Below are 108,254 nucleotides of genomic sequence, written 5' to 3'. Positions count from 1 at the left end.
CTCCTCGAACTCCAAGACCGCATTCCTACCTACAATGTCAGTGTTCAAGAAGTATATTGATGTTCTGCTCTTATCCCCCAAGTATGGGCGGATTGCATATCCGAAGAATGCTTCCAGCCTCGCTGGAGTCTCCTCATACAGCGGGAGTACTTTATCTATACCCACGATTACCCTCAGAGTGTAATCAGAGTGAACCTTCTTCAGCAGTTCATCGTAGTGCTTCTTCCAGACTGGAGTAGTCTCCTCCAAGTCAACTCTGCCAAGAACTTTTCCTGTCGTTATAATGCCTCCGAGTTTTATTACTTGGACTTCGTCAATCATCCTAGTATCAATTCCAGCCAGCTCGAGATGCGCCTTGAGGACATGGAGTTGATCCACGGCGTCAACTATTAACACGGGTATGTTATTCTGCTTTGCATACTTCAAGAGAATGTAAAATATCAAGTGTATCGGCTCGTTTGAGGTATACTCAACAAGAATATCCTCTCCCTTCTGTATTGCTTTGAGGTAATCAAACATACTCTGCTCAAATTTTTCGCTCATTCCCCCCCCACAGGGACATAGAAGAATATGTAGCATCCAAAATAAAAGGGTTTCTATAAAAATTTTCTCGTTAATTAGACATTCTCTAATTTTACAAAAACTCCAAGCTCTTCTCGAGCGGGATGAAAAGATTTTGCTTCAGCGCAAAATGCTTTCTGTTCACACTGCTCAAGCACTCCAGCTTGAAGAGAGCACCGCTTGAGTGAAGTAGCTTTTCGCGGATCTCACTTAATTCTCTCTCGGAGAACTTGCGAGCTTCATTCCCCGTGAAAGGGAGCGCTTCCACAGAGTTATACTCAGATAAGAAGTCTTCCCAAGGGTTCTTGACATAAAACTCTGTCAGAATGATTTTGTTTGCTGTAACAGGAGTGAGCTCAATTATCGAGAGTGCCTGCGAAAAACTTGCCCACTTCTCCAAGAGCTTTTCTACCTCAGCTTTGAAAACGTAAAAGGTTCTGTCGAAATGAATACAAACCGAGTCGTGGCTGAGAACTAGGATAGGGCGCTTATAGTAGGCATTTCTGAGAAAAACTTTGAGCATATCATTAATCATAACAGAGACAATTTTTCGCTTGAAGTCGTTCAAGCTACTCCTGTTTATAGCTGGGGGCGCAGTACGTGTCACTATGTTAGACGAAGTCACTTGGTATGAATTCACTTCCTTCATCATATACTAATGATTCACGTCCTATCTTAAGGTTTTTCCTTGTTCTCTGAAACATAGAAGCTTAGATGACATTTTTGTATGGAAGAAATTGGAAGAAATTGAAAATGGAGGGAAAGGATCTACATTTCCTCCTGTAGCCTGTAGTGCCCAGGCCTCAGTTCGTAAATTCTGCCCTCTTCCTTAAGCCTATCAAGAATCTTCTTCGCTTCTTCTTCACTTATCTTCCATACTCCAGCCTCATTAATTACTGCCGATTCAGGAGCCCCTTCCCCATTATCAAGTTGCTTGATAATCCACTCAATTCTTTCAATCTTGTTAATTTCACTGCTGCTCTTGCCGACTTCGATAATGCTAACATCCAGGACCCCGCTCTCGTCCATGGCAATTTGCTTGAGCGTGTATTCCATGAGTCTAATTGCTGCTTCTACATCCTCAGCAGTTACGGTATCACGTAAATGCAGCCTTGCATGGGCTTCACTTAATCGAATCAAGGCCTCTAGCTGTCTCGCTGTGATTGGAATTGGGCGAATTCCATCATCGTCCAACTGCTTTACCCTCTTTCTTAACTTCACAAAGTATTCTTCAAGAATCTGCTTTGCTTCCTCACTCAATTTCGGGTGAATGTACTTGCGGGCATACGCTACATACTTGCGGAGAAACTCTGGATCATAAGCTTCTCTGTAAGCCTCGAAGTCTTTACTGTCCCTGTTGAGAATATGCCTCGCCAGCTTTCTGTCCTCGTCCTCATCAGGGTCGTCAATGAGCACAAATATTAAGTCGAACCTGCTCAGTAGGGTAGGACCAAGGTTTATCTGCTCTGCGAAGGATTTCATCGGATTCCAGCGCCCATGCTTCGGATTTGCCGCTGCAATCACAGTGGCCCTAGCATTGAGTGTTGTCGAGATGCCCGCTTTATTAACCGTCACGATTCCCTGCTCCATTGCTGTGTGGATCGCTTTTCTGTCGCTGTCATTCATCTTGTCCAGCTCATCAATTATAGCAAGACCGCGGTCAGCCAAGACCATAACTCCCGCCTCAACAATCCATCCTCCCGTGAACTCGTCCTTGACTGCTGCAGCCGTCAATCCAACTTTCGAGGCTCCTTCCGCTGAGGCATAGACAGCTCTCGGTGCAACGTTTGAAAGAAAGCGAAGTAGCTGAGACTTGGCTTTGCCCGGGTCTCCGATGAGCAATATGTGCGTTTCTCCCCTGATTCTTGTGCCGTCTGGCAGGGGTTTCTCAACTCCACCGAACAGGGCGAGAGCAAGACCTTCCTTGACCTCCTTCATGCCATAAATGCTCGGGGCAATCGAGTTAATTATCCTTTCTTTTATATCTGGTTTCTTTGCCTCTTCCTTAATTTTCTGGATATCTATTTCAGTAAGCTCGACGTCCTCGATATCCCTGCTCATCTTGGTGATGTGGTTAACTATCATCACAGTTTTCAGGATTGGTTCCTTCTCGTTTCCTTCTTCAATTGTTCTCAAGACGCCAGTAACAATCACGCGATCACCGGGCACGACTGTTTCGCAGAGATCGTCAAGAACGATTGCGTCAATGAAGCGGGGCATTTCGCCGCCTTTGAGTTTTTCCGGAGCGTCTTGAATCCTGAGGTGCTGATAATCAATGAAAGTACTCTTTTCACGGTCAAGTACAATGTCTTTGCTGCCACATTCTTCGCACTTGCCTGGCTTCGCCATGAACTTGGCATGTGGTTTTTGCAGACGTATCATCTTGTGTCCGCAGTCACGACAGACGAAAACGGCCCTGCTAACATATGGTCTTATCTCGCTGATTCTTGAGACAACGCCCTCGACCTGGATGAACTTGTTGATTTGTGCGCTGCCCACGTTTCTTGGCAATAGTGTTGCGGGAAGGTTGTAGAAGCGGACATGATAACTTCCGGGTTCCTCTTGGAGAAAGTCTTCTTGCAACACAAGTCTCAGGGCATCTTCGGCTGCGGAGATAACTCTCTCCGGATCCTCAAGCAACCACTTGGCAAGATCGGGGCTCATACTGTTCAGGTGGCAATAATCAACCTCGAGGCTTCTTGAAGGCTTTTCTGTCAGCAAGGCAGCTATTTTGTCCATGTAGACTTTCCTGCCGCGGTCATCAACGTAAGACCTGAAGAAAGACACGAATGCCTTGATCAGATCCTCCATATCTCCAGAGACTGCAGAAAGCTCAGCTCTTGCCTGCTCCTGTTCATAGAGCTTAATGAGTTGCTCGGCAATGTCTTTTCTTATTCCGTCAATGAGAGAATAATACTCTACCCCGTTCTCTATTACTATCCTGACTATTGTTGAATCCTTGACAACGTTGCTGATCGAGTTCGACACGGACTTTTCCTTGTATGGCCTGCCGAGCAGTTTGTTAAGTTCTCTGACTTTTTCATTCAACTCAGCTCTGGTTAGTGGCTTGCTTGATGTATACAGCACAGCAATAGGTAGGGCATCATAAGGTTTCTTCAGCTCTACTGTACTGTGGATAGCTCTAATAAGCAGTTTGTAAAACTCTTCCCCCTGGTTCCCCTTCGGCTTCCCCTCTTCCCCTGTCTTCCCCCACGCCTCGGGGGAAGCGGAAATGCCTTCTTTTTCAATCCCCGGCTGGGGGAGAGCGGGGGAATCACTTCCCCCCACGACATCCTCTTCATCCAGTATCTTTTCCAACTCATGAACTATCACTGTGTCATCATCAGAATATCCGAGCTGATATAGCGTTTCCCTTACCTGCTCATTGCTTATCGCTCCAACTTGAACTTCCGTTGAGCCTGCAGACTTGAGCGTCTCGATGAACTCCTTGAGAACCTGATTCGCATGTACTTTTCCTTCAACGTCTCCGAAAAGCAATGCTGCAATTGTGTCTCTTTTCTTGAGCTCCCTTAATCGGCCGAAAATGTTATAAAAAGTTGAATCGAGAATAACTCTGAGCGTGCCTGCCCCTATCATTTTGACATCACCTTGTGTTTCTTTTGCTTTTTACAATCTCCTCGACCTTCGACTTCTCGAAGATGTAGAATTTCCCGCGGGAGTTTTTGATGAGATACTGCCTTCTCAGCAGTTCTTTCTGATTGAGGAGTCGCGTTAGATGGTTCAAAGGCAGGTTGAGCTCTTCGGCGAGCTCTTTCAGCACTTCGCCGGGGACTCTTATGTAATCCCCACAGTAGATCTCCCCTTCAGTCATAACTCTCTCGGCAACGACCTCAACTATGCTCATCCTATCACCTCCATCAGGGTGCATGCGGATGAGCGATATAGTTGTTACGCTTGCACATAGTAACAACCTCCAAGAAAAATAGAATCAGGAGGAAAACTTGAAGACCAGAGAATTATCTTTGAGCTCGCTCTCTGCCTCTCCTTCATTCTTCAATCCAAGAATCTCTGCTTCTTTTGTGATCGGCACAATGTGGCACAAGCTGTCCTCGTCAAAGAGCACCTTGCGTGCTTCTTCTCCGCCGCGGGGCTTTTTCAATACAATCTGTCTCTTTTTCGGGTTTGCGAGTACTACTACTCCCTCAACGCCCTCGAAGAACTCGAGCACTTCTTCCACTGGCGGCACAATAAGCAGGGCTGGGCTTTTCACAACATCGACATATATTTTGCCCGACATGTCAGCCCACCCCCAATTATAATTTGTTGCGTTCTTAACTTATAAATTTTCCGATAGGTAATATTTCTATTGCAAAAATATAACATATTGTGGTGAGATGTGGGGTGTTGTAGTGAGAAGTGGTGCGTTGCGGTGTGTTGTGGGGAGGGGTAGGTGAGGTGGTGCAGAAAAAACACTAGCCACGAAAAACGTTAATAGCGAAAAAGTACCAAAAATTAGTTGATGAACGCTCAACCCGATGATAAAGAAATTAGGGAAATTAAGGGTAGACTGAAGCAGTATTTCAACAAGTTGTCAGTCCTGGCAACTCAAGTGCCAGTAGCACTTAGGAGACTCTTGCTTCCACAATATATGCTCTACACGGGCTTCAAAGGTGTGGTCTATATTGACGATAACGGTAAGGTGGGATTCGAACTTCACCGAGAGCGAGCTAGTAGGATTTCTATAAAAGTCAGGAGAACAGGAAAACAAGTAGAGGAAGAGATATTCGGCATCTTAGGCACTAGTGCTGCGTTTGTAGTAAATGGAAGGTACACAGAGCTGTGGAGGCTTGTTTTTACTCATAAGGAGTTCAGTAAGAGATTCAGAAACCAGCTCCCTAAGGACGCAGCAGTTTTCATATTAGCTGATGAAATGATCCCAATGAAGGTGGGAAAAGAGGCAGAAGTAAAGGTAGTAGACTGCGGAATATACTGGATAATTGGGAGGCAACGATACGTCAAGCATATCCCCTTCGCGTGGATTTTTGGGGACGTTTCTATCCTCCTTAGAGAGATTGACCCACTGTCCCACGCCGAGTCTGACTTCTACTTCGCACTTTTCAGCAGCCTCTATGAGATAATCACAGATAGCTATCGGAGAATTGTAGATGAAAAAGCAAAACGTGAAGCCTTCGAAATGTACATGAAACTCATCACCAAGATAGAAGAGGAAGTCAGAAGTGCAGTACATATCACCGAAGCTGACGAGCAGGTGTTTCAGAACCTGCTCACAAGGTACAAGTTTTTCTTGTGGCCCGGTGCAAAGAGAATAGAGAAACAGCCAACGCTCCGGGGAAAAATCGTGAGAAGACCGGACTTTTATATTCAGACAAGAGAGGATAAAGAAATCTATGTTGAAATAGAACCTCCTGCATATAAGCCGTTTATAGGGAAGAGAAAGTCCAGCCGGTTGAAGGAGGCTTTGAAGCAGGTCTCGGAGTGGAAGGAGATACTGGGGGATAACAAGGATGTGCGGTACATGATAATTATAGGGCTTCTCGAAGACTTGAATGAGGAGGAAAAAAGAGCATTGAAGGCTTTCAATGAGGAACAGGATGATCTGATTGTTGTGACGTGGGATTATGTACTTGAAAATATTGAAAGAGTAAAAGCTGAAATCAGCAAACAATTTGCTGGAAATGCAAGTAGTTGAACCACTAGCTCTAGTCTCGTTTGTCTCTTGCTGTGCCAACAACCCTCTCGGGCTCTCGTGCAATTCTTGAATAGCCAATATTGGAATACATTACAGTTTTCAAAAATTTTTGCGTCACAATAGTTAATATGGTAAAAAAGTAAAGAAAGTTCACAGTTTCATTCCAATCATTTGTGCAATCGTCTCTGCGATCGCAGGATAATACCTATCGCAGAGACTTACTATGTTCAGAAATCGCTTCTCCTCGGTGGTGAGGTAGGAAAGCCTCCCCTGCATGTAGTTGATCGCACATTCTGGAACTCCTAATCTCAGAGCCAGCGTTGCAAACCACAATCTCAGCGACCTCGGTGCGACTTTCTTGTACCTAATCCTAGTCAGTGTATTTGGATTAATCTCTGCCGCGGCCTCAAGAACTTTTGTAGGAGCGTAGACGTAGAGTACCCTGCCGTTCGAGTAAAGAAAATATCGAGCAAAACCTTTTTGAAATTCATAGAGCATTTTTGAGTTGAAGCTTTCTAGCATCTCCCGTAAATCCGAAGCTCTCGCACCCGAGAAAGCTATTAGAAGGAAAGGAGCTTCGAGTGACTTTTGTGAGAAGAACTCGTAAGCTTCCCTGACCTCCTCACTAGAAATCATTTTCTCACCTCCAGAATCTTTTCGAGCTTTTCTGCAATCCTTGGATAATATTTGTCCGCGATGCGGGTCTTGTCGAGGTAGTGCTTTGCCCCGATGCTGCGGGCACTCCTGCCCTGGATGAAGTCTATGACCCCGTCCGGCACTCCAATCTCAATTGCAGTCGTGAAGAAGAACTTCCTTATGCTCCTGAACCTCAGCTTGTCCTTCACCTTCTTCTCGAGGGTCATCGTGTTGAGCCTGAGCTCGTCCTTGTGCTTTTTCAGCTCATCCGATAACCACTTCGGTAGATATACCCAGTAAGCCGCCTTGTTTCCCTTTTTCACGAACAACGGGTATCTTACACAGCCACTGCTGATATTGACCTCTGTCGAAGGGTCGAACTTGTTGAGGAACTCTATGACGTGGTTCCGCCTTAGGCCCGAGAAAAGGGCTGTAAGGAACAACAATTGATACTTCACCGACTTTCTCGTAGAGAAGTATTCGTATATTTTCCTTATATCGTCTTCCGAGTAGAAGTGCGTATCTACTCCCCCGCTGTAAAGAGGTATGTTCCTCTTCAGCCGCTCATAGTCTTCGAGGCCGATCTTTCCCGTCTCGTAGAGGTACCTCACGAAAGTCCTTAGAGCAACAGCCTTGTGACGGGTGTATTCCCTTTCTAGTAGGGTCCTTATGTTCCCGGTGGTCACGTGCGGGTGGGCGGCGAAGAATCTCTCGAGATTGGAGAGATATGACTTGTATGTCCTCTCATCGTGGCTGGCTTGGAGCCACGCTGCGTAATCCTCTTTGTAGTGTTGCCACGCCCTCCGGACGTCAATCAGAGAATGGAGCGCTCCGTCAGCTCTGTTCTGTAGATCCGCAGGTCCCCGGTTCAAATCCGGGCCGCGGGACCACCAGAACTCTATTAGTATAGTACTCATTTCTTCTCCTAGGAAAGCCATTCTGGGTAAATTTGTTAATGAATTTCGACTTATTGAGCGCAAGCTCTCCGTAACTATGGGATAATATCGGGTGTTATGTCCCACTGTTCATTTTCCCTGCACGTAAAATTATGCTAGAATTCAATCCAAGGTTTTAATAAAGAAAAGCGCTACGGCTTTCGTATTTTAAATGTAAATACCCCATTTTTTCTAGCTCCCACTATTGCGTAGTATTTCTTATCGGACTTCAGTTCATCTGCAAGATCCTCATACCTCTTTGTTACCCTTAAATATAGCTCGTCTATATCCTTAATGTTCCTAATAACAGGTCTCCCTCCTTTAGGCGAGGTTTTTATCTTGACTATGGTTTTAGAACGCAGAATACCCCTCCTCTTTTCAGCTGCAAGCTTCCCCTGATAGACACGCCCTTCTTTGTCTACCATTATGAAACTCACACCTCTTGGAAGTGCTCCATCCTCATAGTACTCCACCGCAGTTTTAACTTTCACCCTCACAGCATGTTTAACGAGAACCTTGGTGTTCCGACGGTCTTTAGGAGTGATGTTGTAGCCAAAGTCTGAGAAAGGCATTTTGATAAAGTTTACACCTTTTCCAAGCTTGATGTCCCTCTCAAACTCTTTTTGAAACCATGTTGAAAACTCCTTCACCGCTACATAGAAAGCTGGTGCTCCAAACAACATTGCAGTAAATGGATCTGGCATCTGCCAACCACCAGATAGAAAATATTTCTTAATCAAGTTATAAATCTAACGAACGAAATAAAAAGTAAAATGAAGATGCTCCCAACACTATTTTCATCACTGCCAAAAATTTTTTAATAGCTATTGTGATGTTAAATTAAGGTGTTTAAAATGAAGAGCTTCCTCACTGAACAACAGATTAGAATATTACAGCTTAGAGCCAAAGGCTTAAAGCAGAGTGAAATAGCCGAGCTTTTAGGCACAAGTAGAGCTAATGTCAGCATTCTTGAGCACAGAGCCTTGGAAAAGATTGAGAAAGCTAGAAACACCCTTATCATCTGGGAGCAGATAAATTCAAAGATTAGCATCGAAGTGAAAAAAGGCGAAGACATCTTCACAATCCCAGATAAGCTGTTCAAGAAAGCTGATGAGCTTAAAATCAAAGTTCCTTACAGCACAGCTGAAATAATAGCTTTTCTTGTTGAGCATGCTCCCATAGACGACAGAATTGCGAAGAGGGACTTCACACTTTTCTTGGATGCCCAAGACAGGCTTAAAATAAGTGAGTGCCTACTTGAGGATATTGATGAGATACGGAAGAACTACAGAAGTGAAAATCCCATTTAATGCCATCGCCAATCCGCTGACTGCTCCAGCAAGCTCATCATCAAGGATTATCCTAGCAGTTCCCAAGCCATGAGAAGTAACCCCCATGGCCAATCCTCTCGCCACCTTATCTTTAACCCTAGCCAGATTTAACACTTCAACACCAATAGCATTCCCCATTATTCCAGTCAAAATAACGAGAACAGCTGTTAAAGCTGGTATGCCTCCTATTTTCTCACTAACTCCAATCGCTATTGCTGTAGTTATGCTCTTAGGAGCAATGCTGAGCAGAACTATTTCTTCTGCTCCCAAAAGCTTTGCAACATAAAATGCGCTCAAAATTGCTAGAGTTCCTCCAAAGGCTATCCCAATTCCTATCTCACGAGCATAAGCTTTAATAATGTCTCTCTGCTTGTATAAGGGAATAGCTAAGCTAACAACCGCTGGGCCAAGAAGAAAACTCAGTATTTGTGCGCTTTCCATGTAAGTCTGATAGCTTATGTTAAAAGTCTTTAAAATTATAGCAATTGAGAGTATCGAGAGAAGAACGGGATTCAAGTAGAAAGCCCTCTTTTTCTGGTAGAGCTTTGAGAATAAGTAGAATAAGGCTAGAGTTAGAAAGATTCCAAAGCTGTTCATTTTCTTTCCCTCCTTAAGAATTCAACAAGCTTAGCTGTCAGAACCATTGTTACGAAGAAGCTCACTATTAAAGCTACAAAAATTGGCACTGCTTGGCTTTTGATTAACCCCCAATATAAAACTATACCGACTCCGGGAGGAATGAACATTATGCTCATGTTCCTCACTAACAGCTCCGCCTCTTTCTCAACATCTTCAAGCCTAACAACGTTGAAAACCAACGCTAAAGTGAGGAGAATCATCCCTACAACGTTGCCAGGAATCGGGAGACTTAAGATCCTAACCAAGACTTCGCCTAGAAAGAGAAAGCCAAAAATTATAGCTAATCCCTTATACATGGCTCATCAGAATAAATTAAGAAAGGGGATATAAAAATCATACCTTTTCCAAAAGCTCTTTGACATCTTTCTCGTCTGCTAAGTTAACAGCTTTGATTCCCCAAAGCTTAGCTATGAATCTAAGCTCGGTAGTGTAGTCTCCCGGAACAGCAGAGAGGTGATTTGCACCCATAACTGCAATGAATTTCTCCTTGTCAAGAGGGTTTTTCACAGCTGTGTGAGGCCACTGCTTGCCCCATTTAAGCTTTTTCTCAATTTCTTCAGTTATTTCGATCCCTTCACCTAGGAAGTAAAGCAGGTAATATTCCCCATCAATCCTAACAAGTCTTGCAATCGTAAGAGTTGTCTTCGGAGTTCTGTATGTCAAAGCACCTCCGCTCTTTCCCTGGCACTGTCCTTGTATTGTCGTTGCATTTAGATTTTCCTCCGGATTTTCGCTCAGCTTTGCATAATAAAGCGAAGAGGCTCCACAGTTTGCTATCAAAATGAGCTCATCATCCACATACTTTATGTCCCCAAAAAGAGGTGGCTTTCCGCTCAAGTAGAACAGCAGAATTGAGCTTATGGTCCCCTTAATGTCCCCTTCACAAGTGGCTGGAATCACTGGCTTCTCCCCTTTTGCATCCAAGCTGAATGGAAACAGTGCTGGAATTAAACAAGCTGTAACTCCATAAATCTCACTCAGCTCTGGCTGACATTTAATTGAAACTCCCGCAACCTCATTTTTATATTGCTCCCAAATGTCTTTTGCTGCCAAATAGATAGCTATCTGCCTCCTCAGAGCTTCTGGAGTCAACATAACGTTGTCAAACTTTACTTTAGCTTTTGAAGTGAGCCAGTCGTAGAACTCCTCTACTTTAACCCTAAGTTTTTCGTCGCTCAGCATCTCGTCAGCTTTTCTGACAATTAAGTACTGGTCAATCATCAAGAAATCTCCGATGAAGCGCTTTAGTCTTGGCAAATCGTCCATTAGGTGTTCCATTCCCAATGTATATGGTGCCCCCCAGATGAGGAGAGACTTCTTGGAGAGCTTTGATACTGCCTCAACTGCTCTAACCCATGCCTTGACTTTCTCAACATCGCCTTTCAGTCTCGTGTGATGAAGAGCATAGTAGTTTACAGCACTTTCCCAGAGTGAGGCTCCAACAGAGGTTATGCAAGTCGTTCCAGCCCATGCTGGATCATCATCCGCATACAAAAGCAAAGGCTTGTTCGTCTCTTTAGCCAAAAGGGTTATGAGATTACTCTCGGTCCAGTGCCACAAGCCGAGAATTATTCCGCTCACACCTTTTGAGCTTATAATTCTCGCCGCTTCAAGCACTTCCTCTTTATCATCAATTCCAAAGTTTTCTCCTTTTTCAAGTGCCTCGTACTTTCTCAGCTCTGCATTGACATCCAATACTTCAAATTCTTTCAAAGCTTCAATCAAAGCTTTGTGCTTTTCCATCAAAGCCTTCTCACGTTCTTCTGAAAGAGCCGTCGGCCGAGGGTCAGTAAAAGTTGCAATCGCTATCATATAAACCACCTTACGTCAATATAAGCTTAATTCTTGTAGTTTCATAATCCTCTAAAACTGCAAACATCCCACCAATCTTGAATATTCCCTTATCAGTCTCCAAATCAAAATTATCTATGCCCTCCTCCATTGCCACGGTATAGCCTACTACCCTTCCTTTAAGATCCTCAATCTCCCCTGTTGTCAAATTTCTAGCAATAATCTCTGCATAAATGTTGCTATCGCTTAAATGCCGTCTTATCACGTCCACAGCATGAAAAGTCGTGAAAAAGCGTAAATCATCCTTGCGGTTTATATCTTCAAGTATCAAGGTGGATTCCTTAAACGCCTCTCTGATAAAACTGTATTGTGAGAATATGATTTCTGGATAAGTTGCCTTAAAGCTCGGCGGATTTCTGGGCCTAAAGCCTATATTTTGGATATCTATGACCTCTCTACCGTCAAACATTCCAATAAAGTGATTAAGCTTGTGGAATTTCCTTACAAACAGATTCCCAAGTTTGCTGAAATCGGACAAATCTATCTTTTCCTCAGTGTAGAGAGATACTGTAACGCCTCTTTTTAGAGCATTTTTAATATTGCCCTCAATCTCTTCTAAGAATTTTTCAGGAGCCACAAGAATTACCTCGTACTCTGAAATGTCCAGCGATTCTTTAACCATCTCCACGGCTTCGTCTAAATCCTTAGTCCTCCAGATGCCAGGTCTTTCCTCTTCCTTTACTTTGACTTTTTTTAGTTCCTCTTCGAGCTGTTTTTTGATGTCATCAACTTCTTTTTTGAACTTAAGAAAGGCTATTGAAGGTGAAAAAGCAACGTAAACTCTTGGAGAGCTCTCTATTTCACTCACAAATCCCCTTGCTTTTAATGAGGCTATTGTATCATAAACTCTGTTATATGGAATTCCACTTCTCTCTGAAATTTCCTTTGCAGTACTTGGACCATAGACCAATAGTGTCCAGTAAGTTAAAACTTCATATTTTGTGAAGCCAAGCCTTGTGAGCATTGTCAAGACCTTTTCACTTATCTCCATTTCTCATCACTGTTGAATAAATGAGCTAAAAAGGTCTAAATACCTTTCTAAATGCTTTGTTATTAGGAAGTTCTCCTTAACCCTTTCCTTAGCTTTCTTACCCATTTTCTCTGCAACTTCTGGATGTTTAAGCAAATAAAGTGCTTTTTCTGCTGCTTCGTCAACTGTCTTAATTAAAAATCCCGTTTCACCATCAACTACTTGTAGCCTAATTCCACCTACTGCCCTGCCTATCACTGGCTTCTCTTTCCACATTGCCTCGCTGACTGTTAATCCAAAGCCCTCTCTTGTTGACATCTGAAGAACAACGTCACTTGCTCTCTGGAAGGCGTTTACTTCCTTAGCATGAACGCCAATGAGATTTGTGAGGATTTTTACATCATAATCCTCTCCAACTTTTCTGAGAACTTTCTCAAAATATATCCATCCTTCTGGATCATCATGTGCCATTGCACTGACAAGTAAAAGTTGAACGTCAGGTATTTTCTCCTTAACTTTTCTGTAAACTTCAATTGCATCAAATACTCCCTTCCATGGATCAAATCTTGCAACTTGGGTTATCTTGGGTCTGTCTGGGTCTACATCAAACTTTTCCAAGATTTTTAGAATTTCGCTCTCCTTTAGTTCAATGTTCTTTTCACTAAGAGGGTCTATTGAAGGCGGCATTATAACAACTTTGTTTTTATCGAGGTCGCTCTGTGCATATTCCGGCATATGAAAGATATAGCGATCGTATTTTTCAACAAACTGTCTTAGGAAGCCCCAGAATTCTATGTTTGGATCGCTTAAATCAATATGACAGCGCCAAATCCAGGGCTTCTTTTTCTCATAGAACTCTATTAAAGGAGCTGGCTGTGGATCGTGAACAACAACATAGTCAAAAACACTCAAATCAAAATCCTTTGAGTTCTTTTCATTGACGCTAAGGTAAAGCTTCTTCATTTCCTCTGTGAGCTTAAGCTCTTTATTTCCCTGCAAAGCATTGTGGAAAGACTTGGTAACTTTGAAAAATTCATCTGTTCCTTCAATCACAAACCATCTGGCATCAATCCCAAGACTTCTCATCAAAGGTATCAAGTTATGAAGTATCTCAGCAACTCCTCCACCATAAGCTGTTGAATTTACATTCGCAATAGATGATCCTTCAAGTTTCTCAGCTTTTCTCTTTATCATTTCTATTACATTTCCTCCAACAATACTAGAGTACTCATCAATTGTTTTTTCCTTAAGCTCCTTGACTTCGAACATAAGCTACCACCTTTTACTTTTAGTATATAATATTCCAGACATTTTTGGCACTGATTATATAAAAAGTTTTTTGCAAAATCTATTTTTATTAAATTGCATACTTGAATTATATACATTCTAGAAAAATTTGACAGCATTTTCTTGATATTTACCAAGAATATTTTTGCTCTTATCTTTTATAAATAAGAGAGCATTGCTCCGAAAAATATAAATATACTAAGAGTAAACAACACTGATGAACAAACATTAAAGAGGTGCCATACATGAGACGTAATGTTAAAAAATTGGCATTGTTGTTGAGTTTGCTTTTGCTTGGTGTAGTCATTGCAGGGTGTATTTCCCAAAAGGAGACAACTTCACCAAGCCCTACAACAACAGAAAAACCCACAGAGGTTAAGCCTGTTGAAGTAATAGTCTATGGTCAGTGGGGTGGTAGTGAAGGAGAGGCATTTATGAAAGCTGTTGAAGAGTTTAACAAAGCTCATAAAGACATACAAATTAAATATGTTCAGCAATCAAAACTTAGAGATGCTGTTTTAAGCGAATTAGCTGCTGGTTCACCTAACTTTGATATTGCAATTCTCCCATGGCCCGCCTTGATAAAGGAACTTGGCCAAAAAGGCCAGCTTGAGGATCTAACTCCAATCGTAAACAAGTATTCTGGACAAATTATGCAAAACCTCCTTGATCCAGTTAATCTGAATGGCGTTTACTATGGAATCCCAATTAAAGCATGGGCAAAGCCCGGAATTTGGTACAATGTTCATGTCTTTAAGGACAACAACCTTGAGCCTCCAAAGACTCTAGACGAACTCAAACAAGTATGTGATGTATTGAAGAGCAAAGGAATCCAACCTCTGGCAAGCGGTGCCGCTGATAAGTGGCCATTGAGTGATGTCTTTGAAGCTGTTCTCCTTAGAGTTGGTGGTCCAGAACTTCACCAAAAGCTCATGAAGCACGAGGTTTCTTGGACAGATCCACAGGTTCTCGAGGTATTTAAGATTATAAGCGACCTCCTCAAGCAAGGTTGCTATGGCGACCCCAAAGTTGCAATTGGTGAGAAGTGGGAAGCTCAAGTGGCAAGATTAGGAAAGGGAGAAGTTGCCATGTACTTCATGGGCAACTGGATCAACTTAATGCTCCAGAGCGAAGGATATAAGCCTGGTGTTGATTATGACTTAATACCATTCCCGAAGATTAATGACGTTCCACAAGCAATTGTTGCTGGTGGTGACTGGGTTATAGTTCCAAAGAATGCTCCGCACAAAGAGGCAGCATTGAAGGTTGCAGAATGGTTTGCAGGACCAGAATACCAAGAGATAATGGTAAGGGGAAAGGCTACCTTGCTCCAAACTTAGCAGTTCCAAAAGAGGCATATGATCCAGCAGACTACAGAGTAGTTGAGATTATGAAAGATTCTATAGTGGTTCCTGATCTAGACGACAACGTACCGAGTGGATTCCAGCCGGTCATTTGGGACGCACTCTTTAGGTTATGGGCAAATCCCGATGACTACCAGAAGATTGCTGAAGAGTTAGAGAAGCAGGCAAAAGATTATTATACGAGCTGAGGTGAAGTAAATGGGCGGACGGAAGGATTATCTAACTAAAGATTTTTTTATCCTGATGACGCCCGCCTTTATACTCCTTTTTATTTTTATCGTGTATCCAATATTGAATACATTTTACCTAGGCTTCTTTAAGTGGGATGGATTTACACCTCCTGAGTTTGTTGGCTTACAGAATTATGAAAAGATGCTCGATTATGAGCTGTTCCGGACTTCAATCAAGAATAATGCTTTCTTATTCATAACTTTCTTACCACTCACAACCCTCTCAGGTTTGGGATTCTCAATACTCCTTCACAATAAAGAAGTCGTTGGGAGAAATGTTCTGAGAGGTATTGTTATGCTCGGAATGGTCATGCCTTTAACCGTTGTTGGTATAGTTTGGATGCTACTCTTGGATCCACGTTCTGGAATTGTTAACAAAGTCCTTGAACTTCTGGGGGGCTCTCCAAGAGCATGGATACAAGACCCCTCAACTGCAATATATTTTGTTCTGTTAGGTTCTCTCTGGGCTTGGTTAGGTTTTTCAACTACGGTATTTCTTGCTGGACTTGAGGGAATTGACAGAGAAATACTCGAAGCAGCCATAATTGATGGTGCAAATCCATGGCAGAAATTCAGATATGTCATTTTACCTCTTTTAAAGCCAGCTCTAATAGTAGTTACCACAATGAGCTCAATATATATCTTAAAGGTCTTCGATTTGATATTCGTTCTCTCAGGTGAATCTATACCACTCTATCTATCGGTGTTGGCATATTTAGTATACTACGAAGCATTCTTCAGATATAGATGGGGCTTTGCAGCCGCTGTAGCGACTTTCCTAACAGTAGCAGTCTTCGTATTTTCAATTGGAATGCTTAAGAGAATGATACAAGAGAGGAGGGAAGTTTAATGACTAAAGTCAGCAGAAAGTATAAGATAACGATAAACATGATTGCATGGACAATTGGCATATTGCTTTTGATTCCTCTTTTTGGTCTGATCATGGCATCGATTAGGCCTTTCAGCGAAGTTGTCACCGGATGGTGGATTCTAAAGAATGCCCACTTCACGATAGAAAACTATGTAGATGTGCTGACTAAAGGCTTCTCACGAAACATCCTAAACTCCATAATAATAGCAACTTTTGCCACTGTTCTGCCACTACTGATAGCAGGCATGGCAGCTTACGGCTTTACCTCCTTCAGCTTTCCGATTAAAACGATGCTCTTTCTAACTTTAGTTGCAATCCAAGTTGTTCCTCAGCAGGCAGTCATAATTCCCCTCCTAAAGCTCTTCAGAGATTTAGGACTTTACAACCACTTCTACGGGATAATCTTAGTACACTCTGCCTTTGCCCTTCCATGGACAATATTCTTCCTGAGAAACTTTTTCATGTCCGTACCTAAGGATTATGAAGAGGCAGCAAAGATTGATGGCTTAAGCAACGTTGGAATTTACTTTAAGATAATCCTTCCAATAGCCCTACCAGCTATCATAAGCGTTGCAGTTGTTCAGTTTATCTTCGTATGGCAAGACTTGTTCTTTGCGATTACACTGCTGAGACCAGAGAACTGGCCAGCCTCTGCTGGAATAACAAGGTTCGTGAGCAGATACAATCCAAACTGGGGAGAGCTAACAGCAGCAGGCGTTTTGACAATATTGGTACCAATAATTGTTTACGTTGCACTTCAGAAGTATTACATGAAAGGTGTTTCAGGAGGAATAAAGGGCTGATTTCTTCTTAAACTTTATTTGGAGGGATAAAAATGGACTTTATTTTAGGAGTCAACTACTGGCCCAGAAAGAAGGCTATGTTCTGGTGGAAAGAGTTTGACGAAAAAGAAGTAAGAGAAGAGTTTTCAGTTATTAAAGAACTCAACCTCGACGTTGTGAGAATTTTTCTACTCTGGGAAGATTTTCAACCAAAAATTGACAAAATTGACAAAAAAAGCCTAAAAAATCTTGGAAAAGTTCTTGATATCGCCAACGAACTAGATCTCAAACTAATTCCAACTTTCTTCATAGGACACATGAGCGGCATAAATTGGCTTCCGGAATGGTTGCTGGATGACAAGCCCCACGAGAGATTCCTTACATATTCAAATGGCAAAGTTGTTGATAGAAGAGCAAGGGATATTTATGAAGACAAAGAAATTCTGAAAGCTGAGGAATTGTTATTGAACACAGTCACATCAGAATTCAGTGATTCCTCTCAAATATATGCTTGGGACATCTCAAATGAAATAGATAACGTTAGAATACCAAGAACACCGGAAGTTGCAAAAAGATGGCTGAAATTTGTTTACGAAACAATAAAATCTAATGATAGTAGACCAGTGACTTTTGGCATTCATCAGGAGGATATAGATAGGAATAAAAACTTTAGAGTTCAAGATGTTGCTCTTTACAACGATTTCCTCTGTATGCATGCTTATTCTGTTTATACAGATTTTACAGATCCCCTTGATCCATATTTTGTACCATTTGCTTGTATTTTAACAAAAGCTCTTGGCAAAAAAAATATTTTAATGGAAGAGTTTGGAATGCCAACTACTCAAGGAGAAACTAGAAAGATAAAATCTGCTACTGGAAAAGATATCCTAGAACACTATCTCATAAATGAAGAAGAGGCAGCAAAATGGCTCGAAAAGACATTAAAGCACCTTTATGAATTTGGAACAATTGGTGCTTTATACTGGAACTTCTCAGATTATCACGAGAGTCTCTGGGACAAGCCTCCATTTGATAAGGCAATACATGAAAGATTCTTTGGACTTCTAAGAAGTGACGGAAGTCTAAAGCCAACGGCATTTGTTCTCAAGGACTTTAAAAACAAAATAAAAGGGTTAAAAAGAAGAGAAATTTACATTAATGTTCCTCCAGACTATTACGAAAAACCTAAAGAGAACTTAGTCAAATTATATAGTGAATTCCTCAAGAAAATCGGGTGATTATTATGATCTTTGCAATAGGTGAAGTATTAATTGACTTCATAGCAAAAGAAGAATGGCCGTTAAAGGACGTTAAGACTTTTGAAAAACATGCTGGGGGAGCTCCAGCCAATGTAACTGTTGGGTTGGCAAGATTGGGAACACCTTCAGCACTAATAAGTAAAGTTGGAGCAGATCCTTTTGGAGAATTCCTAGTTGAAAAGCTCAAGGAAGAGGGAGTAAACACAGACTACATAAAACTTGACAGAGAAAAGCATACTGGTGTCGTTTTTGTCCAGCTGATTGGAGCTAAGCCAGAATTCATCCTCTATGATGGAGTTGCCTATTTCAATCTGAAGATTGAGGACATAGATTTCTCTTTTCTCGAGAAAGCTTCTCTGCTTCACTTCGGAAGTGTTCTCTTTGCAAGAGAGCCGAGCAGAAGCACAGTTTTTGAAGTCCTCAAAAAAGCGAAAGGAAGAATTCCAATAAGCTATGATGTGAACATAAGGCTTGACTTGTGGAAGGGAAGAGAGGATAAGATGCTTAGGGATATACAAAAGGGACTGGAATTTGCTGACATAATAAAAATTGGTGATGGAGAGCTTGAATTTTTAAGGAAACATGGAGTAGAGGTGGAAAATTTTGACTTCAAGCTTTTGGCTGTAACCAAGGGAGAGAGGGGGAGTGAAATAATTCACAGTGGCTTAAGAGTTCAAATTCCGGCTCACAAAGTTAAGCCCGTGGATACAACGGGGGCTGGAGACGCTTTTATGGCAGCCCTTCTCACATCGTTCTGGTACATGGACAAGCTTAACAGCCTAGAATTCACCAAAGAAGAGCTCTTAAAAATTGGCAGGTTTGCCAACCTCGTTGCTGCTCTTTCAACGCTTAAAAGAGGAGCATGGAGCATTCCAAGGATTGAAGAATTAAAGGAGTATGAAGAAGCGAAAGAAATATTCACTGCGATAAAATTTCTCCCATGACATTCCTCCAGCTCATGCTTGAGTTTACAAGCTCTTCCAGTGTTATTTCTCTTTCTTCTGCAATCTCTGGCTCATAATCACTTAGCGTCTTTAGAATTTCCTCTTTTGAAAGCTTCCCCTCATCAAACACTATCACTCCCGTTTTTGAATATCCATTAATGAAAACCCTATAAGTTGCTGGATTAATGCTCAGCTTGTACTGTAAATCCATCGCTTCATGAGGGGCAATTTTGCCAAATTTAAGTTTAATAAACTTAAGCTTTCTCTTCATTGGCATCACCTCACTCGAAGTAGTTCTTTATGTCAATGTATGTCTTCCTGTAAAGCTCGCTCTTCTTCATCTTTTCAACAAACTCTTTAGTTCTGATGTACTTGTCTTTCTTGTACTCCCAATCTGGGTGGAGTTTCTTCCACTCCTCCCAGCTGTAGCTGAACTGTGCCTGCACCTTATCTCTATAAAGTTCTGGGAGCACGTTGAAGGTACAGAAGGGCACTATTCTTCCGTCTGGTAGGGCATAGTGGATTACACATCTCTCGACTCTCTCAACATCATAGTTGTACTCATCCATGAAGTGCATCATTCCAAGGAATAAAGTTTTGTAGTGGAACTCTCCGAGAGCATCGTATGTTCCACGGGCAAAGGCATTCTTTATTACGTCAAGGACATCAAAGCTCTTTGGAGCGTATTTTTCATCGTAGAAGCTCTTGAACTTGAGGAATATCTCAGCACCAACTTTAAGCTTCTCAAGCCTGCCGAGCTTCTTCCATTTTTCAAGCTCTTCTGCTTTTTCTTCAAGGAACTCCACGAAGCCCTCAACATCGAGGAACCTTGATATCGGAATTACTCTGTCCTCATCAAGGAAGACGTAAGTTGCAGCACCGCAGCCAAAGTGAGAGGTCATGTAGTATCTGTGTCCCGTGAATGCTTCAAAGAATCTTGCTATATGCCCAGCTATTGGAATGGGATACCAGTCTTCTCTTGCTATTGCACCGTTTGTCTGCTCTTCAATCTTCTTTATTGCCCCAGGAATTGTGATCCTAAACCTCTGCCTCTCCTTCTTTGGAACCCTACCAACGAGGGAAATCGGCTGGAAGTTTACTCCTCTAACAATGTCAAGATGGTTAAGACCAAAGTTAATTATAGCTCCAAGCTCGTGGTCGTTCACATTCCTTATTGTTGTTGGGACTAAGACGATTCCAGGCCCACCTGCTTTTCTGACGTTCTCAAAGATGAGCGGAATCTCCCAGTGGTTCTTCCAGTTTGTCTGTGGGGTCATGCCATCATAGCTTAGATAGAGAGTATTAACTCCAGCCTCCCTAATCTTCTTAACCAGCTCTGGCTCAAAAGCTAATCTGATTCCATCGGTGTTGAGCTGAATATGATCATAGCCCTCTTCCTTTGCGATCTTGATTATCTCAATTAGGTCTTCTCTAAGTGTTGGCTCTCCACCGGTGAACTGAACAGCTGTTGCTCCAATGGGGATCTCTTTTTTAGCGTTGCGGAGCATCAGTCTAATCTGTTCAAGCGTAGGCTCGTAAATTGGCTGTCCTTCTTTAGCATAGAAGAAACAGTACCAACAGCTCAAATTACAGCGGTTAGTCAGGACTATATTGAGCAGATTAGTGTGTGAGCGGTGCCTCGGACAGAGACCACAGTCAAAAGGACAATTAACACCACTGTTTTCTACATTAAAGCTCGCTAATTTCTTTTCCTCGAATCTCCACTCCTTAAAGCGATAATACATCTCAACATCTTCATAATAAACTTCAGTGATTAAACCTTCAGGACATTTCTTTGTTATCCAAACTTTTCCGTCTTTTTCCCAGACAACTGCTGGAACAACTTTCCTGGTTTCTGGACAGAGGGAGTAAGTTCTGTGAGGTAAAGGACCACCGTACCCTCTACTTGCCTTTTTAAGCAGATCTTGGAATTCCTCCTCACTTAATTCAGGATATTCAATGAGATCGCGAACTTTCCTAGTTAGCTCGCTAAACTCCTTCTCACCGCTTGGAATTTCACCTATGACTTCAGCCATTTTATCACCCCTGGTATTGGATTACCCGAAATGGTATAAAAACTTTTGCGTAAATATGCAGATTTACTTGCATAGGTATGGCAGGCTAAGAGTTAAATACACTCAGAGGCAGTTAAAGTTGGTGAGCGAAATGCCAGCCAGAGAGATGAGAATGGAAATGTTCCTAAGGGCCCTGATGCGGAGGGACTTCAATAAAGCAAAGTCACATCTCGAAAAGCTCAAAAAGATGGTAGGCGACGATGAGTGGGGAAGGGGGTACTCAAAAGCAATAAACGGCTTCATATCTGCCCTAAAGGACAACGATTCCGATGCACTAATAGTTCAGCTCGTAAAAGAGGTTGATCACGAGAAAGCTGAGCAGCTCTTAGAGCATTTTGAAGGAATCCTAAAGCATGAGTTTAGGGATGAATATGAAAAAGGCTATTATACAGCATGGGTTGAGCTCTTAAAGGCTTATCTCTCACAAAAGACTCTAGGTGTTAAACGTGGCAAAAGAGGAGCTGATGAAAAAGCTTGAGGAGAAGATAAAGAATTGCACAAAATGCCCATTAGGTATGCTGAGAACAAACGCTGTCCCCGGTAGCGGGAGTTATGATGCAAAAATAATGTTTGTTGGCGAAGCTCCCGGGTATTGGGAAGATCAAAAAGGACTGCCGTTTGTAGGAAGAGCAGGAAAAGTCTTAGATGAACTTTTAGCTGAAATTGGTCTAAAAAGGGAGGATGTATACATAACGAATATAGTAAAATGCCGTCCCCCCAACAACAGGGACCCAACTGAGGATGAGATAAAAGCCTGCTGCCCATATCTAGACAGACAGATTGACATAATTAGACCTAAGGTTATTGTCCCATTAGGGAGACACTCTATGAGCTACATTCTCAAAAAATTTGGCTTTGAAGTGGAACCAATAAGCAAAATCCACGGAAAAACATTTGAAGCAAGAACGCTCTTCGGAAAGATTATCATAATGCCAATGTACCACCCAGCAGTTGCTTTGTATAAGCCCCAGCTCAAAGAAGAGCTTAGGAAGGACTTCAAAAAGCTGAAGGAAATTCTGGATAACGTTTAGGGTTTGCTTTTGTCAAATCTTCCCGAATAATTTTCTTCGTTAAACACTTGCTTTAAACTTTTTTCGTTATTTGTCTAATTGGATATAGACTTTTAGAGAAAGATTTTTATAAAAGGAGACCGTTAACGTTACCGATACTACATCATACTACATAGACATTCATAAACGTCCAAGAAAGTTCACCATAGAACATTCGAAAATCTTAAATAATTTTCGATAAAATTTCGGCAATAATCAGAACGACAAAAATATTTCCAAAAACTTTATAAGCATGCCAAATAACGAATGTCTACAAATTTAGGTAGGAGGTGTTAGTTGATGGCAGACTTTGGAGTTTTGTCCCTGCTACCACCACTTGTGGCTATCATATTGGCTATTTGGACAAAAAGAGTATTGTTAGCTCTATTTGCAGGTGTCTGGATTGGTGGAGTGATGGTTTCGGGATGGAATCCAATAACGGGAACCACTCAAACTTTGGACTGGATAGTCGGAAACGCCATTGACGACTGGAACGCAAAAATCCTACTGTTCGACTTTTTAATTGGTGCAGGTGTGGGATTAATTTACAAATCTGGTGGCGCCATGGCAATTGCAAAAGCTCTAACTAAAACAGTAAGAACAAGCAGGGCTGCATCACTTATGGGCTGGCTTTTAGGTATTCTAGTGTTCTTCGATGATTATACAAACACAATTATCGTTGGTAACACTATGAGACCAATAACTGATAAAACAAGGGTTTCAAGAGAAATGTTAGCTTATATCGATGATTCTACTGCTGCTCCAGTAGCAGGTTTAGCGCTTGTTTCAACATGGATTGGTTATGAAGTTGGTCTAATCGGGGATTCATTCAAAGACCTCGGGATAACTTTAGGACCTTATGCCGCTTGGCTTTCAAGTGTTCCATACAGATTCTACTCAATATTTGCAATAATCTTAGTGTTCCTCGTTGCCTACACTCAAAGGCACTATGGAGCAATGCTCCACGCCGAATACAGAGCAAGAACAACTGGAAAAGTTCTCCGCGATGGTGCAAAACCATTGATGACTACTGAAATTGACTTAGGAGCGCCAAAAGAAGGTGGAAATGTTCACACATTCATATGGCCAATACTAACACTCGTCTTTGTCACACTCTACGGGATGTGGGTTACTGGCGGAGGTAGTGAGACTTTTGCTTCAGATGGACTAATGGGTGTACTTTCAAACTCTGACCCAGCTTTAGCCTTGCTTTGGGGTTCATTTGCAATGGTCGTTGTAGCGTTCTTCCTCGTCGTTGGAATGAAAATAATGACAGTAGAAGAAGCAGAAACAGCAATAGTTCAAGGTATGAAGCAGATGATTATTGCAAACACCATATTGCTCTTAGCCTGGAGCATTAAGAGCGCAACTGATGCAGTAGGAACAGCAAATTACGTAGTTGGAATTGCCTCTGGAGTGCTCTCACCAGGAATAGTGCCGCTAGTTATATTCCTAATTGCAATGTTCATCTCATTCACAACTGGAACATCATGGGGAACCTTCTCAATTATGATGCCAATAGCTATTCCACTAGCTTACCACATAAGTGGGGAAGCAGGACCAGTACTTTGGGCTTCAATTGGTGCAGTCTTCGCTGGAGGTATCTTCGGTGATCACTGTTCACCAATCAGCGATACGACAATCATGAGTTCAATGTTCTCCGGAAGCGACCACATTGACCACGTTACAACCCAAATCCCATATGCAGCAACAGCAGCAAGCGTTGGAATTATACTGTACATTCTCTTCGCTATAGGAATTAGGACTTGGATAGTCCTCCTTCCAATAGGTCTTGTACTGCTAGTAGCAGCACACTGGTTCCTCAGCGAATGGTATGGAAAGAAGTACGGTATTCCACATGGAAAAGTGCCAGTATATGTAGTTGAGGAGTGATCTTCTCTTTTCTTTTTGTCTTTCCATCAAGTTTTAAAGGGAGTTCTTTAATTCTTTTTGGAGGTGAAGTAATGCTAATTAGAGCTTTCATTCCAGCACATATAACAGCGTTCTTTGTGCCTAAGTTCAATGAAAATCCCCTTCTAGCCGGCTCTCTTGGAGCAGGGATTAACTTGACAAAAGGCACCAATGTTTTTGTGAGCATCGAAAGCGGATTAGAGAGGCATATTCACATTGCATTCAATGGGGAACCAATAAAGAGAGAGGAAGCAGTCATCAGCTATTCTGTTGCTGAAGAGATAATCCCCCAAGAATTCAAGGGAGAGGTGGAAATCTGGCAGTACTTTGACTTCCCAAATGGATATGGCTTCGGCAATAGTGCCGGTGGAGCTTTGGGAACAGCTTTAGCTTTAGGATACTATTTTAAGAATAAAACATTCCTTCAAGCAGCGCAAATAGCTCACAAGCACGAAGTCCTTAACAAAGGTGGCTTAGGGGATGTAATTGCTCAAGTACACGGAGGAATTGAGATTAGGATAAAAGCTGGAGCTCCTGGAATTGGTGTTGTCGATAATATATTTTCCGAGGAATACAAAGTTCTTGCAATACCTCTAGGAAGATTATCCACAAAGGAAGTCCTTGACAGCGACGTTATAAAAGCAATAGAAAGGGAAGGGCAAAAAGCCTTAGAAAAGCTCCTTAAAAATCCAACTCCCGAAAACCTCATGCATCTCGCAAGAGATTTTGCCGAGAACACAGAGCTTTTGAACGGGGAACTGTTAGAGATTGCAAGAGAAATTGACAAATTAATAAAACTTCCCTCCTCTATGGTTATGCTTGGAAGAAGTCTTTTTGCCCTTTTAAGGGAAGAAGAACTGCCTAAAGTTCAAGAAAGACTTAGAGATTTAGGCATAGATAGCTATCATATCTGCGGAATTTACGATGAAAAGCCAAAGGTTGGGAGATGGATAGGCTGACCTCCTCCTTGCCCTGAAGGGAGGGGGTTCCTCTTGGGCGTCATAACCTCCTCCCTTAAGGCGTTTCATCGGTTCGGGGGCTCATCCCCTACTTCCCCGTTGCCGGGTTTTCGGTTCAACCCGAGGGCCCGGTCTTGAGCCCGTTACCCTACCAGCCCAAGCTGGCTCGGGGTTATCGTCCCAAAGCCCCCCTCAAGGGTTTCCAACCATCCAACCGGGCATCAATTGAAAGCTCCCTTCGGGGCCATCCCTCAACGGGACACGAGCAAGCGAAAGCCTTTCCAAGGACAACCCGTTCGGAAACCCCTTCAAGGTTCAATTACTACGGCAAGGCTTATAAGGCTTTCGATGCTCCAAAAGCCAATCCTGAATTACTGCATCCCTGCCTTAAAGGGCGAGACTTCCAGAAGAAAAAGGTAAGCTTTTATCCATTAACTCCCTATTTTTTATGGTGGTGAGTTATGCTGTACAAAGAGTTAGCCGAGTTATATAGAAGACTGGAAAAAACAACACTCAAGACTTTAAAAACAAGGTTTGTCGCTGATTTTCTCAAGAAAGTTGAGGATGAGGAGCTTTTGGAAATTGTACCCTATCTCATTCTGGGAAAGGTCTTCCCAGATTGGGATGAAAGAGAATTGGGCGTTGGTGAAAAGCTCCTTATTAAAGCAGTTGCAATGGCAACCGGTATTAATGCAGAGTGGATAGAGAATTCGGTAAAAGACACTGGTGATTTGGGTGAGAGTGTCGCATTAGCTCTTCAAAAAAGAAGACAGAAGAGCTTTTTTGGGCAGCCTTTGACAATAAAGAGAGTTTACAAAACTCTTGTAAAAGTTGCAGAAACTACAGGGGAAGGAAGCCAAGATAGGAAGCTTAAATATCTTGCAAACCTCTTCATGGATGCTGAACCAATTGAAGGGAAGTATTTGGCAAGAACAATCCTCGGAACAATGAGAACAGGAGTTGCAGAGGGACTTTTGAGAGATGCAATAGCTGAGGCATTTAGAGTAAAGCCAGAGCTCGTTGAGAGAGCTTATATGCTAACAAGCGACTTTGGGTTTGTTACAAAAATAGCCAAGCTTGAGGGAAATGAAGGATTATCAAAGGTCACAATCCAGATTGGAAAGCCAATAAAGCCGATGCTTGCCCAGATGGCTGCTAGTGTTAGAGAAGCTTTAGTCGAAATGGGCGGCGAAGCAGAGTTTGAAATTAAATATGACGGCGCGAGAGTTCAAGTTCACAAAGATGGAGATAAAGTGATTATCTATTCCAGAAGACTAGAGAACGTTACAAAGTCCATTCCAGAGGTCGTTGAGAGGATAAGGAAGAGCATAAAACCAGAAAAAGCCATAGTTGAAGGAGAGCTCGTAGCAGTTGGAGAAGGAGGAAGGCCGAGACCATTCCAATATGTCTTGAGGAGATTTAGGAGAAAATACAACATCCAAGAGATGATTGAAAAAATACCTTTGGAGCTTAATTTATTTGATGTCCTCTACGTTGACGGGGAGAACTTAATTGATACTCCTTTTATCGAGCGCCGTAAGAAATTAGAGAGCATAGTTGAAGCTAATCAGTGGATTAAAGTTGCAGAGAACTTGATAACCAAAAGCCCAGAGGAAGCTGAGGAATTTTATCATAAAGCCCTCGACATGGGACATGAAGGCTTGATGGCTAAGCGTTTAGATGCTGTTTACGAGCCAGGTAACAGAGGTAAAAAGTGGCTCAAGATCAAGCCAACGATGGAGAACCTCGATTTAGTAATCATTGGAGCAGAATGGGGAGAAGGAAGGAGAGCGCATGTCTTAAGCTCTTTCCTACTTGGTGCTTACGACCCTGGCACTGGGACTTTCGTCCCAGTTGGAAAAGTGGGCAGCGGATTTACAGATGAAGACTTAATTGAGTTCACAAAAATGCTTAAGCCTCTCATAAAGAAAGAGAAAGGAAAATTCGTAGAAATAGAGCCCAAGGTAGTAATTGAAGTTACATATCAAGAGATTCAAAAGAGTCCAAAGTACGAGAGCGGCTTTGCACTGAGATTCCCAAGATATGTGACTTTAAGAGATGATAAAAGTCCAGAAGATGCTGACACCGTAGAGAGGATTGCACAGCTGTATGAGTTGCAAGAGAGAATGAAAGCTGGAAAGCGTTAGGTTTTTAAACGCTTTTTTGTGTACTTCTTTTCAAAAGTTTTTTCAATTTGACATCTTGGTGATAAAAATGAAGGATGAGCTAATCAACATGATATTTGAAGAGGGATGCATAAAGTTTGGGCATTTCATTTTGACCTCTGGAAAAGAGAGTAGCTATTACATTGATATTAAAAAGCTCATAACCAACCCCAAAGCCCTAAAGCTAATTGCAGAGCTTATGAAAAGCGAAGCTGAAAAGAAGAAGATTGAATTTGACAAAGTTGCTGGCCCTGAACTTGGCGCAGTCCCAATTGCAACAGCTTTAGCTTTAGAAACAGAAAAGCCTCTCTTGATAGTAAGAAAGAAAAAGAAAGAACACGGGACTGGAAAGCAAATTGAGGGGGAAGTGAAAGCTGGAGATAAAGTACTTCTAGTTGAGGATGTAACGACAACAGGTGGGAGCGTTTTAAGAGCAGCGAAGATTCTTGAAAAAGAGGGGGCAAAGATTGTAGGAATTATAGTTGTAGTTGACAGGGAAGAGGGAGCCAAAGAAAACATTGAAAAAGAAGGCTACACACTGATTCCGCTTGTGAGAGTCAGCGAGCTGTTTGAGTACAAAGAAAAATCTAAAACCTAAAAGTTCAACAGTCTCTCAGTTATTATCTCATCAACAATTTTCTCCACTTTTGCTTTACCAAACATCCACTCCTCCAGAATTTCCCCACATTCCTTTAATCGCATCGCTTTGATACAGAAGCTCTTGGTTTGTATTTCAGTATCGGCACGCCTATATTCACTGAGTGAGGAACACGATTATCAAATGGTATTACTCCTATAACTGGCACACCCATATCACCTTCAAGGAATTCAATTATTCCACTAATATCCCTCGAAGATTCCCTTACCTTATTCAGCACGACAGCAACGTTTAATCCAAATAAATCACCCAATGTTTTAAGCTTGATAACCTCATTCTTCACCATAGTCTCAAAAGAGTAAATCGGGGAACGCTCTACCTCAATCACAATAATTTGATAATCAGCAAGCTCGAAGATATGGAGCGTGTCAAAGGGTATTCCAGTTGGAGAATCTACAATGGTAACACTAAACTCATTCATAACATCCCCTATAACTCTCCTCAAACGAGATGCTGGGACGTTTATGATATCCTGAAGCTTTGTGCTACCCGGAATTAAATGAACACCGGTTTTATGTCTGTAGATAGCATTTTCAACTTTAAGTGCAGGGTCTCTAAGAAGACTATGAATGTTATACCTAGGGAAATCAATCCCAAAATGAAGACCTAGCTTTGGAAGGTACAAGTCCCCATCGACAGCTAAAGTTCTGTACTTATTTTTGGCAAAATAAACACTGAGATTTGAGGTCAAAGTCGTTTTTCCTGCCCCTCCTCTTCCAGTAACAACAATCACAACCATTTTAATTTTCACTTCCACACAACAACTTACTTGTTTTAATATTACCACGTCGTCATTATATATAAAAGTGCTGTTTGTTGAAAGAATGAACACAAATCCAAAAATAATTTTAAAAAGCAGAAATGAGACCAGATTAAGTTTCAATGTAATCATCAAGGGTTTTAGCTCTAACCATGATTGTAGCTTTTTCTTGACCATAGAAAACCTCAACCAAGCCATCAGATTCTAAACTTTTAAGAGTCTGAAGAAGTTTGGGCATGGGTGTTTCCAGCTCTTCACTCAATTTCTGCAAAGTTACGGCTTTTTTCTTTACAACTAAAAGCTTGTATATATAATCCCTCCTACGCATACAGAAACACCATTATTGTTTTCTGCACACCATTCTAATAAAGATTACTGGACAAAATTTGCCTTCTGAACTGTTCTTTTTGAGCGGAATGTTTAAAAGTTTTTGTGATTAAATGTGAGTGTATGGTAGTGAAGGAAAAGCTTTACACGGTCAAACAGGCGAGTGAGATACTCGGAGTTCATCCAAAAACAATCCAGAAATGGGATAGGGAAGGGAAAATCAAAACAGTCAGAACCCCGGGAGGGCGGAGGAGAATTCCAGAAAGCGAAATAAAACGCCTACTCGGAGAAACATCGAACAATGGTTTAATCATTGGCTACGCCAGAGTCTCCAGTCACACGCAAAAAGACGATTTAGAAAGACAAATTGAAACCATCAAACAATATGCGAAAGAACGAGGATGGGAAGTCCAAATACTCAAGGACATTGGTTCAGGATTGAACGAGAACAGGAAAAACTATCGGAAACTCCTCGAACTTGTAGCAAAAGGAGAAGTCTCAAAAGTCATCATCACTTACCCCGACAGACTCACCCGTTTCGGGTTTAAAACACTCGAATTCTTCTTCCAACAGAATGGAACAGAAATAATAGTCCTCAACGAGAAGGACAAGACTCCAAAAGAAGAACTCATTGAGGATTTAATAACCATAATCAGCCACTTTGCGGGCAAACTCTACGGAGCTCGTTCCCACAAATACAAGAAACTCAAGGAGGGCGTGAAAAAACTAATCGAGGAGGTTGAGGAGTGAAAATCATCCTCACATACAAGATGAACCACAACTGGCAAATAGACGACCTCCTCACCGCATACCAGCAAACACTCCAGCGAGCGATAGATGAGATTTGGAGCAAAACTGTCTGGAAAGAAAAGAAAGTGAAACACTACTATTCTATTGGAAACGGAAAACGAAAACACTATGAAACCACCAGACTAATCCCCCACTTCCCAAAATCAAATGAATTCAAAAGGAAACTAAGGAACGAACTCCTCCAGAACTGGCCTTTTGCCAAACACTACGTTGATTCTGCAATAAAGACCGCCTACTCGATTTTGGAGAGCTGGAGGCAAAATTACCTCAAAGGGAGACGGAAGAGAAAGAAACCAGCCTTGAGGAGAAAGTTTATTCGAGTGAAAACAACGCTAATGAAAATTAATGACTCAAAAATCAGGATTACCGTAAAACCACGTGAGGAATACCTTGAACTCGATTACTCCAACGAATGGTTTTACGAGCGGATTAAAGGCTGGAAGGTTGGTGAACTGATAATCAGGGAAAACGACGTTCTCCTAACCTTTTCAAAAGAAATTGAATTTTCTGGAGAAGTTAAAATAGGGATTGACAGTAACTTAATGAGCCTCGACGTTTACCATCCGAAGAAGGGCTGGATAAAAGTGGATTTGAGCGAACTCCACAGAATTGCAGAAACTTACGATAGGATTATTGACGGATTGAAGAGTATTCAGCGGAAGGCTTCAAAGAGGATTGGAAAACTCCTCAAGAAGTATTCTGCAAGGAGAAAGAACCGTATTGAGGACTATCTGAACAAGTTGGCCGTTCAACTGTCGAGAGAGTTTCCCAATGCAGTTTTTGTCTTCGAGGATTTGAACAAGTTCAACATGCTGAAGAACGGTTCGAAGAAGTTTAACCGGAAACTCTCCCGCTCAACTTGGGGTAAAATCATCCGAAAACTCTCCTACCGTGTTCCAATTGAGTTTATTAATCCTGCTCACACTTCATCCACCTGCCCGAAATGTGGGAGTAGGTTAGAGTCCCGAAACGGGCTGGTGGAGTGTCCTAATTGTAGTTTTGTTGGTGATAGACAGTTTGTTGGGGCGTTCAACATTTGGATGCGGGGACTTGGGGTCGCCCTGAGCGGGGTTGAGGCTAATGACTTACTCCCCAATGAACCCAGAGGGGAGTTGAGGCTAATGAGACCCAAGTCCGTCGTGAGAGTAAATTTAAACGGGAAGGTTTTCACTCACAAACCTCCTAAAAACTCACGACGGACAGACCCCAATCCTTCAAAAACAAAAGTTTATAAAACTGCTCAACCGAGCCACATTTATGAGAACAGAAATCAAAAAGCTGAGTGAAGAAGGATTTGGAGTTGCAAAAGTTGGTAGAAGGAAAATTTACGTTCCATTTACGGCTATTGGTGATGTAGTTGAGATCAAAAAATGGCATAGAGAAAAAAAGATACTTGTTGCTCATGATTATGATATAATTGAATTTTCCCCTTTAAGAGTTGAACCAAAATGTGAGTACTTTGGAAAATGTGGGGGCTGTATATTACAGCACTTGCCATATGAGGAGCAAGTAAGGTTCAAAGAAGAAAAATTAGAGAAAATTCTCGGATTTCACATTGACGTGCTTCCTTCTCCAAAGATTTACGGGCACAGAAACAGGATTGATGTTATCATTTCTACAAGGGGGATAGGATTTAGGAGAAGGGGCACTTGGTGGGATGTTGTTAACATAGAGAAGTGCGAGGTCTTTGGTGACAGAAGTAAAAGAGCATTAAAAGCATTGAGAGAGTTCATGGAGGATTATAACCTTGAACCATGGGATTTGGAGAAAAGTGAAGGATTCATGAGGTACATCGTTATGAGAGAGGGCAAATTCACGGGCGAATTCATGATAAACCTAGTCACAAATGAAGGGCCTCTTCCAGAAGAAGTGTCAGAGTATTTTGACTTCGCAGATTCAATATACTGGAGCATTAATGCGTCAAAAAGCGATGTTTCCTATGGGGAACCAAGAAAGTTCTGGGGCAGTGAGTTCATAAGAGAGAAGCTCGATGATGTTGTGTATCTCATCCATCCAAACAGCTTTTTCCAGACGAATTCCTATCAGGCTGTAACTCTTGTAAAAAAGGTAGCTGAGTTTGCAGAGGGTGAAAAAGTTCTTGATTTGTATTCTGGCGTTGGAACGTTTGGAATCTATCTAGCAAAGAGGGGCTTTAAGGTTGAGGGAATTGAAGTTAATCCCTTCGCAGTTGAAATGGCAAAGAGAAACGCTGAGATTAACAATGTTGATGCTAGGTTTTATGTTGGTGAAGACAAAGATGTTGAGAATCTCAAGGAATACGACACCCTCATAGTTGATCCTCCAAGGGCCGGACTTCATCCAAAGCTCATACGGAGAATACTCAGAGATAAACCCGAGACAGTTGTCTACGTTTCATGCAATCCAAAAACACTCTCCAAGAACTTAGAAGAGCTTAAAAGCATTTATAAAATCGAAGAAATAATTGGGCTTGATATGTTCCCCCATACTCCTCACATAGAGGTAGTAACGAAATTAAAATTAAAAGTTTGATTTTAAAACCAAAAAGTTCAAAACGTTAATATAATAGATTTGCCAAATTAATTATGAGGTGAGGAAAGTTGATAGACGAAAGAGATAGGATTATAATAGAAATGCTCACCAAAGATGCAAGAACACCATTTACCGAGATTGCAAAAGTCCTTGGGATTAGCGAGACTGCTGTGAGAAAAAGGGTTAAGGCTTTGGAAGAAGCCGGAATAATAAAAGGCTACACAGTTAAAGTTGATCCTGCTAAGCTGGGATACAACTTGGTCAGCATAACTGGAGTAGATACACGCCCCGAAAAGATATTTGAGGTTGCACACAAGCTCAAAGAATTTGACTTCATCAAAGAGCTCTACTTAACCAGCGGAGACCACATGATAATGGCAGAAATATGGGCAAAGGATGGCGAGGACTTAGCAGACATAATTTCAAACAAAATAGGTAAAATCGAGGGTGTTATAAAAGTCTGTCCTGCGATTATTTTAGAGAAGCTGAAGTAAAGCTTTTAAATACACTCTTCTTTATTTATTGTTGAGCGGTGGTAGTCTAGCCTGGTCTAGGACACCGGCCTCCCAAGCCGGTGACCCGGGTTCAAATCCCGGCCACCGCACCATTCTAATATTATAATAATTTCTGGAATTTCTTCACCCAAAAACACCCATCTCGCAACGCTGTTAAAGAATTTTCTCTCGTGTGAGAGCCTCTATTTTTAATGGAGTTTGCGGAGATTCCTCCATAGTTTTGCACCAAATTCTGTATTATTCATAAACTATATTATGAGCACTGGATCACCTTCTTTGCGGGCTGGAAATCTATCTTTTAGGGTGGGGGGAGAGTCTGCAATCCAATTTTTGCAATATTTATGGAGGCATTATAATCTCTATCGGTCCCAAAACCACATTTTGGGCATTTAAACACTCTTTCGTCTTTGAAGTTTTTAACGTAATGACCACAGTTCGAGCATGTTTTTGAAGTACCTCTTGGGCTTACAAAGATAACTGGGACACCGTACAGCTTTGCTTTGTAAGTTATTTTTGATATTAGATCGGCATAACTCCAGCGGTGCAAAATCTTCCTTAGTGGTTTTGATCTCTTTTGCCTCTTTAAACCCTTCAGCTTTTCCAAAACAATCATCCTATTTAACTGTCTTGCCTTTAAAACAAGCTCTTTAGCAATTTTATGGTTTAAATCATTAACAAACCTTCTATCTTTGTGGTTTGTCTTAGCATAAATGCCAAACTTTTTCATAAGCCTCTGTTGCCTTCTTGTAGTTAGCTTTTCTAAGTGTTCCTTGTGTTTTATCAACGTGTCTCCTTGGACTCTCATGACTTCTCTTCCTTTCTCATCGCTTGCCACCAACAAGTTATAGTATCCCAAATCCACGCCAATCGTTCCAACAGGTTTTATTGGCTCTTTCTCTGGAACATTGATTGAGATAAATGCGTACCAGTCCCTACCAATGCGCTTTATGATAACTCTACCGTGCTTGTATTGAAGATACTTTTTATACTTCTTTGGAACGTATAGAGGTAAGTAAACCCTTTTACCCATAAGTGGAACAACTAGTCCATTGTTTTCTACCTTAACATCAACACCTTTAAAGTAAATAACATCAGAGTGAAACTCCGGAAATTCTCCCCCGTTCTTGAGCCAAGAGCGGTAAATCTCAATTGCCAAGTTCATAGCATCTTGAACCACATTACTGTGTAGTTGTGAATATTTCTCTCTAATTTTCTTGTAAGCGAAAGTGTGGAGATTGCCCCTATTAGGTTTTTCTCCGAGTTGAGCAATTGCGCTAAGCCAATCGTTTACACAGTTTCTAAAAGCATCAATAGATTGTTCTAACATCCACTCCTTGTTCCTCGTTAGCTGTCTTATTTTCATCTTTAGCGTGAGTTTCATCTCACGCACCTGTTGTATTCTTGCATAAGGTTTTTAAATACTTTTTGCTTATGTTGTTGTGAGGGTGCCTCTGACCGTGCCCGATGACACCAACCTGCCCAATGAACCCGTCGCGAGACGGTAGAGGGTGTTCCCTGTGGGAACCCTCGCCGTTCACGGCGAGGAGGAGGTCAGTCTCTGCTGTAAACCCACTTCAACAGCGGTGGGGTTATTATGGTCGTCACAAACACCATAAAGATTGCAACTGTTAATGCATCGGCACCAATTACACCGCTCGCCATTGCTATTGCCAACATAGCCAGCTCAACACCTAATCTTGGAATCATGCCAACTCCGATTCTTAAAGAAGCCTTCAGGTCAAAGCCGCCTAAATACGCACCGAGGCCACATCCAAGGATTTTGCTAAGAATAGCTGCAACCGCATAAATTACAGCAAAAAATCCAGCGTGAATTATATAGCTCAGCTCAATTCTCATACCAACCTCTACAAAGAATAAAGGTATGAACAAGGAGTATCCTAGGGTATTAATTGGATTTTCCACTTGTTTTCTATAATTGGTCTGTCCAATCGTGAGGCCAACCATATACGCTCCGAGGATAGAGGCCAAATTCAAATGCTCAGCTAAATAAGCGAAGAGTATCAAGAAAACGATTGCAAAAGTTGTCGTGGCCTCTGGCAAGTCTATGCGAGAAATCTTTCTAAAAGCTTTTTCTGCCAGCACAGGCCCCAAATATAAGAAAACTGCAAGAAATCCAGCAACTTCAATGAGAATCTCAACGATTGCACTATAATGAATGCTACCTTCTCTCAATAGGGAGATAATAATGGTTAAAATTAGTATGCCCAAAACGTCATCAACGACAGCGGCAGCTAAAATTGTGGTTCCTTCTTTTGTTCTCAGTCTTCTCAGCTCCATTAAGACTCTAACCGTTATGCTAACGCTAGTAGGGGTCATTATTGCACCGTATAAAAGAGCTTCATGAAACTCAACAAAGGGAAGAGCCACAAGAAATCCAAATAGGAATGCAATAGCCACCCCTATTCCCGCAACAAACATGCTTGGCTTGCCAACTCTTTTGAATTCACTCAAATCGCTTTCAATACCAGCCAAAAACAGCAGGAGAAGTACACCGAGGTTTGCAAATTCACGAATTATTTCATTGCTCTCAGCAAAGATTCCAATTATAAGGCCCCCAAGAATCTGGCCAAGTACAACAGGCTGGCCAAGCTTTTCAAATATCCAGCCGAGAAGTTTTGCAGCAGCAAGCATTAGTGCTATCATCAATAGCGTTTCCATTTTAATCCCTCGCAAATGTCCATTTGAGAAGAGGCGGCGTTATTATTGTTGTTATGATTACCATAGTTACTGGGATCGAGAAAATTCCTTGGTCAAAAACACCTTCCGTTAAAGCAACGTTGGCCATAATCAAAGCAACTTCCATCCTTGGTATCATGCCAACACCAACACGGAGAGCTTCTTTGGGCTTGAACTTAGCCAGTAATGCTCCAGCTCCACATCCCACAATCTTACCAAAAATACCCACTAAAGAATAAACAAGGGCAAAAGTTCCCGCATGGAGGAGTATTCTGATGTCACTCTTTATGCCTATGCTGACCAAAAACACAGGAACAAAGAGGGAATACGCTATTGTCATTGTCTTAGTTGTTATTCTCCTAGCTTCATCTGTTTGAGCTATTATCAGACCGGCCAAGTAAGCTCCAGTAATGCCAGCTATTTGGAACTTCTCAGCTATATATGCAAATATCAAAGTTATAGAGAGGGCAAAAGCGGTAACAGTTTCTGGCAATTCGATTTTTGAAGATAATTTCAGGGCTTCTTTTATAGCACGGGTTCCAATGAGAATGCTGATAACAAAGAAAAACGCTACTTCTCCAAGGAGGATAAGCAAATCATCAATGTAAACATGGCCTTTTGTATTCAGCGCGACTAGAATCGTGAGAACAATAATGCCGAGAACGTCATCAACAACGGCAGCAGCCAATATAGTTGTTCCCTCTTTCCCTCTAAGCTTTTTCATCTCCATTAAAATGCTCGCCGTTAGTCCAACACTTGTAGCAGTTAAAACCCCGCCAAGAAAGAGGGCTTGAACTTTTGAATACCCAAAGAACAGCGCAGAGGCATAGCCAAAGAGGAAAGGCACAGCGACGCCACCAATGGCAACGAGAAAAGCCGGAACACCAACACGCTTAAATTCCTCAACATCTGTTTCAAGACCTGCAAGAAAGAGGAGCAGAACAATGCCGAGCTCACTTATCAAGTGTACATCCTCAGAATAGCTCACAAAATGGAGAATAGAAGGGCCGATAATGATTCCTCCAACGAGCTGACCCAGTGCTGCGGGCATCCTTATCCTAGTCGCTAAATATCCAAAGATCTTTGCGGCTATCAGTATCGTCGCAAGTTCAAGGAATACATCCAATTTTATCCTCCCCAACTAAAGCGATACTATTCTAATGAGCCTTATAATATCCTTCACTTCTAAGATTCCATGAACATGTTTTTCATCATCAACAACTGGGAGATGATGCTTTCCAGTCTCAATCATCAATTTTATTGCATGACCCAAGTTGTCGCTAATATGGATTGTTATGGGCTTTGTAATCATTATGTCCTCAACGCGCGATGCTCTGTTGATTGTGTACTTCTTCAAAAGTCCTAGACCAACAATAGAGTATCTCCTTGGTGGGCTGAAGAAATGAAGCAAGTCCTTCATTGTAATGAATCCCAGAAGCTTGCCCTCATCGTCAACAACAACTGCAGAAGTTTCCTCTCCCCTAAGGTTCTCAATTAGGGTTATGAGGGAATCTTCGGGATGAACTTTTAGAAATTCCCTATCCATGACAAGTTTCACAGGAACTTTCGATATATAGCGAATGTTATGACTTAACTCTTGCTTTCTCTGCATCTGGATGTGTTTTCTCTTTCCAACCACAATACACATCTTCTTTTCCTTCAGCTTGTCAGCTCTCTCCACCCATGCCACCATATTATTTTATACAAACTCGTGTTTAAACCTTTCTCTAATAGAGCACAAATTTTATAAGTATGCACATGGCAAACCTTGGTAAGGGATATATGGTTTCTTTTGAGGAAAAATTTGACGTTGTCATTATAGGGGCAGGCCCAGCAGGTCTTTTTGCCGCTTATGAGCTTGCAGAGAAGAGCAATTTTAAGATAGCAGTAATAGACGAGGGAGGTGACATTGACCAGAGAGTATGCCCAATGTATGAGCTCGGCTACTGTGTTGGATGCAAACCGTGCCACATAATGAGCGGCGTTGGAGGGGCCGGAGGCTTAAGCGACGGAACAATAAACCTAAGACCAGACATCGGCGGCGATTTAACTGAACTCACCCACGATGAAAACTACTCTTGGCAGCTTGTCTGGGAGGTTGACCAAATTTTTCTAAAACATGGAGCACCAAGAAGGCTTTACAAAGGAAACGAGGAACAAATACGAGAATGGGAGAGGAGAGCTGCTCAGGCAGGAGTGAAGTTCATTCCAATAATTCAGAGACACATTGGTTCAGACCATACGAAGGAAGTGATAAAATCAATCAAGGAATACCTTGAAAGCAAAGGAGTGAAGTTCATCCTCTGGACAAAAGTTGAAGAATTTAGGCAAGGTGAAGTCATAGCGAGAAGAGGGAATAGAATCTTCACAATTAAAGCCAGATACATAATTGTTGCTCCCGGAAGAGGAGGGGCTGACTGGTTCCACGAGGTAGCCCAAAAAATTGGACTAAAAGCCAGACACGGTCCAATAGATGTGGGAGTTAGAGTTGAAGTTCCCGCTATAGTGATGGAGCCCATAACGAGCATAAACCATGACCCGAAGTTCCACATTTACACGGACACATACGACGACTTCGTTAGAACATTCTGCACAAATCCCTACGGTTTCGTTGTTGAAGAGCGTTATGATGGCTATGTCGGTGTAAACGGACACTCCATGAGGGATAAAAAGAGTAACAACACGAACTTTGCTTTTCTGAGCAGAATAGAGCTTACAGAGCCAGTTGAGGATACCACAGCCTATGGAAAGAGCATTGCCCAGCTGGCAACGACGATTGGGGGAGGAAAGCCAATTCTACAGCGTTTAGGAGACTTAAGGAGAGGGAGAAGAAGCACGTGGGCAAGGATAAGGAAGAGCAATGTTGAGCCAACATTAAAACATGTCACACCCGGAGATATAGCCATGGCTCTACCTCACAGAGTCGTTACAAACATAATAGAGGGTCTTGAAAAGCTAGATAAAGTAATTCCAGGAGTTGCAAGCGACCATACTCTGCTTTACGCTCCAGAAATCAAATACTATGCAATGAGAGCTGAAGTAAATGAGGACTTAGAGACAAGCATAGAAAACATATTCGCTGCTGGTGATGGTGCAGGCCTTTCAAGGGATATAGTGAATGCAGCTGCAACAGGACTTTTAGCCGCGAGGGGAATACTAAAGAAGGAAGGATTATATACTACTAAAGATTTCAAGAAACCAGGCAACTGGAAAAAGAGAATTGAAAGTTTAGAGAGCTAAATATAAATAACTAGAGTACAGGCTAAACTTTTTCATTTTTGTTCAATTTATTCCTTAGTTTTTGAACAAACACTCATTTTTTGCATAGATTCCAACTAACTAATCAAAGTTAGAAGGAATAAAATTTATATAGGCCAGATGGTACCCTTCACTCTTGAACACTAATATACACCATAGCTTGAATATGGACGGTGGTACACAATGAGAAACAAGAGTAGAATTATTTTGGTACTATTGTTGATAGGCTTGATGTTTGGAGTTGCCATGGCTGCTCCAACAGCTCCAAAGAAAGTAACAGTCAGTTACACTCCAAAGCTCTACGGTAAAGCAAAGCCAACTCTCTACGCAAAGCTCCAGTCACTTCCCGATGACGCAGATATAAGCACCATAGTGATGCTTAAGGACTACTCTTACATGCCAAAGGCAAAAGAAGTTCTCGAAAAGTTCGGCAAAATCAAATATGAGTATCGCATAATTCCAGCTTTTGCTGTTGAAATGAAAGTTAAAGATGTTAAAAAGCTTGCAACTCCAAGCAAGCTTGACAAGATTCTTGCATATCTCGGATTGGCTCCTAAAATTGAAGGTTTAGCGTTTATTGAAGATGACTTTAAAGTCAAGATTGCACTTGATTACTCAACCACCCAAGTTCTTGCTACGACAATGTGGCAACTTGGCTATGATGGAAGCGGCATAACTGTTGCTGTTATTGATACTGGTATTGACGCAAGCCATCCAGACCTTCAAGGCAAAGTTATTGGATGGTACGATGTTGTTAACGGAAAGACAACTCCATATGATGATAATGGACACGGAACACACGTTGCTAGCATAATAGCTGGAACTGGTGCTGCATCAAATGGAAAATACAAAGGCGTTGCCCCAGGAGCAAAGCTCGTTGGTGTTAAGGTTTTAGCCGCTGATGGAAGTGGTTCAATCTCAGATATAATAGCTGGTGTTGATTGGGTCGTTCAAAACAAGGATACCTATGGAATAAGGGTTATCAACCTCAGTTTAGGTTCATCACAGAGTTCCGATGGTACGGACTCACTTTCACAAGCAGTTAACAACGCTTGGGATGCTGGACTTGTTGTATGTGTTGCTGCTGGAAACAGCGGGCCAGATACATACACAATTGGCTCACCAGCAGCAGCTTCAAAGGTCATAACTGTGGGTGCCGTTGACGACAATGATGTGATTGCAGACTTCTCATCAAGAGGTCCAACAGCAGATGGAAGATTAAAGCCAGAGGTAGTTGCCCCAGGTGTAAACATAATAGCAGCAAGGGCTGCTGGAACCAGCATGGGGACTCCAATTGATGACTACTACACCTCAGCCTCAGGTACTTCAATGGCAACACCACACGTTGCTGGAATTGCTGCTCTGTTATTGCAGGCCCATCCAAGCTGGACCCCAGACCAAGTTAAGAAGGCATTAGTAGAAACTGCAGACATCGTTGCCCCAACTGAGATTGCAGACATAGCTTATGGTGCTGGTAGAGTAAATGCCTACAAAGCCTACCTCTATGGGGACAGTAACTATGAGACCATCCTCACTTTCACGGGATATGTTGCTGACAAAGGTTCACAAACACACACCGTCGACGTCGGAAGCGGGGCTGAAAGAATAATCGCATACCTAACATGGGACACATCATCAAGCGATATTGACCTCTACCTATACGACCCCAACGGAAATCAAGTTGACTACTCATACACAGCCTATTATGGATTTGAAAAAGTCGGTTACACAAGCCCAGCGGCAGGAACATGGACAATAAAAGTACAGAGCTACAGCGGAGCCGCAAACTACAATTTGGAGGTCATAGTCGAGGGGGCTTCAGCAGATTCCGGAACAACACCAACTGAACCTACACCAACCGAGCCAACCGTTGACGAGCAGACTTTCACAGGATATGTGCATGATATCTATGACAGATATGATACATTCACTGTTACAGTAAACAGCGGTGCTACACTCATAACAGGAGATCTTTCAGCCTCATCATCACATGACCTTGATCTTTACCTCTATGATCCCAACGGAAACATTGTTGACAGATCAACCAGCTACACAAGCACAGAGCATGTTGAATACAGCAATCCGATCCCAGGAGATTGGACATTCCTTGTCTATGCATACAACACAGTAGGCTGGGCATATTACGAGCTCTTGACCAGAGTCTACTACGGCTGATTCCAAATCTTTTTATTTCTCTTTACCTCCTTTCTTTGGAGGGTGCAGAATGAAAAAAATAGCATTTATTTTTATTCTTTTAATAATATCAACGAATCTCACTCTCGCAATCGAGGTCCCTAATGTCTGGGAGCCAACGACACTTGAAACATCTTTTGCAGTGATTGGTTTGTATGAGTATGGGGATTATCCAAGAGCACTTGAAGGATGTGAGTGGCTCAATAAAATCAAAACACCTGAATTTGCATGGGGTTCTAATTCTCATTCCCCCCCAGAAGCAAAGTACACTGCTCCAGCTTTAATGGCTCTTCTGAGGTGTGAGAGCTTAGCTAACGGGAGGTACTCTGAAACTATAAATTCTGCTGCATATTGGCTGATTTATATTCAAAAAGATGATGGCTCTTTTGGAGATATTATCGATACCTCCTTAGCTGTCCTTGCCCTAAAGGAGTATTCAAAAACCAAAGTCGCCGAAATTGATGTTGGTGAAGCTATTACACGCGGAGAATTTTGGCTTGAAAATGTCAAATCACAAAATGAGCTTGAAAAATTGTTAAAGTTCCTTGCTTTAGGAGAAGAAGTGGCTGTAAACAGTGTACAAATTAAGGGGGAAAACAAGGCCTTCAAGTATTTCGCTCTTTCCTATCTTGGAGAAAAAGCTGACGTGAAAGAGGATTTTAACTCAACTTTAGGGATAGCTTTAGCACTCTATGCATCAAAAAGCGAAAAATACCATCAAAAACTGCTTGAGAGACAACATTTCGGTTTCTGGGGAGTTAAGAGATTCAACACAGTAGAAATTCTTGATGCTTCAAAAGTTAAGGGGTTTGAAGATTTAAAAAACGTAGGATGTCAGTATATAGACATGATAAAACCCAAAAATGACATGGAAAAGGTAATCTTTGCAAGGTACTTTTTGATGTGCAACAAAAAGCCAGATTTAAACGTCAATTTAACAAAAATTCTCCCTTGGATGGTTGCTGAAATCATGATGATAAAAGCAGAGGAAGGAGAAGATTATTCAAAAGAGCTCAATTTCCTACTTTCAGCCCAAAAAGATGGAATCTGGAAAGAATTTTACAACACTGCCTATGTAATCTGGGCAATGAAGAAGCTCAACGTAGATTTTGACTACAACAAAAGTCTTGAATATTTAAGAGACAACTTGAGAGCTGGATATCCAACGTATTATTATGCTCAAGCTCTGAAAACGTTTTATGCCTTCAACATGACAGAAGAAGTTCAAAAAACCCTCAAAATACTCTCAGAATACCAGAACCCAAACGGAGGGTTCGGATATTCCAACGGAAACCCAAGCGGTATTAGAAGCACAGCCTTAGTCCTTCAAGCTCTTCAAGATATTAGAATAGAAAACGAGATGTATAAAAAGGGTTGGAGATTTCTAAGAGTAATCCTCTACCTTGACATTCCAGAAATCAAAAAGGAAGGGGATGAGCTGGTTTTAAACAATTCAACAATTCTAATGATAAAGGATTCAAAATTTACCGGAATTAGCTTAAACAAAGTTAATCTCGATAATCTCGACGGTGTTCTCGTGCTATACAAACCCAAAGTATTGATTTCTGTAAAAGCTATAGAAAATAAGGGATTTTCACCCATGAGCATCAGAAAGCTACCATATATCTACATTGGTGCAGGAATACTTGCTTTAATCATAACCCTAATTTTCCTCAAGAAGAGGTAGCAACAAGCTTTTAAACTGCTCTCCTCTCCTTCTTTTAGGTGAGAATATGAGATGCAAATTCTGTGAGAAAAAAGCCTATATTAAGCTACACTACCCAAAAATGTATCTCTGCAGGGAGCACTTCATAGAGTATTTTGAGAGAAAGGTTAAGAGAACCATCGAGAAGTACAAGCTCTTGAGAAAGGATGAGAGAATTTTGGTAGTTGTAAGCGGAGGCAAAGATTCAGCTGTTGTTTCTTACGTGCTCAAAAAACTCGGCTATGATATTGAGTGCCTCCATATCAATCTCGGGATTGGAGAATATTCAGCTAAAAGTGAGGAATATGCCAAAAAGCAGCGCGAGATGATAAACGCCCCTCTCCATATAGTTAGAGTTAAAGAACTATTAGGAGCTGGAATTGGTGAGCTCAAAACTTCCCGCCCCACGTGCTCCTACTGTGGAATAACCAAAAGGTACATCTTCAACAAATTTGCTTATGATAATGGCTTTGATGTTATCGTTACAGGACACAACTTAGATGACGAGGCATCGTTCATTTTCAGCAACATGATGAACTGGAATACCCAGTATTTGGCCAAGCAAGGCCCTTTATTACCCGGGGAAGGCAAATTTGTGAAGAAAGTTAAGCCCCTTTATGAGGTTACAGAGAGGGAAGTTGTTGCATATGCCTTAGCAGTTGGCATAGAGTACATGATTGAAGAATGCCCACATGCGAGAGGAGCAACCACTTTGGGCTATAAAGAAGTTCTGAACCAAATGGAAGAAAAAAGACCAGGGACAAAAATAAACTTCGTGAAAGGCTACCTAAGGAAAAGATACCTCTTTGAGCAGGAAATTGAAGAAGTAGAACTCAAGGAGTGCAAAGTATGTGGAATGCCAGCTTTAGGTGAGAAGTGCTCCTTCTGTAAGGTTTGGCGTCTTGAAAAGCCAATAGACTTTAAAATAAAGCCTCAGATAGGAGGGCCCTCATCATAAGGTCAGGGCCCGAAAGACAGCCATCATCGGCAATTTATCCTCGGTTTTAAAATTTAAAAATTTTAAAAATCAGAGCTCCTTAAACCTAATCTCAAATTCAAGCTCCTTCTCTATTGGGAACAGCAGGGTATAGCTTACTCCTTGCTGAATGAAGTCCCAGCCACTCTCTGACTGTGAGAGCGTCTTAATTGGGAACTTCCAGACTCTAACTCTTCTGTCTAGACTTATCTCAACTTTTCCAATGCTATATGTGTCGTTCACAAGTATTCTATCGGCTTCAAACTCTTCTGGACTCTCCATGACGCTGTGAACAGCTAAATTTATTTCAACTCCGAAGAGAGCTTTGTAAGGTTCACCAAGTGAAACCTTGTATTTTGCAAGGAAGCCGTCATTTGCAAGCTCAATTCTTTTCTCAACTTTTGCTGGAACTTTTTTCTCAGCATAAATTCCCCCATTGCGCCAAAGCTTTACTCCGCTGTCATAAAGCTCAAATTCATAGGGCTGGTTAACAAAATCCCCTAATTCGTGATATTTGACCAGGCGGTAAGTGTCAAGGGTCTCTGTGGTTGGTATGAAGTGATCTTGCAAAATAGCCCTAAGCTGCCAATCATAAGCCAATTCTCGCTTAATCTTCTCGGGAATTTCCTTACCAAGTTCATGAATGCTCGCAACGCCCTCTTCATTCTCCTCTTCTTCTGGAGTTGCCGCTTCGGAAACTTCGTGATAGTGCTCCCATCTCCTTGCTAAAACATCGTTATAGTTAACTGCTTTTTTCTTTGAGCTCAGCTCAAAAATTGAACCACCATAGTGTGGCTTAATAGTTGCGATGAAGCTGTCATTTTCAAGCATAATTTCATTTCTCCCATCAAAATCAACATCAAAAACTTTATTTCCAATTGAAACGAAACTCTGTGCTCTTATTATGTTCTCCCAAACTGCTCTCCTCAAGTGAGGCAGATAGATTCCGCCAAAGACGCCGTGCCAGTAAGCATCGTTGCACTGAGCCTTGAGTATGTATTTTCTTGCCTCTGGGATGTTTCTAACTAGTTTACTGACGTAGAGCATTCTCTTGTGCATGAAATTGCCCTCTGGATACTTGTAGAAGAAGTTCTTCCAGATGCCACCTCTAACGAATACTCTATACTTTTCAAACTCCCCCCTTTCTTTCAGCGTTTCAACGAACTCAACGAAGAGCTTTGCCTGCTTTGCTGGAAGTGACCACTCGCTCATCTCGAAGTAAGAAGCTATTGGCAGATAAACCAATCCTCTCGGAGTAAACTTTGATAGATACTCGGAATAGAGCATGAGGTTTATTTTTTCGTTACTTGTAATGGCATCAAAGAACTTCCTAAGCCAGCCTCTTTGATAAACCCACTCATAAGTCCCGGGCCAAACTCCAAATTTTTCACCATCGTCATGAAAGACAGCGACCTTTGAAGGGTCACTATCAGCTAAGCTTTCCAAGTACTCGATTGTTTTCTCAACGGGACGGAAGGGAATTAAATATCTGAGCTTTTCGTCAATCGGGAACACCGCTATAACTTCCCCGTCATCTTCTGTATAGTACGGCCAGTAAAGCTCTTCCTTGCTGAGTCCAGCACTCATAAAGTGATAGTCATCAACAATCACATAGTCAATTCCGCTTTCCCTGAGGGTTTTTACCAATTCTGGCTGCCAAACTCTTTCTGTAAGCCATACACCCTTTGCATCATAGCCAAGCTTTTTGGCAAATTCTTTGAGGAGTTTTATCTGCTCAATTCTATCCTCCTTTGGTATTGCTGCCAAAACTGGCTCATAAAATCCTGCAACGACTATTTCAAGCTGACCTCTCTTCACAAGCTTTCTCAAAAGATCAATGTATTCTGGATGGTTTTCATTTATCCATTCGAGTAAAGGACCACTGAAATGAACAGCAACCTTCATTGAGGGAAACTCTTCAAGAATTTCCATAAATGGTCTGTACGATTTGTTGTAGGCATCTTCAAAAACCCATCCAAAGTTTCCAAGGGGCTGATGATTGTGAATGCCAAAGATGAAGTTTATCATCGCTGCACCTCCATTGTTATTATCACTAACAGTGATATTCAAAAAGGTATATAAATATTTTATGCTCATATATCAACAAGGGTGAACACTTATCACCCGGGGTGAATCAAGATGAAAAAAGGCTTGAGTTTGGCTATTATTGTATTACCTTATTCTTTTTCAAGCCTCGCCCTTTAGGACGGGGAGGAGGTCAGCCAGGACAAGAGTGGACAGACGAAGATACAATCAGTACATTTGCTGAAGTGACAATTAGCTGATTTTTCTTTTCTTTAATCTCTTATCCCCAGAATGCAAATTTTCTAAAAATGTAGAGCGTCACAGCAACTGCCAATTGATTTGAAAAATTATCATCTGGCGGCAGTTCGTAAAATTCTGCCAGAGTTCCAGCAAATGCTCCGATTACTGCGTGAGGAACATCTATTAGAGGGATTAAAATCAGCAAAGCCGTTATGAAGTAGGCCAAACTTCCTTCAACGCTTTTGCCGTTTTTAAATCGGTGTTTTCCAAAGGGCTTTCCGATTATTGCAGCCATAGCATCTCCCAAAGTTGCAACAGCAATTGAACCAATGGCAATATCCTTTGGGAAGAAGTAGACAATTGTGAACGCCGCTAGGGTGAAGTAGATATGAGCACCAATGCTCCTCTTTTCATGTTCTCTCGCTATTGTGTCTATTTCTCTCTCAACGATCTTAATCAGCTGCTTATCAACATAGAGGCCAAGCTTTTTCTTTAATTTATCTCTTAAATGCTCCACTATTCTAAGAGGCTCAAGGGCTATGAAGGCTGCAAAAGACAAACCAACAAAGATCAACGCAACTTCCTTTCCGAAGAGAATGTAAACGAGCGGAACTGTTAAGCCTGTGAGATGAAGAGCTTTTCTCTTAAGCTCGCTTTTCATGCTCACGCTTAATCACCTCTAGTGCCTCAGTTAAATCTTTGACAATGTAATCTGCATACTTCGCTCTCCTGCCCTTAAAATAGCCTCTCTTCACTAGTATCGTCGTTGCTCCAACGGCTTTGCCTCCTTTCATATCAGTATCATCTCTATCTCCAACCATGTAAACTTCATCCTCATTTGGAAACATCCTTCTCGCAAGTAAGAAGTTGTGGGGGTCAAGTTTGCTGTGTCCTGTTTCCCCGCTGATTATTATTCCATCAAAGTAATCTTTTATGCCAAGATACTCGAGCTTTTTCCTTTGCCAGTATGTTGATGAATCAGTTACAAGAACTATTTTTGCACCCATTCTTTTCAGCTCTTCCAAGAAAGGTTTAGCATCGGGAAAGAGCTTGAGGTTTGAGAAAAATGTTCTATCAACTAGCTCGACCATTTCTTCCAAATCCTTATCTTTTATCTTCTGGTAAACTCTCTCCATAATCTTCTGAAGCATTTTATCCAAATCCAAAACTAAAAGTTCTCTTGACTGCTCCAGCTCTCTATAACGGGCAGTTAAGATGTAGAACATTGCTTTGAATTTTCGTTTTCTAATAAGGTGGGGAAGAAGCCTCAAGATGGTATATTTCCCAGCTTCCCAAGTGTTGCAGAGAGTATCATCAAGGTCAACCATTACCAGCATAATAGAGCTTTCAAGCTTTGCTTTAATAATTTTTAGGTTAAGCTTTAAAAAGTTGCAAAAATACAATTCCATGATGGCCATGAAAGGAGAGCTTCTAATAATAGCCGGAATAGCGATGATATTCGTAGGATTCCTCCTGGTGTTCATAGGAACCTTAATGGCAGCAACAGGCGGAGAGGCTGAAGTTGAAAGTGGCGGAGTCATAATGATAGGGCCAATCCCAATAGTCTTTGGAACTCAGAGAGGTGCAACTTTAGCCATGATCCTTGCAATAATCCTAATGCTCCTCTGGATTTTCATGGCTCTGCTGAGCAGGAGGGTCTAAGTTGGAGTACATTCTTGATCTATCCATTCTTTTAGTAACAGCAAAAACCTTAGAGTGGCTCTTTGAAAAGAAGGAAATCCATCCAATAATAGCACACATTTTAACGGGAATAATTCTAGGTCCCTTTGTTCTCAACATAATTTCTCCGTCTGAGCCTCTCAAGGTTCTTTCAGAGTTTGGACTTTTGATGATGATGTTATACATGGGTTTGACAAGCAGCTTTTCTGCTATAGCTACAAATAAATTAAAAGCCACAGTCGTTGCAATTTTAGGTGTAGCTTTCTCGTTTATCTTTGGCTTTCTAACAGTGATGGCTTTTGGAAAGGGTTTAGCAGCTGCTGTATTCGTAGGTGTGACCTTGGGGAATACTGCAATTGAAGTTACAAGCGGCGTAATTGTTAGAGAAAGAGTCAAGAGGGAGATATCCTCAATTCTCATGGGAGCCGCGTTTGCTGATGACATCATAGCTGTTTATCTGATCGGTATCATTACAGCGCTTGCAAGAGGGGAGCTTAGTCCCATACCTCTTGCAATTTTGACAATCAAGATAGCTGCGTTTATAGTTGTTGTATTGTTAATTTCCGAGTTTATATTTAAGCGCTCCAAGAGATTTTACGGAATACTGCGCAACCTAAATGTTTTCTTCACCTTCACACTTGTCTTAACTTTCCTCCTCGCAATCATAGCTGAAGAAGTGGGTCTTCATCAGATAATTGGGGCGTATTTAGCTGGATTAACAATAAGCCGCCTAAGAGAAAGAAAAGACCCCCTAGTTATAAGCAGAATAAAGCTTAATGAGCTGATTGAAGACCTACAAGTTGTGCTGACAGAATTCTTCATTCCGCTCTTCTTTATCTTTGTTGGATTGATGTTTAATCCAACAATGAGCGAAATAAGCTTAATCATGATTGCACTTCTCTACATGGCAGCAGTTCTTGGAAAGCTCATAGGCTGCTCTTTAGGTATGAAAATCTTTGGATTTGATTGGAAAAAAGCATTCCTAGTTGGAATCGGAATGGGAGGAAGAGGAAGCTTGGAATTTGCAATCCTAAAATTCGGACTGGAAAAAGGACTAATTGATCAAAGCCTGTTCGCAAGCATAGTCATTGTTTCAATGCTCACAGCAATAACCACACCCCAGTTCTTCAAGCTGTATTTAGAAAAAACTAGAGAGGATAAAGCTTAAACGCATAATGAACAACTATCTGCAGGTGAGAGTAATGACAGCTTTTCCAGAAAAAGGAATGAGTGAAGAGGAAGTGCTCAGCGAACTTGAAAAGCGGTTAAGTGAGGATTTAACTTTTGATTCGGGTAAAATTCTTGGATCAATGTGCACCTATCCACATCCCCTTGCTCAAAAGATAATATCCCTCTATATTGATAGAAATCTTGGAGATCCCGGACTACACGTTGGAAGCAGAAAAATTGAGGAAGAAACTGTGCAGATGCTCGGGGATTTGCTGCACCTAAACAAAGCTTACGGAAACATAGTCTCTGGAGGGACAGAGGCAAACATCTTAGCAGTGAGAGCATTTCGTAATATAGCTGATGTTGAAAATCCAGAGCTGATTCTGCCAGAGAGCGCACACTTCTCATTTCTTAAAGCGAGTGAAATGTTGAAGGTCAAATTAGTTTGGGCTGAGCTGAATGAGGATTACTCCGTCAATGTTAGGGACGTTGAGAGTAAAATTACAGATAACACAATAGGAATTGTAGGCATAGCAGGGACAACTGGTCTGGGAGTTGTAGATGACATTCCAGCTCTTTCAGATTTAGCTCAAGATTACGGACTTCCTCTTCACGTTGACGCCGCATTTGGAGGCTTTGTAATACCATTTGCCAAAGCTTTAGGTTATGATCTGCCGGATTTTGACTTTAAGCTCAAAGGAGTGCAGAGCGTAACAATTGACCCTCACAAAATGGGCATGGCGCCAATTCCCGCTGGAGGAATAATCTTCAGAAAAAAGAAGTTCATCGATGCAATAAGCGTTCCCGCTCCATACTTAGCGGGAGGACAGATATTCCAAGCGACAATAACCGGAACAAGACCGGGAGCAAATGCTCTGGCAGTATGGGCTCTCCTAAAACACTTGGGCTTTGAAGGATACAAGAGGATTGTAAAAGAAGCAATGGAGCTTTCGAGATGGTTTGCTAAGCAGATAAAGACGTTGGACGGAGCGTATTTAATAAGGGAGCCGATGCTTAACATCGTGTCCTTCGGAACTAAAGAGCTAGAAAAAGTCGAAGAGGAACTTAAAAAGAGAGGTTGGGGAATCAGTGCCCACAGAGGTTTCATCAGGATTGTCATGATGCCCCATGTTAAAAAAGAGCACTTAGAGAGGTTTTTAAAAGATTTAAGAGAAATCTTAAAAGCCCTCTGATTATTTGGTAACCCCCTTAATATCCACATGCACAAAAGCCCTCTCAACCTCTTCAAGTTTTTTCTATGCGCTTCTTCACTTCTTCACTAATATCGTGGGCCTCTTTAAGCGTCAAATTTGGTGGAACCTCAATATGAAGCTCAACGTGAAGCTTAGGGCCTACGTAGTGGGCTCTTAAATCATGAACACCCATAACATTCTCGACACTCAAAGCTGTTTCCTTAATCTTTTCACAAACTTCAAATGGCGGGGCAGTTCCAGTAAGGTAGTTTACATTTTGAAGAATAATTTCAATAGCAACCTTTCCTATAAACAGCGCCACTATAAACCCAGCGAGAGCATCTCCATAAGTAAAACTAAACTTCTGGAGCAAGAGACCAGCCAAAACAGCTAAACTACTCAAAACATCACTCCGGTGATGGTATGCATCTGCAATCAGAATCTGATTATTAAGTGCCTTTCCGACTCTTAAAGTGTACTGAGTCATAGCTTCTTTAGACAAGATTGAAAGTATTGTAACTCCCAGCATTAAGGCGTTGACTTCTATAATCTGTTTTGAAAGAATTCTAGCCAGAGAATCCCTTGCGATCTCGTAGGCAACTAAAAACAGAGCTAAGCCAATAAAGAATGCAAAGAGCGGCTCAAAACGAGAGTGTCCAAAAGGATGGCTCCTGTCGGGAGGCTTTGATGCTATCCTAATCCCTACAAATCCGATAACGCTCGTAATGGTATCAGAAAGAGAATGAATACCATCTGAAATTAGAGCTAAGCTTGAATAGGCAACTCCAATGACAACCTTTACAACTGCAAGAAGCAAATTACCTAAAATGCTTATAACCATAGGCTTGTAAACTTTCTGCATAATAGAAAGAGGAAGTAGAGGTTTAAAAAGTTAATCAAATCAGTCCGTCACTCCCTCATCACAACTCAGATAAGGCTGAAATCATCATCTTTCAAATGTGCTTTTAGAGTTGAACTTATAATATTTGTGCTCAGCGATCACCTTACCTTCATCACAACTCGGTTCGCCCATCAATCATCATCGCACAATGAAGATTCACAGCAAAGACTTCTTAAACCTATGCCAAAGAGAATTACATAACTGGTGATTGATGTGAGTGATGAAGTAAGCCAAGCATTGCAAAAAATTGCAAGGGGAACCGGAATAGTTTTTGCCGGAACTGTCATCTCAATGCTCCTTGGATTTTTCAGCAGAGCTGTCATAGCCAGGTATTTCAAAACTTCCCAGTATGGAGTGTACTCTCTTGCATTAACTATCATAAGCATTGACATTACCCTAGCAACTTTAGGATTCCAAATTTCAGATTTTTGATTACTTTTTAATTTCCCCAGTTTCCTTCTTTTCAAATTTTTAAGTATCTGTTTTTGTCTCCCTATCCAGATCTTTTGAATGGTGTTTTCCTTTTAGCCCCAAAAGTTTCTACATGATTAGCAGTGACAACAATTATTCCTGGCACACTTTTACTATCTCTCTACAATAAAATTAAAATAAAACTATTTTAAAAAGAAAATCTCCAAGAAAAATGTAATGTTGAGCTAAGAGATATACACACTAAATAATAAGGGGGATAAGTATGAAAAAGATGCCTAGAGTTTCCATAATTATTCTTAATTGGAATGGATGGAAAGATACCATAGAATGTTTAGAGTCCCTATATCGAATTAATTATCCCAACTATGATGTAATTGTTGTAGATAATGGTTCCCAAGACGACTCTGTTCAAAAAATCAAAGAATATTGTGCTGGAAAAATTGAAGTTAATTCGAAGTTCTTTGAGTATTCTCCGTATAACAAGCCGATTAAAGTTTTTGAAATAAGTGAAGATGATGCAAGGCAAGGAAAGTTTAATCGATCACTTTACGAAAAATACGATGTTAATAGAAGGTTAATTCTAATTAGGAACAAAGGCAATTATGGTTTTGCTGGCGGAAACAATATTGGAATTAAGTTCGCTTTGAGTGTCTTAAATCCAGAGTATATCCTGCTTTTGAATAATGATACTGTTGTAGATAGGAATTTTTTGATAGAAATGGTTAAAGTTGCTGAGAGTGATGAAAAAATTGGAGTTGTAGGGCCAAAAATTTATTATTATGACATGGATAGTAGGATAGCATTTACTATATCGAAGTTAATTTTATGGAAAGGAAAAGAAAAACGATATGGAGCAGGTGAAATAGATAAAGGACAATGGAATAAGATAACGGAGGGTGATAAGATTGAAGGTTCCTGTATGCTAATCAAAAAAGAGGTTTTCAGTAAAATTGGCTTTTTTGACGAAAAGTTCTTTTGTTATTGGGAAGAAACTGACTTATGCTTCAGAGCTAAGAGAAATAATTACAAATTAATTTATGTTCCCACTGCAAAGATTTGGCATAAGATAGCAGCATCAAGTGGAGGAAAGTTTAGCCCATTTTATATTTATTACATGACAAGGAATCGACTTTGGTTTTTGAGGAAACATACTTTACGGAACTTTAAAATTAATTTGTTATATACTATGTTCTTTGAAATATGGTTTAAAACTGCAATTTATCTTATCTATAAAAAATATCCTCCAGCATTTATTAATTATTTTCGTGGTATCTTAGATGGTATTTTAAAACATCCTTGAAAATTATGTGTGTCTACTTCTCAATTTGAAACTTCTTAGTTATTATTGTTTTTAATTTGTTAACGTATTTGTTAATGTATATATATGTAGTCATGGTGTTGATGTATTTACTTTTGACTAACTTCTGTGCATTATACCCTAGTTTTCTTCTGAGTTTTGGATTTTCAATCAAATGGTCAATTGCTTTAATAAACTCTTCATTCACATCATCAAAAATCAATGCATGCTTCCCATTTATAAGCTCAATTCCCTCAGCACCTTTTTTGGTCGAAACAATAGGTAAACCAACAGACATATAATCAAAAATCTTCACCCTGCTCCCTCCACCTTTCAATATTGGAACAACAGCAATATCTCCAGATGCTAAAAAAGTCGTTAAATCTTCAATAAACCCCAAAAATACCAATTCTTTCTCCCTTCCTTTTGGAGTGCCTTTGCCTGCAATCACAAACATTACATTTTTGTATTTTTTACGAATTTTTGGATTAATGTACTTCTTTATAAGCTCCACAGCTTCCCTATTTGGGTAATATGTAAATACTCCATGGAAAAGCAGAACAATAGTCTCTTTATCTAGCCCCAATTTCAGTTTGCTCTCAATTTTCTTGTGATTGATGGAGCTAATCATGAATGAACCAATAGGAACCACGACAATTATATTGCTGTTGATATAATATCTCTCACAAAATCTTCTTTTATCTTCCCTGCTTACTGCTATTATAATATCAGAAACCCTAACAGCAATGTGTTCAATTATGCTTTCGTATAAGCATCTCAAAAACACTAGTGGCTTTAATATTCCATGACTTGGGTCTTTTAAAACTACTTCATAACACCTTTGAGCTTCAACATCATGAGCATCATAAACTAAAAGAAATTTCAACTTTAGAATCTTGCGTAAAAGAGCAGCAATTGGTATTCCCCATGGGTAAGAGAGCTGTACTACTGTAGGTTGTTCTCTTTTTAGGGTTCTAAAAAGCGAAAAAATGTAACTCGGGTTAAAATCTATTAAAAACGCCCTAAGAAATTTATATCTAAAGAAGTACCTCCGTTTTGATAGGAGACTTGGTTCATCTTTATATTCATCCGATTCAAGTGTCACAATATCCCCAAATGCAGATAAAGCTCTTACAAGGTTGTTAACTCGTCTCTCTTTTCCCGACTTCGGATTATAAATATTTCGAGGAAAAATTATTAGGATTTTCATATGTCATATCACCTAAACCTTTCTAAGCCTTCCTAACCGAATTCTTACTTTAGACATCTCAATTTTCCTCAAATGCTCTTTAATTTTCTCCTTCATATATAAAGCAACTTTTTGATAATCTGGTTCATTAATCAAATTCTTTCTCTCTTCTGGGTCTTCCTCAAAATTGTAGAGCTGATAGCTGTTATCTCCCTCATAGTAGATTAGCTTGTAGGGATATTCAATATATGCAATTGCTTTCTTCCTCTCTTTCATCACATTCCCAACAATCTCGCTCTCCTGATATTCATGCTCCGAGTAGAATGCTCTGTGCTCACTTTCCTCTTTGCTCATCAAAGGGACCAAACTTCTGCCCATAAACTTCTTAACTTTTTGAGAAGCCACGAGATCAACAATGGTTGGTGCTAAGTCAATTAAGGATACATTTTTGTCCACGTCATCATACTCCCAGTTGCCAGAGTAGAAAATCAGAGGTACATGAATATGAACATTATATAATGTTGGTTTGTCTCTATCAACTCTATGTGTAAAGTCTCCATGCTCTCCAAATTCTTCACCATGATCTGCTGTGATTACAATTAGTGTTTCATCGAGCATTCCGTTTTCATCGAGATATTCAAAGATTTTCTTAATTTCTTGGTCTATTGTGTAAATCTGCGCATCGTACAAGTTAATTAAAATCTGAGCCTCTTCTGGAGTGACTTTTTCGGGACTGTTCAGCATCTTTGTGAAAAGTCTTGCCTTCTTGAAATCATTAACATCTTTGAAGCCAAGCTCTTCCATCGTCTCTCTACTCGGTAAATAAGGATAATGAGCATCCATGAAATGAGCCCACAAAAAGAGTTTTTCATCTTTGTATCTCTCCAAATAATCAATAACTCTACTCCTAAGTTCATCTGCTGTTATGTAAGGAGTCTTTTGATTCTTTATAGCCATGTATTTATCAACAAACTGAAGGAATCTGTAAATTATACTGCCCTTCGGGATTTTCTTTCTCAAGTTTACAGCAATAGAACTCTTTTTCTTGGCCTCTTCTCCACTTAAAAAGTCATTAAAAACATCAAAACCCTTTCCATAACCAAAATATTCAGACAAAAATGGATTGGAGTTCAATCCCACAGTTTTAAATCCAAGCATTTTCATGACTTCGGCTAAAGTAATTCGTCCAGCCCCTATTTTTGGACCTTCAAACATCAGAGGATACGTTGATGTTAAAATTGAAGGAAAAGAGTAATGAGTATGTGGACCATTTGAGAATGCCATGAAGAAGTTAGAACCTTCTTTGGCAAGCTTATCCATTGTTGGAGTTATTTTTCTCTCATAACCATTGTAATGAAGGTGATCTCCACGAAAGCAGTCAATAGTTATCAGCAAAACTTTCTTTATTTCACCATTAGCCATATTTTCACCCTCTGAACTACTCTCAAGTAATAAACTTATATGTCTTGCGAATTTAAAGTGAATCATAAACCTGCTTTATCCTTTTTCCATATTCCTCCCAAGTGTAGCCAAGTTTAAACAGCAGTTTCCTGCTCTCTTTCTTCATACTCTCCAGTTCTTGTTCATTTTCAAGGAGATAGATGATTTTTCTTGCTAATCCCTTCATATCATTTGGATTTACAAGGAATCCATTAACACTATCAAAAACTTGCTCTGGAATACCATTAACATTAGACGCAACAACTGCACATTCACTACTCATAGCTTCATATATTGCCACAGGTTTTCCTTCAGATAAGCTTGGGAGCACAAAGATATCAGCAACACCATACCACTCTTTTAGTTCTTCAAAAGAGACCCTACCCGTGAAAATTACATAACTACTAATCTTTAACTCGTGTGTTAATTTCTGTAAAGCGTTCTTCTCTGGCCCATCTCCAACAATGACAAACTTAACATTCTTTTTAATGTCTTCGGGGAGTTCACGTAAAACCAAGGAAATTGCCTTTAGGAGGGTTTTAAGATTCTTCCTAGGTATCAGCTGTCCTACATAGAGAACTATTTTGTCATTAGCCGATAGTTTGTACTTTGGCACTACAATTTTCGAAGCTTCCCTGTTTAGAGGTTTAAATTCTTCCGGATTGACACCTAAGCTTATGTACTCAACTTTCTCCTCGGGGATTCCCATCTCAATGAGTTCATTAGCAAGGAATTTAGCAATTACAACAACCTTGTCTGCACTCTTGAGAGCTGAAAGTACTTTTTTAGAGCATATCTTCAGATTGTTAGGACTGTGGACTGTTATCACAAGAGGAGTCTTAAGTTTCTTTGCAATTGGAACACCACCATAACCATCAAGATAAGGATGCAATGCATGAATGACATCTGGCTTTTGAATTTTTCCTTGTTCTATGGCCTTCAGAGCGTATCTTCCAACAAAATACCTGTAAGATTTGCCTGTTAGACAATAAAACAAGGATTTTGGGAGTAAATACAAAAATCTAGGATAGTGAACTGAATAACCATAGCCTTCATCATACTTAGGTATCTTTGAAAACTTGGAAAAGGGAGGTGCAAAAGGTCTGGGTACTATCACAGTTGGCTCTGCAAAGTCCAAAACACTATCAACTGCACTCTTGTTCCAAGGTGCCCATGTTTTGTTCACTGGGTCCGGAAAGTTAGATGCAAGGAAGATAATCTTCATTGTTTTTCACCTTCCAAAAATGTTAACGCATAACTTAAACAATCCAAGACTTCAGACGTCATGAACATGTCAGGGAAGTTCTTAGAAGGCTCAACTGTTGAGGCCTTTATTCCAAAAAGCTTTGTTACAAGTTTGAAGATCATATCTTCCTTAACATCTTCAGAGAACCTTCTCCTTGCAATCTGCCTATAAACAGCATAGCCAAGTCTAAACAGCTTGTGTTTTACAGGATAATCTCCGAGCCAAGCACTCTTAAATGAAACAACCACATCTCTTGGGAAATCTCTCCACTTTCCTTTCTCCCATCTGAGGACTATATTTGGAGTGTTCTCATTCAGAATTGGCAATAGCTTTGCTGCGTTCTCTAAATATCTCTCATCCCATTGAGATGCGTACACAAAAGAGGCAATTCCAAATGCATAAGCTCCAGTAAGATAATAAGCAAACATCAAGCCGCTCTTTGACCAATCAAATTTTCCATTATTTCTTTGAACGTCCGAGAGCCATTGCGTTCCCTTGAGCATACACTCCTTAAGCCGCTCTTCCTGAATAACTTCTTGAATCTTTGAGAGATAATAAAGCGTAACACCTTGGTAGTGAATGCACGGAACATTCAATGGATACTTCTCATTTCCTCTATTCACTGTATACGGAAATGCCCCATCTCTTTCTTGAAATGTGCACACTCTTCTTGCAGCTCTTTTTGCACCTTCTAATGCTTCTTTATCTCCAAAAACTTTGTAATACTGAGCTAAGAAAGCCCCACAAGTTGCATCAACATTAAGATAGTCAGCTGTGTAGAGCTTAGACTTAAGAAAATACCCCTGCTCAATCTCACTTGATAGGACATAATCTCTCGCCTTCCGCAGAGCATTTTCTGTTCTTTCTTTCAGTTCACCCTCTAAATATGGCAAAGCTAGAAGCAGAGCTTCTCCAACAAAAGATGTTACGAGAGCCGATTCTTGGTTGTAATTGGGATGAATTTCATTCCAAGAGCCGTTTAAATTCTGCCTCGAAAGAAGGAAACGCACAAGTTTTTTGATAATATCTCTCTCAGACTCCCCGTATAACCGAATTATAGATTTCAGATACTCAGCGCTAACTCTATTTCTCACTATTCCAAAAACAGGATCTTTTATGTAGGCGATTTCATCTTTAATTACTAAGTACTGCTCAGTATTTTTCAGCAAAGCATCCAAGTATTCAGACATTTTCGCCTTCATTTTTGTCCCCTCAGCGAATTCAGTACATTAAGGAACTTTTCGGCGGAGCTTTCTCTGCTGAACCTCTTAACATATCTGAGAGCTTGAACCCTCAGCTTTTCAAGATTGGAGTTTAAAAGTTTCCTAATGCACTCAGCAACTTCTTCTGGAGTTTTTCCTACGCATCCAGCTCTGCTTTCCTCTGCAATCCTCTCTATCTCTCCAATACCTACTCCAATGAATGGCAAACCACATGCTAAATACTCATAGATTTTTGATGGAATTGCATATTTCAGACTTTCATCCACTTTTATTGGGGCAACGCCAATGGAGGAGGAGCACAGCAACTTAACAACTTCTCTCCTAGATAGCATCCCAACATAGTTTATCCATTTAGCAATTCCAAGCTTCTCAGCGTTTTTCAACACATCTTCAAGTGTTTCTCCGCCACCTGCCAAGATTAGAGGCACTCTCTCATTTTCTTTCAAAAGTGCGTATCCTTTCAAAAATGTGTCAAAATCCTGAGCATGTCCAAAGTAGCCAGCATAAACCATTTGAAGTTTTCTTTTTAATTTGTCGCACTTAAATGTCTCCAAATCCACACCATTAGGAACTACATAACATTTGGCAGAATCTATTCCGTATTCCTCAACTAATTGGCGTCTTATCTTTAGAGTAACAAGAGTTACGGCATCTGCCTTTTGAAGAGCTTTCGATTCCAAGAATCTAAAAGCTCTCTCAACTAAGCTCCCTTTCTTTATGAATCCCAAATTAACGCTGACATCCAAAAACAAGTCTCTAATGTCGATGATAACTTTCTTTCTCAGGAGTTTACCAATGAGAGCGACCAAATACATTTGGGGTGGTGGTGAAGTGATTAAAATAACATCTGAAGATTTTCTATTGAAAATCAGCCATATGCTTGCCAAAACTGGAAAAATAGTGTAATACAAAACTCTCTCAATGCTAGAAGCATCTTTTTTAGGCTGATACGTAAACAGCCGAATAACGTCGCCATCTTTTTTAATTAGTCTAAATTCCCGGGGGAATGTTCCAAAGGGATAAGTTTCAAGTGCAGAAACAACAATAACTTTGATTCCAAATTTGGTAAGATATTTATATAAATCACCAATTCTTGATGCGTTGCCTCCTTTTTCCGGAGGAAACGCTTGAGAGAATATTATGAGGTCTGCTTTTACATCCATAGATTATACCTCACATAACTTAGCTGAACAATGCTTTTATAATTTAGGTTGTCAATACCTTGTGGTGTTCAAAGTGCCTCAAAAGTATTTCGTTCATCCGACGGCTGTTGTTGAAGAGGGAGTTGATATTGGTGAAGGGACTAGGATTTGGCACTTCGCACACATAAGGAAAGGCGCTAAAATCGGGAAAAACTGCAACATTGGAAAGGACGTTTACATTGACGTTGGAGTTGAGATAGGAAACAACGTAAAAATCCAAAATGGCGTAAGCGTTTATCGTGGAGTAAAAGTCGAAGACGACGTCTTCCTCGGCCCACACATGACCTTCACAAACGACCTTTATCCGAGAGCCTTTAACGAGGATTGGGAGCTTGTACCCACTTTGGTTAAGAAGGGAGCAAGCATTGGAGCTCACGCGACAATAGTTTGTGGAGTAACAATCGGCGAATATGCCATGGTTGGTGCCGGAGCAGTAGTGACAAAAGACGTTCCACCCTTTGGATTAGTTTACGGCAACCCCGCAAGATTAAAAGGCTTCGTCTGCTACTGCGGCAGAAAATTAAAAGAGAAAATTGGCGAGGATGAGAATCACATAATCTTCAAATGCTCCCACTGTGGGAGAGAAGTTAAGATAAGGAAAAAAGATTATGAACGATACTTGAAAGAAAAAGACTTGTGAGGCGGTTAAAATGAGACAAATCCCAATAGCCAAGCCCTTAATCGGAAATGAGGAGATAAATGCTGTTGTTGAAGTTTTGAAAAGCGGAATGCTTGCGCACGGAAAAGAAGTCGAAGAATTCGAAAAAGAATTTGCCGAGTATTTAGGTGCAAAATACGGAATTGCAACTTGCAACGGAACAACTGCTCTAGATGTCGCATTTAAAGCTTTGAAAATTAAGGAGGGAGATGAGGTAATTACAACACCCTTCACTTTCATCGCCTCTGCTAACTCAATACTCTTCCAAGGTGCAAAGCCAGTTTTTGCCGATATTGATCCAAAGACTTTCAACCTCGACCCTAATGACGTTTTGGAGAAAATCAACAATAAGACGAGGGCAATCCTCGTGGTTCACCTTTATGGACAGCCTGCTGACATGAAGGCTTTCAAAGAAATTGCCGAGGATTACAAGCTTTACCTCATTGAGGATTGTGCTCAAGCTCACGGTGCTGAGTTTGAAGGCCAAAAAGTCGGAACCTTCGGAGATATTGCAGCCTTCAGCTTCTACCCAACCAAAAACATGACTACCGGAGAAGGGGGAATTGTGGTTACAAACAACGAAGAACTAGCTAGGAGAGCCAAGCTTTTGATAAATCATGGGCAAACAAAGAAATATTATCATGAAGAACTTGGTTATAACTACAAAATGACTAATATTGCTGCTGCAATTGGAAGAGCTCAGCTCAAAAAGCTTGAGGAATGGAATGCCAAGAGGATTGAAAATGCCAAGCTTTTAACTGAAGAAATCAGCAAGATCAAAGGATTAACTCCACCTTATGTCGATCCTAGAGTTAAACATGTCTTCCATCAGTATGTCATCAGAGTTGAAGACGAGTTCCCACTTACCAGAAATGAGTTAATGGAGCAGATTAGGGAGAAGGGTATTGGGACCGCCATTCATTACCCAATTCCCATTCACTGGCAACCGTTATATCAAAAGCTCGGCTATCCAAAGGACTGTTGTCCAAATGCAATTGAGGCTTCAAGAAGAGTGTTAAGTTTACCCGTGCACCCAGCAGTGAGCAGAGAGGACATAGCTTATATAATCCAAACACTCAAAGAGCTTTCCTCTTAATCTCACCTTTTAAGGTGGTTGGGATGCTTAGGGTTGGCGTTGTTGGCGTCGGAAACATGGGGAGGCACCATGCGAGAGTTTACAGTGAATTAGCAAAAGACGGGAGAGTTGAGTTCATAGGAGTTGCTGATACAAACTTTGAGAGGGCAAGAGAAATCGCAAAGCAGTACAAGGTCGAAGCGTTTCAAGATTATAGAGAGTTGATGAGTAAAGTTGATGCCGTAAGTATTGTTGTGCCAACTTCTCTCCACAAGCAAGTTGCCTTGGACTTTATTGAGAATGGAGTTAATGTTTTGGTTGAAAAGCCTATAGCGGAGAGCATTGAGAGTGCTGAGGAAATTATTAGAGCAGCAGAAAAAAAGGATATAACTTTAATGGTTGGGCACATTGAGAGATTTAATCCCGCAGTGCTTAAGCTGAAGGAAATTATTGAGAGTAATTCCCTTGGGGAGATCGTTACTTTAACTGCAAAACGAGTTGGACCTTTTCCTCCTCAGATTAAAGATGTTGGCGTAATAGTAGACTTAGCAGTTCATGATATTGATGTCATGAGCTTTTTGCTGGGAGAACAGGTTAAGGAAGTTTATGCAAAAGCTGGAAGCGCTAAAAATCCTCTCGAGTTGGAAGATTATGCTGTAATAGTACTGACTTTTGAATCAGCAACTGGAGTTGTTGAGACAAACTGGCTGACTCCCCATAAAGTTAGAAAACTCAGTGTTGTAGGAACAGAAGGAATTGCAGAGCTTGATTATATTAACCAAGAGCTGATCCTCTATAATCATGAGTGGATTAGAAAAGCGAAAATCCAGAAAAGAGAGCCTTTGAGAAATGAGATAGAGCATTTTGTTGAGTGCGTTGAAAAGGGCATACAGCCAATTGTTTCTGGGAGCGATGGTTTACATGCATTAAAAGTCGCAATAATGGCATTAAAAAGTGCAAAAGAGGGGAAAATTATCAGGGGTTAAGCTCTCCTAAACTTTATAAATAGAACAAAAGAGTGTGGTTAAAGAGGTGTTAAAGATGAACCTTTGGACAGTCCTGATTATCCTCCTTGCATTCTGGGGAATTCTCTACGTTCTCTTTGGGAGAAAAAAAGAGGAGGAAGAGGAAGGATTAGTTGTTGATTTGTTCATAATAATGTGGCGTACAAAGAAGCTTCTTGGATTTATAGATAAATTTGCTCAGAAGTATACGCGTTTCTGGAAAGTTTATGGGACAATTGGGATTATTGTAGGATTTGGAGGAATGGTGTTTGTCTTCTACATGTTGATAAGATCTGCCCTTATTGCAATAAGGGCCAAAGCTCAAGTTGCTGGAGTTCAGCTCGTAATTCCCGGTGTTACAATACCTCTGTGGTACGGTTTGATTGGTTTAATTGTTGTGATGGTTGTTCATGAGTTGAGCCATGGAGTTGTTGCGAGAGCTGAAGGTCTTCCTTTAAAATCAGTGGGTTTGATATTGTTCTTTGTAATTCCTGGAGCTTTTGTTGAACCAGACGAAGATGAGTTAAGAAAAGCTCCGCTCATTAAAAGGCTCAGAGTCTATGCTGCTGGTTCAATGGCTAACATTGTTACCGCTTTACTCGCTGCAGTGTTGATCCTTTCAGTATTTGCCCCGCTTATACAATATGCTGGAGTTGAGATTGTAAGTTTTGACCCAAATGGACCAGCCATTCATTACTTAAAAGAAGGAGATATCATAGTTGGCATTGATGGGGTTCAAATAAAAACAATTGAGGATTTTCTTAACTTCATGAACAAGACAAAAGCTGGACAAGTTGTTACTTTGGAAGTCATTAGGAATGGGGAAAAGCTTTCTGTAAAGGTTCCTCTCGGAGAACATCCCAATAATCCCGGAAAAGGATACCTTGGAGTTTATCCCTCACAATATGTAGCATCTACTATAGGGCATGAAAATGTAGTATTACCAATATACTTTGCTCTCAACTGGATATATATCCTAAACCTCGGAATCGGTCTGATGAACCTCTTCCCACTGATACCACTAGATGGTGGCAGAATGCTTGATGAAACCCTTAAGGAGTTCCTCCCAGAAAAAATTGCAAAGCCAATAAGCTTTGCTTTCATTGGCATTGGAGTTTTGCTGCTTGCAATAAATCTAATTCCAGCTATAAGGAATCTGATAGGGTGATCCTATGATTCAAATAGCAATAGCAGGTTCAAGTGATGAAAAACCGCTGGAAAAAGCAGAGAGAAAGGCAAGAGAGTTTGCAAGGGAGCTTGGGAAGTATAAAGATGAAGTTATCCTTTTGACTGGAGGCAGAAGCGGAATCATGAAGATTGTCAGCGAAGAATTCAGAAAAGCCGGAGGGATTGTAGTTGGAATACTTCCAGAGAGACAAGAAGGTAATGAATTCAACACGATAAGGATAAAAACCGGAATGGACTTTGCAGAGAGGAGTGCTGTAATGATAAACTCAGCTGATGTTTTAGTTGTTTTAGGTGGTGGAATCGGAACTATGGTTGAAGCATTGATGGCCTATGACTATGGAAAACCTCTGATAATTCTTACAGACACTGGATATGCAAGCGATAGGCTCGAATTATTGGCCAAAGACGGCTACTTTGACCACAAGAAGATTGTAAAGGTGTACTTTGTAGAAAATCCAAAGGAAGCAGTGAAGTTGGCATTAAGCTTTAAAAATATGGATAAGAAAAGCAGATAAAAGGACAAGACTGTCAAAGACTAGACTAAAAGATTTCCACTTGACCTTTTTTCAATTTGAAGCGATAAGTTTTGGGCTCAAATTCTGGAAGAGGGGATTTCCTCACAATCATTTTCTCTTCATTTCCTTCTTCCAAGGAGTAGAACTCGACAATATACTGGCTATACAGAGCAAGCCAAGAGATAAATCTCTTTGAGACTCTGTCTCTGTTAAGCAGAAATATGTTCAGCGGTCTTTTCCTTTTCTCAGTAAGCCTAGCGGTTTCTTTTATAGCTAAATTCTTCTGGAGTATCTTAATGTACTGCTCTTCTCCTAACAAGAATGCAAGACCGTCCATGGTGACAGTAAGCCCAATAGGCCTTCTATCTTTAATCATATCATTGAGCATCTTTCTGTACATCGTTGTGAACTTGGGCAGAAAAGTTGAAGTATCCATGTTGGTGTAATATATAAAGGGCTCAATGTACTTTATCCCAGTAAAGGAGGCAAATATATCAATTATGCCTAAATTGCCCTCCCTGGCTGATTTTTCTATTCCAAAACTTGCAATTTTAAATTCCATCGAGAGGGACGATAGGGGAAGGACAGAGTTTATTATAACACCGAAGTCTCCTTGTTCTATTCTATTCTGCAGAATCTTAACACCCAGAGACCACCCTATGGAATAGGTGTCATAGATTATCAATAAGATACTATCTTCAATTAAGCCTCCGCCAATAGCCTCATCTAATTTCCTAATCCCCGTCTTAAGGAGTTCCACAGGCATCCCCCGTGTATAAAGGAATCTTCATTCATAAAAAAGTTTTCGATAATGGACGTTTATGATCGGAGTAATTCTCTGCTGCTCAACCTAAACCCTTTTAAAATCAAGCTTCTTCTGAAAGTTAGGTGAGGTCATGAAGTGTTCAAAATGTGGGAGAGAAGCTGTTTATCACGCTCGTTATGAAGGCAAATATTACTGCCACAAACACTTCAACGAAATGGTTGAGAAAAAAGTAAAGCAGACTGTGAGAAAGTATAAAATGATTAAGCGCGGTGAGAGGATAGCTGTTGGGGTAAGTGGTGGAAAGGACAGCGTTGTTCTGCTTCATCTTTTAGCCAAGCTTAGGAAAAAATTCCCCTTTGAAATTGTTGCCATAACAATAGATGAAGGAATAGCCGGGTATCGTCCAGCAAGTGTTGAGATAGCGAAGAAGAATGCAGAGCTTTTGGGAATAGAGCACCACGTCTATTCCTTCAAGGAATATATCGGCTTCACCCTTGATGAGACAGTCCAAATCATGGGGAGCTTCGAGAAAGGCGAGAGGGTTGGGGCTTGTTCCTACTGCGGCGTATGGAGGAGATGGCTGTTAAATTATGCCGCTCAAGATGTTGGGGCAGATAAATTAGCTATTGGCTTAAATTTAGATGATGAAGCACAAGTGTTTTTGATGAACATAATGCGCGGAGACATTGCGAGATTGGGAAGGACGGGGCCGTACTATGAGGTCATTCACGAGGACTTAGTCCCAAGAATTAAGCCTTTAAGAGAGGTGCCAGAGAAGGAAATCGTTCTTTATGCTGTTCTCAACAACATTGAGGTTGATTTGAGCGAATGTCCCTATGTTGTCGAGGCATTCAGAGCTGAAATAAGGGACTGGTTGAATGAGATGGAAGAAAAACATCCGGGAACAAAATATCAAATTTTGAGGAGCTATGACAAGCTCTTCCCGATTTTAGCAAAGCACTATGCGAAGAGAAAGCTGAACCGCTGTAAGATTTGCGGACAGCCGACGACTGGAGAGATATGCAAGGCATGTCAGTTCAAACTGCAGGTGCAGAAGAAAGCTAAAGAGCTAGGGCTGACGTTTAGGGTAAAGTGAAAGCCGATGAGGAGAGAGCTGTTAGCTGAGCTGTGATGAGAGGATGGCTGGCCGAGGCATTCAAAACCTTATGTTAAGCTTTCCATAAATCGGAATTTTCTCTCCACATCTTGGACATCTGTTATCTTTTGTCAGATTCCATTCAACAACCCTATAACCAAAGCGAATGATGAGCTTTTTACCACATTTTGGACAGTATGTTGTTTCATGATCTATCGAACCAATGTTACCAACATAAACGTAGTTGATATTGTACTCTTTCTGAGCAATTTCTTTGAGGGCTAAAAGCGTTCTAACAGAAGTTGGCTTTTCCCTCCAGTAGTTCATCGGATAATAGCGGTTTATGTGGAGGGGGACATTTTCGCCAAGCATTTCGGAGTGCATCTTAAAGATCCAGCTATAGCATTCTTTAAAATCGTTGGCATTCGTAACAACGAGATAAACCATCTCAACGTGGGCATTCAAATCCAAGGCTTTCTTTGCATTTCTGAACACTTTCTTGTGGTCAATCGTTGTAAGAACTTTCATCTCCGGGCAGCCCTTGATGTCAATGCTGAAGCCAGAAACACCGCTTTCGATCAGCCTTTTCAAAGCTTTAATTGTGAAATAGCCATTTGTGACAAGGCAACCATAGAGTCCTCTCTCCTTTCCGAGTTCAAAGACATCTAGGAGATATGAGTAAAGCGTTGCAGGTTCGTTAAAGCTTGCGCACAAGCCTTCATCACCAGCCCTCAAGGCTAAATCCACAAGTTCTTGTGGAGAAATTGCCCCCAATTCCTGAGGAGGTCCAGAAAAGCTCAGGTGATAGTTCTGACACCAAGGACAGTAGAAGTTGCAGCCAAATCCAGAAAAAGTCAAAGCCGTGCTGTTCGGGTAGTAATGAAAGAATGGCTTTATCTCAATTGGCCTGCTTTCAACTGCACTCAGCTTTCCGTAACCGACGTGGATCAATTTGCCATCTAAGTTAGCATAGTTCTTGCACACTCCTCCCTTTCCTTCAGCAATCAAACACTGCCTCTCACAAACAAGGCATCTAATTTTGTTGCCTTCTTTTTGATAAAGTTCTTCAATCTTCATCATTCTGAGTTGGACTCTTGAGAGCTTAAGGTTTTCTCTGAATTTCAGAAACTCTTATTGGGTTAAATACTTCAAAATCATATTTAGTATCGGTGAGAGCCATGGAAGAAGTTAGGGAGCTTAAGAATGTGCTTGAGAGGGTTGAGAAAAAGCTGATAGCCGCTAGTAAGATGTACGCCGCAATGAACTTTGCATTCTGGCTTGTCGTAATGCTACTCTATTATATTCTCATTAACATCGTTGAAATGCCTGGTTGGGCCGACGGAATCTATTGGGGCGGAGCAATTGGGGTTGCCATCTGGTTCACCGGGAAGATATGGAGAAAGTTTGCAGAGCTTGTAGCAGCAACCGGAAGAAAAGCAAGTATAGGTACACTTCCTGGAATTCTCATACTTGCCTCCTGGATAGTCGGCTCAACAGTTGGATGGATTATAATACCAAGGACATCAATAGCAGTAAACGAAGGAGCGAGACTAGCTGTAGGCTTTTTAACTTTCATAGGACTCTCCGTCTTTGGGCAGTGGTTAGTATTCTTCAAGTATGGGGAAGCCGAGAAGGAAATGATCCCTGCTTTCTTAGTCCCGTTCCTTGGAATTGCTATAGCATGGAACATGAAGAGTGGTGCAATGACTTGGGCAGGCTTTGTTGTCGCCCTTGGATTCTCGGTAACAGTGCTCTGGTATCTCTACTCGGCATTTAAGACCCTAGGGTGAGCTTATGCTAAGGGAACTCGTGAAAAACCATGTGCTTGGAAATCCCATTAGGTTAGGTATCATGCTTTATCTCTTGCCAAGAGGAAAGGTTCTGTTTAAGGAACTACAAAAAGTTTTAGATGTAACTCCAGGCAACTTGGATTCCCATCTAAAGACATTGGAAAAAGCTGGCTATGTAAAGCTGACAAAAGTCTTCGCAGACAGGCCAAGAACTGCTATTGAGATAACAAATAGAGGGGCGGAAGAAACTGGAAAATACCTGAGAATGCTGAAGGATCTGCTGAATCAGATTTAGCTTTCCTCCTCAGCCTTCTTTTTAAGCTCCTTAATCCTCTCAATTCTATATTCCTCAACCAGCCTTAAAAATTCTTGAATTCCCCTCTCCTTATCCTCCTCTTCCCACTCCTTTAGCCTCTGCTCTATTGCTCTTTCAAGCTCTTCTCTATCAACTATTGCAAACTCATCAACCCGCTTGACTTCAATTTCATCCTCGTAGAATACCGGAATCTTATTCTCTCTAAGCACTTCATAGACGTTATTCGGCAGAGTTTTTGCACTTATCAACGCTTTAATCCCCTTCTCGACCAAATACTCAGCTATGCTCTTCCCAGCCCCCGAAGGATTAACAACATAAATTACATCATCTTTTTTAATCCTTGCAGAGCGCTCAAGCTTCTCTATCTCCTTCCATGTTAAGCTCTCAAGGACCTTAAGAGGAACTGCTGTTCCTTTAAGCTCAAGGAGGTGCATTCTTTTTGCCAAAACTAAGTCCCTGCTGAGCTTTTCAATTATTGCTTTTGCCTCTCTAAGTTCCTTCTCAAGGTATGCAATTCTCTTGTCCCTAATCTCAATCTCCTTGCTTCTAATAACTTTAGCTCTAATCGCTTCATCGTAATATGCCAGCTTATCCTCAAGCTTTTCAATTCTTTTCTTCTGCTCTTCAATTATCGCCCTAAGCTCTTGGTTTTCTCTCTCAAGCATTTCAATTGTCTTCTCAAGTTCCTTGATTTTCTCAATGTAAGGCGTTACATCAACGCTTTCTTCCTCCGGGAGGACTTTGATTTCTTCTTTCGGCTTCTCTCTCAGCTTAACTTTCATTATAGCCTCTCCGAGGTTGTATCCCTGAATAACCAGAGCTTTGATCTCATTACTCTTCTTCATTAAGCCGAGTTCTCTGAGCTTTGCATCAACATGCTCAAGCTTTGGCTTCAATCTCAGATAGGCTTTATAAGCAACTGCCAAAGCATCTCTTTGGTGGTCATCATCAACGCTGATGCCTAAGTTTCTCAAAAGCTCGTTCTTTTCCTCTACACGCAGGCTTTCCCTCGGAACATAGAGGATAGCCTTAAATGAACGGGCAATCTTCTCAACTAAACCTGGAGCTGGATTAACATCAGTTGCGATGATTATTGGATGACCGACATCAGAGATAAATCTCACAATATCGCTCACTGCCATATTTCTCTCGCTGTAAACTGCCACAATATTCCCATCCAAGTCTAAAGCGGCTATACCAACAGTTATTCCCGGATCAAGACCAACTATAACGCTTTTTCTCACTTGAATGGCTTTTTCACTCTTTAATGGCACAAACTCCAAGCTCTTTCTTTCCACGGGTTTTATCCTTATCTCAACATCTCCACCGTGCATTGGCTTTATAAGTCCCGCTAATTCCTCTCTTGAAGCATATACCTTAAACTCTCCCCTAGCCAAGCCGTAATCTTTCTCTTCAACTTCCAAATCAAAAGGAATGTCTGCTCTCCTTAGTGTTTCCTCAATTTCTCTGACTTTATTTTGAATCAAGTTGTGAATTCTTCTCCTATACCTATCTTGGCTCCAGCCGCCTTTTCCTTGACTTCTACCTCTAGAGACCTTTATTATAACCTCATCTTCAAAGGCTAAAACCTCATAACCAACTCCTTTAGAGGCCAATAGAGCACATACCTTAGCTTCCTCATACGGATCGAACTTATCACCAACTCTGATTCCATTCTCCTTTGCCAAGCTCCAAAGAGACTTCTGCTCCCCTGGTCTTCCAGTAACCTGAACGAGCTTAGTTCCTTGGGGCAGAGCTCTTAAAAACTTCTTCAGATCATCACCAAGCTCATGGATGTTGTCCATTGCAACTATATCCGGCCTCTTTGCTCGAATAAAACGGACTAACCTATAGAATGTGAACTCACCTTTTTTCTCAAGCTTTCCATTGAACCAACTAACCACAGCAAACCTCTTTGGGTTCTCGCTGATTATATCAACTCCAAGTATGAGAATAGGCATCACCTTCTCACAAGGTTTTATAGTCTCGCCTTGAGTGATAGTTAGGGATACATCTTAAAAACATTGCCTAAAAAATGAAAAGAAAGATTAACCGAGACTTTCTACAATAGCAATTTCTATTGCTCTCTTTATCATTTCTAACGGCATTGATGGGGCATTTTTCTCCAACACTTGCTCTGGAATGTAGGGGACATGAATAAACCCTGCTTTGGCATTTAACTTATTTATAGCAACGTAGTGGAGAGCGGTAAACATTGCAGTGTTGCACACATAAGTTCCAGCAGTATTTGAAACCATTGCTGGTATTTTATTTTCCCTCAAAGCTTTTACAATTCGTTTTATCGGCAAAGTTGAGAAGTAAGCTGCGGGAGCATCTTCAAAGATTGGCTCATCTTCTGGTTTATATCCGTCGTTGTCCTCTTTCGTTGAATCCATAACATTTATTGCAACCCGCTCAACTGTTATGTTTACTCTTCCTCCGGCTTGGCCTGTTAGGATTATCACTTCTGGCTTCTCCTTTGAGATGATCTCTGGCAAGAGCTCCCTAACTTTTTTGAAGCTGACTGGGAGCTGATACTTGACAATTTCAGCATTCCCTATCACATCTGGAAGCATTTTAACAGCTTCCCAAGAGGGATTTACATTTTCTCCTCCAAATGGCTCAAAGCCAGTAACTAGAACTTTCATGTTATCACCTATTAAAGCTAAACTTTATAGGATTTAAAAGCTCATCTAAGTTGAGGGAGAGAGATGAAATATGATATTGCAATTATTGGTGGAGGTCCCGTTGGCAATTATTTAGCGACTCTGCTTGCGAGACATTACAAAGTAGCTGTAATTGAGGCAAAGAGCTCTTTTGGTGGAAAGGCATGCACTGGAATTATTGGGGCAAAGAGTTATGAAGAGTTGAAACTTCCAAAAGAGGCCATAATCAACAAGCTGAGAGGAGCAGTTTTCTACTCAAAGATACAAAGCTTTGAGATTAAGAGAAAAGAACCCCAAGCATACATGGTTGACAGAAAGATTCTTGAAAAAAGCTTAGCAGAGAGAGCAGTGAAAAGGGGAGCTGAATACTACATGAGTACAAGATTTCTGGGCTTCAAAAATGGAAAAGCCGTTCTTCAGAGGTTTAACGACAGATTTGAGATAAACGCTGACTTTTATATTGGAGCGGATGGTGTGAACAGCAAAGTAGCTCAAGAAATTGGTGCAAGGACAAACGCGGAATTCTTAAGTGGTTATGAAGTCGAAATCGTTGGAGAGTTTGAGAAACCAGATTTCGTTGAGCTTTGGGTAAATAAAGAACTCAATGGAGACTTTTTCTTCTGGGTTGCCCCAATAAATGAAAGCCTAGCAAGAGTTGGAACCTTCGGAAGGCTTGATACTCTCTTCAACTTTATAAAGGCCAGAATGCTGGAAGAAACAAATATTGTCGAGTTTAAAGCTGGAAATGTTGCATTGGGCGTTAGAAAGCCATGGATTAAAGGGAACGTTGCATTAGTGGGAGATGCTGCACTCCAAATTAAGCCTTTAACCGCTGGAGGAATTGCATACGGAATGTACTGTGCGTATGCTCTCGCCTATTCTCTCATTAACGGAAAACCTGAAGACTATGAAAGGCTTTGTAAGAACATAAAACGTGAGATTTCCTTCGGATTGAAAGCGAGGAAGCTTTTCAAGAACCTCAGCCAAGAACAGATTGAAAAGCTTTTCGAGGTTTTATCAAGCAGAGAAGCAATAGAGGTTATTGAAAGCACAGCAGACTTTGATGAGCATGCAAAGACAATAAAAGCCCTTATAAAACATCCAAAGCTTTTAGCTAGGGCATTGAAAGTTACGCCTATGATAATTAGATATTTGCTCTGAGGTGAACCGTATGGAATGGGAAATGGGGCTCCAAGAAGAGTACCTCAAACTGATAGCCGAAGGAAAGAAAAAAATAGAGGGTCGGTTGTATGACGAAAAGCGCAGACAAATTAAGCCAGGAGACATCATAATCTTCGAAGGGAAGCTTAAAGTCAAAGTTAAGGACATTAGGGTTTACCCTTCCTTTAGAGAAATGCTCAAAAAAGAAGGTTTGGAGAACGTTTTACCTGGAATTAAGAACATAGAAGAAGGAGTCAGAATTTACAGACAGTTTTACAGCGAAGAAGAAGAGAAAAAATGGGGGGTTGTTGCGATAGAGGTGGAGCCGCTAGAGTAAACTACCCTTTTTCTTATTCTCCCTTGGCACCTGATACTACATAGAAGACTAAGTTTACCTCTCTCTTCCAATCTCAAGGCTCTGGGTTCTTTATATCTTTTAAGATTCCCTTTTCGGATACAGAAACCAGAGACACATAATTTCTCACCAATGTTTTAGGTTATTCCAGCAAGAGTTAAGTATTTTGGAAACGTAATCTTTTAGGTGGGCCCAAATGAAATTTCCATTGCACATAGAGAGAAACAAAACCAGCGAGGAAGTCTTTGAGATTCCTCTAAGCGTAGCGAATAACTTAAAGGGACAATTTGCAGAAAAAATTGCGGAAGCTTACTTAAGTTATAGAGTAATTCCGGATTTTGAGAAGCATTATGATTATATCCGAGTTTTTACGCCTAATTATATCAGAGGAAGATATCGAGATTATAAAGGAGGAAAGTCTGTGGATAAATATTTGCTCGAGTATCCAGAATTTTCATCCCATTATGAATATCGTCATAAAGGTTCATCGAGCTACCCTCCCGAACTGTTAAAGAAGCTAAGTACCGCTGGAGGCATGCTAAAACGCTTAGTCCTACTCCCAAATTTCAATCGAGTACTTATTGAAGTTAAATGGACAGAGTGGAGGGAAAATCATTTTGATATTTATATCCATATAATGGATGAAAGTCTTAACGTAGTGAGTAGCATTAATTTTCTTGGTGGCACTCGTGATGAGTTTCAAGAAAGGATGACCCATTTGGTAAGATATTTGTCAATAGCCTGCTTTATGTCTTTGGATGAAGTTGAAAAGCTTGTAATGTTGCGTAAAGTGTTAGAGAACATAGGGTATAAGCCAGATTACGTGATTTTGACTGCTAGCAATGTAGGAAAGCAAAGACTGAATGTTATCTCTGAAGAAATGAAAGAAAAAAGTTTCGAATTATCAGTTCTAAAAATCGAGAGAATCATTCTTGTGGAAGTTAAGAGTGGAAATGTCGGGAGAGAAGCCACTCTTACCAAGAACCAAAGAGTGCTTATGAGAAGGCTAAGCTCGCTCGATTCTATTGAACTCTTGGTATTATACATCCCAATTGAGGATTACATCCCTCTAAAAGAGGTACAGATAATCAGCTATAATCTCAAGCCAAAACAAAAACAACGAACCCTTCAGGGAGATGACTAAATTATAAGGTTTAATTAGCTTGGAAGTGTTTTTGGGTGTTCTCCGTCTCTCCTCTGAATCAGCTTTTGTTATGTGTTAAACTCTGCAATATACTATCCTAACTAAAGAACTTAAACACTATGCACAAACCACAAGAGATGCTCTTAAGGTTAACAATTTTAGAATAGAAGAAAAGAGTCAAAGATACTTCTCCTTCAGATACTCAATGAAGTATTCTGGATTTACACCTTCTCCAAAGCTCCTCTCCAACAATTCTTTTGGTGGATATACTGAACCATATTTGTGCACTTTTTCCCTCAGCCATTCTTTTATTGGTTCGAATTCCCCTCTCTGAACTTTCTCATAGAAGTCTGGAATGTCCTTAGTGATGTATGCCCCAATTTGGGTTGCTAAAAGTGTGCCCAATGTGTATGTTGGGAAGTAGCCAATTGTTGCATGAGCCCAGTGTATATCCTGAAGAACTCCTTCACTGTAAGTTTTTGGCCTGATTCCTAACAAGCGCTCCATCTCATCGTTCCAAAGCTCTGCAACTTCACTTGCCCTTAATCCTTCGTTTATCATGAGCTTTTCAAGCTTGTACCTCAAGAGGATGTGCATGTTGTAGGTTACTTCATCAGCCTCAACTCTAATGAAATCTGGTCTAACAGTGTTGAAGTAATAATAGATGTCTTCTGGAGTGTAGTTTGAGATAAACGGAAGATTATCCCTGAGAATTGGGTAAACTAATTCTGCAAATTCTCTCGAGCGGCCAATGATGTTTTCCCAGAATCTGCTTTGGCTCTCGTGAATGCCAAGAGAAACCCCACCTGCTATTGGAGAGAACATAAACCTTTCATCTTGCTGAAGTTCATAGAGAGCATGTCCAAATTCATGGACTACTGCCAATAGAGTTCTCTTAAAGTCAAAACCCTCGTATCTCGTTGTTATTCTAACATCTTTTATTCCAAATTCTGTCGTGAATGGATGAGGCGAAACATCTAAGCGGCCTCTTGTTCCTAGAGGATAACCAAAAAGCTTGAGTATCTCGAGATTTACCTTTTTCATTGCTTCAATATCGTACTTCTCTTTTTCAAGTGGATGCTCTTTTGGGAATTTCCCTTCCTCAAGAATTCTATCAAGAATAGGCTTGAGTTCTTTTTCGAGTTTCCCAAATATTGGGTCTAAGTCCCTGGTCCTCAATCCTTCTTCGTAGAGGTCGAGTAAAGCATCGTATGGATACTCATCATAGCCAAGGTAGTCAGCGGCTTTCCTTGAAAGTTCTATGATTTTGTCAAGATAAGGCTCAAAGAGTTTGAAATCGTTCTTTTGCTTTGCTTCTGCCCATGCTATCGTTGCTTTGCTCCTAACCTCACTCATCTCTCTGACAAATTCTGGAGGGAATGCCTTTGCTATCTTAATTGAGCGCTTAAGAACCCTCATAACACCTCTTTCATAATCGTTAAGGTCTTCTCCTTCTGCTTTCTCAACGAGTTCAACAAATTTTGGCTCTAAAATGAGCTTCTGACTTAACACTGAAAGTTCTCCTTGAGCAACGCTCCTCTCAGTTATACCCTCTTTTGGCATGTTTACCTCCATATCCCAACCGAGAACACTTTGAGCGTGTCCAATTGCCCATATCGTCCTGTATTTCAGCAAAATTTGTTTTATAATCTCGTTTTGGAAGACTTCTTCCATTTTAATCACCCATTAAGCTTTATTTTAAGATTCTTTTCAACCTTTTAAACCTTTTCGATATTCATCTAAACGAAATAAGAGGAGTAGAAAAGGATTACTCAACAGCCAAAAGATAAATAAAGCAATTTGTCAAGTTAGGGGAGGGCGATATGGAGTTAGATTTGGTAGTCATTGGCCATGTTTCAATAGACCATATCAGGTTCCCCAAAAGAGAAGAGATTCTGCAGCCGGGAGGAGCTGCCGCTGCCGTTGCAACCTCAGCAGCCCTAAGCGGTGCAAAAGTTGGATTGGTTACTAAGGTCGGCAGGGATTTTCCAGAAGAGTGGTTAAAAAAGCTGAGCGAAATCTTGGATATTAGAGGAGTTCACATCCTCGAAGGAAGGACAATTCACATCTACATGATATATCACGAGGATGGAAGTGTTGACGCTCCCGTTGATATGGGCGTTGCTCAAAGGATGGGTGAAATTGAAATTCCGGAGGAATACATGAGTGCCGAGGTTTTCCATATAGCACCAATCCCACCAGAAGAGCAGCTAAAATTAGTTAAACGCCTAAAAGGCAAAAGAATAAGCCTCGACTTCAACCCAACTTATATGGAGGACTACGAAAGGAAAACTGATCTTTTAAAAAAGATAGTGGCTGGAGTTGAAGTAATTTTCCCAAACGAAAGAGAAGCGAAAGTGATAACAAAAACAGACAACATCAAAGAAGCAGCAGAAGTTCTTCATGAATGGGGAGCTAAAATCGTTGTGATAACAAGAGGAGAAAGGGGAGTCCTCGTCTATGATGGAGAGAAGTTTGCAGAATTCGAGGCATTACCCATAGACAAGATCGTTGATCCGACAGGGGCAGGAGATGCCTTTGCTGGCGGATTTTTAGCGTATTATGTAAAGGGAGAGTCATTGAAAGAATGCGTTGCTCAAGGTCTCTTTAGAGCAAGGGAAGTTCTGAAGAAAAAAGGAAGTTGGAGCATCTAATCAGTCACAACTTTCGAAAATGCATAGAGGGTAAGGAGTATCAGCATCGCTATCGCCGTAACTTCAAAACGGGGCATTGCTACTGCCAGAGTTCTGACGAACAAATAAGTCGGCAGGGCTAGGAGGACTGAAACCGTCAAAATTAAATAATGCTCTTTCGGAGCTTTTTCTCTATCCAAATACGCAGATTCCACAAAGAGCAGAGCTAGAGCAACTAAAAGAACACCAAACATTCCCCCAATTTCATAGTAAAGGAGCAAAATTATGAAAGCCACTAAAAAGAGCACTCCAAGGAAGTAAGACAAAAATGCCGGTAAAGCCAAAACTAAAACGGGCAGAAGCTTGGGATAGCTGAGCAAGAGGAATGCCAAAATGATTAAAGGTATCGGCGAAAATCTCATCCTCGGCTTTTTCATATCTTAACTACCTCCGCTATCGCTGTTTTAAGAGGTTTATTAACGTCCCAATCTATTATTATCCCATATGCAGCGAGCTTCCTTAAATGGGCCTTTCTCTTGAGCTGAAGTATCTTTAAAGCTAAAGCTTCCTCCTCGCTCTTGGGTTTAACTACCGAGTAAGGATTTGGACTTATGACCACAACCTTGTAACCATAGCGGTATAAAACCCTCAAAGCTTCCCTTCCTTCTTCAGTTATAAGTGGCGAGAAGTAAAGTATCTGCGCTCTCGCTGGAAACCTGCTCCTAACCAAATGCTCAACTTGATAAGCTATCATGTTGTTCTTATCTGGCTTTGCTATGCTTAAGAAATCGATGCACTTGAAGAAGTGCCTCTTTCCGTAATCTACCCTAATCCATAAGGGAACATCTTCAGCTAGCAAAAGCCCAAAGCTCGTTCCGTTGTTGAGGCAGTCCAGCATAAATGATGCTGCAGCTCTTATTAGATTATCAAAGACGCTCTCGCCTTTATATGTTGCATCAACAATTAAGATTACATCAACTTTTTTCTCGCTTTCATACTCGTTGCTCATTATTTTTCCAGTCTTTGCAGTCGCTTTCCAGTTGATTATCTTTAATGGATCACCGGGCTGATATTCTCTAATCGCGTGAAACTCAACTCCCTCACCTACTCTCGGAGAAGGCAGAGGTCCAACTGTAACCTTTGTGCCCTTAGTTGAATAAGGTGTTACAACGTCTTCAATTGTGGGAACCCCGATAAGCTCATCATACAAATCAATTGTTTTCTCTATCTTGAAAAAGCCAAATGGGTCTTGATAGCTGAGCTTAATGAAATTAAACTCATGAATGCCGCGTTTGACTTTGACTTTATAAGAAACTTCCTTTTCTTCGCCTCTTGTAAAGGACAGCAAAAACTCGTTTCTACCCTCGACAAGCTCAAGGCCTCTAGGCAAATCATCTACAATTTTCAAGCTCGGTATTCTCTCATTTGCCTTAATTTTCAGCTTTATCTTTACTTCAGCCCCCTCAAGAATTCGATCATGGGGAAGGATTCTCTGAATTTCCACATCAAGCCTCGGCTTAAAGAAGGTTATTGCAATGAAGAACAGCCAGAGGATTGGTAACGTAAGGTAAATCATATCCCAGCGTAGCATGAAGAAAGCTGCCATAACTGAGAGCCACAATGCAAGCAACAGCTGCTCTGCCTTTCCTGTAGGCTGGAACTTCTTTTCCATAGGAATCCCCTTTACTCAAACTTCGGAACGGGAACTTTCTCCAAAATCCTCTCCATGACACTCTCTTGGCTGACTCTCGTATACCAGAGCTCTCTCTTTAGTATCAAACGATGGCTTAGAGCAGGAACCGCAACTTTCTTAACATCGTCTGGAATCACGTAGTCCCTTCCTTCCAAAGCAGCGTAAGCTCTTGACAGCTTAAGCAAAGCCAAGCTTCCCCTCGGAGAAGCTCCAATCTCAATCTCCCTCTTGTTTTCCCTCGTAGCCTTGACGATGTCAGTTATGTATTCCAAAATCGCATCGCTAACATAAACATCTTCAACAGCTCTCTGCATCTTAACGACCTCCTCTGGAGTAACTATTGGATTTATGTCAACTTCCTCCTTTTTTCTCTCAATTCTCCTCTTGAGGATCTCAATTTCTTCTTGCTTTGTTGGATAGCCGACCCTAAGTCTGACAAGGAAACGGTCGAGCTGAGCCTCTGGTAAAGGATAAGTTCCCTCCTGCTCTATTGGGTTTTGGGTTGCAATAACAACAAAAGGCCTCTCCAGATAGTACGTTTTACCTTCAATCGTCACTTGCCTCTCCTGCATTGCCTCCAATAGTGCGGATTGAGTCTTTGGCGGAGCTCTGTTAATCTCATCAGCTAAAAGTATATTCGTGAAAATTGGGCCCTTCCTGAATTCAAATTCCAATGTTTTCTGGTTGAAGACGCTTACACCCAAAATGTCTGAGGGCAATAAATCAGGTGTAAACTGAACTCTTCTGAACTTAACCCCCAAGGCTGTTGCAAAGCTCTTTGCCATGAGTGTTTTTGCCAATCCTGGCAAGTCTTCAATCAAAATATGCCCATCTGCAAGGATTGTTGTTAATATGAGCTTAAGAACTTCCTCTTTGCCAACTATCGCTTTTCCAACTTCATTTAATATCCTCTTCCCCTTTTCATGCACCTCTTCTATCTTCATTCAAATCCGCCTCCACGATTTCTAGAGCTTTTTTCAGATTTTCATAAAAGTCTCCTTCAGAGTAAAGAAGCCTCAACGCCTCATTAAGATTTGATTTAAGGTCAAAATGTGTGTATTCATCAGAGAGAAGAGCGTAAATTTCCCTAATTTCCTCGGCAATAATTTCTCTCGCCATCTTCCCTTTTCTAGCTCTCTTCACAACAGAGGTCAATCTCTCAAGCTCACTCTTTCCGGAAATCAAGTTTCGCTTTCTTCTCGGGACGTATTCACTTTGAATTTCCAAACCAAAGAGAACCACAATTAGAATAACTCCCGCTATCATAACACCCAACCATCTTATCAAATAAGAGCCAGCCAAAAACGCCATTAGAGCAAATGGGGCTGCAAGAAATAATGCCTTACTAACTCTCATGCTCCTCACCCTTAATTGTTAGGTAAAGCTCATAAGCTCTTTTAGCATCTCCCATTGTCACTTTTTCTGGAGCATACTTGGCTTTTTCAAAAAGCCGTGCAAGTTCAACATATGCATCATGCTTATATTTTACTCTCTCTGCATGCTCCCAGTGAGTCCAGCTTTCCCTGTAGGGAATCCCCAAAATTTCAAGCCATAACACAGCGTTTTTGTACAGCTTAATGACAATATCCTTCGGATCTCCGATAAATGAAATTCCTTCTTCCTTAAGCCTTCTATCAAACTCTTGAACTTCCTCCTTAAGCTTCTTTATCCTTCTTTTGGTACTTAGGTCTCTGTAGAATGCTATCGAAAGATATATCAAAGCTACCGATATTATGCCGAAAAATCCATAGAGAATAATTTTTGTGTTAGGATTTCCGAGAAAAACTGGATTTCTAAAGTATTTTTCGTAATACGTTACATGATAGCTTCCGTTAACAACATACACCCCTTGCACGGTGGTGTTATTTGCTGTCATCGGAGGGAACTGAGTTTTAGAAACCACATAAAGCAAGGGTAAAGAAAGTATCAACGTTCCAGCAAAAATTGCAACTATTATTTGCCAATTAATGTTCTCAGCTCTGCCCTTTGTAGGCAAATCTTGCCAACTCAAAAGTATCTGAAGGATAATAAAGCCTGCAGCTATCACGATAATTCCAAAAAACAGACCAATCCAATAATAATTTTGTGAACCTTTTGGAATCTCCTCTATTTTGGCTTGGCCGCTCATTATCAGCGCCATCAAGAGAAACAGCACTGAGAACAATGCTAGGCCTTTTCGTTTCATTTTGACCAAAAAATAGTTATGATGGATAAACTTAAAAAGTTTTACATTGTTGAAAAAGTTAGGTGATTAATGTATGGAAAGGATACCAAAGTTATATGTGGAATCTTCCTATGAGGAGTGCTTTGATGACGAAGGGAAAGCTAAAGTTGACTGCATAATTATTCAAGGAAACATTGAAGTTAGGCTTAAAAAGGGAGAGAAAATTCCAGAGTTTATAGATAAAGAAAAGGCAAAAATTCTGAAGAAGGAGATTTATGATAGATTCCACTTCTATGTTGATAAATATGAACATAAGATGCTCTGCGATGCCATAATTGTTTTACCTGATAGAAGAACAGAAATTAGATTATATAAGGGCGATGAATTGATGATTCTGCCTGTTGAAGGCTATGTATCAACTTTAATTGCTAGAGTGGGCAATAGAGTGAGAAAAAGCGATGCATTTGCTGCTGTAACGACAAAAAAGGGTGAGATTCACTATTTAAAGCCGCCAAAGAATGGCGTCGTAGTCTTTATAGATGAATTCACCAACAGACCGCACTATCTCTATTATCTGCTTCCGGAGGATTAATCCTCTTTCATTCCTTCCACTATTGCCCTTACGTTTTCTTTAATCCTCATTTTTAGAGTTTCAAGTCTATCAATGCCTCGAATGGTCCTGGTATTGTTTGCACTTGTTATTATTAGTGACCAAAGATAAAGTCCATGCTTTTTCTCCTCACTTTGAAACATGGCAAGAAACTTAGTGTCACAAGCACTAACTTCCAGAATCTCTATATCCCTACTTCCGAGCTTAGTTGTGTAGATATCCTTAACATCAAGTTCCTCAAACTCTCTTTTAAGCATTTCAGCAAAATATCCCATGATATGACCTCCAATCTTAGTAATGCTGGCATTGTATATATACTTTTCCCAAACTTGTATAATATTAACCAAAAACGTTATAAAGGTATGATTACTATGGGGATTATCAACAAAGTTTGGTGAAGAAAATGAAAGTTGAAAAAGGGGATTTTGTAGTTTTTAACTACATTGGGAAATTTGAGGATGGAGAAGTTTTCGATACAAGTTATGAGGATATCGCTAAAAAAGCTGGTATTTACGTTGAAGATCGCAAATATGGACCTATAGGCGCTAATGTTGGAGTTGGCGAGCTAATTCCCGGACTGGATGAGGCCTTAATTGGAATGGAAGTCGGGGAGAAGAAAACCATAACTATCCCCCCAGAGCTTGGATATGGAATGCCCAAAGAAGAACTCATTATCAATGTTCCTCGTTCAGATTTCGAAAACGCTAGAATAGAGCCAGTTCAAGACATGTATATTATGACAGACAGTGGAATAGCAAAGATTACAAAAGTCGGGGAAGAAGAGGTTACTTTAGATTTCAATCACCCATTAGCCGGAAAAACATTGATATTTGAAGTGGAAATAGTGGACATACAAAAGGCAGAAAAACAAGAAGCTTAGAAACCTTCAAATACCCAGACTTATAGAACCAGCTAAATTGAACACTATAACCCCCATAATTGCCAGCATTACACTGTATTTTAAGCCTCCAGAGAACTTTCCTTCTCTTATTACCCCAATTCCCATTCCCGAAACTATTGCTTGGAGAGCAACAAATACTAGAAGTATGCTTTTTATCGCTGGAATTGGCAGAATTACTGTTCCCTCAACACCACTCAATCCAGCGATTACTTGAGATACAACCCCAAGAATTAGAGGACCCACAAAGCCACTCGCAATTATGAAAAACATTGTTTGCATTCCAGTCGAAGCTTTCCTCTCCTTTTTAATTCTCAAAATTTCACGAACATCATTGCCAACTGAAACGAGGACATCAGCCATTGGAGCTCCTCTTTCAAGTGCTTCAATTATAATCATCATTGATCTATATATCACCGGGGATTTTTTGTTCCTTAAGGCAAATGCTTTTAATGCCTCCACTGTGGGTCTGCCTTTTTTGATTTCGGCGACAGTTTTTTTGAACTCTTCAGTCAATGCTCCAAACTTCGCTGTAGTAAGTTCTTCTAGAGCCTCTGAAAACGATATACCAGCCCTAAGAGAGCTGGCCAAGTAGAAGAAAGCATCGGGAATCATCTGTTCCATGTTTTCAATTCTTTTAACAATTCTCCAATATGGGTACCCAAAGACTGCCCCGATTAGTGCTCCTATGAATCCAAGAATGCCATAGAGAGTTTTGAATATAAATAAGCTGGTTCCAACAATTACTGCGACAAGAAAAGATATCAACAGATACTCGCTTGCTTTGAAGCTTATTCCTGCGGAGTAGAGGAACAAGTCATATCTTTTTAATATCTTCTTCGGAAGGATTCTTTCTATAATTCCAACAAGTCGAGAAGTAACTCTAGAGGACATATTAATCACCTCGGCTCACTGCGTTTCATCATCACAACCATTAGAAAAGCCATTGCTGGAAAGCCAAAAAGCAGTATCACTGCCAACCCCTGAACTGGAATGACAAGGGTTTTAGCCATTATCGATGCTGCAAGTATTGCGACTATCAGCATTGTAGGCATGACAACGCTTATGAACATGTAAACGAATGCCAATCCATTGATTTTCTGAACATACTCTATAAGCTTCATTCTATATTCAAATGAAAAGTCCTCAGCAAGCTTGTAGAGTATTCCAGACAAGTTACCTCCGAATTTTACAGCTCTCAAAATCTGCTTTACTACCCTGCTTATATTTTCTGATGCCATTTTCTCCTCAAATTTCGTTAACGCCTCTTCAAAAGATGCCCCACCACGCATGTCCCTGACTATAAGATCAAACTCTTCCGAAATTGCACCATAGTCTGACTTTGCAACAGATAATATTGCCTCTGCAATACCAACACCAGCACTTAACAGGGAAGCTAAATGTCTCAGAACATATGGCATTGCTCTTTCAACTTCAGCAACCCTGTTTCTCCACACAATCCTCGGATAGTTTCTCATGTAAAGAAAGCCTCCAATGAACCCAAGAAGTCCCAGCAGTACAGAGAGATCTATAGAAAACATTAAGAGGAGCCCAATTGCAAATGAGAAAATACTCATAATAATCGAAACTCCAAGCATAAGGGCAACATACTTATCTTTACTCATACGAATGTTTGCCCTATAGAGATCATACTCAAGACCCTTAATTAACTTAGTGAGTGATTCTACTGGACCTCTGAAATATTTAAGGACGGCATCAGCAAATCTTTCAGAAAACGGCTTTTGAAGTTCTTTCTCTCTCCATTCTACAAGTTCCTCAATCTCTCTTTCTCTCTCTTCTTTTCTTTCTTTTTCAACTTCCTCTTGCATTTTCTTGAGTAGCTGAAGCCTTTCTTGAATGCTTTTTCCTTGAGGAATCCGCCGAATAGGCTTTTCACTCATTTCAATTGTTTTTTCACCAATTTTCTCAAAGATTTCAGCTATTTTTTGACCAATTCCCAACAGGCATCACCTAAATAAAGCTCTTAACTTTCTTGGCAAGTTCAGTGGATGTGCTTTCTCTCTCAATTCTCTTAAGGAGCTCCTCTGAATCTATGTAAAACTGTCTAATGTAGTGTCCAACTTCTTCAATGCTTCGTATTCCTTTCTCTATCATCCATTCCAGAATGATCTTCCTCTTCTCCTTTTCAGCTTCTAGCTCAAGAAGGCTCAATCCAGTGTGCTGAGCCAAAATATTCATAAACCTACTCGGGACTCCTGTGTCGATCAATTCATCTTTAGCAGGATCATACTTATACAACTTATTGAGCTGGATGCTTTCACCTTCCATTCCAGAGACTTCAGCAATTTCAGTTATTCTCCTTATTGTTCCCTTTTTTCTACTGTGGAACCTGATCTGCATAATGATTATGTCCAATGCTGGGATCATAATCCTTGGAACATTCATTGGAGGACTCTCAAGTCTGACAATCGTTTCTCTTGCCGAGTTGGAGTGTATTGTTCCCATACACCCATCGTGTCCCGTATTCATAGCAGTAAACATTGTCCTTGCCTCAGGCCCTCTAACCTCACCGACGATGATTCTATCTGGACGCATTCTCAAAGTGTTCTTAACAAGATCATCCATTGTAATTTCTCCTTTTCCTTCAACATTCGGCGGTCTTGTTTCCAATCTAACCCAATGCTCGATTGGCAACTGAAGCTCAGCTGTATCCTCAATGCTGATAACTCTCTCACTTGGTGGAATAAACATTGCAAGAGAATTCAACGTTGTGGTTTTACCCGAACCAGTACCACCAGCAACGAGGATGTTTGCAGGCTTAACTCCAAGACCATCAACAAATATCCACAGTAAAGCTGCAACATCAGTATTGAGTGTACCGTACTTTATGAGATCAATTATAGTGAGAGGATCCTTCTTGAACTTTCTAATTGTAATTGTTGGACCATCTAAGCTGATTGGTGGGATAGTAGCATTTACTCTGCTTCCATCAGGCAAACGAGCATCTAAAAGCGGGCTTTGTTGATCAATTCTCCTTCCCACTTCTCTCGCAATACGTTCAATTATGTTTAAAATCTCTCTATCATCTTTAAATACAATGTTTGTTTTACACATGTTGAATCTTCTATGCCACACATAAACTGGCTTGTTAGTTCCAATAACCATTATCTCCTCAAGATTATCATCTCTCACTAGAGGATCAAGCTTACCATATCCTATCATGTTTTGGACAACAAGCTCAGCGAGAATTTCAATTCTTCCCTCAGACAAGTCGGGTGCCATCTCTCTAACCATATTTCTCACAGCTTTAAGAAAGATCCTGCGCCTCTCTTCTATGTTGGGTATGCTCTCCGGGTCGATCTGGATCTCAACAACTGCCCTATCTCTTACCATCTTGAGGAGCCTTTCTTCTTCTTTGCTGAGTTCAGGAAGTCTGATTTCATATATTGGGACAGGCTCACCCTTAACTTTAAGAATACGAACATTTCCATAAGCATCGAGAACCTTAACCTCTCCAACATACGTTGGGATTGGAGATTTTCTCTGAGCAGAGCCCAAAATGTCCTGGAGAGTGAGGGGAGCTTCTGTTTTCTCCGCCTTCAGTGGAATGGAAGGCGTTGGTTTTTCTCCTGGGCCCCCTAATATATCTTCTAACTTGACACTACCTTTGTCCTCCCTAAGGAAGGGGAGAGGAGTTTTTGTTTTTTCCTCTTTTGGTGGCTTTTTGCCGAGAATATCCTCTAATCCACCCCCACCACTAAAGGGAAATCTTGTTTCAGGAGGCTTGTATTTTTCCTCCCTCTCCTTTTCCCCAAAAATATTATCTAAGGGAGCGGCATCTTTACTTAGGATTTCTTCTATCCAAGATAAACCTGAACGCTTCTTCTTTTTGTCTTCCAACTGTACTCACCTTTTCCAAGTTGTTCCAAGACACATAGTATTTTATTTCAAGAGGTGTACTGCCAAGCCACACAATCCATACTGGATAATCAAAGCTATCTAATTTAGTTTTTGGAGGTTCCGTATTTCTAATTTTCTTCCCACTTAAAAGATTGCTTGAAAGAGAGTATAAATTGAACTTCCTTTCAGGGATATTCCGTGTTTTGGCTTCCTGTTTCACATTTAAGAAGCCTGGCAAGAACTCAGAAACATATTCACTATATTTCATTGTGTATTTTGGTGTAAATCCATAGATGTCTGCATCTTCAAAGACAGCAGGCAGGCCAACAGCAAATAGAGTCTTAAACAGTCCATGCTTGTCTGGAACATTCTCAAGAACTAAAGTTACCTCACCTTCATATTTCAGCACTTTAACGTTACCGTCTCTTCCAAAAAATGACGTTTGAATGTTAAAGTAATATTTGGGGGTCATGAGAAGCTGAGGGTAGACTGTTCCGTAAAAGAAGTTGAACGTATCCTCTGTTCTATTTAACACATAAGTTATGTTATCGCCTTCATAACTAACGCTACGCCCATGCGGAAAATTAATTGAATAGTCCTTTAAGGGAATAAGAGTTACATTTTTCATTCTAATTTCGACCTTTAATGTCTCATATGGGTTGATCCAGAAACCTGGGAAGTAGTTGAGAGTGTTTAAGCTGGGCGTTATGTATGATACGTTCCCAATCTCACTTAAAACTTCACCATTCTCTCTGTAAATTATGTAGTTGTAATAGGGATTAACAATCACAAATTTTGGAAATGGAGCAGTATTAACTAACGTTATGTTCAAGTCAATATATAGGACAGCTTTAACACCGATATTGTTGTAGTCCCCACCCGGAAGAGGGTACTCTTCACTAACCACATAAGCATTCAAAAATGTCTCAAATAACAAAAAGACAAGTAAAAAGGAAAGTAGATGTTTTTTCATTATCACTCACCCCGTGATCCTTGCAATGTATATCATGTCTTTGTAATTTAAGATGTCTGTGACGAATTCAGCCGGAACTTCAATTATTACAAGGAACTTCGCCGTTGGATCAAGAACGAGCATCCCTGAGTCTTTTTCAAGATCGAGGATCTTCCACCCATACTTAGAGAGTTGTTCTTTAACATCATCTGGAGCCTGGATTTTTCCAGCTGCAATCGCTTTCAAGACTTCAGCTAAGTTGACGTTATAGTTGTAATAAGCACTTGAGCTGTCGCTACTTGACTGAGCTGTGGAGTACTGATCAGTTGCATCTTGAGCGGTTGTTATCGTGGTGTCTCCCGGAGTATAGCTTGTTGAGTGGGATTCTGAATAGGATGTAGTTGATGATGTTGAAACAGTGCTTCCCTCGCTTTGGGATTCACTCAAGGATATCTGACCCGCAGTTGTTGGGAGGAGTATTAAATCAACATATCCCTCATCTGCAATTTTGATGTATTTGCCTTTTGTTCCGTTTCTAGCATAGATTTTGATCTTGTCCCCAGGTGATAGGAATGCACCGTTTATGCTGTCTCTAGTCAGCACGAGGGCAATCTGAACCATTTCCGCTTTTTCAACGGTATATTGGAGAATCTCATTGAGGTTCGTTATTTTACTAACAACGTATTTGGCCTCAACTTTTGTATATATCCTCTTTTCTTCTCCCCTCTTTAGAATAACCTTTTGAGTCGGAATAGAATCAATTAAGTAGTAGTAATACTTTTTCCATAAGTCCAATAGATAGGGAACGGGATCAACCGCAAGTACTTGGTCTTTACTTTGAGCACTCTCAACTTCTTGCTTGAGCTGATTTAGCTTCTGAATTGCTTCATTTTTCAAATCTTCCGGAAGAGGCTGGGCCAACAAGGGTTCAAATGCCTGTTCAATTACTGATATTTGTTGAGCCTTAGCTTTATTAAGTTCCTCAATGGCCTTTTTCCTAGCTTCTTCTTCCTTTTTCCTCTGCAGTTCAGCCAAACGCTCTTCATAGACTTTCTTCACATCAATTTTGTTAAGTTCTTCTATGCTCCTAGCAGCTTGAATTTCTTTAATCAGTTCAAATTTGGCAGTATCATTAGCAAGTTCCCCTGTGAAGTATCTATTAACCTCCGCAATTTTCTGCTGCTTTGCCTGTTCAAGCTCTCTAACAGCCCTGTTTTGATAATAAGTATAAACAGCAACTGAAATTGCCAAGAGAATTATAATTACAATTGCGGCTCCAATCATTATTCTCCTTTTTCTTTCCCTTTCTCTCAGACTTCCAATTTTAGAAACTCTCCTAGGAGGTCTTGTTACAGGAGGCTTAACAGGTTTAGCGGGTTGTTCTTGCTCAATAGTTGCTTTTCCTAATTCTCTCAACCTTCTAATTTTTGCTTCAATATCTTCTGACACTTTAAGCACCACCATGAGAGTTATCGTTAAAATTAAAATGATTTATTAATTCTGAATTAATTTTTTGAACCTCAAGCCTTATTTACATTTCGGTGGTGGATATGGAGGAACTGGTCATAAGAGCTATAAAAATTAAAGGAAAGTGCCCAGTGTTTAAAGTTGGAGACAAAATAGTTATTGAAGGGCCACAAGTGAAGTTAGAAGAAACAGATGCAATATGCACTCATGCATTTGCTTCACTAATCCCTTATATAGTAGCACTCAGAAAAGGAGTCAAGCCGAGTGAGATTGGCCTGGGAAAAGGAGATAAAGCCTATGTGCAGTGTCTTGATCCCGGGCCGCCTTACACAGATGGAGGGACTGTGATATTTGAGATAACGGTGGTGCGAGATGAAGCAGAAAAAGGCATGGAGAGTAGTGAGAGAAGTAATAGATGAGGCTGATATTGTAGTTGAAGTAGTTGATGCAAGAGATCCAATTGGAACGAGAAATCTAAAGGTTGAGAGGCTAGTTAAGGAAAGCGGGAAAAAACTGCTCATAGCTATGAACAAAGCAGATTTAGTTCCTAAAGAGTGGGCTGAGGAGTATAAGAAAAAGAGTGATGTTCCAATGGTTTTTATCAGTGCAAGAGAGAGAAAGGGAACAGGAATCCTAAGAAGAGAAATCAAAAAGATAGCAAAAGAGCTGTTTGATGAAGGAAAAGAAAAAGTTAAAGTTGCATTAGTTGGCTATCCAAATGTCGGAAAGAGCACAATAATTAATGTTCTCAAGGGTAAACATGCCGTTGGTGTTGCCCCAATTCCAGGATATACCAAAGGAAAACAGCTTATAAGGCTAAGCAAGAAAATTTGGCTCATAGATTCGCCAGGAGTCGTTCCAATAGATGATTTTGATGAGCTAGTCATTAGAGGAGGCTTTCCAGCGGACAAGATTGAAGATCCAGTAAAGCCAGCGTTAAAGCTTATTAAACGTATTCTTGAGACTAGAAAAGAAGCTTTGACTGAGAAATACGATATCCAAGAGTTTGAAAGTGAAGAGCAGATTTTAGAGGCAATTGGCAGAAAGAAAGGTTTACTTAGAAAGGGAGGAGAGGTTGACATTGAGGAAGTAGCAAGGTATTTCCTCAGAGAATGGCAGACTGGAAAGTTTACTCTTTTTGGGAAGGAAGAAAAGAGAGAAGAAGAATTCCAGTGGGCATACAGTGATATCCTTGACGATATTGAACGAGAACTTTTGCTAGACCCAAGGAGAATACTCTGGAAGTTTAGAGAGAAGATTGAACCAAGCAATGTGAAAAGAGTTGGGATTAAGGAAATTGAAGGCTTTACTGTGGGTATAGCAACAGGGTTTAAGAAGTGCGATGGTGGGATTAAGCTTTTGGAAAAGCTAACTGGAAAGAAAGTCATAGCGAGTGAATGCTTTGGAAAGAAGTGGAAGGGAGTTATAGCAATTTTGGAGTGATTAAGATGAGGCTCTTATTGACCACTTCACAGGGAATTGAAGATTTAGCCAAAAAAGAAGTTGAAAAATTATTTGAGGGCAAAGGAATCAAAGTTAGTGTCGAGGAAAAGCCCTTTGGAGTTGAAGGCCGTTTAATTGCAGAAGTTGAGGAGAGTTTTTACACCGATGAGAAAGGCAAAAAGAGAGAATTTAATCCAGCAACTTTCCTCAACGAGAATTCCCGACTTTTGCATCGTGTAATAGTTGAGATAGCATCGTTAAAATTTAAAGGAATTGAAAGCCAAGAACCAGAGAAAGCCCTCAGAGAGATTTACAATTTCGTGTATTCTCTTCCAATTGAAAACTATGTGAAAATAACAGAAAGCTTTGCTGTGAGACCTTTCAGAAAAGGAGAGCATGAGTTTACAAGCGTTGATATTGCAAAAACAGTTGGGAGTGCAATTTATGACAGACTCAGCAGATATGGAAAGCCTAAAGTGAATTTGGACCATCCAAGCGTGATTTTTAGAGCTGAACTCGTTGATGATGCATTCTTCTTAGGAATTGACACAACTGGAGATTCTTCTTTGCACAAGAGGTCTTGGCGTGTCTATGACCATCCAGCTCATCTGAAAGCTTCAATAGCAAATGCAATGATTGAGCTTGCTGAGTTAGATGGTGGCTCCGTTATTGACCCAATGTGCGGAAGCGGGACTATATTAATCGAGCTGGCTTTGAGGGACTACGAAGGGAGAATAATAGGAATTGAGAAGTACAAGAAGCACTTAAGGGGAGCCAGAATGAATGCTTTAGCAGCTGGGGTTTTGGATAAGATTGAGTTCATTCAAGGAGATGCCACAAAGCTGACTCAATACGTTGACAGCGTTAATTTTGCCATAAGCAATTTACCCTACGGTCTAAAAATAGGTAAGAAAAGCCTAATCCCGAAGCTTTACATGGACTTCTTCTCTGAGCTGTCAAAAGTTTTAGAGAAGAGAGGAGTTTTTCTAACAACAGAAAAGAAAGCCATAGAAGAAGCATTTAAGGAAAATGGATTCAAGATTCTGCATCACCGATTAGTGGGACATGGCGGCTTAAGGGTTCATCTCTACATCATACAATAAAACTTTTAAGCCGATTTTCTTTACTCTTTTCGGTGATAGTATGAAGAAAGGAGGAATCGTTTTGGTAGCATTTGCAGGGGTGCTTCTCTTGGGGGCACTGGGGTATTTTGTCATATCCCATTACGGAAGCCTCAATTACGAATGGAAAACAAACCTCAATGAATATAAGGTGTATCACCTTCTTGGCAGCTCAACACTGAGTGGGTACATAAAAGCTGATGGGGAGATAAGCGTTTACATTTTAACCAAAGAAGCCTTTGAGAAAATGAAAAGAGGAGAACACTTCGAGTATTACAAAGCTTGGGAGCACGTGAAGAGCATTGAATTCAACGATGTCAAGATTCCACAAGGAGACTACATTTTGGTTGTTAAAAATGAAGAAAATAAGATGCAGTGGATTTCTGTAAAGCTGAGAGAAAAGAAATCAGCATAGTATTGATCTCTCCGCCAACACATTTTCCTTTAAAACTCCGATCCCCTCAATCCAAGCCTCCACAATGTCGCCATGCCTTAGATGCCCAACGCCTTCTGGAGTTCCCGTTGCAATTATGTCACCCTTTTCAAGCGTCATTATGCTTGAGATGTACTCGATTATCTCCGGAATCCTAAAAATCATCTTGCTTGTCCTCGAGAGCTGCCTGACTTCTCCGTTAACCTTCAACCCTATCTCAAGGTCGTTCGGATCAAGCTCGCGCTTATCAACAATCCTTGGTCCAATAGGAGCAAAGGTGTCAAAGCCTTTAGCAACTGTCCAAGGGAGACCCTTTCTCTTAGCTTCCCACTGCAAGTCTCTAGCGGTGATGTCAAGCAGAATTGTATAGCCTAGCACATAATCCATAGCTCTTTCTCTCGGGATGTTCTTCCCCCTCTTCCCTATAATAACGGCAAGCTCAACTTCGTGGTGAACTTCTTTGCTCTTTCGTGGCAAGATTATAGTTTGATTCGGCCCTATCAAAGCGGAAGGAGGTTTTAAGAAAATTACAGGCTCTTTTGGAACTTCATGACCCAACTCTTTTGCGTGTTCGGCATAATTCCTCCCGAGGCATATTATCTTGCTCGGATTAACTTCATAAAAGCCATCTCTAAAGGGCAAGCGGATCATGGAACCACCGTGATACATTAGGGTTCGGCATTTATAACTCTGTTCAATGCCTCACTGAAGAGCAGAAGCATCAGAAAAACAAGCACTGAACTTAGTAGTATCGCAAAGACTGCAAACTTCCAGTAAGTGAAGCTTGAAAACCCAAGCAACAGAGCTAAGGAAATGAATGCAGATGGAACGAAAAACAAAACTAGAAATGCCAGCTTTCTGCTTATCTGCATGAACAAGGCAACTGAGAACCATATAACGAGAATAAATACTGAGATTCTGATTGGAGGATGGTAGGTCAGAAAACCAAGAAGGAGAAATGAGGCGAGAGATGAAACGAGAGAAATCCAAATCCTGCGCTTCGTTATATCCCTCTGATGCTTTAAGAGTAGAACAAAGAGGACTGCAAGTAGAAGAGTCATCATTCCGCTTTCAGTCACTATGCTTTTCCAGAGATCCATAGGATTGAAAATTTGGCCGTAAACTTTCAATGCCAAAAGCAGGCTTGGCTTTCCCGGAGTATAGAGCCAGCCGTTAACCTTTGGGAATAAATAGGCATAGAACCCCTCTGCAGGTGTCTTCATTATGTAACTTTTATTCTCAACCTTTAATGCAGGATCTCCAAAAAGGACGACCTTAGGTTTTACCCCAACCTTAACAAAGTAAGCGTTGCTTATCTGGGCAAGCTTTCCAATGGAGTAATTGGAAAACCAGAATTTAGCTGGCAGATAAGAGACGCCACCCATGTCAATTGATGCAACCACAGCAAGAGAACCATTATTTAAAAGATTCAGAACCAAAGGACTCTCAGCTTCCCATATCTGTCCCACACTGCAGGATTCAAAGATGAAGATTTTCCCCTTCGGATTGCCCATGTGGTTTGAATCAAAGTTCCAGCCGAGCAAATTAACTCCATAGGGGTCTCCATGTCCAGAAATCCAAATTAAGGTGGCATTCTTGGACAGTCTCAAGTACTCTTCATAGCTCATTGCCCCCGCTTCCACTATCAGAGCTTTGTGGTTAAAGGTAGAGTGCACAAGAGCATCGACCCACAGTTTAAACTGTTTTTCATTTTTCACAGGGTAAAAACCAATAATTGGATTATAAACTCCATCACCATCAAAATCAAGCGTTTTGTAGAGAGAATAGACAGAGTTTGCATTAAATTTTGAGTAATTTACAACAAAAAGGACATAATCATCAGCCTGAAGAAAATCAAGATTTGAAAAGTCCGAAATAATGAGCGTTCCATTGTGAAAATTCGCAATGTTTTGAGCATAGGGCTTTAAATACGCCAAGTCTTCATCTAAGATGACGTAATAATCAGCTGAAGCTAAGGGGAGAACAAGAAGTATGAGAACAAAAAGAAGCTTCTTCATCGTTACTCTCCAAGATAATAAAGAAGTTCACAAAAATAAAAAGTTTTTGCTCCCCTTAGAATTCTCAACGTTATAATTAGATATAAAACATAAAGAAAAATCACCTCCTCAGAGGCTCTGGGATTGCCTCGTTCCACTTCTCCTGAGCCAATTTTCCAGTGTATTTAAACTTCTCAATCTCATCTTTAGCTTTCTCCCTTCTCTTCTGGTGCTCTTTAAGGAACTCCTGAACTTTCTTTATGAGGTAGCGCTTGCATTCTCCACATGTCAGAGCACCGCTCTTACATGCGTGGTATCTCTCAAGCAAAGCCTTATCATCTGGTTCAAAGAATATCTCGAGCCATTTGAAGACAACGCACTTCTCCGGATTTCCACCTTTTTCCCTCTGCTCTTTCAGCGTTGGCTGACCGCCGGTTAAGGCAAACTTCCAGATCTTTTTGCCAGCTTCTTCTGGGTCATCTGTTAAATAAACAGCTGTTTCGGGCTTTGATGCGCTCATTTTACCCTCCAATCCCGTCAAAGGAGGAACGAACTTGCTGTGGAGTGCGGCAGTTTTGTAGTAACCCAAGCTCTCGGCAAAGTCACGCTGAATCCTCCAGTACGGGTCTTGGTCTATAGCAGCTGGAATTAGACATCTCCTCTTTTCAAAGAACGTTGGAGCAGCTTGAATTGCTGGGTAAAAAATCATTCCAATTTTGCTCTGCTCTGTGAAGCCAAAAACAGCTTTTGCCATTGAATACGTCACTTTCTTTGCTATTGGGATTGCCATTTCGTAAATCTTCGTGAATTCGCTGTCTTGGAATATGAAAGTCTTATCTGGATCAAAGCCAACTGCAATTATGTCCAAAATGTTTTCATATGCCCATCTCTTGGTGTCTTCAAAGCTTAGATTTGGCTTAAATAGGAACTTCTCATCATCTGTGATTTGAACATACAAATTGACTCCAAACTTCTCTTGGAGCCATTTCGTTGCGAAGAAAGGAATGATATGTCCGATATGCATAGGTCCGCTCGGACCTCTTCCAGTGTAAAGGAAAAAGCCCTTCCCCTCTTCGTAGTCTTTAAGGACTAAGTCGTAGTCTCTGTGAGAGAAGAAGAATCTCCTCCTGAAGTAAATTGGAAGTTCACTCTTTGTTAGCACGGCTGTTTTCTCAAGCAGTTCATCTGTCAGCGGCTGTGTTCCGAATTCCTTTATCAGCTTGTCGTAATCCACCATTCCTTCGACATCCCATGGTGTAACCTTGAATTCAGCCATCAAAAGCACCCCCAAAAGCTTTGACAAAATAACCTAACCCAAGTAAAAGAGGCTTGATTTCAACATCAGCTAAGCCAAAAGCAACCACCGAACATGGATTAAAAAATGTAAGAGGAGGATTTAAAGTTTTCTGTCAAAAAGAAAGAGAACTTCAAACCTCACTCAAATACTTTCCATATTTAACCAGAGCATAAACTGCATCCACTCCATCCTCGACAGTCTCAAACACTGGAACTCCCTTCTCCTCAATTCTGCGCGCCATTTTTTCTGGATATTCTCCACCAGGAGCAACAAAGACTATTGGCTTTCCATACTCCTGAACCTTCTCCATAACATCAACAATACCCTCATCCAATGCTGGACTCTGGAACAATGCAATGACGACAAGAACATCAACATTTGGGTCTTCCAAAGCATAACGCATAGCTAGCTCATACCTCTTTGACGGAGCATCTCCAATGACATCAATTGGATTCTTGTAGCTCATGTGGTGAGGCAGCTTTCCTTCCTCTATGGCTTTTGCAAACTTCTCGTTAGTTTCATCGCTGAGCTGAGCGAGCTTAAGGCCTCTCTCAAGCAGACCATCACTCATCATAACTCCGGCACCGCCGCCGTTTGTTACTATGGCAACTCTGTCCCCTCTTGCTGGCTTCTGCATGGCTAAGGCTTTTGCATAGTTGAAGAGCTGTCTCATGCTTTTTGCACCCAAAACACCAGTCTGTTCAAATGCCGCCTCATAGATCGCATAAGAACCTGCCAGTGAGCCAGTATGAGAAGCAGCTGCTTTTGCTCCGGCCTCAGTTCTCCCAGCCTTCAAAACTATTACGGGCTTAACTTTCGTTGTTTCCTTTGCGATGTTGAAGAATTTCTTACCGTCTTTAACACCTTCAAGATAGGCAGTTATGACTTTTGTCTTGGGATCGTCCTTTAAATATCCCATAAAGTCGCTCTCGTCTAAATCAGCCATGTTCCCCAAGCTGATGAACTTGCTCATCCCAATCTCATGTCTTGCAGCCCAATCCAAAATAGCAGCACCAAAAGCTCCACTCTGGCTCATAAAGGCAATACCACCGAACTTTGGTCTCGCCTGTCTTTCCGGTGGATTGAAGTTACAGTCAAAGCCATTTTCAAGGTTTGTAACACCGAGACAGTTTGGACCCACTACACGGATACCCCACTTTCTCGCCCTTTTTACTAGCTCTTCCTCTAAATCAGCTCTTCCAGCTTCTTTAAAACCGGCAGAAATTACAACAGCAGCTTTAACACCCTTTTGTCCACACTCATCTATGACATCCGGAACGAACTTTGCTGGGACAGCTATTACTGCTACATCAACATCATCCGGAACTTCAAGAATGCTCTTGTAGATCTTGAACTTTTTCCTATTGATCTCGATTTCCCCACCTTTAACGTTGACAGCATAGATTTTTCCATTGAATTGTCTTGTTATTGATCTCATTATCGCATTTCCTATTTTGCCCGGAACGTGCGATGCTCCTATAACAGCAACGCTCCTTGGATAAAATAAAAAGTCCAAGTTCATTTTTCCACCTCCGTTTTGCTTTCTTTCATTTTAAATTTAAATTTTACTTAGGTCAAAATGAAAGATCAAAAGAGTAAAACATTGGAATCAAAATGAAAAGTACTGCAAAGAACACAATCTTAATGACAGCTCCAGTTTTTATGTAGTCCATGAAGGTATATTCTCTCGGCCCAAAAACTATTGTGTTTGGGGCGTTGAGATTGACGTCCAAAACCAACTGAGGGAGTCATTGCAATAGTTATCAAGAGAGGATATGGACTTATATTGGCGGCTTGAGGAATGCTGACTGCGAGAGAAGAGAGAAATGAAAGCTGCTGCCATCTGGTAAGGCAAAAGCTTCAGCACCATTGAAACGATTGTTAAATGGAAGACAACCTATGTCACCATGACATGAATCTTTTCATTTTTGAGCTTCATCATATTACACAATTTGGATAATTCATCCAATTTTGTGGACCTTTACATTTATAAAGTTGTTTGCCCTTTGGAGAGCTTGTTGGATATAGAAACCCGAAAAGGTTATATTGCAGAACGTTCAAATAAAAATTAGAACGTTAAAATTAGGTGATCGAAGATGAGTAAGAAAGTAAAAGTGATTACGGACCCAAAGGTCATTAAGCTCATGCTTGAGGACACGAGAAGAAAAATACTCCAGCTTTTGAGGAACAGAGAGATGACAATTTCCCAGCTAAGCGAAATTCTCGGCAAAACACCTCAAACCGTTTACCACCACATAGAAAAGCTCAAAGAGGCGGGCTTAGTAGAGGTTAAAAGGACAGAGATGAAAGGAAATCTCGTTGAAAAATACTACGGAAGGACTGCAGACGCTTTTTACATAAACCTCTACCTCGGAGATGAAGAGCTTAGGTATTTAGCAAGGTCAAGACTAAAAACTAAGCTAGGCATATTCAAAGCTCTCGGATATAAGTTTGATGATGAGGAGCTCCTAAATACAATGGATAAAATCCTCGAAAAAGAACACGAGTATAAGATGAAAATTTCAAAAGAGATTGAAGAGAAAGAAGAGCTTTTGAAGGACTTCTCAAACGAAGATATAATCCATGCAATTGAATGGCTCAGCATGGCCGAGCTGGGAAGGGATGAAGAAGCTTTAAGGCTTTTGAAGAAGCTGGGAGAAATACTTAAAAAGTAGCTCCCAGAGGGGCAAAGGGGAGAGAAAATGGCAAGAGGTATCAGACTGCTCGTGCTGGATGTCCTTAAGCCTCATCAGCCTATGGTCACTGAGTTAGCTTTAGGACTGAGCGAAATTCGCGGTGTGGAAGGAGTCAACATTACGCTTGTGGAGATTGACAAGGAAACGGAGAACATAAAGATAACAATTGTGGGAGACGACTTAGATTACGATGAGATTGTGAGGACTATAGAAGAGTTTGGCGGCGTTGTGCACAGCATCGACATGGTCGCTGCAGGAAAAAGGATAATTGAAGAGAGCGAAACCCCACAAGACAAACTAGATGAATTCTAGTGGTGACAATGAGAGAAGTTCTTATAATAGCTGAACTAGATAAAATGAAAATTCTCGCAGAGCCTACACGCTTTAAAATCCTTGAGCTACTCAGAATGCACCCCATGAGCATCACCGAATTAAGTGCCTTCTTAAGAAAAGATCGCTCCACTGTGTATAGGCATATTAAGGCTCTTGAAAAGGCGGGATTTGTTGAGGAAATTGGACATGAAGGAAATGAGAAAATATATGCTAGAACTGCAAGGTTGTTCCTTCTCAAAGTTGAACCCGACGAAAGCATAGAGGAATTCAGAAGACAATATCTCAGGATAGAAGCCTCTAGGCTAATGGAAATCCTCAAAAAATCTGGGATTAAGATAAAGGATGAAGAGCAGTTCGTTAAATTAGTAGAGGAAGTCTTAAAGGAAATAGAAGACCATTCACAACCAATACTTCATAAAATCTCTAAAACTGACCTTGATTTAAAAGAAGTTGAACTTCTCCACTTGTTGAATTTGCTTGTGTTTCTCCAATCATGTGAGCTCTGTGAAAAAGCTAAAAAAATGAGGGAGCTGCTGGAGTTTTAATAAATCAAAACTCTAAAACCCACTTAACAACATGGGGAACTTTTTTAGCAACTTCTAGGGCTGTGAAGTTTTCACCAAGCTCTTCTTTGACTATGTCCCCAGCTAGACCATTCAAAAAGGCACCAACAGAGGCGGCTCTAAGTGGAGAATTTCCAAGAGCTAGCAACGCTCCAACAATACCGGCTAAAACGTCACCAGTTCCTCCAGTCGTCATCCCCCTGTTTCCAGTTTTATTGTACTTCCAGACTTTTCCATCGCTGATAATGTCGTAAATCCCCTTAAAGAGAATTACACCACCAATTTCTTTCGCTTTCTCCATGACAAGCTTAGCTTTCTCTTGCAGAGCCCCTTCTGGCTTCTCTCCAAAGAGAATCTTAAACTCACCAGCGTGCGGCGTTAGAATGAAGACTTTATTATCAAGGACGCTTAAATCTTCAGCTATGGCTTTTAATCCGTCAGCATCTATAACTAAAGGCTTTTCACAGCGCTTTACAAATTCTCTAACAAACTCCTTGGTTTCGTCCTTGAGTCCAATACCTGGGCCTATGATGACGGCATCAACCTTTTCCGTCAATGCCAAAACTTCTTCAAGATGTTCTCTTGTGAAGTTCTTTCCTTCAACGGGCCTCAAAATCATGTCCGGATCAGTTATGCGCTTCGCTGAATATTCTGGCATCACCAAATAAACTAAGTCTACAAGGTATGAGGCAGCTTTTGCCGCTAAGTAGGGAGCACCAAAATAATCCTCACTTCCCCCAATTATTAAAAGCCGTCCGTTTTGTCCTTTATGCTCCCCTTTCTTCAGCAGAGCGAACTTTGCATCTCCCGGGCCGACTAAGTGGTAAAGCTCCTTTGGATAACCAATTTTGGCAACAATTCTTTCAAACCCCTCAAACTCCTCCTTGTCCCACTGGAAAGTTACGGCAAAGTCACATTTGACTTGAACTTTTGAAGGATAGCCACTTGGCAAGTCAACGCTCACAATCTTAGCTTTTCCAGAATATTCATTGATTTTTTCAATCGCTGAGCGTATAGGTTCCCTCGGCTCTCCTTTAGTTCCAGCGCCGAGTAGGGCATCAACAATGACATCATAACCTTCAAGATTGAGGCCCTTTATCTGGCTTGAGTCCTTAAGGATTTTGATTTTTACAAAGTCAAGCTTCTTGAGAATCTCCCAGTTGTGCTTAGCTTCCTCACTCCTTATTTTTATCTCATCACCAACCAAAAACACCGTTACATCGTTCTCAAAGCTAAGATGCCTAGCAACAACAAAGCCATCTCCACCGTTGTTTCCAGTTCCACAGAATATTGCCACTTTAAGCTCTTTTCCAAACTTTTCTTCTATTGCTCTTGCCACTCCAGCACCAGCGTTTTCCATGAGCTGAAATGGTGAGATGCCGAGCCACTTAGCGTTGATATCCCAAATGTAGACATCTTCAATTTTCATGAGCATCACCATGAGAAAATTGGGAAAAGAGAGTTAAGGGCTTTTCTCTTTAATTTTCTTCCAACACCTTCAAAGCCCTCTCATAATCCTCCCTCGAATAAAGCACCAAATAGACTTCCCTCACGTTCTCTGCTTCCCTTGAAAACTCTTCAACTGTCTCAAGGAACGTTCTCACAACTTCCTCAAAAGGGCAACCATAAATTCCAGCACTTATAGCTGGAAAAGCTATGCTTCTAACTTTTAATTCATCAGCTTTTCTCAAAGCTCCAAGAATGGCTTTCTTGAGCTTCCCTTTTTTATCCTCATCCCATCTGCCGCCGCAGTAAGGACCAACTGTGTGGATGACGTATTTAATCCCATACTGCTCCAACCTTAAAGCTGGAGTTACAACAACTTCTCCGTGCTCAATCCAGTCCCTTCCAATCTGCTCCCTCATAGCTTCCTTGCTTATCCTTATGTACTCTCTAGCATTCCCAGCAGCAGCTTTTGCTATGGCATAAGCAACCCCGCCGCCGTGCTCCAAATATTTGTTGGCAGCGTTTACAATAGCCTCAGCGGGGAACTTTGTTATGTCTCCTTGGACAATTTTGAAAATAATCATTTCTACTCACCCACCAGCCTTTTAAGTAAGTGTTGCTTTTTAGTATCCAAAGTGTCCAAGTCAATTCCTAAAAACACCGTAGCAGAGTGTAAAACAGCATAATCTCTCAATACACTTAAAAACCTCAGAACTGTTTCAAACTCATTTTCCATAATCAAGTACTCAAGGTTATCAATCACAATTATCGGATGTCTTCCTTCTTCTTTTGCGTTTTTCATGTATTTTACAATTATATCTAACATCTTTGGTAGATTAGTAGGATATATAGCATTTGGAGCATTGAGCTTAGTTATCCAAAACCACCCTTCTCTTCTGGAGTTATTTCGTGAGAAAACCAATCCACTCTCGATGAATATTTCTGGAATTTTTTCTGATATGAAGACTCCAGGTTTAATATCAAAAGATTCATTTGAAATGTTAGTGGCTAGAGAGACTTTCTCCACAAGAGTAATGTCCAAAATTGTTTTGATGCTTAGGTAAGCCAGCGCCAATGCAGTAATGAATTGGAGATAAAATATGATACTGTGCCACAAATATATGAGTGTAAAAAGACCAAATAATGCTTGTACTGCACCAATTTTTTTAAGAGTGGTGTTTCCATAGATCAGGAGTAATACTGAAACACAAACTATCATCAATCCAGCCAAAATGAACGTTTTAAGACCAAGTTTCGGAAATACATAAAGGTACAGCAAAATTGGAAACAATGAAAAATATTTCAATTCATGCTCATATCGGAGTGGTATGAGGTTTTCTACTATTATCTCAAGATTCCCCATCCACAAAAGTGATGAGAAAACCAATAAAGACAGGAGAGATACAAATTCATCTCCTAGAAGATAGTGTATCCCCAATACAAGCCATGCAAGAGAATAATATATCAGAGAAGTCCTTCGAGTTATGTGATAATAGTAGAAGAATAACCCGTACATAGCAAGAAATACAATCCCAAAAAATAATATTGATAAATTGAGTAAACATTATTCTAGTCACCTCCATTCCTTAACTATATCTTCGACTCTCCCTATAATTTTTTCCTCGTCCAATGTGAGAACTTCTCTATCGAGCATCAAAATCTTCCCATCAACTATCGTTGTTTCCACATCGTTGCCGTTTGCAGAATAAACGAGATGGCTTATAACGTTGTTAATTGGCCTCAAGTGTGGCTGGTTAAAGTCTATAATCACCAAATCAGCTAAAGCACCTTCTTTTATTACTCCAGCATCCAAGCGCAAAGCTTTTGCACCGTTCTGAGTTGCCATTTTAAAGACTGTCTTTGCATCAGCAACTGTTGGATCTAGGTTGTGAACTTTGTGAAGCAATGCGGCGATTTTCATCTCCTCAAGCATGTCCAAGTTGTTGTTGCTTGCACTTCCATCAGTACCGAGACCTATGTTTACTCCAGCATTCAAAAGTCTCTCAATGGGCATAACACCGCTCGCAAGTTTCATGTTTGAGGCTGGATTGTGGGCAATGCTCACACGATGCCTCGCCAAGATGTGTATATCCTTACTGTCAAGCCATACACCATGGGCTATTATAACGTCATCAGCTAGGAATCCAATATCATCAAGCAAAACAACTGGGCTCTTTCCATAACGTTCAGCTATCTGACCTATTTCAGTCATTGTCTCAGCTACGTGAATTGTTATGAGCTTTTTGTGTTCATTAGCAAGCTCTCTAACCTTCTTGAGAAGAGCTATTGAGCAGGTGTAAGGTGCGTGAGGACCAAATACAAACTGAACTCTCTCAGAGTTCAGCTTTTCAATGAATTTCATTGTTTCTAAAGCCACTTTGATCTCTTTTTCCGTTTTGTCGGGCTCACCCAAATCAATCATGCCATAGCTGAGATATCCCCTAAGACCAGATTCAAGAACCACTTCTGCAACAGCGTCCATATAAAAGTACATATCCAAAAACGCTGTAGTTCCTGTTTTAATCATTTCTAGAGCACCAAGATAAGCTCCAACTTTGATGTATTCTCTTGTAAGCTTAGCCTCCTTCGGCCATATGTGATTTTTAAGCCAGTCCATAAGAGGCAAATCATCAGCCAAACCCCTAAAGATACCCATCGGAGAATGAGTGTGCAGGTTTACAAACCCTGGAGAAACTACTTTCTCCTTTGCGTCAATAACATAATCCGCTGAAAGGTTGATATTTTTCCCGATTTTGGCAATTTTATTCTCTTCAATGTAAACATCTGCCTTAATAACTTTCAGCTCATCACCATAGATAACATAGCCATTCTTGATGAGAATGCTCATTTCAATCACCTTTTTAAAAGAGGTCTGAGAAGTGAAGAATTATAAGGTTTTTGCAAAAAGAAAAGGGTCAAACAAAAGCCGTCTTGAGCACATCAGCACAGCCGCACTTCCTTTCCTCAGGAATTCTTGGAATGCCCTTCTTAAGAATTTCTTGGACTTTATAGTTGTTCTCCTTCATAACTCTGAGAACTTCTTGAGCGTCAACAGGCTTATCAGCCCAGACATCGTAGTCCGTAATCGTTGCGATATTGACATAGCACATTCCAAGTTCTCTCGCCAAAACTACTTCGGGAACAAGAGTCATTCCGATTATGTGGGCAAATTGTCTAAACATTGCAGATTCAGCCCTCGTTGAAAATCTAGGCCCTTCGATGCAAACATATGTTCCCTTTTCATGAACTGAGAAGCCAAGCTCTTTGGCAGTTTCATAGAATATCTTTCTCATTTCTGGACAGAAGGGATCAGCCATGCTTATGTGAGCAACTCTTGGACCGTTGTAAAATGTGTATTCCCTCTTCTTCGTGAAGTCAATAAACTGGTCGGTAATTACAATGTCTCCAGGTTTGTACTCTTCTCTGAGAGAACCAACGGCTGTAATTCCTATGACCCTCTCAACGCCAAGCTCGTGAAGAGCCCAAATGTTTGCCCTATATGGCACTTCATGTGGTGGAAACTCATGGTTTTTGCCGTGTCTTGGTATGAATGCAACTTCGACCCCTTCAACTTCTCCTATCTCTACGGGTGCTGATGGTCTTCCATAAGGTGTGTGAACCTTTAGGGTTTCCTTTGGCTCAAAGACACCATAAACACCAGAACCGCCAATAATTCCAATCTTTGGCATGGACATCACCTTGTTAATCTTCGATTTAAAGTTATTTAAGCTTTAACTTCGGCATTTACAAGATAGCGGCAAAAACTTAATTACCTTTGGAAACTAAACTAAGTTTTGAGGTGAGAAAATGGAAAAGCCAGTGAGGTTAGTTCTCCCAAAGATAGAAAACCCTATTTTCATTGAAGGTTACCCTGGGATTGGGCTTGTCGGACACATTGCCGCCAATTTCTTGGCAAAAGAGCTCAACATGGAAATGATTGGTTATATTGAGAGTCCATTCATACCGCCGATGAGCTTAATCCTCGAAGGAAAACCCAATCCACCTTTAAGATTCTATGGAAAAGATAACATCATCATAGCCGTTGCTGACATCTACGTTCCACCAACTCTCGTTAATGAGATTGCAAAGGAGATTATCGGTTATTTAAAAGAGACAAATGCTCAAAAGCTAATCTCTATTGGTGGAATGGGAATTGGCTTTTTCAAGGAACAGATGGAAGTGTGGGGCGTTGGGGCAAATGAAGAGCTCAACAAAGAGCTTGAAGATTTGGGAGTTAAAATACTTCAGTATGGCTCAATAATGGGCATGAGCGGGAAGCTCTTATGGGAGGCCTCAAAAGAAAAGATTAACGGATATGTGTTGCTTGGCGAGACTTTTGGGGACAGACCCGATCCAAGAGCAGCAGCAAATGTGATTGAAGTTATTAAGAAGCTCACACCAATTGAAATATCCACAGAGCCACTCATAAAAGAAGCAGAAATGATTGAAGAACAGCTTAGAAAGATGCACGAACAGATGGAAATGGCAAGAAAGAAGGCAGAGAAGCAATATGAGAGCATTTATCTGTGAGGTGGTGCCTATGGAGGTCCTAATTTTGGCGGGAATTACAAGACGAACCCTTAACCAGTTATTAAGAAATCCATATCGCACATTGGAAATTAGGAGTGCAAGCAATGTATTCGTTCTTGAACACCTTAGAGAGGGTGATAGAGTATTTCTAACGTATGAAACCTTGCAAGACATAACAAAGGGGACTGAGGGGATAATAGCTCAGATATTAAGGATGGAGAAGATGGAGCAGAGGATTTTGTGGGAGGAGAGTGATGAGAGAGAGCAGATGGTGTGCAGAGTCCAGCTTCGCTTAGTAGGGCTTGGAAAAGTTATCGAAATCAGAAGAGAGGGAGATTTAATCAAAGCAAGAGTCAGAGAAATGCTTCCTCACGAAATGGTTATGGGCTGAGGAAATCAAGAGTTTTTTGCTTGCTTTTTTTCTTCTTTTCACGCTTTGGTGGATGTAGCTTTTTAAATTCCAGCCCTTCTTTTTCGAGAAGCTTTTTAGCTCCAGCCGTGAGAGAGGGAGCTACCAAAATCCCACGAACATTTTTATGCTCCTCTCTCAGAGCATCCACGTATCTTTTAAGCTGACTGACTGCATGCAAATCCGCTCTCCTACGCTTAAGCTCAAGGACAACCAAATTGCCATGTTTGTCTCTTCCAAGCACATCAACTATTCCATGTTTAATTGGCTTTTCCTTAAAAAGCGGTTTAAATCCTTCTTCGATTAATGAGGGGTTCTCAAAGATTAAATCAGCCATCTCTGCTTCACTTCCAGTCAATGCTAGCTCTTCATAATCCTCAGCTTGGAAATAACTTACAAGATACGTTTTAATGAGCTCAACTTCAAGGATTTCTTTTGGCTTCCGCCTAACGCTTCTCAGCATTATCTTTCCATCCTCAAGAACAATGCTAACAACACTCCCCGGCGGTTGCCAGTTAACGGGTTCTCTCTTGTTCTTCTGGTGGATTAAAAAAGAGCCATCTGGCTTGATTATAATGACCCTATCTCCTGGACCCAGCTCACTCTTAGCTCTCCCCTCATAAAACACTCTACAATAAGCAAAGAGAGTGATGATAGCATCAGTGGAGAGAGCTTTATCCAAAATTTCAATTACCTCTTCTTGAGAGGGCTCAACTTTAGCTTCCACTTTCATGCTCATCAACTAAGAATAAATTGTGCCGTTTAAAAGGATTAAGAAAAGAAGACATCAATCTTCAATACCTTTGTCTGTGATCCTAAAGGTCGCTTCTCCCTCTGGTAGATGCGGTGAATCAATGAGCCTTGCAATTCTCTTTCCAGCTTTGCCTTTTCTGAGGTATACCCTAAGTGTGGCTGAGTGAGCCAAGATGTGTCCACCGATTGGCCTCGTCGGATCGCCAAAGAATGCATCTGGCCTTGCTTGAACCTGGTTTGTAACAAATATTGCAATGTCATATAGGTTAGCTAAGCGGTGTAAATCGGCCAAATGCTTTCCTAACTTCTGTTGCCTCTCCGCTAAAGCTCCTCTGCCGACATATTCAGAACGGAAATGGCTTGTTAAAGAGTCAACGACTAAAAGCTTGACTGGTCTATCAGTGTTGAGCTTCTCCTTGATTATCTCCTCCGCTTTCTCAACAAGGAGCATTTGGTGATTTGTATTGTAGGCCCTTGCGACATATATGTTCTTGAGAACTTCATCTGGATCTAAGCCCCTATTTTCAGCAATCTGTCTTATTCTCTCGGGTCTGAATGTGTTCTCAGTGTCAATCCAGATGACGCTTCCATGTAAGCCTCCTTCCTCGGGTGGAAGTTGAACCATGACAGCTAAAGTATGGGCTATTTGAGTCTTTCCGCTTCCAAACTCACCAAAAACCTCAGTGATTGCCTGGGTCTCTATTCCTCCACCAAGGAGCTTGTCAAGGGATTTGCTTCCAGTGGAAATCCTACCTATGCTCTGCCTCCTCTGGAGGTATTCATCAGCCCTTATGAACGTTCCAATGTTGGCTGCCTCTCTAGCAGCTTGGATTATCTTTAAGGCAGCACCTTCACTTATTCCAGCAATTTCCTTGAGCTCTATTGGAGATGCAACAGCAATTGCTTCTAAGCTATCATAACCAGCTTCCCTAAGCTTCTCAGCTGTAGCAGGACCAACACCCGGCAAGTCTTCGAGAGTTTTGATTTCCTTCTTCGTTTTCTTTGGTGTTTCAGCAACTTCAACATCAATCGAAAGCTCCTCAAACTCCTCAAGCTCCTTTATTTCATCTTCAATCATCTCAACCTTTTTCTTTCTCGCCATCAGTACCACCTATAAGCATGATTGCTGGTAAGTGTAAGATTCTAGGGGTTATATATTTTTCCCTTTTCCAAAAAAGAGCTTCATATAGCCCAAAATCAAAAATACAAGATGAGTAAAGTTTATTTTAAAGGGATAAACTCCTATACAGTAAGATTTCCAGTGGAAATGAAACTCCACTCATCAATGTTGTGAAGAAACTCTCTTGATCACTATTACCTTGGGGTTCTGTGGGAGCTGAGAATCTAGAGGCGGCATAAGCTTTATGCCATCTTCGACATATCCTATTAAGAAATATCCCTGCTTATACAATCTTTGCCAAGCTTCGCCAAATTTAAGGCCACCAACCTCTGGAAAAGTCATCACCATAACGTCATAGTTTCCAGTGGAAGTTGTCAAGTCGTCAATCACATCAACGACCTCTGGCTCAAATATTGAGCTTGCTAGTAAGCGACCAGCTAAAGTTCTGCTCAGTATCACCCTATCAGCACCAGCCTGCTTCAGCAGTGAAAAACTCTCCTGCTTTAGAGCCTCAACAAACACCTTAGCTTTTGACATCTGCTTGATCATTAAAGTTACAAAGACAGATTTTGAGTCATCTTCAAGCGTTAAAAGGACATAAGACGCTTCTTCAACTCTCGCTCTTTGTAATGTATCCTTATTTGTTGGATCCCCAATGAGAACTTCGACGTCTTCCACAGGAAATCTCTTCTTTTCTTCCTCACTTGGAAGGACAACAACTATCGGTCTGTCTTCAGCCTGTCCTTCTGAAATTGCTCTCTTAAGCTCTTGCAAGCAGCTTAAAACACTTCCACCTTGACCTATGATAAGGTAGTGCCCCTTATACTTCACCCTATGCATACCCATCATCCTCCTCATAGAAGACTCGATAAAATACTCAGCGAGAATTGAAACCAATGCCGTGAATGTTGAGATACCTGCAACAGCTGCAATTATTGCCACGATCCTTCCGCCATAAGTGGTTGGAGTGATGTCCCCATAACCTATAGTTGCCATAGTTATTATTGCCCAATAGAAGGCAGTAAAAAAGCTGACTTTTTCAAAGTACATGAACAGCATGGAAAAGAGGAACGCAAGCAGAAATACTGCAGCTGCAAGGATTATAACCTTATTTCGCTTCAACTTAATCCTAAGCCTTATTAAGCGCCTGACCAGTGGTGCTGGTATCATATACGGTTTTTGACTGTTGGATTGTTATAAAGTTTTAGTTTGATGTTGAGATGGTGAAGCAAATTTCAACATATATGCATCGCTTGTCACCCCGCACGCATTCATTCTACCCCACTAATGCTAGATAGTGAATAATCTAGAGCATTGAACACCAGATAGTTCCAGTGGAAATAAAGGTCTATTTAGACGGATATAATAACGTTTATAAAAACATTAAAACAACCCCCCAGAGTTCCATTTCCACTGGAACCTACTTTTGGAAGTTCAACGACTGTAACGGATACTTATAATGTCAACAAATTCCGAAAAAAGTTTTTACATAGGAAATTGATCATCCGTTCATGCATTTTTAAGGTGGAATATTCACTTCTACATTCTAGAACTACTAAATAGCCTAATTTTTGAACAATGTTCATAGATAAATTTATATACCATAACGAGTATAGAAAGTGGGAGTGTTTATCACCAAAAATAAATATTGTGTTGGGTGTTTGTGCCTGGTTCCAGTGGAAATGAAACTCTCTGGGGGATATGCTCTGTTAAACTTCTTCATAATTGTTAAGCACTAATATTTAATCAAATGTGCAGATACTTCCATTAATGCACAAGTTTTTATGGACAATGATGTGCATTTTCTCTCCATTTGAAATGGACAAGTGATGCCCTTTTGCCATTTACAAACATCTACACCCAATGCTCACTGTTGTTCATTCAACCCTTATGTTTCCTGTGGAACGATGGTGTTTTAAGGTGAAGAACGAAAAATTTCCTTGGTGGTTTCCAGTGGAAGAACAAGTTATCCAATGGTTGAGGGAAGGTAGTGATGACGCTGGAGATATCGTAGATTTGCCTTGGACAGTTAAAAAACAAGGTGAACACTTTTACATTGCTGAGCATCCTAAGATGCCATTTGTCTTAAATGTCTTATTCAGTGAAGGATTTGTTCACTTGATAGTGCCCTTCGGAATAGAAACAACAGCCTTGCCTTTGGAAGAAAGGTTGAAGATCTACCACACAATGCTGGTTCTGAATGATAGGATAAATCTATTGAAGTTCACTTTAAGCGGAATCAATGATGAGATCGTCCTAAGGGTGGATTTAGACAAGAAAACACTTGGAAAAGCTGAGTTTAATGATGCATTGACAGCTCTGTTAATTGGGACAAATGAATTAGTAAAAGCATTGGGGTTGGAAGAAGATTTTGCAGAAGCTATATTTGAGCGGGTCGTATTGATGATATTAGAGAGACTTGAAAAAGGGGCTACGAGAGAAGAACTAATTAAGTTTTTAGTTGTAAAAGTAGGAATACCCAAAGATGAGGCTGAGAAGTTCATAGATGAAATCTTGAAGTCTCAAGAGGCATCAAAGAAATCCATTGATGTTGGATACTTCTGATACTTTTTGCTTTATTTTTAAACGTGATTGTGGATTTGAATTTTCATTGGCATTCTCCTAAACTTTTACATAAACTTGCCCAATAAAGCATATATACCCCAGCGGATATTATCCTATTGCTTCCTCTGCATCTTATGTTTCCTGTGGAACCCATATTAATGTTTACATTTCCAGAAATTTAGTGGAACATTATGGTGTAATGAGTGTAAAATTTATAACGGAATGCAATGAATATATGGCTCAAATAACAAATGCCTTTATAAACAAGGGCTATATTTCCAGTGGAGGGTCAAGGATGGAGAGAAAAGATAAGGAGCAGACTTACCTTGATTCAATTTTTGAAAAATACTTGAAGGCACGTAAGATTTTCAAGAATAAGGAAGTTCTTAGGCACAGCT

At 40.7% G+C, this 108,254-nt stretch carries 110 protein-coding genes, 1 tRNA gene and 1 pseudogene (1 of these 112 cut by a window edge); 53 read left to right on the top strand and 59 right to left on the bottom strand.

Translation table 11 applies throughout. From position 1 onward, the window contains the following. The 5 genes from E3E24_RS02570 to E3E24_RS02550 all read right to left on the bottom strand — a co-directional run. Positions 1-543, bottom strand: a 543-nt coding sequence (locus tag E3E24_RS02570) for a DUF257 family protein (RefSeq protein ID WP_167915605.1), incomplete at its 3' end; no start/stop codon positions are given. Positions 544-634: 91 nt separating this feature from the next. Continuing rightward, positions 635-1,084 (bottom strand): hypothetical protein, encoded by a 450-nt coding sequence (locus tag E3E24_RS02565; RefSeq protein WP_206205299.1) that lies wholly within the window; start codon positions 1,082-1,084, stop codon positions 635-637. 245 nt (positions 1,085-1,329) lie between these two features. Beyond that, positions 1,330-4,158 carry a minichromosome maintenance protein MCM gene (locus tag E3E24_RS02560; protein ID WP_167915603.1) on the bottom strand — a complete coding sequence of 943 codons (2,829 nt, stop codon included), beginning with the start codon at positions 4,156-4,158 and terminating at the stop codon, positions 1,330-1,332. A gap of 7 nt (positions 4,159-4,165) precedes the next feature. Continuing rightward, complete coding sequence (locus tag E3E24_RS02555; protein WP_167915602.1) at positions 4,166-4,426, bottom strand: hypothetical protein; 261 nt, start codon at positions 4,424-4,426, stop codon at positions 4,166-4,168. An 84-nt stretch (positions 4,427-4,510) separates the two neighbouring features. Then, complete coding sequence (locus tag E3E24_RS02550) at positions 4,511-4,819, bottom strand: hypothetical protein (RefSeq protein ID WP_167915601.1); 309 nt, start codon at positions 4,817-4,819, stop codon at positions 4,511-4,513. Positions 4,820-5,041: 222 nt separating this feature from the next. Between E3E24_RS02550 and E3E24_RS02545 the strand changes: the two genes are divergently transcribed. Next, the gene (locus E3E24_RS02545) at positions 5,042-6,232 is read left to right on the top strand and encodes a Shedu anti-phage system protein SduA domain-containing protein (RefSeq protein WP_167915600.1); all 1,191 of its coding nucleotides are present in this window, start codon (positions 5,042-5,044) and stop codon (positions 6,230-6,232) included. Positions 6,233-6,382: 150 nt separating this feature from the next. On the opposite strand, the gene E3E24_RS02540 is transcribed toward E3E24_RS02545, so the two are convergent. The 3 genes from E3E24_RS02540 to E3E24_RS02530 all read right to left on the bottom strand — a co-directional run bounded on the left by E3E24_RS02540 (position 6,383) and on the right by E3E24_RS02530 (position 8,543). Then, on the bottom strand, positions 6,383-6,868 hold the full coding sequence (locus tag E3E24_RS02540; RefSeq protein ID WP_167915599.1) for an integrase: 486 nt from the start codon (positions 6,866-6,868) through the stop codon (positions 6,383-6,385). Further along, complete coding sequence (locus E3E24_RS02535; protein ID WP_167915598.1) at positions 6,865-7,785, bottom strand: integrase; 921 nt, start codon at positions 7,783-7,785, stop codon at positions 6,865-6,867. The genes E3E24_RS02540 and E3E24_RS02535 overlap by 4 nt, the downstream gene beginning before the upstream one ends. Before the next feature lie 170 nt (positions 7,786-7,955). Then, a complete protein-coding gene (locus E3E24_RS02530) occupies positions 7,956-8,543 on the bottom strand; it encodes a hypothetical protein (protein WP_167887257.1) in 588 nt (195 codons plus the stop codon). A gap of 114 nt (positions 8,544-8,657) precedes the next feature. Here E3E24_RS02530 and E3E24_RS02525 point away from each other — a divergent pair, with 114 nt between their 5' ends. Beyond that, on the top strand, positions 8,658-9,113 hold the full coding sequence (locus E3E24_RS02525) for a Tfx family DNA-binding protein (protein ID WP_167887258.1): 456 nt from the start codon (positions 8,658-8,660) through the stop codon (positions 9,111-9,113). On the opposite strand, the gene E3E24_RS02520 is transcribed toward E3E24_RS02525, so the two are convergent. Genes E3E24_RS02520 through treT form a run of 5 tightly spaced genes read right to left on the bottom strand, consistent with a single transcriptional unit; the run spans position 9,057 to position 13,863 of the window. Then, entirely contained in the window at positions 9,057-9,731 is a 675-nt protein-coding gene (locus tag E3E24_RS02520; protein WP_167887259.1) for a CidB/LrgB family autolysis modulator, read from the bottom strand. The two genes, E3E24_RS02525 and E3E24_RS02520, sit on opposite strands and share 57 nt — an antisense overlap. Continuing rightward, positions 9,728-10,069 (bottom strand): CidA/LrgA family protein, encoded by a 342-nt coding sequence (locus E3E24_RS02515; RefSeq protein ID WP_167887260.1) that lies wholly within the window; start codon positions 10,067-10,069, stop codon positions 9,728-9,730. The genes E3E24_RS02520 and E3E24_RS02515 overlap by 4 nt, the downstream gene beginning before the upstream one ends. 37 nt (positions 10,070-10,106) lie before the next feature. Beyond that, positions 10,107-11,585, bottom strand: coding sequence for an L-fucose/L-arabinose isomerase family protein (locus E3E24_RS02510; RefSeq protein WP_167887261.1), 1,479 nt, complete (start codon positions 11,583-11,585; stop codon positions 10,107-10,109). A 10-nt stretch (positions 11,586-11,595) separates the two neighbouring features. Further along, positions 11,596-12,615, bottom strand: coding sequence for an HTH-type sugar-sensing transcriptional regulator TrmB (gene trmB, locus E3E24_RS02505; RefSeq protein WP_167887262.1), 1,020 nt, complete (start codon positions 12,613-12,615; stop codon positions 11,596-11,598). Between the two features lie 6 nt (positions 12,616-12,621). After that, positions 12,622-13,863 (bottom strand): trehalose synthase, encoded by a 1,242-nt coding sequence (gene treT / locus E3E24_RS02500; RefSeq protein WP_167887263.1) that lies wholly within the window; start codon positions 13,861-13,863, stop codon positions 12,622-12,624. A 263-nt stretch (positions 13,864-14,126) separates the two neighbouring features. Between treT and E3E24_RS02495 the strand changes: the two genes are divergently transcribed. Genes E3E24_RS02495 through E3E24_RS02470 form a run of 6 tightly spaced genes read left to right on the top strand, consistent with a single transcriptional unit; the run spans position 14,127 to position 19,331 of the window. After that, complete coding sequence (locus tag E3E24_RS02495) at positions 14,127-15,221, top strand: ABC transporter substrate-binding protein (protein ID WP_167915597.1); 1,095 nt, start codon at positions 14,127-14,129, stop codon at positions 15,219-15,221. Next, on the top strand, positions 15,155-15,433 hold the full coding sequence (locus E3E24_RS02490) for a hypothetical protein (protein ID WP_167915596.1): 279 nt from the start codon (positions 15,155-15,157) through the stop codon (positions 15,431-15,433). Before E3E24_RS02495 ends, E3E24_RS02490 begins: the two co-directional genes overlap by 67 nt. A gap of 10 nt (positions 15,434-15,443) precedes the next feature. After that, positions 15,444-16,325 carry a carbohydrate ABC transporter permease gene (locus E3E24_RS02485; protein ID WP_167887265.1) on the top strand — a complete coding sequence of 294 codons (882 nt, stop codon included), beginning with the start codon at positions 15,444-15,446 and terminating at the stop codon, positions 16,323-16,325. Then, positions 16,325-17,149 (top strand): carbohydrate ABC transporter permease, encoded by an 825-nt coding sequence (locus E3E24_RS02480; RefSeq protein WP_167887266.1) that lies wholly within the window; start codon positions 16,325-16,327, stop codon positions 17,147-17,149. The genes E3E24_RS02485 and E3E24_RS02480 overlap by 1 nt, the downstream gene beginning before the upstream one ends. A gap of 32 nt (positions 17,150-17,181) precedes the next feature. Further along, entirely contained in the window at positions 17,182-18,366 is a 1,185-nt protein-coding gene (locus E3E24_RS02475; protein WP_167887267.1) for a beta-galactosidase, read from the top strand. 5 nt (positions 18,367-18,371) lie between these two features. Continuing rightward, positions 18,372-19,331 (top strand): carbohydrate kinase, encoded by a 960-nt coding sequence (locus tag E3E24_RS02470; RefSeq protein ID WP_167887268.1) that lies wholly within the window; start codon positions 18,372-18,374, stop codon positions 19,329-19,331. Here E3E24_RS02470 and E3E24_RS02465 read toward each other — a convergent pair. Further along, positions 19,306-19,608, bottom strand: a complete 303-nt coding sequence (locus tag E3E24_RS02465; protein ID WP_240912226.1) for a DUF3213 domain-containing protein — start codon at positions 19,606-19,608, stop codon at positions 19,306-19,308. The two genes, E3E24_RS02470 and E3E24_RS02465, sit on opposite strands and share 26 nt — an antisense overlap. A gap of 4 nt (positions 19,609-19,612) precedes the next feature. After that, on the bottom strand, positions 19,613-21,367 hold the full coding sequence (gene tes, locus E3E24_RS02460; RefSeq protein ID WP_167887269.1) for a tetraether lipid synthase Tes: 1,755 nt from the start codon (positions 21,365-21,367) through the stop codon (positions 19,613-19,615). Positions 21,368-21,497: 130 nt separating this feature from the next. Between tes and E3E24_RS02455 the strand changes: the two genes are divergently transcribed. From E3E24_RS02455 to pyrE, 6 genes are all read left to right on the top strand, one after another. Then, on the top strand, positions 21,498-21,884 hold the full coding sequence (locus E3E24_RS02455) for a hypothetical protein (protein ID WP_167887277.1): 387 nt from the start codon (positions 21,498-21,500) through the stop codon (positions 21,882-21,884). Next, complete coding sequence (udg, locus tag E3E24_RS02450) at positions 21,853-22,437, top strand: type-4 uracil-DNA glycosylase (protein ID WP_167887270.1); 585 nt, start codon at positions 21,853-21,855, stop codon at positions 22,435-22,437. The genes E3E24_RS02455 and udg overlap by 32 nt, the downstream gene beginning before the upstream one ends. A gap of 318 nt (positions 22,438-22,755) precedes the next feature. Further along, positions 22,756-24,348: a Na+/H+ antiporter NhaC family protein gene (locus E3E24_RS02445; protein WP_167887271.1), complete on the top strand. Its 1,593-nt coding sequence runs from the start codon at positions 22,756-22,758 to the stop codon at positions 24,346-24,348. A 71-nt stretch (positions 24,349-24,419) separates the two neighbouring features. Beyond that, on the top strand, positions 24,420-25,325 hold the full coding sequence (locus tag E3E24_RS02440) for a pantoate kinase (RefSeq protein WP_167915595.1): 906 nt from the start codon (positions 24,420-24,422) through the stop codon (positions 25,323-25,325). A gap of 461 nt (positions 25,326-25,786) precedes the next feature. After that, positions 25,787-27,472 (top strand): ATP-dependent DNA ligase, encoded by a 1,686-nt coding sequence (locus E3E24_RS02435; RefSeq protein WP_167915594.1) that lies wholly within the window; start codon positions 25,787-25,789, stop codon positions 27,470-27,472. A gap of 67 nt (positions 27,473-27,539) precedes the next feature. Continuing rightward, on the top strand, positions 27,540-28,088 hold the full coding sequence (pyrE, locus tag E3E24_RS02430) for an orotate phosphoribosyltransferase (protein ID WP_167887274.1): 549 nt from the start codon (positions 27,540-27,542) through the stop codon (positions 28,086-28,088). 94 nt (positions 28,089-28,182) lie between these two features. Here the strand turns inward: pyrE and E3E24_RS02425 are convergent, their stop codons facing one another. Together E3E24_RS02425 and E3E24_RS02420 are read right to left on the bottom strand one after the other, a co-directional pair. Then, entirely contained in the window at positions 28,183-28,899 is a 717-nt protein-coding gene (locus E3E24_RS02425; protein ID WP_370520437.1) for a MinD/ParA family protein, read from the bottom strand. Between the two features lie 121 nt (positions 28,900-29,020). Continuing rightward, a complete protein-coding gene (locus tag E3E24_RS02420; protein WP_042682396.1) occupies positions 29,021-29,236 on the bottom strand; it encodes a helix-turn-helix domain-containing protein in 216 nt (71 codons plus the stop codon). A gap of 122 nt (positions 29,237-29,358) precedes the next feature. Here E3E24_RS02420 and E3E24_RS02415 point away from each other — a divergent pair, with 122 nt between their 5' ends. The 5 genes from E3E24_RS02415 (at position 29,359) to E3E24_RS02395 (ending at position 33,163) form a co-directional block, all read left to right on the top strand. Further along, positions 29,359-29,985, top strand: coding sequence for an IS607 family transposase (locus tag E3E24_RS02415; RefSeq protein WP_167887343.1), 627 nt, complete (start codon positions 29,359-29,361; stop codon positions 29,983-29,985). Then, positions 29,982-31,331, top strand: a complete 1,350-nt coding sequence (locus E3E24_RS02410; protein ID WP_346766023.1) for a transposase — start codon at positions 29,982-29,984, stop codon at positions 31,329-31,331. Before E3E24_RS02415 ends, E3E24_RS02410 begins: the two co-directional genes overlap by 4 nt. Continuing rightward, a complete protein-coding gene (rlmD, locus tag E3E24_RS02405; protein ID WP_167886469.1) occupies positions 31,303-32,556 on the top strand; it encodes a 23S rRNA (uracil(1939)-C(5))-methyltransferase RlmD in 1,254 nt (417 codons plus the stop codon). Before E3E24_RS02410 ends, rlmD begins: the two co-directional genes overlap by 29 nt. A gap of 68 nt (positions 32,557-32,624) precedes the next feature. Next, positions 32,625-33,050: an HTH-type transcriptional regulator LrpA gene (lrpA, locus tag E3E24_RS02400; protein ID WP_167886468.1), complete on the top strand. Its 426-nt coding sequence runs from the start codon at positions 32,625-32,627 to the stop codon at positions 33,048-33,050. A 35-nt stretch (positions 33,051-33,085) separates the two neighbouring features. Further along, a tRNA-Gly gene (locus E3E24_RS02395) sits at positions 33,086-33,163 on the top strand. A 206-nt stretch (positions 33,164-33,369) separates the two neighbouring features. Here the strand turns inward: E3E24_RS02395 and E3E24_RS02390 are convergent. The 4 genes from E3E24_RS02390 to E3E24_RS02375 form a co-directional block, all read right to left on the bottom strand. Further along, positions 33,370-34,452, bottom strand: coding sequence for an RNA-guided endonuclease TnpB family protein (locus E3E24_RS02390; protein ID WP_167886524.1), 1,083 nt, complete (start codon positions 34,450-34,452; stop codon positions 33,370-33,372). 170 nt (positions 34,453-34,622) lie between these two features. Further along, entirely contained in the window at positions 34,623-35,750 is a 1,128-nt protein-coding gene (locus tag E3E24_RS02385; protein ID WP_167886467.1) for a cation:proton antiporter, read from the bottom strand. Between the two features lies 1 nt (position 35,751). Next, a complete protein-coding gene (locus tag E3E24_RS02380; RefSeq protein WP_167886523.1) occupies positions 35,752-36,894 on the bottom strand; it encodes a cation:proton antiporter in 1,143 nt (380 codons plus the stop codon). Positions 36,895-36,909: 15 nt separating this feature from the next. Continuing rightward, a complete protein-coding gene (locus E3E24_RS02375) occupies positions 36,910-37,416 on the bottom strand; it encodes an HPP family protein (RefSeq protein WP_240912183.1) in 507 nt (168 codons plus the stop codon). Positions 37,417-37,520: 104 nt separating this feature from the next. Between E3E24_RS02375 and E3E24_RS02370 the strand changes: the two genes are divergently transcribed. From E3E24_RS02370 to E3E24_RS02355, 4 genes are all read left to right on the top strand, one after another. Further along, complete coding sequence (locus E3E24_RS02370; RefSeq protein WP_206205298.1) at positions 37,521-39,008, top strand: NAD(P)/FAD-dependent oxidoreductase; 1,488 nt, start codon at positions 37,521-37,523, stop codon at positions 39,006-39,008. A 201-nt stretch (positions 39,009-39,209) separates the two neighbouring features. After that, complete coding sequence (locus tag E3E24_RS02365; RefSeq protein WP_167915593.1) at positions 39,210-41,201, top strand: S8 family serine peptidase; 1,992 nt, start codon at positions 39,210-39,212, stop codon at positions 41,199-41,201. A gap of 49 nt (positions 41,202-41,250) precedes the next feature. Further along, entirely contained in the window at positions 41,251-42,906 is a 1,656-nt protein-coding gene (locus E3E24_RS02360; RefSeq protein ID WP_167915592.1) for a hypothetical protein, read from the top strand. 46 nt (positions 42,907-42,952) lie between these two features. Then, positions 42,953-43,882: a TIGR00269 family protein gene (locus E3E24_RS02355; RefSeq protein WP_167915591.1), complete on the top strand. Its 930-nt coding sequence runs from the start codon at positions 42,953-42,955 to the stop codon at positions 43,880-43,882. Positions 43,883-43,951: 69 nt separating this feature from the next. On the opposite strand, the gene jtg is transcribed toward E3E24_RS02355, so the two are convergent. The 3 genes from jtg to E3E24_RS02340 form a co-directional block, all read right to left on the bottom strand. Further along, positions 43,952-45,928, bottom strand: a complete 1,977-nt coding sequence (gene jtg, locus E3E24_RS02350) for a 4-alpha-glucanotransferase (protein WP_167915590.1) — start codon at positions 45,926-45,928, stop codon at positions 43,952-43,954. Positions 45,929-46,205: 277 nt separating this feature from the next. Then, entirely contained in the window at positions 46,206-46,832 is a 627-nt protein-coding gene (locus E3E24_RS02345; RefSeq protein ID WP_167915589.1) for a diacylglycerol/polyprenol kinase family protein, read from the bottom strand. Beyond that, the gene (locus E3E24_RS02340; RefSeq protein WP_167915588.1) at positions 46,810-47,502 is read right to left on the bottom strand and encodes an HAD family hydrolase; all 693 of its coding nucleotides are present in this window, start codon (positions 47,500-47,502) and stop codon (positions 46,810-46,812) included. The genes E3E24_RS02345 and E3E24_RS02340 overlap by 23 nt, the downstream gene beginning before the upstream one ends. 79 nt (positions 47,503-47,581) lie before the next feature. Here E3E24_RS02340 and E3E24_RS02335 point away from each other — a divergent pair, with 79 nt between their 5' ends. From E3E24_RS02335 to mfnA, 3 genes are read left to right on the top strand one after another with little or no spacing between them, the layout of a single operon-like run. After that, the gene (locus E3E24_RS02335; RefSeq protein ID WP_167886521.1) at positions 47,582-47,827 is read left to right on the top strand and encodes a DUF131 domain-containing protein; all 246 of its coding nucleotides are present in this window, start codon (positions 47,582-47,584) and stop codon (positions 47,825-47,827) included. A gap of 1 nt (position 47,828) precedes the next feature. After that, positions 47,829-49,013: a cation:proton antiporter gene (locus tag E3E24_RS02330; protein ID WP_167886458.1), complete on the top strand. Its 1,185-nt coding sequence runs from the start codon at positions 47,829-47,831 to the stop codon at positions 49,011-49,013. Positions 49,014-49,047: 34 nt separating this feature from the next. Beyond that, complete coding sequence (mfnA, locus tag E3E24_RS02325; protein WP_167886520.1) at positions 49,048-50,208, top strand: tyrosine decarboxylase MfnA; 1,161 nt, start codon at positions 49,048-49,050, stop codon at positions 50,206-50,208. On the opposite strand, the pseudogene E3E24_RS02320 reads toward mfnA, so the two are convergent. Further along, positions 50,209-51,070: pseudogene (locus tag E3E24_RS02320) on the bottom strand (cation diffusion facilitator family transporter). Positions 51,071-51,322: 252 nt separating this feature from the next. Between E3E24_RS02320 and E3E24_RS02315 the strand changes: the two are divergent. Both E3E24_RS02315 and E3E24_RS02310 read left to right on the top strand, forming a co-directional pair. Continuing rightward, positions 51,323-51,541 (top strand): polysaccharide biosynthesis-like protein, encoded by a 219-nt coding sequence (locus E3E24_RS02315; RefSeq protein WP_370520436.1) that lies wholly within the window; start codon positions 51,323-51,325, stop codon positions 51,539-51,541. A 262-nt stretch (positions 51,542-51,803) separates the two neighbouring features. After that, positions 51,804-52,841 carry a glycosyltransferase family 2 protein gene (locus tag E3E24_RS02310; protein ID WP_206204983.1) on the top strand — a complete coding sequence of 346 codons (1,038 nt, stop codon included), beginning with the start codon at positions 51,804-51,806 and terminating at the stop codon, positions 52,839-52,841. A gap of 13 nt (positions 52,842-52,854) precedes the next feature. Here E3E24_RS02310 and E3E24_RS02305 read toward each other — a convergent pair whose 3' ends face one another. From E3E24_RS02305 to E3E24_RS02285, 5 genes are read right to left on the bottom strand one after another with little or no spacing between them, the layout of a single operon-like run. Continuing rightward, a complete protein-coding gene (locus E3E24_RS02305; RefSeq protein ID WP_167886457.1) occupies positions 52,855-54,048 on the bottom strand; it encodes a glycosyltransferase family 4 protein in 1,194 nt (397 codons plus the stop codon). A 12-nt stretch (positions 54,049-54,060) separates the two neighbouring features. Next, positions 54,061-55,449 carry a sulfatase gene (locus E3E24_RS02300; protein WP_167886456.1) on the bottom strand — a complete coding sequence of 463 codons (1,389 nt, stop codon included), beginning with the start codon at positions 55,447-55,449 and terminating at the stop codon, positions 54,061-54,063. Positions 55,450-55,501: 52 nt separating this feature from the next. Further along, on the bottom strand, positions 55,502-56,692 hold the full coding sequence (locus tag E3E24_RS02295) for a glycosyltransferase (RefSeq protein ID WP_167886455.1): 1,191 nt from the start codon (positions 56,690-56,692) through the stop codon (positions 55,502-55,504). Beyond that, on the bottom strand, positions 56,689-57,915 hold the full coding sequence (locus tag E3E24_RS02290; RefSeq protein ID WP_167886454.1) for a prenyltransferase/squalene oxidase repeat-containing protein: 1,227 nt from the start codon (positions 57,913-57,915) through the stop codon (positions 56,689-56,691). Before E3E24_RS02290 ends, E3E24_RS02295 begins: the two co-directional genes overlap by 4 nt. After that, on the bottom strand, positions 57,912-59,099 hold the full coding sequence (locus E3E24_RS02285) for a glycosyltransferase family 4 protein (RefSeq protein ID WP_167886453.1): 1,188 nt from the start codon (positions 59,097-59,099) through the stop codon (positions 57,912-57,914). The genes E3E24_RS02290 and E3E24_RS02285 overlap by 4 nt, the downstream gene beginning before the upstream one ends. A 73-nt stretch (positions 59,100-59,172) precedes the next feature. Here E3E24_RS02285 and E3E24_RS02280 point away from each other — a divergent pair, with 73 nt between their 5' ends. Genes E3E24_RS02280 through E3E24_RS02260 form a run of 5 tightly spaced genes read left to right on the top strand, consistent with a single transcriptional unit; the run spans position 59,173 to position 63,578 of the window. Further along, positions 59,173-59,778, top strand: coding sequence for an acyltransferase (locus tag E3E24_RS02280; RefSeq protein ID WP_167886517.1), 606 nt, complete (start codon positions 59,173-59,175; stop codon positions 59,776-59,778). 10 nt (positions 59,779-59,788) lie between these two features. Then, on the top strand, positions 59,789-60,892 hold the full coding sequence (locus E3E24_RS02275; protein WP_167886452.1) for a DegT/DnrJ/EryC1/StrS aminotransferase family protein: 1,104 nt from the start codon (positions 59,789-59,791) through the stop codon (positions 60,890-60,892). Positions 60,893-60,915: 23 nt separating this feature from the next. Next, positions 60,916-61,857 carry a UDP-N-acetylglucosamine 3-dehydrogenase gene (locus E3E24_RS02270; protein WP_167886451.1) on the top strand — a complete coding sequence of 314 codons (942 nt, stop codon included), beginning with the start codon at positions 60,916-60,918 and terminating at the stop codon, positions 61,855-61,857. A gap of 55 nt (positions 61,858-61,912) precedes the next feature. Beyond that, a complete protein-coding gene (locus tag E3E24_RS02265) occupies positions 61,913-63,043 on the top strand; it encodes a site-2 protease family protein (RefSeq protein ID WP_167886450.1) in 1,131 nt (376 codons plus the stop codon). Between the two features lie 4 nt (positions 63,044-63,047). After that, complete coding sequence (locus tag E3E24_RS02260) at positions 63,048-63,578, top strand: TIGR00725 family protein (RefSeq protein WP_167886449.1); 531 nt, start codon at positions 63,048-63,050, stop codon at positions 63,576-63,578. 25 nt (positions 63,579-63,603) lie between these two features. Here E3E24_RS02260 and E3E24_RS02255 read toward each other — a convergent pair whose 3' ends face one another. Continuing rightward, on the bottom strand, positions 63,604-64,344 hold the full coding sequence (locus E3E24_RS02255; RefSeq protein ID WP_206204982.1) for a hypothetical protein: 741 nt from the start codon (positions 64,342-64,344) through the stop codon (positions 63,604-63,606). Between the two features lie 130 nt (positions 64,345-64,474). Here E3E24_RS02255 and E3E24_RS02250 point away from each other — a divergent pair, with 130 nt between their 5' ends. Beyond that, positions 64,475-65,440: a TIGR00269 family protein gene (locus tag E3E24_RS02250; protein WP_167886448.1), complete on the top strand. Its 966-nt coding sequence runs from the start codon at positions 64,475-64,477 to the stop codon at positions 65,438-65,440. 60 nt (positions 65,441-65,500) lie between these two features. On the opposite strand, the gene E3E24_RS02245 is transcribed toward E3E24_RS02250, so the two are convergent. Then, positions 65,501-66,517, bottom strand: coding sequence for a radical SAM protein (locus E3E24_RS02245; RefSeq protein ID WP_240912513.1), 1,017 nt, complete (start codon positions 66,515-66,517; stop codon positions 65,501-65,503). A 101-nt stretch (positions 66,518-66,618) separates the two neighbouring features. Between E3E24_RS02245 and E3E24_RS02240 the strand changes: the two genes are divergently transcribed. Together E3E24_RS02240 and E3E24_RS02235 are read left to right on the top strand one after the other, a co-directional pair. Beyond that, positions 66,619-67,230 carry a hypothetical protein gene (locus E3E24_RS02240; protein WP_167886446.1) on the top strand — a complete coding sequence of 204 codons (612 nt, stop codon included), beginning with the start codon at positions 66,619-66,621 and terminating at the stop codon, positions 67,228-67,230. Between the two features lie 4 nt (positions 67,231-67,234). Then, positions 67,235-67,525, top strand: a complete 291-nt coding sequence (locus E3E24_RS02235; RefSeq protein WP_167886445.1) for a transcriptional regulator — start codon at positions 67,235-67,237, stop codon at positions 67,523-67,525. Here E3E24_RS02235 and E3E24_RS02230 read toward each other — a convergent pair. Together E3E24_RS02230 and pcp are read right to left on the bottom strand one after the other, a co-directional pair. After that, a complete protein-coding gene (locus E3E24_RS02230; protein WP_167915586.1) occupies positions 67,522-69,507 on the bottom strand; it encodes a DUF460 domain-containing protein in 1,986 nt (661 codons plus the stop codon). The genes E3E24_RS02235 and E3E24_RS02230 overlap by 4 nt on opposite strands. A gap of 87 nt (positions 69,508-69,594) precedes the next feature. Then, positions 69,595-70,194, bottom strand: coding sequence for a pyroglutamyl-peptidase I (gene pcp / locus E3E24_RS02225; protein WP_167915585.1), 600 nt, complete (start codon positions 70,192-70,194; stop codon positions 69,595-69,597). A 63-nt stretch (positions 70,195-70,257) separates the two neighbouring features. Between pcp and E3E24_RS02220 the strand changes: the two genes are divergently transcribed. From E3E24_RS02220 to E3E24_RS02210, 3 genes are all read left to right on the top strand, one after another. Then, positions 70,258-71,373: an NAD(P)/FAD-dependent oxidoreductase gene (locus tag E3E24_RS02220; RefSeq protein ID WP_167915584.1), complete on the top strand. Its 1,116-nt coding sequence runs from the start codon at positions 70,258-70,260 to the stop codon at positions 71,371-71,373. Between the two features lie 10 nt (positions 71,374-71,383). After that, positions 71,384-71,710 carry an ASCH domain-containing protein gene (locus tag E3E24_RS02215; protein ID WP_167915583.1) on the top strand — a complete coding sequence of 109 codons (327 nt, stop codon included), beginning with the start codon at positions 71,384-71,386 and terminating at the stop codon, positions 71,708-71,710. A 214-nt stretch (positions 71,711-71,924) separates the two neighbouring features. Continuing rightward, the gene (locus E3E24_RS02210) at positions 71,925-72,872 is read left to right on the top strand and encodes a hypothetical protein (protein ID WP_167915582.1); all 948 of its coding nucleotides are present in this window, start codon (positions 71,925-71,927) and stop codon (positions 72,870-72,872) included. Between the two features lie 177 nt (positions 72,873-73,049). Here the strand turns inward: E3E24_RS02210 and E3E24_RS02205 are convergent, their stop codons facing one another. Next, on the bottom strand, positions 73,050-74,546 hold the full coding sequence (locus E3E24_RS02205; protein WP_167915581.1) for a carboxypeptidase M32: 1,497 nt from the start codon (positions 74,544-74,546) through the stop codon (positions 73,050-73,052). 149 nt (positions 74,547-74,695) lie between these two features. Between E3E24_RS02205 and E3E24_RS02200 the strand changes: the two genes are divergently transcribed. Beyond that, the gene (locus tag E3E24_RS02200) at positions 74,696-75,526 is read left to right on the top strand and encodes a carbohydrate kinase family protein (protein ID WP_167915580.1); all 831 of its coding nucleotides are present in this window, start codon (positions 74,696-74,698) and stop codon (positions 75,524-75,526) included. Here the strand turns inward: E3E24_RS02200 and E3E24_RS02195 are convergent. Genes E3E24_RS02195 through E3E24_RS02175 form a run of 5 tightly spaced genes read right to left on the bottom strand, consistent with a single transcriptional unit; the run spans position 75,523 to position 79,383 of the window. Then, a complete protein-coding gene (locus tag E3E24_RS02195; protein ID WP_167915579.1) occupies positions 75,523-75,942 on the bottom strand; it encodes a hypothetical protein in 420 nt (139 codons plus the stop codon). The genes E3E24_RS02200 and E3E24_RS02195 overlap by 4 nt on opposite strands. Beyond that, a complete protein-coding gene (locus tag E3E24_RS02190) occupies positions 75,939-77,177 on the bottom strand; it encodes a DUF58 domain-containing protein (protein ID WP_167915578.1) in 1,239 nt (412 codons plus the stop codon). The genes E3E24_RS02195 and E3E24_RS02190 overlap by 4 nt, the downstream gene beginning before the upstream one ends. Before the next feature lie 11 nt (positions 77,178-77,188). Next, on the bottom strand, positions 77,189-78,142 hold the full coding sequence (locus tag E3E24_RS02185) for a MoxR family ATPase (RefSeq protein WP_167886436.1): 954 nt from the start codon (positions 78,140-78,142) through the stop codon (positions 77,189-77,191). After that, positions 78,120-78,554, bottom strand: a complete 435-nt coding sequence (locus E3E24_RS02180) for a hypothetical protein (protein ID WP_167886435.1) — start codon at positions 78,552-78,554, stop codon at positions 78,120-78,122. Before E3E24_RS02180 ends, E3E24_RS02185 begins: the two co-directional genes overlap by 23 nt. Further along, positions 78,544-79,383 (bottom strand): DUF4129 domain-containing protein, encoded by an 840-nt coding sequence (locus E3E24_RS02175; RefSeq protein WP_240912181.1) that lies wholly within the window; start codon positions 79,381-79,383, stop codon positions 78,544-78,546. Before E3E24_RS02175 ends, E3E24_RS02180 begins: the two co-directional genes overlap by 11 nt. Before the next feature lie 73 nt (positions 79,384-79,456). On the opposite strand from E3E24_RS02175, the gene E3E24_RS02170 reads away from it, so the two are divergent. Beyond that, complete coding sequence (locus E3E24_RS02170) at positions 79,457-79,954, top strand: DUF2118 family protein (RefSeq protein ID WP_167886434.1); 498 nt, start codon at positions 79,457-79,459, stop codon at positions 79,952-79,954. Here E3E24_RS02170 and E3E24_RS02165 read toward each other — a convergent pair. Next, a complete protein-coding gene (locus tag E3E24_RS02165) occupies positions 79,951-80,247 on the bottom strand; it encodes a hypothetical protein (RefSeq protein ID WP_167886433.1) in 297 nt (98 codons plus the stop codon). The two genes, E3E24_RS02170 and E3E24_RS02165, sit on opposite strands and share 4 nt — an antisense overlap. Positions 80,248-80,375: 128 nt before the next feature. Here E3E24_RS02165 and E3E24_RS02160 point away from each other — a divergent pair, with 128 nt between their 5' ends. Further along, positions 80,376-80,852, top strand: a complete 477-nt coding sequence (locus tag E3E24_RS02160; RefSeq protein ID WP_167915577.1) for a peptidylprolyl isomerase — start codon at positions 80,376-80,378, stop codon at positions 80,850-80,852. 6 nt (positions 80,853-80,858) lie between these two features. Here the strand turns inward: E3E24_RS02160 and E3E24_RS02155 are convergent, their stop codons facing one another. The 5 genes from E3E24_RS02155 to E3E24_RS02135 are packed head-to-tail and all read right to left on the bottom strand — an operon-like array spanning position 80,859 to position 87,147. Beyond that, positions 80,859-81,764 carry a type II secretion system F family protein gene (locus E3E24_RS02155; RefSeq protein WP_167886431.1) on the bottom strand — a complete coding sequence of 302 codons (906 nt, stop codon included), beginning with the start codon at positions 81,762-81,764 and terminating at the stop codon, positions 80,859-80,861. 5 nt (positions 81,765-81,769) lie between these two features. After that, a complete protein-coding gene (locus E3E24_RS02150) occupies positions 81,770-82,831 on the bottom strand; it encodes a type II secretion system F family protein (protein ID WP_370520433.1) in 1,062 nt (353 codons plus the stop codon). 10 nt (positions 82,832-82,841) lie between these two features. Continuing rightward, on the bottom strand, positions 82,842-84,731 hold the full coding sequence (locus tag E3E24_RS02145; protein ID WP_167886430.1) for a CpaF family protein: 1,890 nt from the start codon (positions 84,729-84,731) through the stop codon (positions 82,842-82,844). After that, entirely contained in the window at positions 84,673-85,704 is a 1,032-nt protein-coding gene (locus tag E3E24_RS02140; protein ID WP_167886429.1) for a hypothetical protein, read from the bottom strand. Before E3E24_RS02140 ends, E3E24_RS02145 begins: the two co-directional genes overlap by 59 nt. A gap of 6 nt (positions 85,705-85,710) precedes the next feature. Next, the gene (locus E3E24_RS02135) at positions 85,711-87,147 is read right to left on the bottom strand and encodes a DUF515 domain-containing protein (protein WP_206204981.1); all 1,437 of its coding nucleotides are present in this window, start codon (positions 87,145-87,147) and stop codon (positions 85,711-85,713) included. 86 nt (positions 87,148-87,233) lie between these two features. On the opposite strand from E3E24_RS02135, the gene E3E24_RS02130 reads away from it, so the two are divergent. The 4 genes from E3E24_RS02130 to E3E24_RS02115 are packed head-to-tail and all read left to right on the top strand — an operon-like array spanning position 87,234 to position 90,129. After that, positions 87,234-87,569: a TIGR04076 family protein gene (locus E3E24_RS02130; protein ID WP_167886427.1), complete on the top strand. Its 336-nt coding sequence runs from the start codon at positions 87,234-87,236 to the stop codon at positions 87,567-87,569. After that, positions 87,523-88,593 carry a GTPase gene (locus tag E3E24_RS02125; RefSeq protein ID WP_167886426.1) on the top strand — a complete coding sequence of 357 codons (1,071 nt, stop codon included), beginning with the start codon at positions 87,523-87,525 and terminating at the stop codon, positions 88,591-88,593. The genes E3E24_RS02130 and E3E24_RS02125 overlap by 47 nt, the downstream gene beginning before the upstream one ends. A 5-nt stretch (positions 88,594-88,598) precedes the next feature. Beyond that, a complete protein-coding gene (gene trm14, locus E3E24_RS02120; protein ID WP_167886425.1) occupies positions 88,599-89,696 on the top strand; it encodes a tRNA (guanine(6)-N2)-methyltransferase in 1,098 nt (365 codons plus the stop codon). Between the two features lie 40 nt (positions 89,697-89,736). Further along, entirely contained in the window at positions 89,737-90,129 is a 393-nt protein-coding gene (locus E3E24_RS02115) for a hypothetical protein (protein ID WP_167886424.1), read from the top strand. Here the strand turns inward: E3E24_RS02115 and E3E24_RS02110 are convergent. From E3E24_RS02110 to E3E24_RS02090, 5 genes are all read right to left on the bottom strand, one after another. Next, a complete protein-coding gene (locus tag E3E24_RS02110; RefSeq protein WP_167886423.1) occupies positions 90,121-90,798 on the bottom strand; it encodes a fumarylacetoacetate hydrolase family protein in 678 nt (225 codons plus the stop codon). The genes E3E24_RS02115 and E3E24_RS02110 overlap by 9 nt on opposite strands. A gap of 17 nt (positions 90,799-90,815) precedes the next feature. Then, positions 90,816-92,165 (bottom strand): hypothetical protein, encoded by a 1,350-nt coding sequence (locus tag E3E24_RS02105; protein WP_167886422.1) that lies wholly within the window; start codon positions 92,163-92,165, stop codon positions 90,816-90,818. Positions 92,166-92,265: 100 nt separating this feature from the next. Next, on the bottom strand, positions 92,266-93,423 hold the full coding sequence (locus E3E24_RS02100) for a tryptophan--tRNA ligase (RefSeq protein WP_206204980.1): 1,158 nt from the start codon (positions 93,421-93,423) through the stop codon (positions 92,266-92,268). Positions 93,424-93,571: 148 nt separating this feature from the next. Continuing rightward, on the bottom strand, positions 93,572-94,963 hold the full coding sequence (locus E3E24_RS02095; protein ID WP_167886420.1) for an acetate--CoA ligase family protein: 1,392 nt from the start codon (positions 94,961-94,963) through the stop codon (positions 93,572-93,574). Positions 94,964-95,015: 52 nt separating this feature from the next. Then, positions 95,016-95,174, bottom strand: coding sequence for a hypothetical protein (locus E3E24_RS02090; protein WP_167886419.1), 159 nt, complete (start codon positions 95,172-95,174; stop codon positions 95,016-95,018). A 363-nt stretch (positions 95,175-95,537) separates the two neighbouring features. Here E3E24_RS02090 and E3E24_RS02085 point away from each other — a divergent pair, with 363 nt between their 5' ends. Genes E3E24_RS02085 through E3E24_RS02075 form a run of 3 tightly spaced genes read left to right on the top strand, consistent with a single transcriptional unit; the run spans position 95,538 to position 97,015 of the window. Beyond that, positions 95,538-96,116, top strand: coding sequence for a winged helix-turn-helix domain-containing protein (locus E3E24_RS02085; protein WP_167886418.1), 579 nt, complete (start codon positions 95,538-95,540; stop codon positions 96,114-96,116). Between the two features lie 27 nt (positions 96,117-96,143). Continuing rightward, on the top strand, positions 96,144-96,449 hold the full coding sequence (locus E3E24_RS02080) for a DUF211 domain-containing protein (protein ID WP_167886417.1): 306 nt from the start codon (positions 96,144-96,146) through the stop codon (positions 96,447-96,449). 8 nt (positions 96,450-96,457) lie between these two features. Further along, the gene (locus tag E3E24_RS02075; protein WP_167886416.1) at positions 96,458-97,015 is read left to right on the top strand and encodes a transcriptional regulator; all 558 of its coding nucleotides are present in this window, start codon (positions 96,458-96,460) and stop codon (positions 97,013-97,015) included. Between the two features lie 4 nt (positions 97,016-97,019). Here the strand turns inward: E3E24_RS02075 and E3E24_RS02070 are convergent, their stop codons facing one another. The 5 genes from E3E24_RS02070 to E3E24_RS02050 form a co-directional block, all read right to left on the bottom strand. Beyond that, a complete protein-coding gene (locus E3E24_RS02070; RefSeq protein ID WP_167886513.1) occupies positions 97,020-98,462 on the bottom strand; it encodes an NAD(P)H-hydrate dehydratase in 1,443 nt (480 codons plus the stop codon). A gap of 49 nt (positions 98,463-98,511) precedes the next feature. Continuing rightward, complete coding sequence (locus E3E24_RS02065) at positions 98,512-99,063, bottom strand: [protein ADP-ribosylglutamate] hydrolase (RefSeq protein ID WP_167886415.1); 552 nt, start codon at positions 99,061-99,063, stop codon at positions 98,512-98,514. Between the two features lie 2 nt (positions 99,064-99,065). Beyond that, positions 99,066-99,698 (bottom strand): DUF835 domain-containing protein, encoded by a 633-nt coding sequence (locus E3E24_RS02060; RefSeq protein WP_167886414.1) that lies wholly within the window; start codon positions 99,696-99,698, stop codon positions 99,066-99,068. A 354-nt stretch (positions 99,699-100,052) separates the two neighbouring features. Further along, positions 100,053-101,327 carry an amidohydrolase family protein gene (locus E3E24_RS02055; protein WP_167886413.1) on the bottom strand — a complete coding sequence of 425 codons (1,275 nt, stop codon included), beginning with the start codon at positions 101,325-101,327 and terminating at the stop codon, positions 100,053-100,055. 67 nt (positions 101,328-101,394) lie between these two features. Next, positions 101,395-102,168: an S-methyl-5'-thioadenosine phosphorylase gene (locus E3E24_RS02050; RefSeq protein ID WP_167886412.1), complete on the bottom strand. Its 774-nt coding sequence runs from the start codon at positions 102,166-102,168 to the stop codon at positions 101,395-101,397. 118 nt (positions 102,169-102,286) lie between these two features. Between E3E24_RS02050 and E3E24_RS02045 the strand changes: the two genes are divergently transcribed. After that, positions 102,287-103,009, top strand: coding sequence for a proteasome assembly chaperone family protein (locus E3E24_RS02045; protein ID WP_167886411.1), 723 nt, complete (start codon positions 102,287-102,289; stop codon positions 103,007-103,009). Positions 103,010-103,019: 10 nt separating this feature from the next. Next, the gene (locus E3E24_RS02040) at positions 103,020-103,400 is read left to right on the top strand and encodes a DUF473 domain-containing protein (protein WP_167886410.1); all 381 of its coding nucleotides are present in this window, start codon (positions 103,020-103,022) and stop codon (positions 103,398-103,400) included. Here the strand turns inward: E3E24_RS02040 and nucS are convergent. From nucS to E3E24_RS02025, 3 genes are all read right to left on the bottom strand, one after another. Continuing rightward, positions 103,390-104,151 (bottom strand): endonuclease NucS, encoded by a 762-nt coding sequence (gene nucS / locus E3E24_RS02035; protein ID WP_167886512.1) that lies wholly within the window; start codon positions 104,149-104,151, stop codon positions 103,390-103,392. The two genes, E3E24_RS02040 and nucS, sit on opposite strands and share 11 nt — an antisense overlap. 54 nt (positions 104,152-104,205) lie before the next feature. Further along, the gene (gene radA / locus E3E24_RS02030; protein ID WP_167886511.1) at positions 104,206-105,249 is read right to left on the bottom strand and encodes a DNA repair and recombination protein RadA; all 1,044 of its coding nucleotides are present in this window, start codon (positions 105,247-105,249) and stop codon (positions 104,206-104,208) included. A gap of 204 nt (positions 105,250-105,453) precedes the next feature. After that, a complete protein-coding gene (locus E3E24_RS02025; protein WP_167886409.1) occupies positions 105,454-106,461 on the bottom strand; it encodes a TrkA family potassium uptake protein in 1,008 nt (335 codons plus the stop codon). A gap of 783 nt (positions 106,462-107,244) precedes the next feature. On the opposite strand from E3E24_RS02025, the gene E3E24_RS02020 reads away from it, so the two are divergent. Together E3E24_RS02020 and E3E24_RS02015 are read left to right on the top strand one after the other, a co-directional pair. Then, positions 107,245-107,856, top strand: coding sequence for a DNA-binding protein (locus E3E24_RS02020; RefSeq protein ID WP_167886510.1), 612 nt, complete (start codon positions 107,245-107,247; stop codon positions 107,854-107,856). Between the two features lie 295 nt (positions 107,857-108,151). Next, positions 108,152-108,254, top strand: the beginning of a protein-coding gene (locus E3E24_RS02015) for an ORC1-type DNA replication protein (protein WP_167886408.1). It continues 1,160 nt past the right edge of the window; only the first 103 of its 1,263 coding nucleotides appear in the window; its start codon is at positions 108,152-108,154; its stop codon lies beyond the right edge, outside the window.

It is taken from the genome of Thermococcus sp. LS2, assembly GCF_012027375.1.
In the GTDB taxonomy this organism is placed as follows: domain Archaea; phylum Methanobacteriota_B; class Thermococci; order Thermococcales; family Thermococcaceae; genus Thermococcus_B.
Note: the sequence above shows the minus strand (reverse complement) of the source record. Positions and strands in the feature narration are given on the sequence as shown.

Excerpts from the sequence above, each read along its gene's own strand:
- radA (WP_167886511.1), bottom strand. The coding sequence starts at position 105,249 with ATGATTGAAGATGAAATAAAGGAGCTTGAGGAGTTTGAGGAGCTTTCG.
- treT (WP_167887263.1), bottom strand. The coding sequence starts at position 13,863 with ATGTTCGAAGTCAAGGAGCTTAAGGAAAAAACAATTGATGAGTACTCT.
- E3E24_RS02385 (WP_167886467.1), bottom strand. The coding sequence starts at position 35,750 with ATGGAAACGCTATTGATGATAGCACTAATGCTTGCTGCTGCAAAACTT.
- E3E24_RS02490 (WP_167915596.1), top strand. The coding sequence starts at position 15,155 with ATGGTTTGCAGGACCAGAATACCAAGAGATAATGGTAAGGGGAAAGGC.
- E3E24_RS02085 (WP_167886418.1), top strand. The coding sequence starts at position 95,538 with ATGAGTAAGAAAGTAAAAGTGATTACGGACCCAAAGGTCATTAAGCTC.
- E3E24_RS02540 (WP_167915599.1), bottom strand. The coding sequence starts at position 6,868 with ATGATTTCTAGTGAGGAGGTCAGGGAAGCTTACGAGTTCTTCTCACAA.
- tes (WP_167887269.1), bottom strand. The coding sequence starts at position 21,367 with ATGGCTGAAGTCATAGGTGAAATTCCAAGCGGTGAGAAGGAGTTTAGC.
- E3E24_RS02295 (WP_167886455.1), bottom strand. The coding sequence starts at position 56,692 with ATGAAGATTATCTTCCTTGCATCTAACTTTCCGGACCCAGTGAACAAA.
- E3E24_RS02055 (WP_167886413.1), bottom strand. The coding sequence starts at position 101,327 with ATGAGCATTCTCATCAAGAATGGCTATGTTATCTATGGTGATGAGCTG.
- E3E24_RS02535 (WP_167915598.1), bottom strand. The coding sequence starts at position 7,785 with ATGAGTACTATACTAATAGAGTTCTGGTGGTCCCGCGGCCCGGATTTG.
- E3E24_RS02205 (WP_167915581.1), bottom strand. The coding sequence starts at position 74,546 with ATGGAAGAAGTCTTCCAAAACGAGATTATAAAACAAATTTTGCTGAAA.
- E3E24_RS02495 (WP_167915597.1), top strand. The coding sequence starts at position 14,127 with ATGAGACGTAATGTTAAAAAATTGGCATTGTTGTTGAGTTTGCTTTTG.
- E3E24_RS02545 (WP_167915600.1), top strand. The coding sequence starts at position 5,042 with ATGAACGCTCAACCCGATGATAAAGAAATTAGGGAAATTAAGGGTAGA.
- trm14 (WP_167886425.1), top strand. The coding sequence starts at position 88,599 with ATGAGGCTCTTATTGACCACTTCACAGGGAATTGAAGATTTAGCCAAA.
- E3E24_RS02300 (WP_167886456.1), bottom strand. The coding sequence starts at position 55,449 with ATGGCTAATGGTGAAATAAAGAAAGTTTTGCTGATAACTATTGACTGC.
- E3E24_RS02290 (WP_167886454.1), bottom strand. The coding sequence starts at position 57,915 with ATGAAGGCGAAAATGTCTGAATACTTGGATGCTTTGCTGAAAAATACT.
- E3E24_RS02470 (WP_167887268.1), top strand. The coding sequence starts at position 18,372 with ATGATCTTTGCAATAGGTGAAGTATTAATTGACTTCATAGCAAAAGAA.
- E3E24_RS02310 (WP_206204983.1), top strand. The coding sequence starts at position 51,804 with ATGAAAAAGATGCCTAGAGTTTCCATAATTATTCTTAATTGGAATGGA.
- E3E24_RS02115 (WP_167886424.1), top strand. The coding sequence starts at position 89,737 with ATGAAGAAAGGAGGAATCGTTTTGGTAGCATTTGCAGGGGTGCTTCTC.
- E3E24_RS02165 (WP_167886433.1), bottom strand. The coding sequence starts at position 80,247 with ATGGGATATTTTGCTGAAATGCTTAAAAGAGAGTTTGAGGAACTTGAT.
- mfnA (WP_167886520.1), top strand. The coding sequence starts at position 49,048 with ATGACAGCTTTTCCAGAAAAAGGAATGAGTGAAGAGGAAGTGCTCAGC.
- E3E24_RS02440 (WP_167915595.1), top strand. The coding sequence starts at position 24,420 with ATGCTAATTAGAGCTTTCATTCCAGCACATATAACAGCGTTCTTTGTG.
- E3E24_RS02070 (WP_167886513.1), bottom strand. The coding sequence starts at position 98,462 with ATGAAAATTGAAGATGTCTACATTTGGGATATCAACGCTAAGTGGCTC.
- E3E24_RS02040 (WP_167886410.1), top strand. The coding sequence starts at position 103,020 with ATGGAGGTCCTAATTTTGGCGGGAATTACAAGACGAACCCTTAACCAG.
- E3E24_RS02235 (WP_167886445.1), top strand. The coding sequence starts at position 67,235 with ATGCTAAGGGAACTCGTGAAAAACCATGTGCTTGGAAATCCCATTAGG.
- E3E24_RS02255 (WP_206204982.1), bottom strand. The coding sequence starts at position 64,344 with ATGCCTGTGGAACTCCTTAAGACGGGGATTAGGAAATTAGATGAGGCT.
- rlmD (WP_167886469.1), top strand. The coding sequence starts at position 31,303 with ATGAGAACAGAAATCAAAAAGCTGAGTGAAGAAGGATTTGGAGTTGCA.
- E3E24_RS02160 (WP_167915577.1), top strand. The coding sequence starts at position 80,376 with ATGAAAGTTGAAAAAGGGGATTTTGTAGTTTTTAACTACATTGGGAAA.
- E3E24_RS02190 (WP_167915578.1), bottom strand. The coding sequence starts at position 77,177 with ATGGAAAAGAAGTTCCAGCCTACAGGAAAGGCAGAGCAGCTGTTGCTT.
- E3E24_RS02135 (WP_206204981.1), bottom strand. The coding sequence starts at position 87,147 with ATGGTGGTGCTTAAAGTGTCAGAAGATATTGAAGCAAAAATTAGAAGG.
- E3E24_RS02445 (WP_167887271.1), top strand. The coding sequence starts at position 22,756 with ATGGCAGACTTTGGAGTTTTGTCCCTGCTACCACCACTTGTGGCTATC.
- E3E24_RS02025 (WP_167886409.1), bottom strand. The coding sequence starts at position 106,461 with ATGATACCAGCACCACTGGTCAGGCGCTTAATAAGGCTTAGGATTAAG.
- E3E24_RS02125 (WP_167886426.1), top strand. The coding sequence starts at position 87,523 with ATGAAGCAGAAAAAGGCATGGAGAGTAGTGAGAGAAGTAATAGATGAG.
- E3E24_RS02370 (WP_206205298.1), top strand. The coding sequence starts at position 37,521 with ATGCACATGGCAAACCTTGGTAAGGGATATATGGTTTCTTTTGAGGAA.
- E3E24_RS02515 (WP_167887260.1), bottom strand. The coding sequence starts at position 10,069 with ATGTATAAGGGATTAGCTATAATTTTTGGCTTTCTCTTTCTAGGCGAA.
- E3E24_RS02050 (WP_167886412.1), bottom strand. The coding sequence starts at position 102,168 with ATGCCAAAGATTGGAATTATTGGCGGTTCTGGTGTTTATGGTGTCTTT.
- E3E24_RS02465 (WP_240912226.1), bottom strand. The coding sequence starts at position 19,608 with ATGCCAATGAAGAGAAAGCTTAAGTTTATTAAACTTAAATTTGGCAAA.
- E3E24_RS02175 (WP_240912181.1), bottom strand. The coding sequence starts at position 79,383 with ATGAAACGAAAAGGCCTAGCATTGTTCTCAGTGCTGTTTCTCTTGATG.
- E3E24_RS02560 (WP_167915603.1), bottom strand. The coding sequence starts at position 4,158 with ATGATAGGGGCAGGCACGCTCAGAGTTATTCTCGATTCAACTTTTTAT.
- E3E24_RS02170 (WP_167886434.1), top strand. The coding sequence starts at position 79,457 with ATGGAAAGGATACCAAAGTTATATGTGGAATCTTCCTATGAGGAGTGC.
- E3E24_RS02140 (WP_167886429.1), bottom strand. The coding sequence starts at position 85,704 with ATGAAAAAACATCTACTTTCCTTTTTACTTGTCTTTTTGTTATTTGAG.
- E3E24_RS02510 (WP_167887261.1), bottom strand. The coding sequence starts at position 11,585 with ATGATAGCGATTGCAACTTTTACTGACCCTCGGCCGACGGCTCTTTCA.
- E3E24_RS02335 (WP_167886521.1), top strand. The coding sequence starts at position 47,582 with ATGAAAGGAGAGCTTCTAATAATAGCCGGAATAGCGATGATATTCGTA.
- E3E24_RS02240 (WP_167886446.1), top strand. The coding sequence starts at position 66,619 with ATGGAAGAAGTTAGGGAGCTTAAGAATGTGCTTGAGAGGGTTGAGAAA.
- E3E24_RS02065 (WP_167886415.1), bottom strand. The coding sequence starts at position 99,063 with ATGATTATTTTCAAAATTGTCCAAGGAGACATAACAAAGTTCCCCGCT.
- E3E24_RS02200 (WP_167915580.1), top strand. The coding sequence starts at position 74,696 with ATGGAGTTAGATTTGGTAGTCATTGGCCATGTTTCAATAGACCATATC.
- E3E24_RS02215 (WP_167915583.1), top strand. The coding sequence starts at position 71,384 with ATGGAATGGGAAATGGGGCTCCAAGAAGAGTACCTCAAACTGATAGCC.
- E3E24_RS02390 (WP_167886524.1), bottom strand. The coding sequence starts at position 34,452 with ATGAAACTCACGCTAAAGATGAAAATAAGACAGCTAACGAGGAACAAG.
- E3E24_RS02075 (WP_167886416.1), top strand. The coding sequence starts at position 96,458 with ATGAGAGAAGTTCTTATAATAGCTGAACTAGATAAAATGAAAATTCTC.
- E3E24_RS02520 (WP_167887259.1), bottom strand. The coding sequence starts at position 9,731 with ATGAACAGCTTTGGAATCTTTCTAACTCTAGCCTTATTCTACTTATTC.
- trmB (WP_167887262.1), bottom strand. The coding sequence starts at position 12,615 with ATGGAGATAAGTGAAAAGGTCTTGACAATGCTCACAAGGCTTGGCTTC.
- E3E24_RS02270 (WP_167886451.1), top strand. The coding sequence starts at position 60,916 with ATGCTTAGGGTTGGCGTTGTTGGCGTCGGAAACATGGGGAGGCACCAT.
- nucS (WP_167886512.1), bottom strand. The coding sequence starts at position 104,151 with ATGAAAGTGGAAGCTAAAGTTGAGCCCTCTCAAGAAGAGGTAATTGAA.
- E3E24_RS02195 (WP_167915579.1), bottom strand. The coding sequence starts at position 75,942 with ATGAAAAAGCCGAGGATGAGATTTTCGCCGATACCTTTAATCATTTTG.
- E3E24_RS02185 (WP_167886436.1), bottom strand. The coding sequence starts at position 78,142 with ATGAAGATAGAAGAGGTGCATGAAAAGGGGAAGAGGATATTAAATGAA.
- E3E24_RS02485 (WP_167887265.1), top strand. The coding sequence starts at position 15,444 with ATGGGCGGACGGAAGGATTATCTAACTAAAGATTTTTTTATCCTGATG.
- E3E24_RS02095 (WP_167886420.1), bottom strand. The coding sequence starts at position 94,963 with ATGAACTTGGACTTTTTATTTTATCCAAGGAGCGTTGCTGTTATAGGA.
- E3E24_RS02340 (WP_167915588.1), bottom strand. The coding sequence starts at position 47,502 with ATGCTGGTAATGGTTGACCTTGATGATACTCTCTGCAACACTTGGGAA.
- E3E24_RS02245 (WP_240912513.1), bottom strand. The coding sequence starts at position 66,517 with ATGAAGATTGAAGAACTTTATCAAAAAGAAGGCAACAAAATTAGATGC.
- E3E24_RS02360 (WP_167915592.1), top strand. The coding sequence starts at position 41,251 with ATGAAAAAAATAGCATTTATTTTTATTCTTTTAATAATATCAACGAAT.
- E3E24_RS02260 (WP_167886449.1), top strand. The coding sequence starts at position 63,048 with ATGATTCAAATAGCAATAGCAGGTTCAAGTGATGAAAAACCGCTGGAA.
- E3E24_RS02155 (WP_167886431.1), bottom strand. The coding sequence starts at position 81,764 with ATGTCCTCTAGAGTTACTTCTCGACTTGTTGGAATTATAGAAAGAATC.
- E3E24_RS02230 (WP_167915586.1), bottom strand. The coding sequence starts at position 69,507 with ATGCCTATTCTCATACTTGGAGTTGATATAATCAGCGAGAACCCAAAG.
- E3E24_RS02080 (WP_167886417.1), top strand. The coding sequence starts at position 96,144 with ATGGCAAGAGGTATCAGACTGCTCGTGCTGGATGTCCTTAAGCCTCAT.
- E3E24_RS02475 (WP_167887267.1), top strand. The coding sequence starts at position 17,182 with ATGGACTTTATTTTAGGAGTCAACTACTGGCCCAGAAAGAAGGCTATG.
- E3E24_RS02305 (WP_167886457.1), bottom strand. The coding sequence starts at position 54,048 with ATGAAAATCCTAATAATTTTTCCTCGAAATATTTATAATCCGAAGTCG.
- E3E24_RS02275 (WP_167886452.1), top strand. The coding sequence starts at position 59,789 with ATGAGACAAATCCCAATAGCCAAGCCCTTAATCGGAAATGAGGAGATA.
- E3E24_RS02415 (WP_167887343.1), top strand. The coding sequence starts at position 29,359 with ATGGTAGTGAAGGAAAAGCTTTACACGGTCAAACAGGCGAGTGAGATA.
- E3E24_RS02525 (WP_167887258.1), top strand. The coding sequence starts at position 8,658 with ATGAAGAGCTTCCTCACTGAACAACAGATTAGAATATTACAGCTTAGA.
- E3E24_RS02180 (WP_167886435.1), bottom strand. The coding sequence starts at position 78,554 with ATGAGAGTTAGTAAGGCATTATTTCTTGCAGCCCCATTTGCTCTAATG.
- pcp (WP_167915585.1), bottom strand. The coding sequence starts at position 70,194 with ATGAAAGTTCTAGTTACTGGCTTTGAGCCATTTGGAGGAGAAAATGTA.
- jtg (WP_167915590.1), bottom strand. The coding sequence starts at position 45,928 with ATGATAAACTTCATCTTTGGCATTCACAATCATCAGCCCCTTGGAAAC.
- E3E24_RS02480 (WP_167887266.1), top strand. The coding sequence starts at position 16,325 with ATGACTAAAGTCAGCAGAAAGTATAAGATAACGATAAACATGATTGCA.
- E3E24_RS02250 (WP_167886448.1), top strand. The coding sequence starts at position 64,475 with ATGAAGTGTTCAAAATGTGGGAGAGAAGCTGTTTATCACGCTCGTTAT.
- E3E24_RS02060 (WP_167886414.1), bottom strand. The coding sequence starts at position 99,698 with ATGATAGTTTGTGTTTCAGTATTACTCCTGATCTATGGAAACACCACT.
- E3E24_RS02045 (WP_167886411.1), top strand. The coding sequence starts at position 102,287 with ATGGAAAAGCCAGTGAGGTTAGTTCTCCCAAAGATAGAAAACCCTATT.
- E3E24_RS02265 (WP_167886450.1), top strand. The coding sequence starts at position 61,913 with ATGAACCTTTGGACAGTCCTGATTATCCTCCTTGCATTCTGGGGAATT.
- E3E24_RS02455 (WP_167887277.1), top strand. The coding sequence starts at position 21,498 with ATGCCAGCCAGAGAGATGAGAATGGAAATGTTCCTAAGGGCCCTGATG.
- E3E24_RS02285 (WP_167886453.1), bottom strand. The coding sequence starts at position 59,099 with ATGGATGTAAAAGCAGACCTCATAATATTCTCTCAAGCGTTTCCTCCG.
- E3E24_RS02565 (WP_206205299.1), bottom strand. The coding sequence starts at position 1,084 with ATGCTCAAAGTTTTTCTCAGAAATGCCTACTATAAGCGCCCTATCCTA.
- E3E24_RS02365 (WP_167915593.1), top strand. The coding sequence starts at position 39,210 with ATGAGAAACAAGAGTAGAATTATTTTGGTACTATTGTTGATAGGCTTG.
- E3E24_RS02130 (WP_167886427.1), top strand. The coding sequence starts at position 87,234 with ATGGAGGAACTGGTCATAAGAGCTATAAAAATTAAAGGAAAGTGCCCA.
- E3E24_RS02105 (WP_167886422.1), bottom strand. The coding sequence starts at position 92,165 with ATGAAGAAGCTTCTTTTTGTTCTCATACTTCTTGTTCTCCCCTTAGCT.
- E3E24_RS02420 (WP_042682396.1), bottom strand. The coding sequence starts at position 29,236 with ATGCGTAGGAGGGATTATATATACAAGCTTTTAGTTGTAAAGAAAAAA.
- E3E24_RS02550 (WP_167915601.1), bottom strand. The coding sequence starts at position 4,819 with ATGTCGGGCAAAATATATGTCGATGTTGTGAAAAGCCCAGCCCTGCTT.
- E3E24_RS02220 (WP_167915584.1), top strand. The coding sequence starts at position 70,258 with ATGAAATATGATATTGCAATTATTGGTGGAGGTCCCGTTGGCAATTAT.
- pyrE (WP_167887274.1), top strand. The coding sequence starts at position 27,540 with ATGAAGGATGAGCTAATCAACATGATATTTGAAGAGGGATGCATAAAG.
- E3E24_RS02110 (WP_167886423.1), bottom strand. The coding sequence starts at position 90,798 with ATGATCCGCTTGCCCTTTAGAGATGGCTTTTATGAAGTTAATCCGAGC.
- E3E24_RS02210 (WP_167915582.1), top strand. The coding sequence starts at position 71,925 with ATGAAATTTCCATTGCACATAGAGAGAAACAAAACCAGCGAGGAAGTC.
- E3E24_RS02555 (WP_167915602.1), bottom strand. The coding sequence starts at position 4,426 with ATGAGCATAGTTGAGGTCGTTGCCGAGAGAGTTATGACTGAAGGGGAG.
- E3E24_RS02375 (WP_240912183.1), bottom strand. The coding sequence starts at position 37,416 with ATGTGTATTGTGGTTGGAAAGAGAAAACACATCCAGATGCAGAGAAAG.
- E3E24_RS02355 (WP_167915591.1), top strand. The coding sequence starts at position 42,953 with ATGAGATGCAAATTCTGTGAGAAAAAAGCCTATATTAAGCTACACTAC.
- E3E24_RS02435 (WP_167915594.1), top strand. The coding sequence starts at position 25,787 with ATGCTGTACAAAGAGTTAGCCGAGTTATATAGAAGACTGGAAAAAACA.